This is a genomic window from Streptomyces sp. NPDC003036, assembly GCF_040611175.1.
Classification (GTDB): domain Bacteria; phylum Actinomycetota; class Actinomycetes; order Streptomycetales; family Streptomycetaceae; genus Streptomyces.
This window is the reverse complement of record NZ_JBEXNO010000014.1, coordinates 1-113839: the sequence shown is the minus strand read 5'-3', so window position 1 is coordinate 113839 and position 113839 is coordinate 1. Positions and strand designations below refer to the sequence as shown.

The 113839-nt window shown below is 72.3% G+C and carries 100 protein-coding genes, 1 tRNA gene and 2 pseudogenes (1 of these 103 cut by a window edge); 65 read left to right on the top strand and 38 right to left on the bottom strand.

Features of this window, described 5'->3' with window-relative positions:
* The 4 genes from ABZX67_RS13245 to ABZX67_RS13230 form a co-directional block, all read right to left on the bottom strand.
* Window positions 1-496, bottom strand: the 5' end (the start) of a protein-coding gene (locus ABZX67_RS13245; protein WP_355358417.1) for an alkaline phosphatase D family protein. The gene continues 1184 nt to the left of window position 1, outside the view; the window shows 496 of its 1680 coding nt (coding positions 1-496); it begins with the start codon at window positions 494-496; its stop codon lies beyond the left edge, outside the window.
* A gap of 100 nt (window positions 497-596) precedes the next feature.
* Window positions 597-1412, bottom strand: coding sequence for a DsbA family protein (locus ABZX67_RS13240; protein WP_355358414.1), 816 nt, complete (start codon window positions 1410-1412; stop codon window positions 597-599).
* 64 nt (window positions 1413-1476) lie between these two features.
* Window positions 1477-2169: a hypothetical protein gene (locus tag ABZX67_RS13235; RefSeq protein ID WP_355358411.1), complete on the bottom strand. Its 693-nt coding sequence runs from the start codon at window positions 2167-2169 to the stop codon at window positions 1477-1479.
* Window positions 2170-2225: 56 nt separating this feature from the next.
* Window positions 2226-3551, bottom strand: coding sequence for a DUF2252 domain-containing protein (locus ABZX67_RS13230; RefSeq protein WP_355358517.1), 1326 nt, complete (start codon window positions 3549-3551; stop codon window positions 2226-2228).
* Between the two features lie 193 nt (window positions 3552-3744).
* Between ABZX67_RS13230 and dnaE the strand changes: the two genes are divergently transcribed.
* Window positions 3745-7284 carry a DNA polymerase III subunit alpha gene (gene dnaE / locus ABZX67_RS13225; protein WP_355358408.1) on the top strand — a complete coding sequence of 1180 codons (3540 nt, stop codon included), beginning with the start codon at window positions 3745-3747 and terminating at the stop codon, window positions 7282-7284.
* Between the two features lie 74 nt (window positions 7285-7358).
* Here dnaE and ABZX67_RS13220 read toward each other — a convergent pair whose 3' ends face one another.
* Window positions 7359-7529: a hypothetical protein gene (locus ABZX67_RS13220; protein WP_355358405.1), complete on the bottom strand. Its 171-nt coding sequence runs from the start codon at window positions 7527-7529 to the stop codon at window positions 7359-7361.
* A gap of 335 nt (window positions 7530-7864) precedes the next feature.
* Here ABZX67_RS13220 and ABZX67_RS13215 point away from each other — a divergent pair, with 335 nt between their 5' ends.
* From ABZX67_RS13215 to ABZX67_RS13200, 4 genes are read left to right on the top strand one after another with little or no spacing between them, the layout of a single operon-like run.
* Window positions 7865-9157, top strand: coding sequence for an NYN domain-containing protein (locus tag ABZX67_RS13215; protein ID WP_355358403.1), 1293 nt, complete (start codon window positions 7865-7867; stop codon window positions 9155-9157).
* Between the two features lie 47 nt (window positions 9158-9204).
* Entirely contained in the window at window positions 9205-10167 is a 963-nt protein-coding gene (locus ABZX67_RS13210; protein ID WP_355358514.1) for an ABC transporter ATP-binding protein, read from the top strand.
* Window positions 10164-11045, top strand: coding sequence for an ABC transporter permease (locus tag ABZX67_RS13205; RefSeq protein WP_355358400.1), 882 nt, complete (start codon window positions 10164-10166; stop codon window positions 11043-11045). The genes ABZX67_RS13210 and ABZX67_RS13205 overlap by 4 nt, the downstream gene beginning before the upstream one ends.
* Window positions 11046-11079: 34 nt before the next feature.
* Entirely contained in the window at window positions 11080-11793 is a 714-nt protein-coding gene (locus ABZX67_RS13200; RefSeq protein WP_355358397.1) for a DUF2567 domain-containing protein, read from the top strand.
* A 24-nt stretch (window positions 11794-11817) separates the two neighbouring features.
* Here the strand turns inward: ABZX67_RS13200 and ybaK are convergent, their stop codons facing one another.
* The 4 genes from ybaK to ABZX67_RS13180 all read right to left on the bottom strand — a co-directional run bounded on the left by ybaK (window position 11818) and on the right by ABZX67_RS13180 (window position 15899).
* Window positions 11818-12315, bottom strand: coding sequence for a Cys-tRNA(Pro) deacylase (gene ybaK / locus ABZX67_RS13195; RefSeq protein WP_355358395.1), 498 nt, complete (start codon window positions 12313-12315; stop codon window positions 11818-11820).
* Window positions 12316-12343: 28 nt separating this feature from the next.
* Entirely contained in the window at window positions 12344-13084 is a 741-nt protein-coding gene (locus ABZX67_RS13190) for an LON peptidase substrate-binding domain-containing protein (RefSeq protein WP_355358392.1), read from the bottom strand.
* 5 nt (window positions 13085-13089) lie between these two features.
* A complete protein-coding gene (locus ABZX67_RS13185) occupies window positions 13090-14130 on the bottom strand; it encodes a hypothetical protein (protein WP_355358389.1) in 1041 nt (346 codons plus the stop codon).
* 161 nt (window positions 14131-14291) lie between these two features.
* A complete protein-coding gene (locus ABZX67_RS13180) occupies window positions 14292-15899 on the bottom strand; it encodes an oxidoreductase (protein ID WP_355358386.1) in 1608 nt (535 codons plus the stop codon).
* 159 nt (window positions 15900-16058) lie between these two features.
* Between ABZX67_RS13180 and hisD the strand changes: the two genes are divergently transcribed.
* The 8 genes from hisD to hisF are packed head-to-tail and all read left to right on the top strand — an operon-like array spanning window position 16059 to window position 21852.
* Window positions 16059-17381, top strand: a complete 1323-nt coding sequence (hisD, locus tag ABZX67_RS13175) for a histidinol dehydrogenase (protein WP_355358383.1) — start codon at window positions 16059-16061, stop codon at window positions 17379-17381.
* Window positions 17378-18505, top strand: coding sequence for a histidinol-phosphate transaminase (locus ABZX67_RS13170; RefSeq protein ID WP_355358381.1), 1128 nt, complete (start codon window positions 17378-17380; stop codon window positions 18503-18505). The genes hisD and ABZX67_RS13170 overlap by 4 nt, the downstream gene beginning before the upstream one ends.
* Window positions 18502-19095 (top strand): imidazoleglycerol-phosphate dehydratase HisB, encoded by a 594-nt coding sequence (gene hisB, locus ABZX67_RS13165; protein WP_030492957.1) that lies wholly within the window; start codon window positions 18502-18504, stop codon window positions 19093-19095. Before ABZX67_RS13170 ends, hisB begins: the two co-directional genes overlap by 4 nt.
* Window positions 19092-19259 (top strand): hypothetical protein, encoded by a 168-nt coding sequence (locus ABZX67_RS13160; protein ID WP_355358377.1) that lies wholly within the window; start codon window positions 19092-19094, stop codon window positions 19257-19259. Before hisB ends, ABZX67_RS13160 begins: the two co-directional genes overlap by 4 nt.
* On the top strand, window positions 19256-19894 hold the full coding sequence (gene hisH, locus ABZX67_RS13155; protein ID WP_355358375.1) for an imidazole glycerol phosphate synthase subunit HisH: 639 nt from the start codon (window positions 19256-19258) through the stop codon (window positions 19892-19894). The genes ABZX67_RS13160 and hisH overlap by 4 nt, the downstream gene beginning before the upstream one ends.
* 46 nt (window positions 19895-19940) lie before the next feature.
* Window positions 19941-20675, top strand: coding sequence for a bifunctional 1-(5-phosphoribosyl)-5-((5-phosphoribosylamino)methylideneamino)imidazole-4-carboxamide isomerase/phosphoribosylanthranilate isomerase PriA (gene priA / locus ABZX67_RS13150; protein WP_355358373.1), 735 nt, complete (start codon window positions 19941-19943; stop codon window positions 20673-20675).
* Window positions 20672-21100 (top strand): RidA family protein, encoded by a 429-nt coding sequence (locus ABZX67_RS13145; protein ID WP_355358371.1) that lies wholly within the window; start codon window positions 20672-20674, stop codon window positions 21098-21100. The genes priA and ABZX67_RS13145 overlap by 4 nt, the downstream gene beginning before the upstream one ends.
* Window positions 21097-21852 carry an imidazole glycerol phosphate synthase subunit HisF gene (gene hisF / locus ABZX67_RS13140; protein WP_355358368.1) on the top strand — a complete coding sequence of 252 codons (756 nt, stop codon included), beginning with the start codon at window positions 21097-21099 and terminating at the stop codon, window positions 21850-21852. Before ABZX67_RS13145 ends, hisF begins: the two co-directional genes overlap by 4 nt.
* Window positions 21853-21885: 33 nt before the next feature.
* Here the strand turns inward: hisF and ABZX67_RS13135 are convergent, their stop codons facing one another.
* Window positions 21886-22272 carry a VOC family protein gene (locus ABZX67_RS13135; protein WP_355358365.1) on the bottom strand — a complete coding sequence of 129 codons (387 nt, stop codon included), beginning with the start codon at window positions 22270-22272 and terminating at the stop codon, window positions 21886-21888.
* A gap of 101 nt (window positions 22273-22373) precedes the next feature.
* On the bottom strand, window positions 22374-23009 hold the full coding sequence (locus ABZX67_RS13130) for a TIGR03085 family metal-binding protein (RefSeq protein ID WP_355358362.1): 636 nt from the start codon (window positions 23007-23009) through the stop codon (window positions 22374-22376).
* 84 nt (window positions 23010-23093) lie between these two features.
* Between ABZX67_RS13130 and hisI the strand changes: the two genes are divergently transcribed.
* The 11 genes from hisI to lgt all read left to right on the top strand — a co-directional run bounded on the left by hisI (window position 23094) and on the right by lgt (window position 32160).
* Window positions 23094-23444: a phosphoribosyl-AMP cyclohydrolase gene (gene hisI, locus ABZX67_RS13125; RefSeq protein ID WP_355358359.1), complete on the top strand. Its 351-nt coding sequence runs from the start codon at window positions 23094-23096 to the stop codon at window positions 23442-23444.
* A gap of 11 nt (window positions 23445-23455) precedes the next feature.
* The gene (locus ABZX67_RS13120; protein WP_355358356.1) at window positions 23456-24943 is read left to right on the top strand and encodes an anthranilate synthase component I; all 1488 of its coding nucleotides are present in this window, start codon (window positions 23456-23458) and stop codon (window positions 24941-24943) included.
* Between the two features lie 14 nt (window positions 24944-24957).
* Complete coding sequence (locus tag ABZX67_RS13115) at window positions 24958-25614, top strand: TIGR02234 family membrane protein (RefSeq protein WP_355358353.1); 657 nt, start codon at window positions 24958-24960, stop codon at window positions 25612-25614.
* Between the two features lie 97 nt (window positions 25615-25711).
* The gene (locus tag ABZX67_RS13110; RefSeq protein WP_355358350.1) at window positions 25712-25984 is read left to right on the top strand and encodes an HGxxPAAW family protein; all 273 of its coding nucleotides are present in this window, start codon (window positions 25712-25714) and stop codon (window positions 25982-25984) included.
* Window positions 25985-26079: 95 nt separating this feature from the next.
* Window positions 26080-26553, top strand: coding sequence for a DUF2752 domain-containing protein (locus ABZX67_RS13105; RefSeq protein ID WP_355358511.1), 474 nt, complete (start codon window positions 26080-26082; stop codon window positions 26551-26553).
* Between the two features lie 114 nt (window positions 26554-26667).
* The gene (trpC, locus tag ABZX67_RS13100; protein ID WP_355358347.1) at window positions 26668-27477 is read left to right on the top strand and encodes an indole-3-glycerol phosphate synthase TrpC; all 810 of its coding nucleotides are present in this window, start codon (window positions 26668-26670) and stop codon (window positions 27475-27477) included.
* Between the two features lie 7 nt (window positions 27478-27484).
* On the top strand, window positions 27485-27895 hold the full coding sequence (locus ABZX67_RS13095; RefSeq protein ID WP_355358526.1) for a hypothetical protein: 411 nt from the start codon (window positions 27485-27487) through the stop codon (window positions 27893-27895).
* 152 nt (window positions 27896-28047) lie between these two features.
* Window positions 28048-29358 carry a tryptophan synthase subunit beta gene (gene trpB, locus ABZX67_RS13090; protein WP_355358344.1) on the top strand — a complete coding sequence of 437 codons (1311 nt, stop codon included), beginning with the start codon at window positions 28048-28050 and terminating at the stop codon, window positions 29356-29358.
* Window positions 29355-30170 carry a tryptophan synthase subunit alpha gene (gene trpA, locus ABZX67_RS13085; protein ID WP_355358341.1) on the top strand — a complete coding sequence of 272 codons (816 nt, stop codon included), beginning with the start codon at window positions 29355-29357 and terminating at the stop codon, window positions 30168-30170. Before trpB ends, trpA begins: the two co-directional genes overlap by 4 nt.
* A 63-nt stretch (window positions 30171-30233) precedes the next feature.
* The gene (locus ABZX67_RS13080) at window positions 30234-31112 is read left to right on the top strand and encodes a thioredoxin domain-containing protein (RefSeq protein ID WP_355358338.1); all 879 of its coding nucleotides are present in this window, start codon (window positions 30234-30236) and stop codon (window positions 31110-31112) included.
* A 76-nt stretch (window positions 31113-31188) separates the two neighbouring features.
* A complete protein-coding gene (gene lgt / locus ABZX67_RS13075) occupies window positions 31189-32160 on the top strand; it encodes a prolipoprotein diacylglyceryl transferase (protein WP_355358335.1) in 972 nt (323 codons plus the stop codon).
* Window positions 32161-32234: 74 nt separating this feature from the next.
* Here the strand turns inward: lgt and ABZX67_RS13070 are convergent, their stop codons facing one another.
* Genes ABZX67_RS13070 through ABZX67_RS13040 form a run of 7 tightly spaced genes read right to left on the bottom strand, consistent with a single transcriptional unit; the run spans window position 32235 to window position 40081 of the window.
* Entirely contained in the window at window positions 32235-33065 is an 831-nt protein-coding gene (locus tag ABZX67_RS13070; protein WP_355358332.1) for a CoA ester lyase, read from the bottom strand.
* Complete coding sequence (locus ABZX67_RS13065) at window positions 33062-34270, bottom strand: CoA transferase (protein WP_355358329.1); 1209 nt, start codon at window positions 34268-34270, stop codon at window positions 33062-33064. Before ABZX67_RS13065 ends, ABZX67_RS13070 begins: the two co-directional genes overlap by 4 nt.
* Window positions 34267-35151 carry a ribokinase gene (gene rbsK, locus ABZX67_RS13060; protein ID WP_355358326.1) on the bottom strand — a complete coding sequence of 295 codons (885 nt, stop codon included), beginning with the start codon at window positions 35149-35151 and terminating at the stop codon, window positions 34267-34269. Before rbsK ends, ABZX67_RS13065 begins: the two co-directional genes overlap by 4 nt.
* Window positions 35148-36533, bottom strand: coding sequence for an ADP-ribosylglycohydrolase family protein (locus tag ABZX67_RS13055; protein WP_355358323.1), 1386 nt, complete (start codon window positions 36531-36533; stop codon window positions 35148-35150). The genes rbsK and ABZX67_RS13055 overlap by 4 nt, the downstream gene beginning before the upstream one ends.
* Window positions 36530-37708 carry an ADP-ribosylglycohydrolase family protein gene (locus ABZX67_RS13050; RefSeq protein WP_355358320.1) on the bottom strand — a complete coding sequence of 393 codons (1179 nt, stop codon included), beginning with the start codon at window positions 37706-37708 and terminating at the stop codon, window positions 36530-36532. The genes ABZX67_RS13055 and ABZX67_RS13050 overlap by 4 nt, the downstream gene beginning before the upstream one ends.
* On the bottom strand, window positions 37632-39074 hold the full coding sequence (locus ABZX67_RS13045; protein WP_355358317.1) for an ADP-ribosylglycohydrolase family protein: 1443 nt from the start codon (window positions 39072-39074) through the stop codon (window positions 37632-37634). The genes ABZX67_RS13050 and ABZX67_RS13045 overlap by 77 nt, the downstream gene beginning before the upstream one ends.
* Window positions 39074-40081 (bottom strand): ADP-ribosylglycohydrolase family protein, encoded by a 1008-nt coding sequence (locus ABZX67_RS13040; RefSeq protein ID WP_355358314.1) that lies wholly within the window; start codon window positions 40079-40081, stop codon window positions 39074-39076. The genes ABZX67_RS13045 and ABZX67_RS13040 overlap by 1 nt, the downstream gene beginning before the upstream one ends.
* A gap of 223 nt (window positions 40082-40304) precedes the next feature.
* Between ABZX67_RS13040 and ABZX67_RS13035 the strand changes: the two genes are divergently transcribed.
* The 3 genes from ABZX67_RS13035 (at window position 40305) to ABZX67_RS13025 (ending at window position 47562) form a co-directional block, all read left to right on the top strand.
* On the top strand, window positions 40305-41033 hold the full coding sequence (locus ABZX67_RS13035) for a VIT1/CCC1 transporter family protein (RefSeq protein WP_355358311.1): 729 nt from the start codon (window positions 40305-40307) through the stop codon (window positions 41031-41033).
* 516 nt (window positions 41034-41549) lie between these two features.
* Window positions 41550-46109 carry a glutamate synthase large subunit gene (gene gltB / locus ABZX67_RS13030; RefSeq protein ID WP_355358308.1) on the top strand — a complete coding sequence of 1520 codons (4560 nt, stop codon included), beginning with the start codon at window positions 41550-41552 and terminating at the stop codon, window positions 46107-46109.
* Complete coding sequence (locus ABZX67_RS13025) at window positions 46102-47562, top strand: glutamate synthase subunit beta (RefSeq protein WP_355358305.1); 1461 nt, start codon at window positions 46102-46104, stop codon at window positions 47560-47562. Before gltB ends, ABZX67_RS13025 begins: the two co-directional genes overlap by 8 nt.
* A gap of 523 nt (window positions 47563-48085) precedes the next feature.
* On the opposite strand, the pseudogene ABZX67_RS13020 reads toward ABZX67_RS13025, so the two are convergent.
* Window positions 48086-48220 (bottom strand): annotated as a pseudogene (locus ABZX67_RS13020) (arsenic transporter); the annotation flags it as partial.
* Window positions 48221-48299: 79 nt separating this feature from the next.
* On the opposite strand from ABZX67_RS13020, the gene ABZX67_RS13015 reads away from it, so the two are divergent.
* Window positions 48300-49019, top strand: a complete 720-nt coding sequence (locus tag ABZX67_RS13015; protein WP_355358302.1) for a VWA domain-containing protein — start codon at window positions 48300-48302, stop codon at window positions 49017-49019.
* A 3-nt stretch (window positions 49020-49022) separates the two neighbouring features.
* Here the strand turns inward: ABZX67_RS13015 and ABZX67_RS13010 are convergent, their stop codons facing one another.
* A complete protein-coding gene (locus tag ABZX67_RS13010) occupies window positions 49023-49892 on the bottom strand; it encodes an aldo/keto reductase (protein ID WP_355358299.1) in 870 nt (289 codons plus the stop codon).
* 60 nt (window positions 49893-49952) lie between these two features.
* Here ABZX67_RS13010 and ABZX67_RS13005 point away from each other — a divergent pair, with 60 nt between their 5' ends.
* The 8 genes and pseudogenes from ABZX67_RS13005 (at window position 49953) to ABZX67_RS12970 (ending at window position 55981) form a co-directional block, all read left to right on the top strand.
* Window positions 49953-50306 (top strand): MerR family transcriptional regulator, encoded by a 354-nt coding sequence (locus ABZX67_RS13005; protein WP_355358296.1) that lies wholly within the window; start codon window positions 49953-49955, stop codon window positions 50304-50306.
* Window positions 50307-50388: 82 nt separating this feature from the next.
* Window positions 50389-50832 carry a hypothetical protein gene (locus ABZX67_RS13000; RefSeq protein ID WP_355358293.1) on the top strand — a complete coding sequence of 148 codons (444 nt, stop codon included), beginning with the start codon at window positions 50389-50391 and terminating at the stop codon, window positions 50830-50832.
* Between the two features lie 135 nt (window positions 50833-50967).
* Window positions 50968-51244 (top strand): annotated as a pseudogene (locus ABZX67_RS12995) (AI-2E family transporter); the annotation flags it as partial.
* Between the two features lie 213 nt (window positions 51245-51457).
* Window positions 51458-51661, top strand: coding sequence for a cold-shock protein (locus tag ABZX67_RS12990; RefSeq protein WP_042152846.1), 204 nt, complete (start codon window positions 51458-51460; stop codon window positions 51659-51661).
* A gap of 118 nt (window positions 51662-51779) precedes the next feature.
* Window positions 51780-53306 carry a DEAD/DEAH box helicase gene (locus tag ABZX67_RS12985; protein ID WP_355358288.1) on the top strand — a complete coding sequence of 509 codons (1527 nt, stop codon included), beginning with the start codon at window positions 51780-51782 and terminating at the stop codon, window positions 53304-53306.
* 112 nt (window positions 53307-53418) lie between these two features.
* Complete coding sequence (locus ABZX67_RS12980) at window positions 53419-54447, top strand: hypothetical protein (protein ID WP_355358285.1); 1029 nt, start codon at window positions 53419-53421, stop codon at window positions 54445-54447.
* Window positions 54444-55484 (top strand): helix-turn-helix domain-containing protein, encoded by a 1041-nt coding sequence (locus ABZX67_RS12975; protein WP_355358282.1) that lies wholly within the window; start codon window positions 54444-54446, stop codon window positions 55482-55484. Before ABZX67_RS12980 ends, ABZX67_RS12975 begins: the two co-directional genes overlap by 4 nt.
* A gap of 80 nt (window positions 55485-55564) precedes the next feature.
* A complete protein-coding gene (locus ABZX67_RS12970) occupies window positions 55565-55981 on the top strand; it encodes a ribonuclease domain-containing protein (RefSeq protein ID WP_355358279.1) in 417 nt (138 codons plus the stop codon).
* A gap of 20 nt (window positions 55982-56001) precedes the next feature.
* On the opposite strand, the gene ABZX67_RS12965 is transcribed toward ABZX67_RS12970, so the two are convergent.
* Window positions 56002-56874, bottom strand: coding sequence for a hypothetical protein (locus ABZX67_RS12965; protein WP_355358508.1), 873 nt, complete (start codon window positions 56872-56874; stop codon window positions 56002-56004).
* 300 nt (window positions 56875-57174) lie between these two features.
* On the opposite strand from ABZX67_RS12965, the gene ABZX67_RS12960 reads away from it, so the two are divergent.
* On the top strand, window positions 57175-57939 hold the full coding sequence (locus ABZX67_RS12960; RefSeq protein ID WP_355358276.1) for a serine protease: 765 nt from the start codon (window positions 57175-57177) through the stop codon (window positions 57937-57939).
* 55 nt (window positions 57940-57994) lie between these two features.
* Here ABZX67_RS12960 and ABZX67_RS12955 read toward each other — a convergent pair whose 3' ends face one another.
* Window positions 57995-59782 carry a beta-galactosidase family protein gene (locus ABZX67_RS12955; protein WP_355358273.1) on the bottom strand — a complete coding sequence of 596 codons (1788 nt, stop codon included), beginning with the start codon at window positions 59780-59782 and terminating at the stop codon, window positions 57995-57997.
* Window positions 59783-59914: 132 nt separating this feature from the next.
* On the opposite strand from ABZX67_RS12955, the gene ABZX67_RS12950 reads away from it, so the two are divergent.
* On the top strand, window positions 59915-60802 hold the full coding sequence (locus ABZX67_RS12950) for an AraC family transcriptional regulator (RefSeq protein ID WP_355358270.1): 888 nt from the start codon (window positions 59915-59917) through the stop codon (window positions 60800-60802).
* An 11-nt stretch (window positions 60803-60813) separates the two neighbouring features.
* A complete protein-coding gene (locus tag ABZX67_RS12945) occupies window positions 60814-61173 on the top strand; it encodes a chorismate mutase (RefSeq protein WP_355358267.1) in 360 nt (119 codons plus the stop codon).
* A gap of 32 nt (window positions 61174-61205) precedes the next feature.
* Here the strand turns inward: ABZX67_RS12945 and ABZX67_RS12940 are convergent, their stop codons facing one another.
* Entirely contained in the window at window positions 61206-61910 is a 705-nt protein-coding gene (locus tag ABZX67_RS12940) for an FCD domain-containing protein (protein ID WP_355358264.1), read from the bottom strand.
* Between the two features lie 423 nt (window positions 61911-62333).
* Between ABZX67_RS12940 and leuA the strand changes: the two genes are divergently transcribed.
* The 5 genes from leuA to ABZX67_RS12915 all read left to right on the top strand — a co-directional run bounded on the left by leuA (window position 62334) and on the right by ABZX67_RS12915 (window position 70081).
* A complete protein-coding gene (gene leuA, locus ABZX67_RS12935) occupies window positions 62334-64139 on the top strand; it encodes a 2-isopropylmalate synthase (protein ID WP_355358261.1) in 1806 nt (601 codons plus the stop codon).
* On the top strand, window positions 64136-64618 hold the full coding sequence (locus ABZX67_RS12930; RefSeq protein WP_355358259.1) for a YbaK/EbsC family protein: 483 nt from the start codon (window positions 64136-64138) through the stop codon (window positions 64616-64618). The genes leuA and ABZX67_RS12930 overlap by 4 nt, the downstream gene beginning before the upstream one ends.
* A gap of 86 nt (window positions 64619-64704) precedes the next feature.
* Window positions 64705-67188, top strand: coding sequence for an aminopeptidase N (gene pepN / locus ABZX67_RS12925; protein ID WP_355358256.1), 2484 nt, complete (start codon window positions 64705-64707; stop codon window positions 67186-67188).
* 107 nt (window positions 67189-67295) lie between these two features.
* Window positions 67296-68723 carry an aminotransferase class V-fold PLP-dependent enzyme gene (locus tag ABZX67_RS12920; protein WP_355358253.1) on the top strand — a complete coding sequence of 476 codons (1428 nt, stop codon included), beginning with the start codon at window positions 67296-67298 and terminating at the stop codon, window positions 68721-68723.
* Window positions 68720-70081 (top strand): SidA/IucD/PvdA family monooxygenase, encoded by a 1362-nt coding sequence (locus tag ABZX67_RS12915; RefSeq protein ID WP_355358250.1) that lies wholly within the window; start codon window positions 68720-68722, stop codon window positions 70079-70081. The genes ABZX67_RS12920 and ABZX67_RS12915 overlap by 4 nt, the downstream gene beginning before the upstream one ends.
* 10 nt (window positions 70082-70091) lie before the next feature.
* Here the strand turns inward: ABZX67_RS12915 and ABZX67_RS12910 are convergent, their stop codons facing one another.
* On the bottom strand, window positions 70092-71891 hold the full coding sequence (locus ABZX67_RS12910; RefSeq protein WP_355358247.1) for a 5'-nucleotidase C-terminal domain-containing protein: 1800 nt from the start codon (window positions 71889-71891) through the stop codon (window positions 70092-70094).
* A 112-nt stretch (window positions 71892-72003) separates the two neighbouring features.
* Between ABZX67_RS12910 and ABZX67_RS12905 the strand changes: the two genes are divergently transcribed.
* The 4 genes from ABZX67_RS12905 (at window position 72004) to pyk (ending at window position 76829) form a co-directional block, all read left to right on the top strand.
* A complete protein-coding gene (locus ABZX67_RS12905; protein ID WP_355358244.1) occupies window positions 72004-72702 on the top strand; it encodes an SIMPL domain-containing protein in 699 nt (232 codons plus the stop codon).
* Between the two features lie 81 nt (window positions 72703-72783).
* Window positions 72784-73893 carry a hypothetical protein gene (locus ABZX67_RS12900; RefSeq protein WP_355358241.1) on the top strand — a complete coding sequence of 370 codons (1110 nt, stop codon included), beginning with the start codon at window positions 72784-72786 and terminating at the stop codon, window positions 73891-73893.
* Entirely contained in the window at window positions 73890-75281 is a 1392-nt protein-coding gene (locus tag ABZX67_RS12895; RefSeq protein WP_355358238.1) for a toll/interleukin-1 receptor domain-containing protein, read from the top strand. Before ABZX67_RS12900 ends, ABZX67_RS12895 begins: the two co-directional genes overlap by 4 nt.
* A gap of 120 nt (window positions 75282-75401) precedes the next feature.
* A complete protein-coding gene (pyk, locus tag ABZX67_RS12890) occupies window positions 75402-76829 on the top strand; it encodes a pyruvate kinase (protein WP_355358235.1) in 1428 nt (475 codons plus the stop codon).
* Window positions 76830-76844: 15 nt separating this feature from the next.
* Here pyk and ABZX67_RS12885 read toward each other — a convergent pair whose 3' ends face one another.
* Together ABZX67_RS12885 and ABZX67_RS12880 are read right to left on the bottom strand one after the other, a co-directional pair.
* A complete protein-coding gene (locus tag ABZX67_RS12885) occupies window positions 76845-77633 on the bottom strand; it encodes a helix-turn-helix domain-containing protein (protein ID WP_355358232.1) in 789 nt (262 codons plus the stop codon).
* Window positions 77634-77715: 82 nt separating this feature from the next.
* Window positions 77716-77799: transfer RNA gene (locus ABZX67_RS12880), tRNA-Leu, on the bottom strand.
* Window positions 77800-77893: 94 nt separating this feature from the next.
* Here ABZX67_RS12880 and ABZX67_RS12875 point away from each other — a divergent pair.
* On the top strand, window positions 77894-78547 hold the full coding sequence (locus ABZX67_RS12875; protein WP_355358229.1) for a response regulator: 654 nt from the start codon (window positions 77894-77896) through the stop codon (window positions 78545-78547).
* 51 nt (window positions 78548-78598) lie between these two features.
* On the opposite strand, the gene ABZX67_RS12870 is transcribed toward ABZX67_RS12875, so the two are convergent.
* The 6 genes from ABZX67_RS12870 to ABZX67_RS12845 all read right to left on the bottom strand — a co-directional run bounded on the left by ABZX67_RS12870 (window position 78599) and on the right by ABZX67_RS12845 (window position 83990).
* On the bottom strand, window positions 78599-79327 hold the full coding sequence (locus tag ABZX67_RS12870) for an alpha/beta fold hydrolase (protein WP_355358226.1): 729 nt from the start codon (window positions 79325-79327) through the stop codon (window positions 78599-78601).
* A complete protein-coding gene (locus tag ABZX67_RS12865) occupies window positions 79324-80310 on the bottom strand; it encodes a DMT family transporter (RefSeq protein ID WP_355358223.1) in 987 nt (328 codons plus the stop codon). Before ABZX67_RS12865 ends, ABZX67_RS12870 begins: the two co-directional genes overlap by 4 nt.
* Window positions 80297-80932 carry an alanyl-tRNA synthetase gene (locus ABZX67_RS12860; protein WP_355358220.1) on the bottom strand — a complete coding sequence of 212 codons (636 nt, stop codon included), beginning with the start codon at window positions 80930-80932 and terminating at the stop codon, window positions 80297-80299. Before ABZX67_RS12860 ends, ABZX67_RS12865 begins: the two co-directional genes overlap by 14 nt.
* A 98-nt stretch (window positions 80933-81030) precedes the next feature.
* Entirely contained in the window at window positions 81031-81987 is a 957-nt protein-coding gene (locus tag ABZX67_RS12855) for a chlorinating enzyme (protein WP_355358217.1), read from the bottom strand.
* 154 nt (window positions 81988-82141) lie between these two features.
* Complete coding sequence (locus ABZX67_RS12850; protein ID WP_355358214.1) at window positions 82142-82396, bottom strand: phosphopantetheine-binding protein; 255 nt, start codon at window positions 82394-82396, stop codon at window positions 82142-82144.
* Window position 82397: 1 nt separating this feature from the next.
* On the bottom strand, window positions 82398-83990 hold the full coding sequence (locus ABZX67_RS12845) for an amino acid adenylation domain-containing protein (RefSeq protein ID WP_355358211.1): 1593 nt from the start codon (window positions 83988-83990) through the stop codon (window positions 82398-82400).
* Between the two features lie 348 nt (window positions 83991-84338).
* On the opposite strand from ABZX67_RS12845, the gene ABZX67_RS12840 reads away from it, so the two are divergent.
* The 6 genes from ABZX67_RS12840 (at window position 84339) to ABZX67_RS12815 (ending at window position 91255) form a co-directional block, all read left to right on the top strand.
* Window positions 84339-85823, top strand: coding sequence for a cation:proton antiporter (locus ABZX67_RS12840; protein WP_355358208.1), 1485 nt, complete (start codon window positions 84339-84341; stop codon window positions 85821-85823).
* A 184-nt stretch (window positions 85824-86007) separates the two neighbouring features.
* On the top strand, window positions 86008-87165 hold the full coding sequence (locus tag ABZX67_RS12835; protein ID WP_355358205.1) for a branched-chain amino acid ABC transporter substrate-binding protein: 1158 nt from the start codon (window positions 86008-86010) through the stop codon (window positions 87163-87165).
* 133 nt (window positions 87166-87298) lie between these two features.
* On the top strand, window positions 87299-88222 hold the full coding sequence (locus ABZX67_RS12830) for a branched-chain amino acid ABC transporter permease (protein ID WP_355358202.1): 924 nt from the start codon (window positions 87299-87301) through the stop codon (window positions 88220-88222).
* Window positions 88219-89586, top strand: a complete 1368-nt coding sequence (locus tag ABZX67_RS12825) for a branched-chain amino acid ABC transporter permease (RefSeq protein ID WP_355358199.1) — start codon at window positions 88219-88221, stop codon at window positions 89584-89586. Before ABZX67_RS12830 ends, ABZX67_RS12825 begins: the two co-directional genes overlap by 4 nt.
* On the top strand, window positions 89586-90491 hold the full coding sequence (locus ABZX67_RS12820) for an ABC transporter ATP-binding protein (protein ID WP_355358196.1): 906 nt from the start codon (window positions 89586-89588) through the stop codon (window positions 90489-90491). Before ABZX67_RS12825 ends, ABZX67_RS12820 begins: the two co-directional genes overlap by 1 nt.
* Before the next feature lie 56 nt (window positions 90492-90547).
* Entirely contained in the window at window positions 90548-91255 is a 708-nt protein-coding gene (locus tag ABZX67_RS12815; RefSeq protein WP_355358505.1) for an ABC transporter ATP-binding protein, read from the top strand.
* 101 nt (window positions 91256-91356) lie between these two features.
* Here the strand turns inward: ABZX67_RS12815 and ABZX67_RS12810 are convergent, their stop codons facing one another.
* Together ABZX67_RS12810 and ABZX67_RS12805 are read right to left on the bottom strand one after the other, a co-directional pair.
* A complete protein-coding gene (locus ABZX67_RS12810) occupies window positions 91357-91833 on the bottom strand; it encodes a hotdog fold thioesterase (RefSeq protein ID WP_355358193.1) in 477 nt (158 codons plus the stop codon).
* 73 nt (window positions 91834-91906) lie between these two features.
* Complete coding sequence (locus tag ABZX67_RS12805; RefSeq protein WP_355358190.1) at window positions 91907-94189, bottom strand: FdhF/YdeP family oxidoreductase; 2283 nt, start codon at window positions 94187-94189, stop codon at window positions 91907-91909.
* Window positions 94190-94370: 181 nt separating this feature from the next.
* Between ABZX67_RS12805 and polA the strand changes: the two genes are divergently transcribed.
* Window positions 94371-97025 (top strand): DNA polymerase I, encoded by a 2655-nt coding sequence (gene polA, locus ABZX67_RS12800; RefSeq protein WP_355358502.1) that lies wholly within the window; start codon window positions 94371-94373, stop codon window positions 97023-97025.
* Between the two features lie 52 nt (window positions 97026-97077).
* On the opposite strand, the gene ABZX67_RS12795 is transcribed toward polA, so the two are convergent.
* A complete protein-coding gene (locus ABZX67_RS12795) occupies window positions 97078-97917 on the bottom strand; it encodes a DUF4184 family protein (protein ID WP_355358187.1) in 840 nt (279 codons plus the stop codon).
* 204 nt (window positions 97918-98121) lie between these two features.
* Here ABZX67_RS12795 and ABZX67_RS12790 point away from each other — a divergent pair, with 204 nt between their 5' ends.
* Window positions 98122-99852 (top strand): lytic transglycosylase domain-containing protein, encoded by a 1731-nt coding sequence (locus ABZX67_RS12790; RefSeq protein WP_355358184.1) that lies wholly within the window; start codon window positions 98122-98124, stop codon window positions 99850-99852.
* 41 nt (window positions 99853-99893) lie between these two features.
* On the opposite strand, the gene hrpB is transcribed toward ABZX67_RS12790, so the two are convergent.
* Both hrpB and ABZX67_RS12780 read right to left on the bottom strand, forming a co-directional pair.
* Complete coding sequence (gene hrpB, locus ABZX67_RS12785; protein ID WP_355358181.1) at window positions 99894-102398, bottom strand: ATP-dependent helicase HrpB; 2505 nt, start codon at window positions 102396-102398, stop codon at window positions 99894-99896.
* Window positions 102398-103192, bottom strand: a complete 795-nt coding sequence (locus ABZX67_RS12780; protein WP_355358178.1) for a methyltransferase domain-containing protein — start codon at window positions 103190-103192, stop codon at window positions 102398-102400. Before ABZX67_RS12780 ends, hrpB begins: the two co-directional genes overlap by 1 nt.
* A 375-nt stretch (window positions 103193-103567) precedes the next feature.
* On the opposite strand from ABZX67_RS12780, the gene rpsA reads away from it, so the two are divergent.
* The 4 genes from rpsA (at window position 103568) to ABZX67_RS12760 (ending at window position 107368) form a co-directional block, all read left to right on the top strand.
* Entirely contained in the window at window positions 103568-105070 is a 1503-nt protein-coding gene (gene rpsA / locus ABZX67_RS12775; RefSeq protein ID WP_345489430.1) for a 30S ribosomal protein S1, read from the top strand.
* A gap of 158 nt (window positions 105071-105228) precedes the next feature.
* Complete coding sequence (locus ABZX67_RS12770; RefSeq protein ID WP_355358174.1) at window positions 105229-106167, top strand: PAC2 family protein; 939 nt, start codon at window positions 105229-105231, stop codon at window positions 106165-106167.
* 113 nt (window positions 106168-106280) lie between these two features.
* A complete protein-coding gene (coaE, locus tag ABZX67_RS12765) occupies window positions 106281-106880 on the top strand; it encodes a dephospho-CoA kinase (RefSeq protein WP_355358171.1) in 600 nt (199 codons plus the stop codon).
* A 119-nt stretch (window positions 106881-106999) separates the two neighbouring features.
* Window positions 107000-107368 carry a tetratricopeptide repeat protein gene (locus ABZX67_RS12760; protein WP_355358168.1) on the top strand — a complete coding sequence of 123 codons (369 nt, stop codon included), beginning with the start codon at window positions 107000-107002 and terminating at the stop codon, window positions 107366-107368.
* A gap of 24 nt (window positions 107369-107392) precedes the next feature.
* Here ABZX67_RS12760 and ABZX67_RS12755 read toward each other — a convergent pair whose 3' ends face one another.
* Window positions 107393-107644, bottom strand: coding sequence for a DUF6343 family protein (locus ABZX67_RS12755; RefSeq protein WP_355358165.1), 252 nt, complete (start codon window positions 107642-107644; stop codon window positions 107393-107395).
* A gap of 158 nt (window positions 107645-107802) precedes the next feature.
* On the opposite strand from ABZX67_RS12755, the gene ABZX67_RS12750 reads away from it, so the two are divergent.
* The 4 genes from ABZX67_RS12750 to ABZX67_RS12735 form a co-directional block, all read left to right on the top strand.
* The gene (locus ABZX67_RS12750; RefSeq protein WP_355358162.1) at window positions 107803-108252 is read left to right on the top strand and encodes a DoxX family protein; all 450 of its coding nucleotides are present in this window, start codon (window positions 107803-107805) and stop codon (window positions 108250-108252) included.
* 71 nt (window positions 108253-108323) lie between these two features.
* Complete coding sequence (locus ABZX67_RS12745; protein WP_355358159.1) at window positions 108324-109829, top strand: carboxylesterase family protein; 1506 nt, start codon at window positions 108324-108326, stop codon at window positions 109827-109829.
* Window positions 109830-109946: 117 nt separating this feature from the next.
* On the top strand, window positions 109947-112796 hold the full coding sequence (locus ABZX67_RS12740) for a DEAD/DEAH box helicase (RefSeq protein ID WP_355358155.1): 2850 nt from the start codon (window positions 109947-109949) through the stop codon (window positions 112794-112796).
* 10 nt (window positions 112797-112806) lie between these two features.
* On the top strand, window positions 112807-113839 hold a 1033-nt coding region (locus tag ABZX67_RS12735; protein WP_355358152.1), incomplete at its 3' end, for an SWIM zinc finger family protein.

Here is a 113839-nt window from a genome sequence, read left to right as displayed (position 1 = left end):
ACCGGATGCCGGGTGCGGCGGCGTCGGCGGCCGGGGCGGTACGGGTGCGGCCGACGGGCGAGACCGCGGCACCGGTGGTGAAGCGGAAGTAATAGGCGGTCGCCTGGCGCAGGCCCCTTACGTCGACCTTCACGGTGTGGTCGGTGGCGGCGGTGGCCGTGACCGTGCCCCGGGCGACGACGCCCGCGAAGGCCCGGTCCTCGGCCACCTCCCATCTCACCTCCGTGTCGGGGCCTTTGCCGGAGCCCGGGAGGGCGTCCGGGGACGGCGTGACGCGCGTCCACAGCAGGACGCCGTCCGGCAGGGGGTCGCCGGAGGCCACACCGTGGTGGAAGACGGGGAACGCGGCGTCCGCGGCGGCGGACGTGGCCGGCGCCAGCACGGGGGCGGCGACGGCGGTGGCGGCGGCGGCCTTGACGACCGTGCGGCGGCTGGGAGCGGGAACGGATGCGGGGGCGAACGCGGGCGCGGACGCGGATGAGTGTCGACTGGTCACGGCCGATCAGATTACTGATCGGTAGAGCCAACGGGCGGGTGAACTCCTCGGAGTTCACCCGCCCGTTGGCCGAAAGACGTGCGGAGAAGGGCCTGGTGGATCAGCCCTTGAGGGCCTTGTCGATGGCGGTGGTGAACTCGGGCGCCGTCATCGGTGCCCCCTCGCCGTCCGCGTCCGTGACGGTGTTGCCGTCCATCTTCAGCGTCGGCGTGCCCCTGACCCCGCTCTTGTCGAAGGCCGCGGACATCTTCATCGCCCACGCGTCGAAGGTGCCGCTCTCCACGTCCTTCTTGAAGGCGGCGTTGTCCTTCAGCGCCGGCACCGTCTCCGCGATCTCCAGGAGGTAGGAGTCCTTGGCGAACTTGTCCTGCGACTCCTCCGGGTGGAACTTCACCGAGTAGAGCGCCGCCTTGTAGTCCAGGAAGGCCTCGGGGCTGACGTTCAGGGCGGCGCCGAGCGCCGACAGGGCGTTCTTGGAGCCCTCGCCCTGGTCGGAGTTGTCGATGAAGGTCGCGCCCACGTACCGGATCTTGTACTTGCCGGCCGCGACGTCCTTGTCGATCGTCTCGCCGACCTGCTGCTCGAAGACGGCACAGACCGGGCAGCGGGAGTCCTCGTACAGCTCCAGCGTCTTCTTGGCGGTGGCCTTGCCGATGACGACGGTGGTGCCGTCGTCGCCCGTGGTGTTCTTCGGCGCCGTGACGCTCTTGGCGTCCTTCACCGCCTCCCAGTGGGAGGGCTTGTTCGCCTGCACGACGGCGTAACCGATGCCGCCGGCCACCGCCAGGACGGCGACGGCCGAGACGGCGACGGTGACCTGCCGGCGGACCTTCTCCTTCTTCGCCTGACGCTCGCGCTCCAGGCGCAGCCGCTCGCGGGCCGCCGCCTTGTTGGCCTGGCTGTTGCGTGCACTCATGGTCGTACTTCTCCGTGTGGTGGGGTGGGTTCTCGGGGTGGACTGTTCCGCTCGGCGGTTCCGCTCAGGCGGCGAGGGCCGAGCGGAGCGGCGGTCCACGCCGTCCCACGCAGTGCACGAGAAGCCGGTGACGGGCCGGGAGCGGCGGGTGAGCCGGCCGCGGACCCCGCCGTACGCCCGGCCCGGGCGTGCCCGCCGCGGCGACCGCGACCAGCAGCGGCCGGAACGCGAACGCGGCCACCGCCCGCACCAGCCCGGCCAGCGCGCTCTCGCCGCGCCGCAGCCAGGCCGCGGCCACCAGGCCGACCGAGACGTGCGCGGCGAGCAGCAGCCACGGCAGCGCCGGGTCGGGGGAGTGCAGCAGGGCGGCCGCGCCGCCGGCCGGGGCGGCCACACCGGGCAGCGGGCTCCCCACGCCGCCGCCCCCGCACAGCACGTCGACGCCCACCGAGCGCAGGGCGCCCGCCACCGGCCCGCCGGACGGCCCGTAACAGGCGTGCTGACCGGAGGTGAAGACGGTGTCGGCGGCGAGCTCCAGCGGGACCAGCAGCCCCGCGATGCGCCAGAAGCCGCGCTCCGCCTCGCCCGCGAGCGCGTACGCGACGGCGAGGACCCCGGCGGCGACGACGGCGACCGTCGTCAAGGGCAGCGGGACCCCGGACAGCAGCACGTGGGAAGCCACGGACAGCGTCACGACCAGTGCCGTGAAGAGCGCCGCCCGCAGCCACCTGAGCCGGGTCCCGGATATGTCTTCCATCGCCGCACGAGTGTGCCACGCCGCCCGGTAAGCGGTCCCTAAAGGACCGGGAATCCCTAAAGCCCCGGGATGCGGCCGTTGCGGAACAGGTCGACGAAGATCTGGTGGTCGGCCCGCGCCCGGGCGCCGTAGTGGTGGGCGAAGTCCACCAGCAGCTCGCCGAAGCCCTCCTCGTCCGCCGCGATCGCCGCGTCGATCGCCCGCTCCGTGGAGAACGGCACCAGGGAGTGCCCGCTCTCGTCGTCCGCCGCCGCGTGCATGGTCGCCGTCGCCCGCCCCAGGTCCGCGACCGTCGCCGCGATCTCCTCCGGGTCGTCGATGTCCGACCAGTCCAGGTCCACGGCGTACGGCGAGACCTCCGCCACCAGCTGTCCGGCCCCGTCCAGCTCGGTCCAGCCCAGCCACGGGTCGGCGTGCGCCTGGAGCGCCCGCTGCGAGATGACCGTGCGGTGCCCCTCGTGGTGGAAGTACGCCCGCACAGCCGGGTCGGTCACATGGCGCGAGACGGCCGGGGTCTGGGCCTGCTTCATGTAGATCACGACATCGTTCTCCAGGGCGTCGCTGTTGCCCTCCAGAAGGATGTTGTACGAGGGGAGCCCGGCCGAACCTATGCCGATGCCGCGCCGCCCCACCACGTCCTTCACGCGGTACGAGTCCGGCCGGGCCAGGCTCGACTCGGGCAGCGTTTCCAGGTACCCGTCGAACGCCGCCAGCACCTTGTACCGGGTCGCCGCGTCCAGCTCGATCGACCCGGCGCCGGAGGAGAAGCGCCGCTCGAAGTCGCGGATCTCGGTCATCGACTCCAGCAGCCCGAACCGGGTCAGCGAGCGCGCGTCGCGCAGGGCGTCCAGCAGTGGGCCCTCGGCCGTGTCCAGCGTGAAGGGCGGCACGTCCTCGTGCCGGGCTCCGGCCGCCAGGGCGTGGATGCGCTCGCGGTAGGCGGCGGCGTAGATCCGCACCAGTTCGGTGATCTGCCGGTCGCTGAGCGCCTTGGTGTAGCCGATCAGCGCCAGGGAGGCGGACAGCCGCTTCAGGTCCCAGGTGAAGGGGCCGACGTACGCCTCGTCGAAGTCGTTGACGTTGAAGATCAGCCGGCCGTTGGCGTCCATGTACGTGCCGAAGTTCTCGGCGTGCAGATCGCCGTGGATCCACACCCGGCCCGTGCGCTCGTCCAGGTACGGGCCGCCCTGCTGCTCCTGCTCCAGGTCGGCGTAGAAGAGGCAGGCCGTGCCCCGGTAGAAGGCGAAGGCCGAGGCGGCCATCTTCCGGAACTTGACCCGGAAGGCCGCCGGGTCGGCGGCCAGGAGCTCGCCGAAGGCGGTGCCGAAGACGGAGAGGATCTGCTCACCGCGCTCCTCGGCGGTGGGCTGGGGGACCGACATCGCGGGGTGCCTCCTGGTGCGGACGTACGGGCGGGGCGCGCGGGCGCGCCCCTTGGCTTCGTACATGACAAAACGGACAGGTGTTCCGTCCGTCTCAACGCGCGACCGCACCCCCGAGTGCCCCTCCACTGTCACTGGGCCCACGTAGACTTCCGAGCTGTCCCCCATCCCCGACGCCCCGGAGGCCGCAGCCGTGTCGAAGCCGCCGTTCACGCACCTTCACGTGCACACCCAGTACTCCCTGCTGGACGGTGCCGCGCGGCTCAAGGACATGTTCAACGCCTGCAACGAGATGGGCATGACGCACATCGCCATGTCCGATCACGGCAACCTCCACGGGGCGTACGACTTCTTCCACTCGGCCCAGAAGGCGGGCGTCACGCCGATCATCGGCATCGAGGCGTACGTCGCCCCCGAGTCGCGGCGCAACAAGCGCAAGGTCCTGTGGGGCCAGCCGCACCAGAAGCGGGACGACGTCTCCGGTTCCGGTGGTTACACCCACAAGACGATCTGGGCGGCGAACAACACCGGCCTGCACAATCTGTTCCGGCTCTCCTCGGACGCGTACAAGGAGGGCTGGCTCCAGAAGTGGCCGCGTATGGACAAGGAGACCATCGCGCAGTGGTCCGAGGGCCTGATCGCCTCCACCGGATGCCCCTCCGGTGAGGTCCAGACCCGGCTGCGCCTCGGCCAGTTCGACGAGGCCCTGAAGGCCGCCTCCGAGTACCAGGACATCTTCGGCAAGGGCCGGTACTTCCTGGAGCTGATGGACCACGGCATCGAGATCGAGCGCCGCGTACGCGACGGCCTGCTGGAGATCGGCAAGAAGCTCGGCATCCCGCCGCTGGTCACCAACGACTCGCACTACACGTACGCCCACGAGGCCGGCGCCCACGACGCGCTGCTGTGCATCCAGACCGGCAAGAACCTCTCCGACCCGGACCGCTTCAAGTTCGACGGCACCGGCTACTACCTGAAGTCCACGGAGGAGATGTACGCCATCGACTCCTCGGACGCCTGGCAGGAGGGGTGCCGCAACACCCTCCTGGTCGCCGAGCAGGTCGACACCACCGGCATGTTCGAGAAGCGCGACCTCATGCCGAAGTTCGACATCCCCGAGGGCCACACCGAGGTGACGTGGTTCAAGGAGGAAGTCAAGCGCGGCATGCACCGCCGCTACCCCGACGGCATCCCCGAGGACCGCCAGCGCCAGGCGGACTACGAGATGGACGTCATCATCCAGATGGGCTTCCCGGGGTACTTCCTCGTCGTCGCCGACTTCATCATGTGGGCCAAGAACCAGGGCATCGCGGTCGGCCCCGGCCGAGGCTCCGCGGCCGGCTCGATCGTGGCGTACGCGCTCGGCATCACCGACCTCGACCCGATCCCGCACGGCCTGATCTTCGAGCGCTTCCTCAACCCCGAGCGCGTCTCCATGCCCGATGTCGACATCGACTTCGACGAGCGCCGGCGCGTCGAGGTGATCAGGTACGTGACCGAGAAGTACGGCGCCGACAAGGTCGCCATGATCGGCACGTACGGCACCATCAAGGCCAAGAACGCCATCAAGGACTCCGCGCGCGTCCTCGGCTACCCGTACGCCATGGGCGACCGCATCACCAAGGCCATGCCCGCCGACGTCCTCGGCAAGGGCATCCCGCTCTCCGGCATCACCGACCCCTCCCACCCCCGCTACTCGGAGGCGGGCGAGGTCCGGGCGATGTACGAGAACGAACCGGACGTGAAGAAGGTCATCGACACCGCGCGCGGCGTCGAGGGCCTGGTGCGGCAGATGGGCGTGCACGCCGCCGGCGTGATCATGTCCAGCGAGACCATCACCGACCACGTCCCCGTCTGGGTGAGGCACACCGACGGCGTCACCATCACGCAGTGGGACTACCCGAGCTGTGAGTCGCTCGGCCTGCTGAAGATGGACTTCCTGGGCCTGCGCAACCTCACGATCATGGACGACGCCGTCAAGATGGTGAAGGCCAACAAGGGGATCGACATCGATCTCCTGAGCCTCCCGCTCGACGACCCCACGACCTTCGAGCTGCTCCAGCGCGGCGACACCCTCGGCGTCTTCCAGTTCGACGGCGGCCCCATGCGGTCGCTGCTGCGGCTGATGAAGCCCGACAACTTCGAGGACATCTCCGCCGTCTCGGCCCTCTACCGGCCGGGCCCGATGGGCATGAACTCGCACACGAACTACGCCCTGCGCAAGAACGGCCAGCAGGAGATCACCCCGATCCACCCCGAGCTGGAGGAGCCGCTCAAGGAGGTCCTCGGCGTCACCTACGGCCTGATCGTCTACCAGGAGCAGGTGCAGAAGGCCGCCCAGATCATCGCCGGGTACTCACTCGGCGAGGCCGACATCCTCCGCCGCGTGATGGGCAAGAAGAAGCCCGAGGAGCTGGCGAAGAACTTCACCATCTTCCAGGCCGGCGCCAAGAAGAACGGCTACAGCGACGAGGCCATCCAGGCCCTGTGGGACGTGCTGGTCCCCTTCGCCGGCTACGCCTTCAACAAGGCGCACTCCGCCGCGTACGGACTCGTCTCGTACTGGACCGCGTACCTCAAGGCCAACCACCCCGCCGAGTACATGGCGGCGCTGCTCACCTCGGTCAAGGACGACAAGGACAAGTCCGCCGTCTATCTGAACGAGTGCCGCCGCATGGGCATCAAGGTGCTCCCGCCGAACGTCAACGAGTCGGAGGCGAACTTCGCCGCCCAGGGTGACGACGTCATCCTCTTCGGACTCTCCGCGGTGCGGAACGTCGGTACGAACGTCGTCGAGTCGATCATCAAGTGCCGCAAGTCGAAGGGGAAGTACAGCTCCTTCCCCGACTTCCTCGACAAGGTCGAGGTGGTCGTCTGCAACAAGCGCACCATCGAGTCGCTCATCAAGGCCGGCGCCTTCGACACCATGGGCCACACCCGCAAGAGCCTGGTGGCCCACCACGAGTCGATGATCGACAACGTGGTGGCGGTCAAGCGCAAGGAGGCCGAGGGGCAGTTCGACCTCTTCGGCGGCATGGGCGAGGAGGACAGCAGCGAGCCCGGCTTCGGCCTCGACGTGGAGTTCTCCGACATCGAGTGGGAGAAGTCCTACCTGCTCGCCCAGGAGCGCGAGATGCTCGGCCTGTACGTCTCCGACCACCCGCTCTTCGGCATCGAGCACGTCCTGTCCGACAAGGCCGACGCCGCGATCGCCCAGCTCACGGGCGGCGAGCACGCCGACGGCGCGGTCGTCACCATCGGCGGCATCATCTCCGGGCTGCAGCGCAAGATGACCAAGCAGGGCAACGCCTGGGCCATCGCCACCGTCGAGGACCTGGCCGGCTCCATCGAGTGCATGTTCTTCCCGGCGACGTACCAGCTGGTGTCCACGCAGCTGGTCGAGGACACCGTCGTCTTCGTCAAGGGCCGCCTGGACAAGCGCGAGGACGTGCCCCGGCTGGTCGCCATGGAGCTGATGGTCCCCGACCTCTCCTCGGCCGGCACCAACGCGCCCGTCGTCGTCACCATCCCCACGGTCAAGGTGACCCCGCCGATGATCAGCCGCCTCGGCGAGATCCTCTCCCACCACAAGGGCAACACCGAGGTGCGGATCAAGCTCCAGGGGCCGCGGAAGACCACCGTGCTCCGGCTCGACCGGCACCGCGTCCAGCCGGATCCGGCGCTCTTCGGTGACCTCAAGGTGCTGCTCGGCCCGTCCTGCCTGGCCGGCTGACCACGCCGTACACAGGCTGAAGGGGCGCGCCCGTCGTCACGGGCGCGCCCCTTCCGGCAGTTCACGCGCCGGCGCTAGTTGTGGCCGAACCGCTTCCGCCGGCCCTTGTGGGCGACGTCGGCCGGGGTGACGGGGGCCATGCGCGGCTCGGCCTCCACCGCCGTCGTACCGGCGCCCTGCGGTGCGCCGCGCTCGGCGGCGGCGGGCTGCTTCTGACTGCGGTCCTGCTTCCGGTTCTTGGCCATGGTGATGCCTCCGTGGGGTGTAGGGGCCAGGGCCGCGTTCAGACTCACACACGCGTAAAAACCGCGCATTTTGGATCATTGCGGACCGTAGTCGGGAGTCGCGCGGGGCGCGTAGGGTGATCCGCCACGCCGGTGATCCAGTTCCGGCCGTTAACCCTCCGGCAGTCGGGCAGACTCGAAGAACTCGAAGAACCCGACGTATCCGAAGACCCGACGTACCCGGAAACCCGCAGCACCCGCACGACCTGCCGCACCCGCACGACCCGAAGCACCCGAAGCACCCGCACACCCGAAGAGACCGAAGCAACTTCCGATCCCGAGGTTCCCGAAAGAGGGTGGAACACGTGGACCGCTGCGTCGTCCTGGTGGACGCCGGCTACCTACTGGGCGCCGCCGCCAGCCTCCTCGCCGGGGAACCGGCCCGCTCCCGGATCACCGTCGACCACGCCGCCCTCATCCAGGGACTGCGCGAACGCGCCGAGAGCGACACGGCCCAGCCCCTGCTGCGGATCTACTGGTTCGACGGCGCCCCCGACCGCGTCCCCCAGCCTGAACACCGCCGGCTGCGCGTCATGCCCCGGGTCACCGTCCGGCTCGGCGCCCTGACCCGCAGCGACGGGCGCTGGGCGCAGAAGGGCGTCGACGCCGCGATGCACGCCGAGCTCACCGAACTCGCCCGCAACCGCGCCTGCTCCGACGTGGTGCTGGTCACCGGCGACGGGGACCTGCTGCCCGGCCTGATGTCGGCGAAGGAGCACGGCGTCGCCGTCCACCTCTGGGCCGTCCAGGCCGCCGACGGCGACTACAACCAGTCCGAGGACCTCGTCGCCGAGGCCGACGAGCGGCGCGTCCTCGACCGCGCGTGGATCACCCGCGCCGTACGGGCCAAGGAGCTGGGCGGCGTGTGCGCCCCGCCGCCCGCACCGCGTCCCGAGATCGCCGCCATCCTCTCCGCGCCCCTGCCCGAGTCGGCCCTCGCCGCCGCCGAGGCCGCGGCCTCCGCGGCCGCCGCCGTGCGCAACGGGAACCCGACCCCGGCGGCGCCCGCCCCGGCCCCCGCGCCGAGCGCCGCCGCCAACGGCAACGGCTCCGCCGCCCCGTCCGGCTCCGGCAACGGCAGGGCGGTGCCGACCCCGAAGGACCTGGCCGGCCTGCGCGGACCGGCCCACCCCCAGACGCCCCCCCCCAGCCCGCAGCCGGCCAACGCCACCCTGCGCTGGTCCTCCGACCGCGGCTGGGTCGACCGCCCCGGCGGCCAGATCGGCGAGCCGCCCGAGACCGCGTCGCTGCCCACGCTCGCCCAGCTGACCAGCGCCGAGCAGCGCTGGGCCGACCGCGAGGAGGACATCACCACCGTCGGCGGCGACCCCTTCGAGGTCGGCCAGGTCTTCGCGCGGCGCTGGATGGAACGCCTCCCCGACCAGAGCCACGTCGAGAAACTGTCCAGCATGTACCCGCGCATCCCGCACCGCATCGACGGAGAACTGCTGCGGTACGCGGCGCGGTTCGGGCTGCTCGCCCACAAGGACGACCAGATCGACGAGCACGACCGGTACGCGATCAGGGCCGGCTTCTGGCGCGAGATCGACGTACGGGCGGCCGCCGAACACGCCCCCGTGGGGGAATAGGGCCGCCCGACCCTTTAGGCTCATCCCTCGTGAGTACGGTGTGCGTGGTGCGGGAGCTGGTCAAGACGTACCCCGCCGCGCGCGCCAGAAGAGGGACCCCCGCGACGCCCGAGGTGCGCGCCACCGACGGAATCACCATGGCGGTCCACAGCGGCGAGATCTTCGGCCTGCTCGGCCCGAACGGCGCCGGCAAGTCCACCCTCGTGCGCCAGCTGACCGGACTGATGCGGCCCGACTCCGGCACCGTCGAGGTGCTCGGCCACGACCTCGTACGCCACCCGGAGCGGGCGGCGCGTCTGATCGGCTACCTGGGGCAGGAGTCCACCGCGCTCGACGAGCTGACCGTCGCGCTCGCCGCCGAGACGACCGGGCGGCTGCGTGGCCTCGCGGCGCGGGACGCGCGCAAGGAGCGGGACGCCGTGCTCGACGAGCTGGGCCTGACGGAGCTTGCCGGGCGGCCCCTCAAGCGGCTCTCCGGCGGCCAGCGGCGGCTCGCCTGCTTCGCCACCGCGCTCGTCGGGCGACGGCCCCTGCTGATCCTCGACGAGCCGACCACCGGCATGGACCCGGTCGCGCGGCGCGCCGTGTGGGCCGCCGTCGACCGGCGCCGCGCCGAGCACGGCACCACCGTCGTCCTCGTCACCCACAACGTCATCGAGGCCGAGACCGTACTGGACCGGGTCGCCGTCCTGGAACGCGGCCGGGTCATCGCCTGCGACACCCCCGCCGGGCTCAAGGAGCGGGTGGCCGGTGACGTACGGGTGGAGCTGGTGTGGCGCGAACGGGCGCCGCTCGACGTGCCCGAGGTCGCCGCGCTGCGGGCGTCCGCGCAGGAGTCGGGGCGCCGGTGGGTGCTGCGGCTGGCGCCGGACGAGGCGCGGGCGGCGGTCGCGGCGGTGACGGGCGGCGCGGCGTTCTCGGCACTCGACGACTTCACACTCGCCACGCCGAGCCTGGAGGACGTGTACCTGGCGCTGGGCGGCGAGGCGAAGGGGCTGGTCAAGGCATGAAGCAGGAGCATCACGTGAGCATCGTGCCCGCACGGGCCGCCCTGTCGCCGGGATCCCCCGGCGCGGTCGGCCCGGCCCCGGTCGCCGACCCCGTACCGGGTGACGCCGTGCCGGCCGCCGCGCCCGCGCCGCTCGCGCCGCGGGCGCGGCTGCTGCCCGCGCTGGGCGCCGTCTACCGCGCGCAGCTGTCGCGGGCCCGGGTGGCCCGCATCCCCCTTCTCTTCGTGGCGACCTTCCAGTCCATCGGGATCATGGTCCTGATGCGCGGTGTCGTCGACGGCGGTGCCGAGGCGCGGGCCGTGGTCGCCGGGTCGTCGGTGCTCGTGGTGGCCTTCGTCGCGCTGAACCTGCTCGCCCAGTACTTCGGGCAGCTGCGGGCGAGCGGCGGGCTCGACCACTACGCCACGCTGCCGGTGCCGCCCGCCGCGGTGGTGCTGGGCGCGGCCGGGGCGTACGCCTCCTTCACCGTGCCCGGGACGGTGGTGACCGCGGTGGTCGGCTCCGTGCTGTTCCAGCTGCCCCTGACCCATCTGTGGATCCTGGCGGCGGTCGTGCCGCTCGCCGGGGCCGCGCTCGCCGGACTCGGCGCGGCGCTCGGGCTGCTCGCGCCGCGGCAGGAACTCGCCACGCTGCTGGGCCAGCTCGGGATGTCGGCGGCCCTGCTGCTGGGCGTGCTGCCGGCCGCCCGGCTGCCGGAGCCGATCGGATGGGCGCGGGACCTGCTGCCGTCCACGTACGGGGTGGAGGCGCTCGCCCGTACGTTCGACGCCCGTCCCGACTGGGCGGCGGTCGCGGTGGACCTGGCGGTCTGCGCGGTGGTCGGCGTGCTGTCGCTGACCGCCGCGACGTGGGCGTACCGGCGGGCGGCGGTCCGATGAGGCGGCCCCGGCGGGCGCCTGGCACGATGGCAGGGTGACCGCACCGTTGACGCCTCCTACGCCTCCTACGCCGCCTCACCAGCCGTCGCCGCAGGACCCCGCCTGGCCGCCGCCGTACCCCTCCGCCGCCACCAAGCGCGCCGAGCGGTCGCAGCGGGCGGACGGCGCGCCGGACATGGCCGCCGAAGTACGGCAGGGCGCCCTGGTGACGGCCTGCGTGATGCTCGCGGGCGTGGCGCTGGGGCTGCTGTGGCTGTGGCTGGCGCCGCGGATCGGGCTGGTCTCGGACGGCAAGGCGGTCTTCGTCAAGGACACGGAGGGCGAGGGCGCGGTCGGCGCCGACGGCACCTTCACGCTGCTCGGGCTGGTTTTCGGGGCCCTGAGCGCAGCGGCGGTGTTCTGGTTCACGCGCCGGCACGGCGGCATCGCGGTCGTCGTCGGTCTCGCCCTGGGGGGCCTGCTGGGCTCCCTGCTCGGCTGGGGCGTCGGTACGCTCCTGGGCCCCACGCACGACGTGGTGGCGCATGCCCGCGCGGTGGGCCCGGGCGTCACGTTCGACGCGCCGCTGGAGCTCAACGCGCACGGGGCGCTGCTGGCGTGGCCGGTCGCCGCCATGCTCGTCCACCTGGCCCTGGCGGCCCTCTTCATGCCCCGGGACCCGGAGCCCTACCCGTACCCGGACCCGTACCCCTCCTCGGGGTGGGACGGCGCCTACGGCCCCACACCCCCCAAGGACGCCGCGTCCTGACGCGGAGGCCCGCGCGGCCTGCCGCTACCCGCGGCCGATGGGTGCGAGGACCGCGTCCGTGAGGGCGGCGAGGTCCGAGGGCGCCAGCTCCACCTCCAGGCCGCGGCGGCCCGCCGATACGCAGATCGTGGCGTGCGCGGAGGCCGAGGCGTCCAGGACCGTACGCAGCCGCTTGCGCTGGCCGAGCGGGGAGATGCCGCCGCGGACGTAGCCCGTGGTGCGTTCGGCCGCCGCGGGGTCGGCCATCGCCGCGCGCTTGCCGCCCACCGCCGCCGCGAGGGCCTTGAGGTCGAGCTGCCCGGCCACGGGCACGACCGCGACCGTCAGCTCCCCGTCCACGTCGGCGACCAGCGTCTTGAAGACGCGCTCCGGCGACACGCCGAGCGCTTCGGCGGCCTCCTCGCCGTACGACGGGGACGCCGGGTCGTGGTCGTACGCGTGCAGCGTGAACGGCGTGCCCGCCGCGGTGAGCGCCACCGTCGCCGGGGTGCCTCCCGCCTGCTTCTTCGACTTCTTCGCCACCTGCGGTGCTCCTCGCGTCAGTCTCGCGTCAGTTGGGGCTCGTGGGAGTGCGGGTCAGGTCGACCGCCGGAAGCGACGGCAGGTGGCGCAGGACCGCCGTCTCCGCGCGCAGCAGGCGCAGCTCCTCCCGCAGCCGGGTCGCCGTGTCGGGCGCCTGGAGCAGCCGCTGCTTGGCGGGGGTGTCCAGCACCGCCGCCGCGGCGACCAGGTACGAGACGACCGACGGCTCGTCGGGCAGCTCCACACCTGTCGCCAGTGACCGCTCGCGCGCCCCGGCGAGCCGCTTCTGGTACGCGCGGAAGGCGCGCAGTACGCCCTCGGCGAGCGCGCCGGCGCCCTCGCCGCGCACCTCCTCCAGTTCCTCCAGCTCGGCCGTGAGGAACGGCCCGCTCGCGTCGACCGACAGCAGCTTCACGCGCTTCGTACCGGTCGCGAGCACTTCGAAGCTGCCGTCCGCCCGCTCCCGGATGGTCGCCGCGTCCGCGATGCAGCCGACCCGGTGGAACGCCTGGATCGGGTCCGCGCCGAAGCCGGCGGCGGGCCCCTTCTCCGGCAGCGCGGTCTGATCGGGCAGGCCGGGCGCGGTCGGCGCGACCTCGCGCCCGTCGCGGATGGCGACGACGGCGAAGCGGCGCGGTTCGTCCTCGTCGGTCTTCAGCAGCTCGCGCATCATGGCGCGATAACGCTCCTCGAAGACGTTGAGCGGCAGCACGAGGCCGGGGAACAGCACCGCGTTCAGCGGAAAGAGAGGCAGGCGAGCGGTGGTCACAGCGGCTAAGCGTAATGGCCGCCCGTACGGCCCCGACCGGCCCGTCCGCGCAGCGGGACCGCCGCGCGTCCCGCGCGCCCCACTTCGCGGCGCACACCGGCGCGCGCGTCGAGGAACCGGCCCAGCGGATCCTCCCCGGCCGAGGACCACGGAAACGACGTCGCGTGCGGCCCGATCAGCCGGAACTGCTCCAGAGCCGCCGCCCACCGGGCCCGCCCGACCAGCACGTACGCGAGGACGTTGCGCACCTCCGCCGGCCAAGGGTCGCCCGCCTCGTACCGCGCGGACAGCTCGATCGCCAGGTCCGCCGCCGCGTCGATCCGGTCCGCCTGTACGGAACCGGCGCCGCCGGCCGTCAGCTGCGTGAACGCCGCCCGCACCGGCAGCGCTCTTATCAGCGAGCCGGGCAGCGCGTCGGCCGCGGCCTGCTCGGCGAAGTGGAAGCACTCGCGGTGCGCGCCGCGCCGCTGGACCGACAGGTACGTGAGCGCGGCGACATGGCAGCCGTAGTGGTGCGCGGAGCGGCGCACGGCCTGCTCCCACAGCGACTCGAACGCCGTGTGCGTGGCGTGGGTGCCGCGCGCGTGGTCCAGCGCCAGTCGCCACGGCACCGGGTCGCGCGGCGCCGCCTCCGCCGCCGCGCCGATCAGCGGCCCGAGCTCCCGCAGCCGCTCGGCGCGCGCCGGGGAGGCCCACGCCCTGCGGATCTCGAGCTCGGCGTGGACCAGGAGCGCGTCCGGATCGTGCGGTGCGCGCGCCAGCCAGCCGGCCAGCCACTCGTCGCGGCTGCGCGCGAACGCGGCCAGCCGCACCACGTACCGGTCGCGGCTCTCCCACTCGGCCGCCTCGCGGGTGGCGGCCAGCAGCGCGGCGGCCGGCGTGTGGTCCCCCAGGGCGGCGGCGACCAGTGCCGGGCCGAGCCGCTCGTCCGGCGCGTCGAGCAGCACCGCGTGGTCCGGCGGCAGCCCGTCGGCGGTCTGCGGGCCGCGCCGTCCCGCGCGGGCGGTGCTGAGCAGGGCACGGAGCAATGACATGGTGCGGACCATTGAAAAACGCAGGTGGAGACCGCGCCAGGGGCCTGCTGTGAAGCTTTGGTAGGGGCGGAATGGTTGCACCGCCGAATGTCAAGAGACCGTAAAGAAAGCGGTGTCCCGGCGGCGAATCGGGACCCGCTGGTCGCACGCCGGTGCGGAGGCCGGAGAGCCGTTCAGCTCCGCCGCAGCAGCCGCGAGGCACCCGCCGCGACCGTCGTCGCGAGCACCCACCCCAGGAGGATCAGCACGGCCGACGCCCACTGCCATATGCCCTGCAGGCGCCAGTACCCATCCTGCCCGAGGTTGATCACCGGAAGCAGCAGGTCCAGCGCGTACAGCGCGGCGTTCCACTCCGGGTGCTCGTCCCTCTTGATGGCGGCGGGGTCGCACTGCGCGAAGGCCAGCGCCCCCGCCGCCCACAGCACCGCCATCCACAGCGCCGCCCGGCCCGGCCGGTACCCGTACGCCACCGTCCAGTCCTGGAGGTACCCCCACAGCTTCGCCGCCAGCGGCAGGGTCTCGCGCCGCCTGCGCTGCTTGGCCAGCAGCACCTCGCGGGCGTCCGCGTCCTCCCCGCTGTTGCGCAGCACCGCCGCGAGCCGTTCGTACGGTTCCGGCGCGTACTCGGGGGTCGCCGCCGCCACCCACTCCAGGCGCCGGGCGAGCGGGAAGTGTCCGTACGGCACGAGGTTCTCGTACACGAAACCGCCCATCGCCAGGCCGCCCGGCCCCGGCCAGCTGGTGGACAGGTCGATCAGCGTGACGACCTTCGCGCCGTTCAGCACGACCCGGCCCTCCTCCGGGCGCTCGGGGTTGAACCGCAGCTCCGGGGTGACGATCCGGCGCAGCGACAGCTCCTCCTTCCGCTCCGACGACAGCAGGAAACGCGCGTGGTGGAAGTCGACCGCGTCACCGAAACGCCCGTCGTCCAGCCGCACCCCGCCCCGGCACTCGAACGGCTGTATACGGGCGCCGCGCATCGGCGTGTTGAAGTTGGCCAGCCCGCCCGGGGGCGTCGTCCCCGCCACGTTCCCCGTGTCGCTCACCCAGGCGTACGTCATGTAGAGCGTGCGCTCCACGCTCAGCTGCGGTGCGTTCAGTGCCCGCCGGCCCTCCGCGCCGCGCAGCCTGCTGCCCCGCAGGTTCAGCGACACGCCGATCTTCGCGCCGCGCAGCGAGAGCTCGCCGTACGTCTCGATCAGCTCCGCCTGGAGGTCCTGGGCGACCGACATGCCGTCCGCGACGATCGCCCGCCCGCTCCGGTCCGGCCCGACATGGATCTGGTTGATCAGCAGGTCCGTGCCGATCTGGGCGTCCGTGAGCCGGATGCCGCGCTCCACCCGGCAGCGCGGCAGGTGCAGATCGCCCTCCGTGTGCAGCCGGGCCGCCTCCAGCCTCGGTATCGCGCACCCGACCATGCGCAGCGTGCCGAACCGGCACTCCGGCAGCACCACCTCGTTCTCGAACCGGCAGCCGTGCAGCTCCACGTACGGGGAGACCGTGCCGCCCGCCAGGTCCAGCGTCCCGGTGATCTGCACCCCGCGCAGCTTCAGCGCCGACACCCGCCCCGCCAGCGCCGGCGGCCCGTCCAGGAGCAGCAGCGCGACCACCCGGGCGCGTACGCTGCGCTCGGGCGGCCAGGCGCGCGGCGAGAACGGATCGTCCAGCACCGCGTTGCCCACGGACAGGTCGTAGGTCGCGCCGATCCGGAACGCCTGCCACATGCCCAGCTCGCTCGGGCTGAGGTCACCCGGTACGTCGTCGTCGTGCGGCTCGGTCACTGCCGCCCCCTCCGCTTCCCCTGTTCGTACGGTTGTTCTTCCCTCTGTGTGACGGACCGAACGCTAACGGTCAGCTGTGACGACAAGACGCCACTGCGGCGTGTATCAGCCAGTGATACGGACGTCCGGCCGTGCGACGCCGTCTGAGAGAATTGACCTGTGATCTCACGAATCGATCTGCGTGGCGACGCCCTCCCGACGGGCGGCGCCCTGCGCGACCTGCTGCCCCGTGCCGAGTTCGACGTGGAAGCCGCCCTGGAGAAGGTGCGGCCGATCTGCGAGGCCGTGCATCATCGCGGGGACGCGGCGCTGATCGACTACGCGGAGAAGTTCGACGGTGTGGTCCTCGACCAGGTCCGCGTCCCGGCCGCCGCGCTCACGCGCGCGCTGGAGGAGCTGGACCCGGCCGTCCGCGCCGGTCTGGAGGAGTCGATCCGCCGCGCCCGGATCGTCCACCGCGAGCAGCGCCGCAGCCCGCACACCACCCAGGTCGTGCCCGGCGGCACCGTGACCGAGAAGTGGGTTCCGGTCGAGCGCGTCGGGCTGTACGCGCCGGGCGGCCGCTCCGTCTATCCCTCGTCCGTGATCATGAACGCCGTACCGGCGCAGGAGGCGGGCGTCGAGTCCATCGCCCTCGCCTCCCCGCCGCAGCGGGAGCACGGCGGTCTGCCGCACCCGACGATCCTCGCCGCCTGCGCCCTCCTCGGCGTCGACGAGGTGTACGCCGTGGGCGGCGCCCAGGCCGTCGCCATGTTCGCCTACGGCACCGAGTCCTGCGCCCCCGCCAACATGGTCACCGGCCCCGGCAACATCTGGGTCGCCGCCGCCAAGCGGTACTTCACCGGCCGGATCGGCATCGACACCGAGGCCGGCCCGACCGAGATCGCCGTCCTCGCCGACGACACCGCCGACCCGGTGCACATCGCCTCCGACCTGATCAGCCAGGCCGAGCACGACCCGCTCGCCGCCGCCGTCCTCGTCACCGACTCCGTCGACCTCGCCGAGGCCGTCGAGAAGGAGCTGGAGCCGCAGGTCGCGGCCACCCGGCACGTCGAGGACCGGATCCTGCCCGCCCTGCGCGGCCGCCAGTCCGCGATCGTGCTGGTCGACGGCCTGGAGGAGGGCCTGCGCGTGGTCGACGCGTACGGCGCCGAGCACCTGGAGATCCAGACCGCCGACGCCGCCGCCGTCGCGGACCGCGTCCGCAACGCGGGTGCGATCTTCGTCGGCCCGTGGGCGCCGGTCTCGCTCGGCGACTACTGCGCGGGCTCCAACCACGTGCTGCCCACCGGCGGCTGCGCCTGCCACTCCTCGGGCCTGTCCGTCCAGTCCTTCCTGCGCGGCATCCACATCGTGGACTACACCCGCGACGCGCTCGCCGAGGTCGCCCACCACGTGGTGACCCTCGCCGAGGCGGAAGACCTGCCCGCGCACGGCGCGGCCATCAAGGCCCGGTTCGGATGGAAGGTGCCGCAGCAGTGACCGGCGAGAACATCGGCATCGACGACCTGCCCATCCGCGACGAGCTGCGCGGCAAGTCCCCGTACGGCGCGCCCCAGCTCGACGTGCCCGTACGCCTCAACACCAACGAGAACCCGTACCCGCTGCCCGAGCCGCTCGTCGAGCGCATCGCCGAGCGCGTCCGGGAGGCGGCCCGTACGCTCAACCGCTACCCCGACCGGGACGCCGTCGAGCTTCGTACGGCCCTCGCCGCCTATCTCACGCGTACCACCGGACACGAGGTCGGCCTCGCCAACGTCTGGGCCGCCAACGGCTCCAACGAGGTCATCCAGCAGCTGCTCCAGACCTTCGCCGGGCCCGGCCGCCTCGCGATCGGCTTCGAGCCCTCGTACTCCATGCACGGCCTGATCTCACGCGGGACCGGGACGGGCTGGATCTCCGGACCGCGCAAGGGCGACTTCACCATCGACGTGGACGCCGCCGAGGCCGCCATCGCCGCGCACCGCCCCGACGTCGTCTTCATCACCACGCCCAACAACCCCACGGGCACCGCCGTCGACGCCGAGACCGTGCTGGCGCTGTACGAGGCCGCGCAGGCCGCCAAGCCGTCGCTGGTGATCGTCGACGAGGCGTACGTGGAGTTCAGCCACCGCCCCTCGCTGCTGCCGCTCATCGAGGGCCGGCCCAACCTGGTGGTCTCCCGGACCATGTCCAAGGCGTTCGGCGCCGCCGGACTGCGCCTGGGCTACCTGGCCGCGCACCCGGCCGTGGTCGACGCCGTCCAGCTCGTACGCCTGCCGTACCACCTGTCGGCCGTCACCCAGGCCACGGCGCTCGCCGCCCTGGAGCACACCGATACGCTGCTGGGGTACGTCGAGCAGCTCAAGGCCGAGCGCGACCGGCTCGTCGCCGAGCTGCGCGCCATCGGGTACGAGGTCACCGAGTCCGACGCCAACTTCGTCCAGTTCGGACGGTTCACCGGCGAGGGCGGCGCCCATGCGGTCTGGCAGCGGATCCTCGACCGGGGCGTCCTGGTCCGTGACAACGGCGTACCGGGGTGGCTGCGGGTCACCGCCGGCACCCCCGAAGAGAACGACGCGTTCCTGGATGCGGTTCGCGCACTGAAGAAGGAGCAGAGTTCATGAGCCGCGTAGGACGGGTCGAGCGCACCACCAAGGAGACGTCCGTCGTCGTCGAGATAGACCTCGACGGGACCGGAAAGGTCGACGTGTCGACCGGCGTCGGCTTCTACGACCACATGCTCGACCAGCTCGGCCGCCACGGTCTGTTCGACCTCACCGTCAAGACCGACGGCGACCTCCACATCGACTCGCACCACACCATCGAGGACACCGCCCTCGCGCTCGGCGCCGCCTTCAAGCAGGCGCTCGGCGACAAGGTGGGCATCTACCGCTTCGGCAACTGCACGGTGCCCCTGGACGAGTCCCTCGCCCAGGTGACGGTCGACCTGTCCGGCCGCCCCTACCTGGTGCACACGGAGCCGGAGAACATGGCGCCGATGATCGGCTCGTACGACACGACCATGACCCGGCACATCCTGGAGTCGTTCGTCGCCCAGGCCCAGATCGCGCTGCACGTCCACGTGCCGTACGGCCGCAACGCCCACCACATCGTGGAGTGCCAGTTCAAGGCGCTCGCCCGCGCTCTGCGCTACGCCTCCGAGCGGGACCCGCGCGCCGCCGGGATCCTGCCCTCCACGAAGGGCGCGCTGTGACGGGTCTTTCGACCATCCTCATCGTCGTCGGCCTCTTCCTGGCCGGCGGCGTGTACTCCTTCGCCAAGCAGAAGATGCCCAAGGGGCTCATCGTCCTGCTGGCCATCGCCTCGGTGATGTGCCTGGTCGCCGGCGTCCTGCGGATTCAGGGGATCTGGGAATGACTGCACGCAACGTCGTGGTCTTCGACTACGGGTTCGGCAACGTCCGCTCCGCCGAGCGGGCCCTCGCCCGCGTCGGCGCCGACGTCGAGATCACCCGCGACTACGACAAGGCCATGAACGCCGACGGGCTGCTCGTCCCCGGCGTGGGCGCCTTCGCCGCCTGCATGGCGGGGCTCAAGGAGGCCCGCGGCGACTGGATCGTGGAGCGCCGGCTCTCCGGCGGCCGCCCCGTGATGGGCATCTGCGTCGGCATGCAGATCCTCTTCGCGCGGGGCATCGAGCACGGCGTGGAGACCGAGGGCCTCGACGAGTGGCCCGGCACGGTCGGCCCGCTCCAGGCCCCGATCGTGCCCCACATGGGCTGGAACACCGTCGACGCGCCCGAGGACAGCGAGCTCTTCGCCGGCCTCGACGCCGACGCCCGGTTCTACTTCGTGCACTCCTACGCCGTGCACGACTGGGACCTGGAGATCACGAACCCCGCGATGCGCGCGCCCCGGGTCACCTGGTCCACGCACGGCGAGCGGTTCGTGGCGGCCGTCGAGAACGGCGCGCTGTGGGCGACGCAGTTCCACCCCGAGAAGTCCGGCGACGCCGGCGCCCAGCTGCTGACCAACTGGCTCAGCACCTTCTGACCCACCCCGCCTTTTGACCCCTCCGAAGGATCTAGGACCCGCTGAGATGAGCAAGCTCGAACTCCTCCCCGCCGTCGACGTCCGGGACGGCCAGGCCGTACGGCTCGTCCATGGCGAGTCCGGCACGGAGACGTCGTACGGCTCTCCCCTGGAGGCGGCCCTGACCTGGCAGCGGGCGGGCGCCGAGTGGCTCCATCTCGTCGACCTCGACGCCGCGTTCGGCACCGGTGACAACCGGCAGCTGATCGCCGAGGTGGCCAAGGCCATGGACATCAAGGTGGAGCTCTCCGGCGGCATCCGCGACGACGCCTCGCTCGCCGCCGCGCTCGCCACCGGCTGCACCCGGGTCAACCTGGGCACCGCCGCCCTGGAGACCCCCGAGTGGGTCGCCAAGGTCATCGCCGAGCACGGCGACAAGATCGCGGTCGGCCTGGACGTCCGCGGCACGACGCTGCGCGGCCGCGGCTGGACCCGCGACGGCGGCGACCTGTACGAGACGCTGGCCCGTCTCGACTCCGAGGGCTGCTCCCGCTACGTGGTCACCGACATCGCCAAGGACGGCACCCTCCAGGGCCCCAACCTGGAGCTGCTGCGCAACGTCTGCGCCGCCACCGACAAGCCGGTCGTCGCCTCCGGCGGCGTCTCCTCGCTGGACGACCTGCGCGCCATCGCCGCGCTCGTCCCCGAGGGCGTCGAGGGCGCGATCGTCGGCAAGGCGCTGTACGCCAAGGCGTTCACCCTGGAGGAGGCCCTGGCGGCCGTCGCGGCGGTGGCCGAATGACCGATTCCGCACGCAGCGGCTCCGTACGCAAGGTCGTCACCGGCGCGCCCTGGGAGGAGCAGTTCGGCTACTCCCGCGCCGTGGAGCTGCCGAACGGCCTGGTCCTGGTCTCCGGCTGCACGTCCATCGTCGACGGCGAGATCGCCGCAGGCGGCCCGTACGAGCAGGCGGTCAACTCCTTCAACGTCGCCCTGAGCGCGCTGAAGCAGCTGGACCTGGGCGTGGCGGACGTCGTCCGGACACGCATGTACATCACCCACGCCCGCGATGTGGAGGAGGTGGGGCGCGCGCACAAGGAGCTGTTCGACGCCGTCCGCCCCGCCGCGTCGATGATCATCGTCCAAGGGTTCGTCGACCCGAGCCTGGTCGTCGAGGTCGAGGTCGAGGCGTACCGAGGAACAGAGCGAGGAGCGCAGCCCTCATGACCCTCGCGGTCCGAGTCATCCCCTGCCTGGACGTCGACAACGGCCGGGTCGTCAAGGGCGTCAACTTCCAGAACCTTCGCGACGCGGGCGACCCCGTCGAGATGGCCAAGCTGTACGACGCCGAGGGCGCCGACGAGCTGACCTTCCTCGACATCACCGCGTCGTCCGGCAACCGGGAGACCACCTACGACGTGGTGCGCCGCACCGCCGAGCAGGTCTTCATCCCGCTGACCGTCGGCGGCGGCGTCCGCAGCGCCGACGACGTCGACAAGCTGCTGCGCGCCGGTGCCGACAAGGTCGGCGTCAACACCGCGGCCATCGCCCGCCCGGAGCTGATCCAGGAGATCGCCGAGCGCTTCGGCCGCCAGGTGCTGGTCCTGTCCGTCGACGCCCGCCGCACCCCCCAGGGCACCTTCGAGGTCACCACGCACGGCGGCCGCCGCGGCACCGGCTTCGACGCCGTCGAGTGGGCCCACCGGGCCGCCGAGCTGGGCGCGGGCGAGATCCTGCTCAACTCGATGGACGCGGACGGCACCAAGGACGGCTACGACACCGAGATGATCGCCGCCGTGCGCAAGCACGTCACGGTCCCGGTGATCGCCTCCGGCGGCGCCGGCAAGCTCGCCGACTTCCCGCCCGCCATCGACGCGGGCGCGGACGCGGTGCTGGCGGCGTCGGTGTTCCACTTCGGCGACCTGCGGATCTCCCAGGTCAAGGACACCCTGCGCGAGGCCGGCCACCCGGTCCGCTGACGCGGCAACGGCGAGCGGCGCCCGGCGGACGGCTCAGGCCGTCCGCTGGGCCAGCTGTATGAGGTTGCCGACGGTGTCGTCCAGCACGGCCGTCACCACCGGGCCCTGCTCCGTGGGCGCCTGCGTGAACCGCACACCCAGGCCGCTCAGCCGCTCGTGCTCCGCCCGCAGGTCATCCACCGAGAGCACCAGACACGGCAGCCCGGCCTCGCGCAGCCCCTTCCGGTACTGCTCCGCGATCGGGCTGTCCCCGGGCTCCAGCAGCAGCTCCACGTCCTGGCCGGGCGCGGCGACCGTGATGAAGCGCGCCCCGCCCAGGTCCAGGTCCGTTCTCGTCTCGAAGCCGAGCACGCCGGTGTAGAAGGCGTGCGCCTTCTCCTCGTCGTCGACGTACACGCTGGTCATCGCGATCCTGATCATCGTCCGCCTCCGGGGTCCGCCGGGATGAGCTGCGTACGTCCGATGATGCCCGCCACCACTGACAATGGCCGGTCGCGCGCCGTCGCCGCAGGTCAGAGCCTTCAGAGGCCCAGCTGCTTGGCCCCGTGCAGCCGCTCCACGGCCTCCTTGTCGCCCTCGACCTCCACGCGCGCCGCGTCCTGCCGGCCGAACGCGAACATCGTCAGCTCGCCCGGCTCCCCGGTCACCGTGACCACCGGGGTGCCTCGGCGCCCCACCGTCGTCTGGCCGTTCGGGCGGCGCAGCACCAGACCCACCGGCACCTTGCGGCACAGCATGCGCGCCCCCTTCTCCAGGCGCGACCACAGCGCGTCCGCGAAGACCGGGTCCAGCTCGCGCGGCGTCCAGTCCGGCTGCGCCCGCCGCACGTCCTCGGCGTGGACGTAGAACTCGACCGTGTTGGCGCCCTCGTCGACCTGCTTGATCGCGTACGGGGACATCCGCGGTGGTCCCGTACGGATCAGCTGGATCAGCTCGTCGTACGGCTTCGAGGCGTACTCCGCCTGCACCTGCTCCAGGCGGGCGCGCAGCGGCCCGATCAGGATCCCCGCCGCGGCGTCGGGGCGGCGCTCGCGCACCACCACGTGGGCCGCCAGATCCCGGGTTTTCCACCCCTCGCACAGGGTCAGGGCATCCGGGCCCGCCGCTTCCAAAAGGTCGGCGAGCAGAAGGCGTTCACGCTTGGCATGGGTCGACATGGGCGCCAGCGTACGGCGGCACGGCCCGGTCCGCCCAGTGGACGTCCCCCCGGGCAGGCCCCGGGACCACGGCACAATGGCGACATGACCAGCAACCTTGACCCGGCCATCGCCGCCCGTCTCAAGCGCAGCCCCGACGGGCTGGTCCCGGCCATCGCCCAGCAGTACGACACCGGCGAGGTGCTCATGCTCGGCTGGATGGACGACGAGGCCCTGCACCGCACCCTCACCACCGGCCGCTGCACCTACTGGTCCCGCAGCCGCCGCGAGTACTGGGTCAAGGGCGACACCTCCGGTCACGTCCAGCACGTCAAGTCCGTCGCCCTGGACTGCGACGCCGACACCGTCCTGGTCAAGGTCGACCAGGTGGGCGCCGCCTGCCACACCGGGGCCCGCACCTGCTTCGACGCCGACGTCCTCCCCCTCGCCGAATAGGGCCTGCCGCCATGGATCTCGAGACCTTCCGCAAGCTGGCGGCCGACCGCCGCGTCATCCCCGTCAGCCGCCGCCTGCTCGTGGACGGCGACACCCCGGTCGGGCTCTACCGCAAGCTCGCCGCCGAGCGCCCCGGGACCTTCCTCCTGGAGTCCGCCGAGAACGGACGCTCCTGGTCGCGGTACTCCTTCATCGGCGTCCGCAGCGCCGCCACACTCACCGCGCGCGACGGACAGGCCCACTGGCTCGGCACCCCGCCCGTCGGCGTCCCCCTCGACGGCGACCCGCTGGAGGCGCTGCGCGCCACCGTCGAGGCGCTGCACACTCCGCGCGACCTCGCCGCCGGGCTCCCGCCCTTCACCGGCGGCATGGTCGGCTACCTCGGCTACGACACCGTGCGCCGCCTGGAGCGCATCGGCGAGCACGGCCGCGACGACCTGCGGCTGCCCGAGCTCACCATGCTGCTCACCTCGGACCTCGCCGTCCTCGACCACTGGGACGGCACCGTCCTGCTGATCGCCAACGCGATCAACCACAACGACCTCGACACCGGCGTCGACGAGGCGTACGCGGACGCCGTCGCCCGCCTCGACGCCATGGCCGCCGACCTCGCCAAGCCGCTGGCGACGGAACCCGCCGCCCTGCCGCCCTCCGAGCTGCCGCCGTACACCGCCCTCTGGGGCGGAAAGGCCTACCAGGACGCCGTCGAGGACATCAAGGAGCGCATCCGCGCGGGCGAGGCCTTCCAGGTGGTGCCCTCGCAGCGGTTCGAGACGCCCTGTACGGCCCGCGCCCTGGACGTCTACCGGGTGCTGCGGGCGACCAACCCGTCCCCGTACATGTACCTCTTCCGCTTCGACGGCTTCGACGTCGTCGGGTCCAGCCCCGAAGCGCTGGTCAAGGTGGAGGACGGCCGCGCGATGGTGCACCCCATCGCCGGTACGCGCCCGCGCGGGGCGACCCCCCAGGAGGACCAGGCGCTCGCCGAGGAGCTCATCGCCGACCCCAAGGAGCGCGCCGAGCACCTCATGCTCGTCGACCTCGGCCGCAACGACCTGGGCCGCGTGTGCGAACCGGGCTCCGTCGAGGTCGTCGACTTCATGTCGATCGAGCGGTACTCGCACGTCATGCACATCGTCTCCACCGTCACCGGCCGCGTCGCCGAGGGCCGCACCGCCTTCGACGTGCTGACCGCCTGCTTCCCCGCCGGGACCCTGTCCGGCGCGCCCAAGCCCCGCGCCATGCAGATCATCGAGGAGCTGGAGCCCTCCCGGCGCGGACTGTACGGCGGCTGCGTCGGCTACCTGGACTTCGCCGGCGACTCCGACACCGCCATCGCCATCCGTACGGCCCTGCTGCGCGACGGCACGGCGTACGTCCAGGCCGGCGCCGGTGTCGTCGCCGACTCCGACCCGGTCGCCGAGGACACCGAGTGCCGCAACAAGGCTGCCGCCGTGCTGCGCGCCGTACACACCGCCAACCGGATGAACCACGCATGACGGCGTAAGGGATAGTGGAGTACGTGAGTGCCGCATCCGTACCCCAGCCCCGTGCCACGCGCGCGGACGAGACGACGGCCGCCACCCGCGGCCGTCGCAGTCTCGCCGCGGCCCTGTTCCTCGGCGCCGTCGGAGCGGCCGTCGTCCTGCTCGCCTCCGGGCAGACCTGGGCGGAGGGCGCTGTCGCGGTCGGCGGCGGCACGGCCCCGCTCGACGCCGCGGGCGGCGACGTCACCGGCGTACCCACCGCGCTCGCCATCGTGGGCCTCGCGGCCCTGGTGGCCGTCTTCGCGGTCCGCAGGGCCGGCCGGCTCCTGGTCTCGCTGCTGCTCACGCTCAGCGGCGCCGGAGCGGCGGCCGCCGCGTACCTGGGCGCCTCCGACAGCGCCGCGCTGGACGAGAAGGCGGCGCGCACCACCGGGGACACCGCGGCCCGCGTGGAGGCCCTCACGCACACCGCCTGGCCGTACGTCGCGGCGGCCGGCGGCCTGCTGATCCTGCTGGCCGGTCTGCTGGCCCTGCGTTACGGCCGGACCTGGCCCGCCATGTCCGGGCGGTACGAACGCGACGGCGCCCCCCGGGCGCGCGCGGCGCGGCGGCCCGCGGACCCGGACCGCCCCGAGGAGCTGTGGAAGGCCCTCGACCGCGGCGAGGACCCCACCCGAGGGTGACCCCGGATCACCCCGCACGCGCGCGTGCGGAACAATGACGGCGAGCGTCCGCACTCGGCGGGGCCGTAACAAGAGCAACATCAACGAGGAGCAACTCATGGCGGGCAGCGACCACGGACACACCCCGGCCGCCTGGACCGGTGTCATCATCTCCTTCGCCGGCTTCTGCGTCGCCGGTGCCTTCATGGTGGCGAACAACCCGGTGGGTTTCTGGGCGGGTATCGGCGTCGTCCTGCTCGGCGGTGTCGTCGGTGCTGCCATGAAGGCCGCTGGCCTCGGCCAGAAGCCGGCTCCGGAGCTGGAGCGCGCCCGCGAGGAGGCCGCCCGCGCCGACCACACGCCCGAGACCGCGCACGCGGGCCGCTCCTGACGCGTTCGGGCGCACCGGCGACACGGGGCGCGGTCCGGCACGGCCGGGCTGCGCCTTTCCGTATGACCGGAGACAATCCCCGGGTGGACGACGCCATGCCGAGCAGCCCCGCCCCGCACGCCCCGGTACCGCCGCACGCCCCGGGCCCGCACGCCCCGACTCCGACCCCGCCCCCGCTCGCCCGGCGCCTCGCGGCGCCCGTCGGCACGCTGGCCGCGGTCGCCGCCGCCTTCGCGTACGTGGGCGCCGTCGACCCCAACGAGCCCGGGCACTACCCGGTCTGCCCCCTGCTGCGGTTCACCGGCCTGTACTGCCCCGGCTGCGGGGGCCTGCGCAGCGCCCACGCCTTCATCCACGGTGACCTGGCCACTGCCCTCGGGGCCAACGCCCTCGCCGTCGCCGGATACGCCGTCTTCGCCGTCCTGATGGCCGTCTGGCTCGTACGGGCCGTGCGCGCGCTGCCCGTACGGATCGACGTCGGGCCGCTGTGGGTCTGGTCCTTCGGCGCCCTCCTGGTTCTCTTCGCCGTCGTCCGAAACCTGCCGTTCGGCTCCGCGCTCGCTCCGTGAAGCCGCAGGCCAGGGCGGTGCGCACCACCGGGTGCGCACACTGTCGCCGTCGGCGGATACCATCGAGGTGACTGATCCGGCTCCAACATCACCCTCCGGAAGGGGGCCTCTCGCGTGAGTGTGCTCGACGAGATCATCGAGGGCGTACGCGCCGACCTCGCGGAGCGGCAGGCGCGGGTCTCCCTCGACGAGCTCAAGGAGCGGGCGGCGAAGGCGCCCCAGGCCAAGGACGGCGCGGCCGCGCTCCGCGGCGACGGCGTTCAGGTCATCTGCGAGGTCAAGCGCTCCAGCCCGTCCAAGGGAGCGCTCGCCGCGATCGCCGACCCGGCCGGACTCGCCGCGGACTACGAAGCGGGCGGCGCCGCCGTCATCTCCGTCCTGACCGAACAGCGCCGCTTCGGCGGCTCCCTCGCCGACCTGGAAGCCGTCCGCGCCCGGGTCGACATCCCCGTCCTGCGCAAGGACTTCATCGTCACCGCCTACCAGCTGTGGGAGGCCCGGGCGTACGGCGCCGACCTCGCCCTGCTGATCGTCGCGGCCCTCGACCAGCCCGCGCTGGAGTCCCTCATCGAGCGGGCCGAGACCATCGGCCTCACCCCGCTCGTCGAGGTCCACGACGAGGAGGAGGTCGACCGGGCCGTCGCAGCGGGCGCCCGCGTCATCGGCGTCAACGCGCGCAACCTGAAGACCCTCGAGGTCGACCGCTTCACCTTCGAGCGGGTCGCCCCCGAGATCCCGGCCGGGATCGTCAAGGTCGCCGAGTCCGGCATCCGCGGCCCGCACGACCTGATCGCGTACGCCAACGCGGGGGCCGACGCCGTCCTCGTCGGCGAGTCGCTCGTCACCGGCCGCGACCCCAAGGCCGCGGTGGCCGACCTGGTCGCCGCCGGCGCCCACCCCGCCCTGCGGCACGGACGGGGCTGACCCTGCCATGACCGCCGCCGCCCGCGCCCTCGCGCCGACCCCGCACCCCGCGCCCTCGCGCCGGGTGCCGTCGGCCGACGAGGCGTGCGCGCGGGCGGCCGGTCGCACGGCTTCTCCCTCGCCTTCTCACACGGCTTCCGCCACCGCCGTCACCCGCGCGTGCGTGGGCACGGGCGTGGGCGTCGCCTCCGCGGCGGCCGACCGGCCCCGCCACCCGTACGCGACGGGCCTCGCGACCGGCCCGTACGCCCTCCCCGACGCGTACGCCCGGCTCGCCCGCGGCTGCCGTCCGCGCGGCTGCCGGGCCCCGGCCCGGCGGGTGCACGGGCGCCGCGTCCGCTACGTCATCGGCGACGAGCCCGGCCAGGTCAACGGCATGCGATGGCGCGCGCGCACCGCGCGCCTCCACCACCGCTAGCCCACTGCTCCCTCGCGCCCCCTCGCGCCCCCCTCACCGGGGTGTCCCAGGGCGTCCGTGCGACGGGCCGGGAGCGGTGGCGTCGGCGCACACCGTGACCACCGTCCCACGAGACATCCGGGGGCGTTCCCGCCCCCGTGAGGAGCAGTCGCATGCCCAGCGAGTTCTTCATTCCCGACCCCCAGGGTCACGTCCCGAGCACCGAGGGCTACTTCGGTGCCTACGGCGGCAAGTTCATCCCCGAGGCGCTCGTCGCCGCGGTCGACGAGGTCGCCGTCGAGTACGAGAAGGCCAAGGCCGACCCCGCCTTCGCGGCCGAGCTCGACGACCTGCTGATGAACTACACCGGCCGCCCCAGCGCCCTCACCGAGGTGCCCCGGTTCGCCCGGCACGCCGGCGGCGCGCGGGTCTTCCTCAAGCGCGAGGACCTCAACCACACCGGCTCGCACAAGATCAACAACGTGCTGGGCCAGGCCCTGCTCACCAAGCGCATGGGCAAGACGCGCGTCATCGCCGAGACCGGCGCCGGCCAGCACGGTGTCGCCACCGCCACCGCCTGCGCCCTCTTCGGCCTCGAGTGCACCATCTACATGGGCGAGATCGACACCCAGCGCCAGGCGCTGAACGTCGCCCGGATGCGCATGCTCGGCGCCGAGGTCATCCCCGTGAAGTCCGGCAGCCGCACCCTGAAGGACGCCATCAACGAGGCGTTCCGCGACTGGGTCGCCAACGTCGACCACACGCACTACCTCTTCGGCACGGTCGCCGGCCCGCACCCCTTCCCGGCCATGGTGCGCGACTTCCACCGCGTCATCGGCGTCGAGGCCCGCCGCCAGATCCTGGAGCGGGCGGGCCGGCTGCCCGACGCGGCGATCGCCTGCGTCGGCGGCGGCTCCAACGCCATCGGCCTGTTCCACGCGTTCATCCCGGACGCGTCCGTCCGGCTGGTGGGCTGCGAGCCCGCCGGACACGGCGTCGAGACCGGCGAGCACGCCGCCACCCTCACCGCGGGCGAGCCCGGCATCCTGCACGGCTCCCGCTCCTACGTCCTCCAGGACGAGGAGGGCCAGATCACCGAGCCGTACTCCATCTCGGCCGGCCTGGACTACCCGGGCATCGGCCCGGAGCACGCGTACCTCAAGGACAGCGGGCGCGGCGAGTACCGCGCGGTGACCGACGACGCGGCGATGCAGGCCCTGCGCCTGCTGTCCCGCACGGAGGGCATCATCCCGGCCATCGAGTCGGCGCACGCGCTGGCCGGCGCCCTGGAGGTCGGGCGCGAGCTCGGTGAGGACGGCCTGATCGTCGTCAACCTCTCCGGCCGCGGCGACAAGGACATGGACACCGCCGCCCGCTATTTCGGACTGTACGACGCCGAGCCGCCCGCCGTGGTCGAGGCCGACGCCTCCGCCGAGAACGGCGCCGCCGAGATCCAGCGCGACACCCAGGGGGAGACCAAGTGAGCGGGAACATCCAGCTGCTTCAGGACACTCTGGAGCAGGCCAAGGCGGAGAAGCGCGCCGCCCTCATCGCCTACCTCCCGGCCGGCTTCCCCACCGTCGACGGCGGCATCGAGGCCGTCAGGGCCGTCCTCGACGGGGGCGCCGACATCGTCGAGGTCGGCCTGCCGCACAGCGACCCGGTCCTGGACGGCCCGGTCATCCAGACCGCCGACGACATCGCGCTGCGCGGCGGCGTGAAGATCGCCGACGTGATGCGCACGGTCCGCGAGGCCCACCAGGCCACCGGCAAGCCGGTCCTCGTGATGACGTACTGGAACCCCATCGACCGGTACGGCGTCGAGCGCTTCACCGCCGAGCTGGCTGAGGCGGGCGGTGCCGGCTGCATCCTGCCCGACCTGCCCGTCCAGGAGTCCGCGCTGTGGCGCGAGCACGCCGAGAAGCACGGCCTCGCCACCGTCTTCGTCGTCGCGCCGAGCAGCAAGGACGAGCGGCTGGCCACCATCACGCGCGCGGGGAGCGGCTTCGTGTACGCCGCCTCCCTGATGGGCGTCACCGGCACCCGCGAGTCGGTCGGCGCCCAGGCCGCCGACCTGGTGCGGCGCACCCGCGCCACCACCGAGCTGCCGGTCTGCGTCGGCCTCGGCGTCTCCAACGCCGAACAGGCCGCCGAGGTCGCCACCTTCGCCGACGGCGTCATCGTCGGCTCCGCCTTCGTCAAGCGGATGCTCGACGCCGAGGACCACGCCGCGGGCATCGCCGCCGTACGGGAACTGGCGGGCGAACTCGCGCGAGGAGTGCGGCAGGTTTCGTAGCTCGTACGGGTGGATCTGGACCGGGGAGGCGCGCCCGCGCCTCCCCGGTTCGTTGCTGTGGGCGTGAGCGAGAAGAACAGTGCAGGCAAGCGGAGCGCGCGCGAACGGCTCCAGAAGGAACGCGAGCAGCAGAAGGCGCGGGACCGGCGCAGGCGCACCCTGCTCGTGTCGGCGGCCGTCGTCGGCGTGCTCGGCCTGGCCGCGGTGGTCGGCGTCATCGCCGCTAACACCGGCGACCAGAGCGACGGCTCCGGCGACGGCCCGGTTGCGGCGCCCTCCGGAGCGGCGGGCAAGGACGGCCTGGCGATCCCCGTCGGCGCCACGGACGCCCCGTCCACGCTCACGATCTGGGAGGACTTCCGCTGCCCGGCCTGCGCCCAGTTCGAGAACGCCGTCCGGGACACCGTCCACGAGCTGACCGAGTCGGGCCAGGTCAAGGTCGAGTACCACCTCGCCACGATCATCGACGGCAACATGGGCGGCACCGGCTCGCTGAACGCCGCGAACGCCGCGGCCTGCGCCCAGGACGCCGGCAAGTTCGTGCCGTACCACGACGTCCTCTACCAGAACCAGCCCCCCGAGCCGGACGACGCCTTCGCCAAGGACGACCGGCTCTTCGCGCTGGCGGCGAAGGTCCCGGGCCTGGACACGCCGGCCTTCCGCAGCTGTGTGACGGAGGGCAAGCACGACGGCTGGGTCAACAAGTCGGCCCAGGCCTTCCGGGAGGGCGACTTCCGGGGGACGCCGACCGTGCTGCTCAACGGAGAATCGATCTTCCCGACCAAGGGCAAGGAGCAGATCTCCGTGGAGAACCTGAAGAAGTGGGTCGCCGAGGCCAACGAGGGCAAGAAGCGGGGCACGGCCTTCCCCACGGCGCCCGCCTCACCCTCGGCCCCTGGCTCCCCGTCCGGCCAGGGTTCCCCGTCGCCCGAGCGGAGCTGACCGCCCGGCTTGTTATGCAGTCTTTGCCGGGCGGGTTCCCGTGTCTCCCGCCCGGCACGGTAGCGTCGGTCCTGCCATGGACCTTGCCTACATTCCGAGCCCGTCGACCGGTGTGATCCACCTCGGACCGCTCCCGCTGCGCGGCTACGCCTTCTGCATCATCATCGGTGTCTTCGTCGCCGTCTGGTACGGCAACAGGCGCTGGCTCGCCCGGGGCGGCCGTGCCGGCACCGTGGCCGACATCGCCGTCTGGGCGGTGCCCTTCGGCCTCGTCGGCGGCCGGCTCTACCACGTCATCACCGACTACCAGCTGTACTTCAGCGAGGGTGAGGACTGGGTCGACGCCTTCAAGATCTGGGAGGGCGGACTCGGCATCTGGGGCGCGATCGCCCTCGGCGCTCTCGGCGCCTGGATCGGCTGCCGCCGCCGCGGCATCCCGCTGCCGGCGTACGCGGACGCGATCGCGCCCGGCATCGCCTTCGCGCAGGCCATCGGGCGCTGGGGCAACTGGTTCAACCAGGAGCTGTACGGCAAGCCGACCGACCTGCCGTGGGCGCTCGAGATCAGCGAGGGCGTGAACCGCGAGGCGGGGCTCTACCACCCGACGTTCCTGTACGAGTCGCTGTGGTGCGTCGGCGTGGCGCTCCTGGTGATCTGGGCGGACCGCCGCTTCACGCTCGGCCACGGGCGCGCCTTCGCGCTCTACGTGGCGGCGTACTGCGCCGGGCGGGGCTGGATCGAGTACATGCGCGTCGACGAGGCGCACCACATCCTGGGCCTCCGGCTCAACGTGTGGACCGCGATCCTGGTCTTCCTGGCGGCGGTCGCGTACATCGTGATCTCGGCGCGAGTACGGCCGGGGCGCGAGGAGGTCGTGGAGCCGGACGCGCCCGCCGAGAAGGCGGGGAACGGCAAGGACGGCGCCGGCACCGAGCCCGCGGACTCCGCCCCTACGGATTCCGCGCCCGCGGGCGCCGCGGAGGCTGAGGGGAGCGCGGAGGCGGACGGCGAGGCGGACGCGCAGGCGAAATCCGCCGGACCGCGCTGACGCGGTAAGCAGCTGCGAGGCGGCCGCCGGGACCGAGGGGTTCCGGCGCCCGCCTCGTGCGTACGGGGGTGACGTCAGGCCCGGCGGCGGGCGAGGGCCAGCGTGCGGCGGGCCTCCGCCACGATCGCCGCGTCGACGAAGCGGCCGTCCGGCAGAGCCAGCGCACCCGCACCGGAGGCGCCGGCCGCGACGATCTCCTCCGCCCCCGCGACCTCCTCGGGGGTGGGCAGGTAGGCCCGTTCGATGACCGGGAGCTGGCGGGGGTGGATCGCGGCGCGGCCCAGGAAGCCCAGGGCGCGGCCGTGGGCGCAGGACGCGGCGAGGCCGTCGAGGTCGCGGATGTCGGGGTGGACCGACTGGGCGGGCGGCGCCAGTCCCGCGGCGCGGGCGGCGACCACGACGCGGCCGCGCGACCAGTCGAGCCCGCGGTCGTCGCGTACCCCCAGGTCGGCGCGGAGGTCCGCCTCGCCGATGGCGAGGGAGCGGACGGCGGGGTGGGCGGTGGCGATGGCGTGCGCCCGCTCGATGGCCAGGGCGGATTCCAGCAGCGGGTGGAGCGGGACGCCCGGGGCGAGGGCCGCGATCCGCTGAATGTCAGTGCCGTGTGTCACCTTGGGAACACGCAGAGCGGCGAGGCCGGGGAGGGAGGCCAGCGATGCGAGGGCGGTGTTGTCGTGCGCGGTGTCGCGGGGACCGGGGAGGCGGACGTGGATCGGTACGGGGTGGGGGGAGGAGAGCAGGTCGACCGTGGCGTCCAGGGCGTACGCCCTGCGGTCGGGCGCCACCGCGTCCTCCAGGTCGACCACCACCACGTCGGCGCCTGAGCGCAGCGCTTTCGCGACCACGTCGGGGCGGTCGCCGGGCGCGTAGAGGAAAGTGAGCGGGATGGGGGTCCCGGGGGTCATACGGCGCCCTCGGCGCGCAGGGCGGTGATCTCGGCGGCGGACAGGCCGAGTTCGCCGAGGACGGCGTCGGTGTCCGCGCCGTGCGGGCGGCCGGACCAGCGGATGGAGCCGGGGGTCTCGGAGAGGCGGAAGAGGATGTTCTGCATACGGATCGGGCCGAGCTCGGGGTCGGGGACTTCGGTGATGGTCTCCAGTGCCCGGTACTGGGGGTCCTCCATGACGTCGCGGATGTCGTAGATCGGGGCGATCGCCGCCTCGGCCTTCTCGAACGCGGCCATGGCCTCCTCGCGGGTGTGCCGGGCGATCCAGCCGCCGACCGCCTCGTCGAGCTCCTCGGCGTGGTCCGCGCGAGTGGTGCCTTCGGCGAACCACGGCTCGTCGATGAGGTCGGGGCGGCCGACCAGGCGCATCACGCGCTCGGCGACGGACTGGGCGGAGGTGGAGACGGCCAGCCAGGAGCCGTCGGCGGTGCGGTAGGTGTTGCGCGGGGCGTTGTTGCGGGAGCGGTTGCCGGTGCGGGGCTGGACGTAGCCGAGCTGGTCGTACCAGAGCGGTTGCGGGCCGAGGACCGTGAGGATCGGTTCGATGATCGCCATGTCGACGACCTGGCCGCGGCCGGTGGCGGTGCGGGCGTGCAGGGCGGTCATCACGGCGTAGGCCGTGGCCAGGGCGGCGATGGAGTCGGCGAGACCGAAGGGAGGGAGCGTGGGCGGGCCGTCGGGCTCGCCGGTGATGGCGGCGAAGCCGCTCATCGCCTCGGCGAGGGTGCCGAAGCCGGGGCGGTGGGCATAGGGGCCGGTCTGGCCGAAGCCGGTGACGCGGGCCAGGACCAGCCGGTCGTTGGCGGCGGAGAGCTCGGGCCAGCCGAGGCCCCAGCGCTCCAGGGTGCCGGGGCGGAAGTTCTCGACGACCACGTCGGCGGTGGCGGCGAGACGGAGCAGGGTGGTGCGGCCGCCGGGCGTGGACAGGTCGAGGGTGAGAGTGCGTTTGTTGCGGCCGAGCAGCTTCCACCAGAGGCCGACGCCGTCCTTCGCGGGCCCGTGGCCACGGGACGGGTCGGGCCTGCGGGGATGTTCGATCTTGATGACGTCGGCGCCGAAGTCGCCGAGCATGGTCGCCGCGAGCGGGCCGGCGAAGAGGGTGGCGAGGTCGAGGACGCGGAGTCCTCGGAGGGGAGGTGCGCTGGGTGAGGCGGTGCTGGTCATAGGGCGTCGATCTCCGAGCGGTACGGCATCGAGGAGGAGGCGCCGGGGCGCTGGACCGACAGCGCGGCGGCGGCCGACGCCCCGGCCAGGGCGTCGGGTGCGGGCCGGCCCTCGCCGAGCGCCACGGCGAGGGCGCCGGTGAAGGTGTCGCCGGCGGCGGTGGTGTCCACGGCCCGGACGCGTGGGGCGGGGACGGTGACGGGGCTCGCGCCGCGCGCCGCGTAGAGGCTGCCGGACGCGCCCAGGGTGATGACCACCTCGGGCACGTACCGCAGCAGTTGCTCGGCGGCGGCGTGCGGGTCGGCGACGCCGGTGAGGGCCGCGGCCTCGTGCTCGTTGGGCACCAGCAGGTCGGTGGCGGCGAGGAGTTCGGGCGGCAGCGGCTGTGCGGGTGCGGGGGTGAGGACGGTGCGGACGCCGTGGCGGCGGGCGGCTTCCGCGCCGGCGATGACGGCGGAGAGGGGGAGTTCGAGCTGGAGCAGCAGGGCGTGGGCGGTGGCGATGAGGGTTTCGTCGCCGGGGGAGAGGGAGGTGACGGTGCCGTTCGCCCCGGGGATGACGATGATCGCGTTGTCGCCGTCGTCGTCGACGACGATGTGGGCGGTTCCCGAGGGGCCTTCGACGGTACGGAGGCGTTCGGTGGCCACACCGGCGCCGTCGAGCTCGGCGCGCAGACGGGCGCCGAAGTCGTCGGAGCCGACGGCGCCGATCATCGACACCCGGGCGCCGGCGCGGGCGGCGGCGACGGCCTGGTTGGCGCCCTTGCCGCCGGGGACCGTACGGAACTCGCGCCCGGTGACGGTCTCGCCGAGCTTGGGCGCCCGGTGCACATAGGCGACCAGGTCCATGTTGGTGCTGCCGAGCACCGCGATGTGGGTCATGGGCGGTGTGCCTCCTGGTGGGCGAGGTCGTGCGTGCGTGCGGCCAGTGTGTCGAAGCCGATGCCGTCGAAGGGGTGGACGGACGTGGCGAGCCGGTTCTTGAGGGGGGAGGTCCAGCGGTCCGGGATCCGGTCGGGGTGCCCGGCGAGGAGGCCGGCGACGGAGCCGGCGGTGGCGCCGTTGGAGTCGGTGTCCCAGCCGCCGGACACGGCGCGGCAGATGGAGAGGGTGAAGTCGCCGTCCGCGTGGGTGAGGGCGGCGGAGAGGAGGGCGGCGTTCGGGACGGCGTGCACCCAGTGGTAGGCGCCGTAGGCGGTGTGGAGGCGGTCGGTGACGGTGTCGAAGTCGGCGTGGGCGCGGGCCGTGGCGATGCCGAAGCGCACCGCCCGGGCGAGGCGGGAGTCCGGCGGGACGACGGTGAGCCCGGCGGCGAGCGACCGGTGGACGTCGGCGGTGCCGGAGGCGGCGGTGGCGATGACGGCGGCGGCGAACATCGCCCCGTACACGCCGTTCGCGGTGTGCGTGAGCACCGCGTCCCGGTGGGCCTGCGCGGCCGCGGCGGCCGGGTCGCCGGGGTGCGTCCAGCCGTGGACGTCGGCGCGGATCAGGGCGCCGATCCACTCGCGGAACGGGTTGCGGTGGGTGGCGGTGAGCGGGGGTTCGAGACCGGAGAGGAGGTTGCGGTAGGCGACGCGCTCGGCCGTGAAGGTGCGGCCGGCGGGGAGCTCGTCGAGCCAGAGGCGGGCGACGTCCGCGGTGGTGAAGCCGTGGCCGTACCGCTTGAGGAGCAGGAGGGTGAGCAGCGGGTGGTTGAGGTCGTCGTCCTCGGGCATGCCGTCGATGTTCTCGGCGAGCGAGGTGGTGGCGGACCGGCGGTTCCAGGGGTGGGCCGCGGCGAGCGCCGGGGGCAGGCCCTTGGAGGTGAACCAGGTCGTGAGCGGCCAGTTCCCGGTGGCGCGGGCGAGGGCGCGGATGGCGGAGAGGGGGAGCTTTTCGACGGGCTTGCCGAGCAGGCACCCGGCGGCGCGGCCGAGCCAGGCGGCGTGCAGCCGCTCGCCGAAGCCGGGCGCCACGGTTGCGGCGGTTGGCCCCGGGGAGGGCCAGTCGGGGCAGGCGCGGATGATACGAGGAAGGGAGGTGGGTTCGGCCGCGGCCAACGGGCTCGGCACGGCGGCCAGTTCGTCCAGGAGGCGTTCCGCCAGGGCGCGCAGGTGCGGGGGCGCGGCGGTGGGGGAGGCGCCGGCCGTCGCGGGGGCGCGGGTGCCGCCGGCGGCGAGCCAGCGGGCCTCGACGGCCGAGGCGTCGCGGCCGTCCTCCGCGGCCTGCCGCAGCTCGTGGCCGATCAGGTCCTCCGGCTGGACCCAGGTGAGGCGCACGCTCACGCGGTCACCCCGGGCTTGGGGGAGAGGGCGATGAACGCCGTCTCGTGGGCGCGGCGGCGGACCGTGTCCCGCATGAAGATCTCGCGGGCCACCTCGGCGAGCACCGCCGCCGGGGCGTGCAGGTCGAGGCGGCTGGCCTCGGCGACCTGCTTCACCCAGAACGCCGGGACCGCCGCCTCGCCGTGCAGCGCGCCCACGATCGCGCCCGCCATGGTGGCGATGGAGTCGCAGTCGCGGCCGTAGTTGACGGCGCCCAGCACCGTACGGCGGTAGTCGCCCTCACCGACCAGCAGCATGCCGAGGGCGATGGGGAGTTCTTCGACGGAGTGCAGCCGTGAGGGCCGGCGGGCGGCCAGGGAGGGGAAGCGGTAGTCGGGGCCTACCGTGTCGAAGGGCGCGACCGCCTCGCGGAGGGGGCGCAGGGCGGACTCGAAGTCGGTGTGGAGCGCGGCCACCTCGCACACGGCCTCGATCGCCGCCCGGGTGCCGTCCTTGGCGAGGGCGAGCGCCGCGTCCACCACGGTCGTCGGTGTCGCCATCGGCCGGCAGGCCTCGGCGACGGCCGCGGCGAAGACGCCCGCCGCCTCGCGGCCGTAGGACGACTGGTGCGCGCCGGCGATGTCGAGGGCCTCGGCGTACGCGGCCTCCGGGTTGGCGGCGTTGACCAGGCCGACGGGCGCCATGTACATCGCGGCGCCGCAGTTGACGATGTTTCCGGTGCCCGCCTCGCGCGGGTCCACATGGCCGTAGTGGATCCGCGCCACCAGCCACTTCTCCGCGAGGAAGAGCCGCTGGAGGGGCAGCGCCTCGGCCTCGAGTTCCGGGATCCAGCGGGGGGTGGAGACGAGGTCGGGGACGAGGTGGTCGGCGATGGCGTACGCGTCGAGGTGGTCGCGGACCGTGTCGTACACGCGGATCAGCGCGTGGGTCATCAGGGTGTCGTCGGTGACGTGCCCGTCGCCCTTGTGGTACGGGGCGAGGGGCCGGGCGGTGCGCCAGGCGTCGCCGTGCCAGGGGCCGACGATGCCGGTGACGCGGCCGAAGTGGCGTTCCGCGATCTGCTCGGGGCTGTACCCCTCGACCGGGCCGCCGAGCGCGTCACCGACGGCGGCTCCGATGAGGCTCCCGGTGATCCGGTCCTCGAGGGTCGAGGGTGTGGGGGTGATGGTCGTCATGTCGGAATTGTCCACCCGGCGCGGTGAGTTCCGTGTGTGCCAGCCGCCCGGCGAGTTCCACGAGGTCCGTGCCCGCGAGGCGGGGCAGCGCACAGCCCGCGAGCGTGCGGCACGCCTCCCGCCAGGTGGCCGGCACGCCGTCGCCGCCGCTGAACGCGCCGGTCAGCGCGCCCGCGAGAGCCGGGGCGGAGTCGGCGACCCGGGACAGGCAGGCCGCCGCCGGCACCGCCTCCGTCACCCGGCCGCGGGCGGCGACGGCGAGTGCCAGGGCGACCGGGACGGTCTCGGCGGCGGCGATGCCGTAGCTGTAGACGTGGTCGACGATCTGGTGCTCCAGCAGCGGGACCAGCTCGAAGGCGGTGTCGGCGGCGCGGGCGAGCCGGGTGGCGTGCTGGGCGTTGCGGCCGATCTCGGTGGCGTACGGCAGCTGGTCGAGCGCGGCGTCGACCGCCTCGTCGACCGGCGCGCCGCCGAGCGCCGCGGCGACCGCGGCGGCCATGGCGCGGGCGCCGTGGACCCCGTCGCCGTCCTGCGTGTAGCGCGCGTCGAACTCCGCGAGCTCGGCCGCGGCGCGCGGGTCGCCCGGGTGCGCCACGGCGAGGACGGCCGCGCGCACGCAGGCGGCGTCGTCGAAGTAGTGCGGATTGTCGTGGCCCGTGGCGGGCGGGCGCAGGCCGGTGGCGAGGTTGCCGAGACCGGCGCGTACGGAGATGCGGGCGCGGAGGGGGAGGACGGCCGACTCCACCTCGGGGGCGCGGTCGGCGGCCGCGGCGATCTCGGCGGCGAGGGCGTTCCAGGCCAGATCGACGGCGGCGCACAGGCGGCGGCCGGCAGGGAGCCCGCGCAGCAGCTCACCGCCGGCGGTGAGGAGCGTCTCGGCGGTGAAGACCGCCCACTCGGCGTCGTCGGAGGGGCCGAGGCGCAGGGGCTCGGGCGGCTGGTTGAGGGCGATGGGGACGGGGAGGGTGGTGGTGGCGTTCTGTTCGGCGAAGGTGTCCAGCTCACGGGTGAGGCGACGGGTCCACTCGGGCATCCGGGCGGCCCGGTGCCGCGCGGCCGGCCACCCGGCGGCATCGCCCGCGGCCAGGCCGAGGAGCAGGCCCTCGATGCGGCTCGCCGAGCGGGGCCGCGGGGGTGCGTGCCGTGCGGTGTGTCGCTCCAAGTCTTCCGCCGGGCCCTGCCCCGGGGCGGGGGTGGCCGCTGCGGGGTCCCAGGGCGCGAGCAGGCCCCCGTCGGCGGAACCGGCGGAACCGGCGGCAACGCCCGGCGCGACTGCCGGTGCCTGCGGCGGCGCGGACAGGGAGGCGTAGCCCGTACGGGCGAGCGGGTCGCCGAGCGGGTCGCCGGAGAAGGGGGTCTGGGGCATCAGCGGGCCTCGCATTCGTCGGGGGTGAGGAGGTCCGCGATGTCCAGGACGTGGTAGCCGCGCATGGACGGCAGGCAGCTGCCGCGGACCGGGCCGATGGAGGCCGACCACTCCGGGGGGATCGCCGACGCCCCCGACAGGGCGCCGGACAGGGCGCCCGCTACCGCCGCCGTCGTGTCGGCGTCGCGGCCCATGTTCACCGCGGTCAGGACCGACGTACGGAAATCGCCGCGCGCCGCCGCGAACGCGCCGAAGGCCAGGCCGACCGCCTCCGGGGCCAGGTCCGTCCACGGGTAGCCGCCGATGACGACGGCGGAGCGGACGGCGCGCTCGCGGACGAGCGGGTCCGGCTGTACGCGCTGGGCCGCGACGACCGCGCGGCGCATCGAGCGCGCGGTCCACGAGTCCATCGGCACGACCGACAGCGCGGCGGCGATGACCGAGGCCGGGTCGGCGCCGGACATGGCCGCCGCGACGCCCGCCGCGACCGCCTGGCCGCCGTAGATGCCCTCGCCCTCGTGGCTGACCGAGCCGTCGATCGCCACCAGCCGCGCCGCCTCCGCCGGCCGCCCCGCCGCGAACACCCCGAACGGCGCCGCCCGTATGGCCAGCCCGTCGCTCCAGGCGTGCCGGTGCTGCGCCGAGATGGGGGCGGCGAGGCCCCGCCGGAGGTTCTCCAGCGTGCCGCGCTCGCTGAAGCCCGCGCCCCGGAACGGGCCCTCGTCCAGGTCCGCGATCCAGTGGTGCCATGCCTTCTCGACGTGCGCGACCGTCAGCGCCGAGCCGTGGCGGGCCAGGAGCAGCCCGGAGAAGATCGCGTACTCCGTGTCGTCCGTACCGGCCGGGTCCTCGGCGACGAAGCCCTCGATACGGCCCCATCGGCGGCGGATCTCGGACGGCCGCATGTTCTCGGCGGGCGCCCCGAGCGCGTCTCCGACGGCCAGTCCGAGCAGCGCTCCCCGGGCGCGGTCGAGGAGGACCGGAGGTGCCGTCGACTTCGACTCCATCGCGTGGGCCTTTCGATGCGCGTCGATCGTCCGCTTCCTGGATGCGTGCCACGCGGGCACGGGTGGTTGTCGCGGAGGGCCCCTCTGTCACCCCGATGACGCCCCGGTGACGGGTGGTTAGTAAAGCCTGCCTTGCTGGCGCGCCCCTTACATCGCGCGTACTTTCGAGGTGTTGAGGGGGTGCGGGACGTACGGACCCGCCGCACGACGCAAGGGGAGAGCTGTGTCCATCATCGAAACCGAGGCGACGCTTCACGAGGCGCACCGCGACAACCACACGCACCGCGATGTGAACGGCGGCTGGCTGCGTCCGGCGGTGTTCGGTGCGATGGACGGGCTCGTGTCGAACCTCGCGCTGATGACCGGTGTCGCGGGCGGTGCGGTCTCCCAGCAGACCATCGTGATCACGGGGCTGGCCGGGCTCGCGGCGGGCGCCTTCTCCATGGCGGCCGGCGAGTACACGTCCGTCGCGTCCCAGCGGGAGCTGGTCGAGGCGGAACTGGACGTCGAACGCCACCAGTTGCGCAAGCACCCGGTCGACGAGATGGAGGAGCTCGCCGCGCTGTACGTGGCCCGGGGCGTGGAGCCTCCGCTCGCCCGCGAGGTCGCCATGCAGCTGTCGAGGGACCCCGAGCAGGCGCTGGAGATCCACGCCCGCGAGGAGCTCGGCATCGACCCGGACGACCTGCCGTCGCCCACGGTCGCCGCGCTGTCGTCCTTCGGGTCCTTCGCGCTCGGCGCGCTCCTGCCCGTCCTGCCGTACCTGCTCGGCGCGACCGCGCTGTGGCCGGCGGTGCTACTGGCGCTGTTCGGGCTGTTCGCCTGCGGCGCGCTGGTGGCGCGCGTGACCGCGCGCAGCTGGTGGTACAGCGGCCTGCGCCAGCTGGCGCTGGGCGGCGCGGCGGCGGCGGTGACGTACGCCCTTGGTGCGGCTTTCGGCGCGGTGCTCTGAGCCGCTGGGGGTCGGCCGGGTGTCTGGGCCGTTCGCCGTGCTCGCGAGCGGGCCGGTGGGCCCCGCCCCGAGGCCGGTGGGTGGCTGCGGCTCTTCCCCCGCTGCCGTGTCGGCGGTTACGGTGGCGATCCCGACAAGGCGGGTGCCATGCCGGGCTCGATCGTTGTGACGAAGCTCCAATGGCGGGATCCGGCCCAGCGGTGAGACACTATGCACCGCGGCGCATACTCAGCCGTAACGCGGCGGTTTCGATTCCTTCATCAGCGGGCATGAGCCGTTAGCGCTGCGGGCAATGAAGCCCGCACCCCTTTCACCAGGACGCGCAGACGGCCGACGACGCCGGATGCCGGTCAGCCGCACCTGGAAAGCACTCCACCGCTGCACGCGGTGTCCGCATGTTGGAATGAACTATCCGCGTTCCGAGAAACGTTCCATCATGTAACTTGCACGAATTTCGCGGAGGGCCAACGTCGTCCCTCTGGCACTGCATATGCCACGACGACGACGGGAGAGCCGATGCGTTCCGACGCCTGGTCGCCCATGGACGGTCGCCCCGCCCCGCAGGGTATGTACGACCCCCGCAACGAGCACGACGCCTGCGGTGTCGGCTTCGTTGCCACCCTCACCGGTGTCGCCAGCCACGCGCTGGTGGAGCAGGCGCTGACCGTTCTGCGCAACCTGGAGCACCGGGGCGCCACCGGCTCCGAGCCCGACTCCGGCGACGGCGCCGGCATCCTGCTCCAGGTTCCGGACGCGTTCCTCCGCGAGGTCACCGACTTCGCACTCCCGGCAGCCGGTGAGTACGCCGTCGGCATCGCCTTCCTCCCCGCCGACGGCTCCGCACAGGCCGTCGAGCGGATCGAGGCGATCGCCGCCGAGGAGGGCCTCACGGTCCTCGGCTGGCGCGAGGTCCCCGTCGCCCCCGAGCTGCTCGGCGCGACCGCCCGCTCCACCATGCCGGAGTTCCGCCAGCTCTTCGTGAGCGACGGCACCAGTGCCGGCATCGAGCTGGACCGCAAGGCGTTCCTGCTGCGCAAGCGCGCCGAGCGTGAGGCCGGGGTCTACTTCCCGTCGCTCTCCGCCCGCACCATCGTCTACAAGGGCATGCTCACCACCGGTCAGCTGGAGCCCTTCTTCCCGGACCTGTCGGACCGCCGCTGCGCCACCGCCGTGGCCCTGGTCCACTCCCGGTTCTCCACCAACACCTTCCCGAGCTGGCCGCTCGCCCACCCGTACCGCTTCATCGCGCACAACGGCGAGATCAACACGGTCAAGGGCAACCGCAACTGGATGCGGGCGCGCGAGTCGCAGCTCGCCTCCGACCTCTTCGGCGCGGAGAAGCTGGAGCGGATCTTCCCCGTCTGCACGCCGGACGCCTCCGACTCCGCCTCCTTCGACGAGGTGCTGGAGCTGCTCCACCTCGGTGGCCGTTCGCTGCCGCACAGCGTCCTGATGATGGTCCCCGAGGCGTGGGAGAACCACGACTCCATGGACCCGGCCCGGCGCGCCTTCTACCAGTACCACTCCACGATGATGGAGCCCTGGGACGGCCCGGCCTGCGTCACCTTCACCGACGGCGTCCAGGTCGGAGCGGTTCTCGACCGCAACGGTCTGCGCCCCGGCCGCTACTGGGTCACCGACGACGGGCTCGTGGTCCTCTCCTCCGAGGTCGGCGTCCTCGACATCGACCCCGCCAAGGTCGTCCGCAAGGGCCGCCTCCAGCCCGGCAAGATGTTCCTCGTCGACACCGCCGAGCACCGCATCATCGAGGACGACGAGATCAAGGCCGCCCTCGCCGCCGAGCACCCGTACCAGGAGTGGCTGGAGACGGGCATCATCGAGCTCGAGGACCTCCCCGAGCGCGAGCACATCGTCCACACCCACGCCTCGGTCACCCGCCGCCAGCAGACCTTCGGCTACACCGAGGAGGAACTGCGCGTCCTCCTCGCGCCGATGGCCCGCACCGGCGCCGAGCCGATCGGCTCCATGGGCACGGACTCGCCGATCGCCGCGCTCTCCGAGCGCCCCCGGCTGCTCTTCGACTACTTCACCCAGCTGTTCGCGCAGGTCACCAACCCGCCGCTGGACGCCATCCGCGAGGAGCTGGTCACCTCGCTGCACTCCTCGCTCGGTCCCCAGGGCAACCTGCTGGAGCCGACCTCCGCGTCCTGCCGCAGCGTCACGCTGCCCTTCCCGGTGATCGACAACGACGAGCTGGCCAAGCTCATCCACATCAACGCCGACGGCGACATGCCCGGCATGAAGGCCGCCACGCTCTCCGGCCTCTACCGCGTCTCCGGCGGCGGCGAGGCCCTCGCGGCCCGTATCGAGGAGATCTGCGCCGAGGCCGACGCCGCCATCGAGGGCGGCGCCCGCCTGATCGTGCTCTCCGACCGGCACTCCGACGCCGAGCACGCGCCGATCCCGTCGCTGCTGCTCACCTCGGCCGTGCACCACCACCTCATCCGCACCAAGCAGCGCACCCAGGTGGGCCTGCTGGTCGAGGCCGGCGACGTCCGCGAGGTCCACCACGTCGCGCTCCTCATCGGGTACGGCGCCGCCGCCGTCAACCCGTACCTCGCCATGGAGTCCGTCGAGGACCTGGTCCGCGCCGGCACCTTCGTCGAGGGCCTGGAGCCCGAGCAGGCCATCCGCAACCTGATCTACGCCCTCGGCAAGGGCGTCCTGAAGGTCATGTCCAAGATGGGCATCTCGACCGTCGCCTCCTACCGCGGCGCGCAGGTCTTCGAGGCCATCGGCCTGGACGAGGACTTCGTCGAGAAGTACTTCAACGGCACCGCCACCAAGATCGGCGGCGCCGGCCTGGACATCGTCGCCAAGGAGGTCGCCGCCCGCCACGCCAAGGCGTACCCCGCCTCCGGCGTCCCCTCCGCGCACCGCGCGCTGGATATCGGCGGCGAGTACCAGTGGCGCCGCGAGGGCGAGCCGCACCTGTTCGACCCGGAGACGGTCTTCCGCCTCCAGCACGCCACGCGCAACAAGCGGTACGACATCTTCAAGAAGTACACGGACCGCGTGAACGAGCAGTCCGAGCGCCTGATGACGCTGCGCGGCCTGTTCGACTTCAAGTCCGACCGCCCCTCGATCCCGATCGAGGAGGTCGAGCCGGTCAGCGAGATCGTCAAGCGCTTCTCCACCGGCGCCATGTCGTACGGCTCCATCTCCAAGGAGGCGCACGAGACCCTCGCCATCGCCATGAACCAGCTGGGCGGCAAGTCCAACACCGGCGAGGGCGGCGAGGACCCGGAGCGCCTGTACGACCCGGCGCGGCGTTCGTCGATCAAGCAGGTCGCCTCCGGCCGCTTCGGCGTCACCTCGGAGTACCTGGTCAACGCCGACGACATCCAGATCAAGATGGCCCAGGGCGCCAAGCCGGGCGAGGGCGGCCAGCTGCCCGGCCACAAGGTCTACCCGTGGGTCGCCAAGACCCGGCACTCCACCCCGGGTGTCGGCCTGATCTCGCCCCCGCCGCACCACGACATCTACTCCATCGAGGACCTGGCTCAGCTGATCCACGACCTCAAGAACGCGAACCCGCAGGCGCGGATCCACGTGAAGCTGGTGTCCGAGGTCGGCGTCGGGACCGTGGCCGCCGGTGTGTCCAAGGCCCACGCCGACGTGGTGCTCATCTCCGGCCACGACGGCGGTACGGGCGCCTCGCCGCTCACGTCGCTGAAGCACGCGGGCGGCCCCTGGGAGCTCGGCCTCGCCGAGACCCAGCAGACCCTGCTGCTCAACGGCCTGCGCGACCGGATCGTCGTCCAGACCGACGGCCAGCTCAAGACCGGCCGCGACGTCGTCATCGCCGCGCTGCTCGGCGCCGAGGAGTTCGGTTTCGCGACCGCGCCGCTCGTCGTCTCCGGCTGCGTCATGATGCGCGTCTGCCACTTGGACACCTGCCCGGTCGGCATCGCCACCCAGAACCCGGTGCTGCGCGAGCGCTTCTCCGGCAAGGCCGAATTCGTCGTCAACTTCTTCGAGTTCATCGCCCAGGAGGTGCGCGAGCTCCTCGCCGAGCTCGGCTTCCGCACCCTGGAGGAGGCCGTCGGCCACGCCGAGCTGCTCGACACGGCCAAGGCCGTCGACCACTGGAAGGCGCAGGGCCTCGACCTGGCCCCGCTCTTCCACGTGCCCGAGCTGCCCGAGGGCGCGGTGCGCCACCAGCTGATCCAGCAGGACCACGGCCTGGAGAAGGCGCTCGACAACGAGCTGATCAGGCTCGCCGCCGACGCCCTCGCCGCCGACACGGCGGAGCAGGCCCAGCCGGTCCGCGCCCAGGTCGCGATCCGCAACATCAACCGCACGGTCGGCACCATGCTCGGCCACGAGGTGACGAAGAAGTTCGGTGGCGCGGGCCTGCCCGACGACACCATCGACATCACCTTCACCGGCTCGGCCGGCCAGTCCTTCGGCGCGTTCCTGCCGCGCGGCGTCACGCTGCGCCTGGAGGGCGACGCCAACGACTACGTCGGCAAGGGCCTGTCCGGCGGCCGCGTGATCGTCCGCCCCGACCGGGGCGCCGACCACCTGGCCGAGTACTCCACCATCGCCGGCAACACCATCGGGTACGGCGCGACCGGCGGCGAGATGTTCCTCCGCGGCCGCACCGGCGAGCGGTTCTGCGTCCGCAACTCCGGCGCGCTGGTCGTCTCCGAAGGCGTGGGCGACCACGGCTGCGAGTACATGACCGGCGGACACGCGGTCGTCCTCGGCGAGACGGGCCGCAACTTCGCGGCCGGCATGTCGGGCGGCGTCGCGTACGTCATCGACCTCGACCGGGACAACGTCAACTCCGGCAACGTGGGCGCGATCGAGGCCCTGGACGAGACCGACCGGGCGTGGCTGCACGACGTCGTGCGCCGCCACCAGGAGGAGACGGGCTCGACCGTAGCCGAGAAGCTCCTTGCCGACTGGGACACCGCGGTGGCCCGATTCAGCAAGATCATCCCGACCACGTACAAGGCAGTGCTCGCCGCCAAGGACGCCGCTGAGCTCGCCGGTCTCTCCGAGCAGGAGACCACCGAGAAGATGATGGAGGCGGCGACCCATGGCTGACCCCAAGGGCTTCCTGACCACCGGGCGCGAGGGCGCCAAGACCCGCCCCGTGGCCGAGCGCGTCAAGGACTGGAACGAGGTCTACGTCCCCGGCTCCCTGCTGCCGATCATCAGCAAGCAGGCCGGCCGGTGCATGGACTGCGGCATCCCGTTCTGCCACAACGGCTGCCCGCTCGGAAACCTCATCCCCGAGTGGAACGACTACGCCTACCGCGAGGACTGGTCCGCCGCGTCCGAGCGGCTGCACGCCACGAACAACTTCCCGGAGTTCACCGGGCGGCTGTGCCCCGCTCCCTGCGAGGCGGCGTGCGTGCTGGGCATCAACCAGCCCGCCGTCACCATCAAGAACGTCGAGGTCTCCATCATCGACAAGGCGTGGGACAGCGGTGACGTCACCCCGCAGCCGCCGGAGCGGCTGTCCGGCAAGACCGTCGCCGTCATCGGCTCCGGCCCGGCGGGCCTCGCCGCCGCGCAGCAGCTGACGCGCGCGGGTCACACGGTCGCCGTGTACGAGCGGGCCGACCGCATCGGCGGTCTGCTGCGGTACGGCATCCCCGAGTTCAAGATGGAGAAGGTGCACATCAACCGGCGCATCGAGCAGATGCGCGCGGAGGGCACCAAGTTCCGCACCGAGATCGAGATCGGCCGCGACATCGACGCCGCGAAGCTGCGCCAGCGGTACGACGCGGTCGTCATCGCCGCCGGCGCCACGGTCTCCCGCGACCTGCCGGTCCCGGGCCGCGAGCTCAACGGCATCCACTTCGCGATGGAGTACCTGCCCCTCGCCAACAAGGTGCAGGAGGGCGACTTCGTCCAGCCGCCCATCACCGCCGAGGGCAAGCACGTCGTCGTCATCGGCGGCGGCGACACCGGCGCGGACTGCGTGGGCACCGCCCACCGCCAGGGCGCGCTGTCCGTCACGCAGCTGGAGATCATGCCGCGTCCGGGCGAGGAGCGGAACGCCAACCAGCCGTGGCCGACCTTTCCGATGCTCTACAAGGTCACCTCGGCCCACGAGGAGGGCGGCGAGCGGATCTACTCCGTCTCCACCACCCACTTCGAGGGCGACGAGGACGGCAACGTCCAGTTCCTCCACCTCGTCGAGGTCGAGTTCAAGGACGGCAAGCTGGAGCAGAAGCCGGGCACCGAGCGCAAGATCCCGGCGCAGCTGGTCACCCTCGCGATGGGCTTCACCGGCACGGACCGCTCCAACGGCCTGGTCGAGCAGTTCGGCCTGGAGCTCGACGAGCGCGGCAACATCGCCCGCGACGAGAACTTCGCGACCAACGTCGACGGCGTCTTCGTCGCCGGCGACGCGGGCCGCGGCCAGTCGCTCATCGTCTGGGCCATCGCCGAGGGCCGCTCGGCCGCCCGCGGCGTGGACCGCTACCTGACGGGCGTGAGCGAGCTCCCGGCCCCGATCCGCCCGACGGACCGCGCGCTGACGGTCTAGCCGCGCCCGAGTCGCCGGCCGGAGGCCGGCGCAGCCCCTCGAAGCCCGGGAGGCCGCTTGCGGCCGAGCGGTGCGAGAGGGGCGTCAGGAATGGGCCCGCGCGCTGACGGTCTGACGCCCGCACGGTCCAGGCCCCGCACGGTCTAGACCACCCCGCGCCGAGCCTTCGGCCGGGCGCCGCGTACGATGGCGTACGCGGCGTCCTCCGACGGCTCGGCGGCGCCCCACCAGCACACACCGGCCCCGGCCGCTTCCCGGCCGAGGCACCCCTCATCGTCCCGTACAACGGCGTGCGGAACACAGCAGCGCCTGCCGCCGTCCCCGACCGGATCGATGGCAGGCGCTGCGCCCTGTCCGGGGCCGTGTGCCCCCGATGCGCCCTGGTGGCAGCGATCAGGCCTGCCTAAGCTCGGGTACCACCCGGAGGGGCCCCGCCCCGGACCCCGCACCGACAGGAACCGCCCCCCCGCGGGCGCCCACAGGCACGGAACCGCCCCCGCGGGCGCCCCCTACCCGTCACCACCAGCGCCCCCACCGTCCCCGTCACCGCCAGCACCAGGCTCGTCCCCATGAAGCGGCCCAGCGCGATGCGCGTGCCGTGCCAGCGGCAGCGTTCGAACCAGAGCAGGGTCGCCAGGGAGGCCCACGGGGTGACCAGGACGAGTACCTGCCGGGCGTCCGGCGGCTGCCTCTGGGGGAGGAGGTCTGACGGTCTCCCGGTCTTCTAGTCTTTCCGTATGCCTCTCAGCCTCCAGAAGGTCGAGGAGACCGCGCCCGCGCTGGTCGGCCTCTACAAGACCGCGGCCGTCTCGCTGCGCAAGCACGGGCTGAGCGGCGAGCGGGCGGCCGTCTACCTGGTCGTCGACTACTCCGGATCGATGAGGCCGTACTACCAGGACGGCAGCGTGCAGGCGCTGGCCGAGCGGGTGCTGGGCCTGTCGGCGAACCTGGACGACGACGGGCGGGTGCCGGTCGTCTTCTTCTCGACGGACGTCGACGCCGAGACCGACATCGCCCTCGGAGAGCACGAGGGCCGCATCGACCGGATCGTGGCCGGGCTCGGCCACATGGGCAAGACCAGCTACCACCTGGCCATGGACGCCGTCATCGACCACTACCTCGACAGCGGCGCCACCGCCCCCGCGCTCGTGGTCTTCCAGACGGACGGCGGCCCCATCAACAAGCTCGCCGCCGAGCGCTACCTCTGCAAGGCGGCGGAGCTGCCGCTCTTCTGGCAGTTCGTCGGCTTCGGCGACCCCGGCAGCCGCCAGTTCGACTTCCTGCGCAAGCTCGACGAGCTCGCCGTCCCCGCGAAGCGCCGCGTCGACAACGCCGGCTTCTTCCACGCGGGCACCGACCCGCGCCGCGTCCCCGACTCCGAGCTGTACGACCGGCTGGTCGGCGAGTTCCCCTCCTGGCTGGCGGCGGCGCGGGCGCGGGGCATCGTACGGAGCTGACGCTCACGGCCGGTCGAGCCGGCGGAACTGCTCCTCGGTGAGGGCGACGTCGAGCGCCGCGAGGTTCTCCCGCAGATGGCCGACGGACGTCGTGCCCGGGATCGGCACGATGTGCGGCGCGCGGTGCAGCAGCCAGGCCAGCGCCGTCTGCGCCGGGGTCGCGCCCAGCTCCGCCGCCACCGCCGCCACCGGGCTGCCCGGCCCGGCGTGGTCGCCCATCGCGATCGGGAAGAACGGTACGAACGCGATCCCGCGCTCGGCGGTGTGGTCCACCACCGCCTCGTGGTCGCGCGCGGCCAGGTTGTACAGGTTCTGCACGGCCGCGACCGGAGCCACCTCCTCCGCCTCCTTCAGCTGCTCCACGCTCACCTCGGAGAGCCCGATGTGCCGCACCTTGCCCTCCTCCTGGAGCCGCTTCAACGCCCCGACCTGGTCGGCCAGCGGCACCTCCGGGTCGATCCGATGCAGGTACAGCAGGTCGATCCGGTCGGTACGCAGGCGGCGCAGGCTCAGCTCCGCCTGCTGGCGCAGGTACGCGGGGTGCCCGAGCGGCACCCACTCGGTGGGCGACGGCCGCACCACACCGACCTTCGTGGCGACGGCCACGCCCTCCCGGTACGGCTGCAGCGCCTCGGCGAGCAGCTCCTCGTTCGCGCCCAGCGCGTACGCGTCCGCCGTGTCGAAGAGCTCCACGCCGGACTCGGCGGCGGTACGCAGCAGCCGGACCGCCGCCGCCCGGTCGGCGGGCGCCTCCCATATGCGGGCCTCGGCTCCGGCCGGCCCGCCGGGGGCGTCCGCGAGGCGCATGGCGCCGTAGCCGAGGCGCCGTACGGGAAGATCTCCGCCGAGCTGGAAAATGCTGTTGTTCGTCATGGCCGGAACGCTAGGAGCTCACACCCATGTGAGCTTCAAGTGCCTGTGAGGGGGATCACGTTGAGGATCGGAGAGCTGTCCCGCCGGACCGGGGTGAGCGTGCGCCTGCTGCGCTACTACGAGGAGCAGGGCCTCCTCGACGCACGGCGCACGGCCGGCGGCCAGCGGGTCTACGGCGGCGACGCCCCGCAGACCGTGCGCCGCATCCGGACCTTCCTGGAGGCGGGCCTGCCCACCAAGGTGATCCGCGAGGTGCTCGACTGCGTCTGCGGCAGCGACGCCGAGGTCGAGCCGTGCCTCAGCCCGCTGCTCGTCGCCCGCCTCGACGAGATCGAGCACCGCATCGCGGACCTCCAGTCCGCCCGTACCTCCCTGGCCGCGCTGGTGGCGGCATCCACTGCGCCCAACGCGTGATTCCCACCCCGGTCGCCGGGACGCCGGGGCGCGACGGGGGTAGTGCTGCTCCTCGGTACCGGCTACCGGATGGGAGACACGTATGCGCCGCGCAGGATTCGTGGTCGCCGCGGCGACCGCACTCACACTGGGAGCGGCCGGCACGGGCCGGGCCGACACGACGGCGACCAGCGAGGTGACGGCGAGCTGGGGGGACCGCGTACGGCTCCAGTACACCTGGACCGACCGCCAGATCCTCACCGGCGGCACGCTCACCGTCACGGACGCCACCTGCGACGACCGCACGGTCTACGCCACCCTCACCGTCACCACGGGCGCCGGCCGCACCGTCCCGCTCGGCGACCGGCACAACACCGGCGGCTGCGGCACGACCGCCGAGTACCGCGACATCACCGCCTCCGACCCGAGCGGCGTCGTGCGCCTGACCCTCCGCCTCTGCCACCCGGCCCCCGGCGGCGCGACCGCCACCTGCGAGACGCGCTACATCGGCGCGAACCCGTACCGGCCGGACCCGCTGCGGTTCTGAAACACCTTAAGTAAGGGGTGTCCACCGACCCGCGGCCCGTCCCCCGCGTCCGGCCTGCCCGCCCATCGCAGCGGGCTGGTGGTGACGGCGATGCTCCGGCCGGCCGTCGACCTGCTGGCGCGGGTGCTGCCGCGGCCGGTGGCGGTGGCCGTCTCGCTGCTGGTGAGCATCGTGCTCCTGCTGGGTGTCCTGGCCCTGGTGGGGGAGGCGGTGGCCGGGGAGCGGGCAGATGGAGGGCCATGTGCTCCACCCGCTCGTGATGAGCTGGGCCGTCCGGCTCCACCCCGTCGTGGTCCCCTTCGCCATCATCGGCGGCGCCATCGCGGCGGGCGTGCTGGGCGCCGTGGTCGCGGTGCCGCTGGTGTCCGTGGTGTGGGCGGTCCACCAGGCCCTGCGCCGCGCTCGCGACTGAAAGCACCGACCCGGCGGTATGATCCCCGCACAGTGGCACAGGTCACGCGACCGGCCCGGCACAGACCGGGGCGGCGTGCTACGGTTGCCGTGTTGCAGTTTTGGTACCCATGAACTTTATGTGCGCCTGAGCGGAAATGATCCTCAGGCGCATTCATCGTTTTTACCGGCGTTTTCTCCGGATGGGGCCCCGACACCATTCAGGAGAAAAATCATGGCTACTGGAACCGTGAAGTGGTTCAACTCGGAAAAGGGCTTCGGCTTCATCGAGCAGGACGGCGGCGGCGCCGACGTCTTCGCCCACTACTCCAACATCGCCACCCAGGGCTTCCGTGAGCTCCAGGAAGGCCAGAAGGTGACCTTCGACGTCACCCAGGGCCAGAAGGGCCCGCAGGCGGAGAACATCCTCCCCGCCTGATCGCCTGACGCGATTTCCCGCAGCCGGGACCCGCACCCTGCCACCGCAGGTGCGGGTCCCGGCTTGCGCCGTCCCAGGCCCCAAGAGCCCTGAGAGCCCCGAGAGCGAAGGCTGCTGCATGACCCGACCCGAACGCCCCGTCCGCAACCGCGCCACGAAGGCCCGCGCCACCGCGGGTGCCGGTCGCGCCACCGCCGGCGCCGCCCGCACCGTGATCGCGCCGCCGCGCGAGTTCGCGCTGCCGGAGACCGCCACCCCCGCCCTGCCGCCGGCCGCGGGCTTCGGTGACCTCGACATGCCGGCCGCGCTCCTGAAGACGCTCACCGCCCAGGGCGTGACCGAGCCGTTCCCGATCCAGGCCGCCACCCTGCCGAACTCCCTCGCGGGCCGCGACATCCTCGGCCGCGGGCGCACCGGCTCCGGCAAGACCCTCGCCTTCGGGCTCGCCCTGCTCGCCCGCACCGCGGGCCGCCGCGCCGAGCCGAAGGCCCCGCTCGGGCTGGTCCTGGTCCCCACGCGCGAGCTCGCGCAGCAGGTGACCGACGCCCTCACGCCGTACGCGACCTCCGTGCAGCTGCGGATCGCCACCGTCGTCGGCGGCATGTCGATCACCAAGCAGGCGGGCGCCCTGCGGCGCGGCGCCGAGATCCTGGTGGCCACGCCCGGCCGCCTCAAGGACCTCATCGAGCGCGGCGACTGCCGCCTCGACCGGGTGGCCGTCACCGTCCTGGACGAGGCCGACCAGATGGCCGACATGGGCTTCCTGCCCCAGGTCACGGCGCTGCTGAAGCAGGTCGAGGCGGACGGGCAGCGGATGCTGTTCTCGGCGACGCTCGACAAGAACATCGACCGGCTGGTGCGGATGTTCCTCACCGACCCCGTCGTGCACTCGGTCGACCCGTCCGCGGGCGCGGTCTCCACCATGGAGCACCACGTCCTGTACGTCGCCGACGAGACCGACAAGAAGGCCGTCACCACCCGCATCGCGGCCCGCGACGGCCGGGTGATCCTCTTCCTGGACACCAAGCGCTCCGTGGACCGCCTGGTCAAGCGCCTGCTCGCGAGCGGTGTGCGGGCCGCCGGTCTGCACGGCGGCCGCTCGCAGCCGCAGCGCAACCGCACGCTGGAGCAGTTCAAGGACGGCCGGGTCACCGCGCTCGTCGCGACGAACGTCGCGGCCCGCGGCATCCACGTCGACGACCTCGACCTCGTCGTGAACGTCGACCCGCCCACGGACCACAAGGACTACCTGCACCGCGGCGGCCGCACCGCCCGCGCGGGCGAGTCCGGCAGCGTCGTCACGCTCGTCCTGCCGGAGCAGAAGCGGGACATGAGCCGCCTCATGTCCCACGCGGGCATCACGCCGCAGGCCGCCCGCGTGAAGTCCTCCGACGAGGAGCTGGCCCGCCTCACCGGCGCCCGGGAGCCGTCCGGCGTACCGGTCACCATCGAGGTGCCGCAGCCCGAGCAGGCCCCGAAGGCGGCCGGCCAGGGCGACAAGTCCGCACGGCGCCGCCGCCCCCGCCGCGGCGGCCAGGGCGCGGGCAGCGGCGCGGCGAGCGCCGCGGCGAGCACCCAGGGCGCGCCCCGCCGCGACCGTGCGGGCGGCAACGGCGGTGGCCGCCGCCGCCGTACGGCCGCCTAGGAGCCGAACGCGCCGAACGCGTCGCCGAACGCGCCGACGCATCCGGCGTATTCACAAAGCGGGGCGCTGCCCCCAGCATGGGGGAGGGGGTTCCCGTGCGAGGGGGGCGGCGATGCGCGAGCGGGTGACGAAGGCGGCGTGGTGGCTCGTCACGGGGGGCGCCACCGCCTGGGGCGCGGCCCAGGCCACGCGTGGGGTGGAGCTGGGCGGCCCGGCCGGGCGGCAGATGGCGGTCGTACTGATCGTTCTGGCGCTGGGGCTCCTGGCCCTCCTGCCGGGCCGGGCCCTGAAGGGCGGACTGCCCCGGCTCGTGCGCACCGACGCCGCACGCCGCCACGAAGGCCCCGTCTCCTGCCTGCTGTTCGTCACCATGGTGGGCGGGGTGCTGGTGCTGGGGCCCTTGCAGTGGTGGCTGGCGGAGGCCGTGTGCGGACTGCTGGGCCTTCCCCTCCGCATCGCCGGTTTCTGGTCGTACGTGGCCGTCGCCGTGGTGGAGCTGTTCCTCGGCATAGCGGTCACCGCACTGCGCGGCTCGCTCACCGCGAAGGGCAGGGCCGAAGGAGCGGTGGGCCGGCTCGGCCGCCTGCTCGTGTGTTTCGGGGTGCTGTGGCTCCTCGTGCCGGCGCTCGACGGAGTCCGGCTGGAGGCGGACGAGGGGTGGCGGTCGCTTCTCGCCATGACCGCGATGGCCGTGCTGTTCTCCGCGCTCGGGACCGGGTACACGCTCTCCCACGACCTGGGGTGGCCGGCCCTGCGCCCGATGGTGCTCGGGTCCCTGCCCTTCCTCGTGGCGGGCTCCGTGGCCGGCGGCGCGCTGGCGCTGTGGCTGGTCTCCTGGTTCAGCACGGCGCTGCGCCCCACGCTCCACGTCTCCGGCCTCGGCACCTTCCTGCTGGGCGGCCTGATCGCGGCAGCGCTGATGTGGACGGCGGGCCTGCCCTTCTTCCTGTACGGCCTGAAGCGCCGGGGCCTGAGCCTGAGCCCGGGCCGGCGTGCCGCGTACCCGCACGACGCCGCCTACCCGCACGACGCCGCGTACCGGCCTCTCACCGTGCGCGGCACCGGCTTCGGCTACGTGTGGCCCGCGCCCCGGAAGCCGGCGGCCCCGGCCGGTGCGTCGGGCGCCGGGGGAGAGCAGTGATCCGGATCCACTTCACCGCCGAGGACTTCGCGCGCGTGCGGTTCACGGCGCGGCCGGCTCCGCTCCAGGAGCTGAACGCGGCCTTCATGACGATGTTCCACCCCGACGGCGGCCCCCTCTTCGGGCGCTGGCGGGGACGGCTGCTCCGCGCCCTGCCGACCGCCGTCGAGCCGCTGGGGGAGTTGGTGCCCGCAGGGCGGGCGCCCCGCTTCCTCGACGTGTTCGGCGACACGCTGGAGGAGGCCCTCGACACCGTTCGCGCCTCGCGCCCCGAGGTGGTCCGCGCCGAGATCGAGCGCGTGTACGCCACCCACCCCGCCCCGGCGCCGCCGTGGGTCCGGGACCTGCACCGCGGCGACGCCGCGGCCTGGCAGGTGCTGCGCCGCGCCCAGCACGCGGCGTTCGAGACCGTGGTGCGGCCGGTGTGGGAGCAGGTGCGGGACCTGCACCAGCGGGAGTTCGCCCGCCACGCCCTGGCGACGGCCGAGCACGGCGTCGGCGCCGCCCTCACCGCGCTCGTCCCGGGCAGCCGGCTGCGCGACGGCGTCTGGGAGTGGCAGGACCCCGGAGGCCCCGGAGGCCCCGGAGGCCCCGGAGACCCCGGAGACCCCGGAGACTCCGGGGCCTCCGACCAGGACCGGGACATCCGGCTGCGCGGCCGGGGCGTGGTCCTCCTGCCGACCTTCCACTGGACCGGACACCCCCTTCTCGCCGACGCCCCCGACGGCCCCCTCCACCTGACCTACGCCGCCGGCCCGGGCCTGCCGCTCACGCAGGCGCAAGCGCCCGGCACGGAGGACGCCCTGGCCGCCGTCCTCGGCCGCACCCGCCTGGACGTCCTGCTCCTGCTCGGGGAAGGGCACACCACCAGCGGGCTCGCCCGCCGCCTGCGCGTCAGCAACGCCACCGCCTCCGCCCCCGCCGCCGCCCTGCGCGGCGCCGGCCTGATCACCACGGTCCGCGCCGGCAAGTCGGTCCTCCACGCACGCACGGCGCTGGGCACCCTGCTGGTGCGGCGGCACGACGGAGCCCGCTGAGTGAAGGTGCGGTCGAGATCGGGAAAAGAGCCGGAGAGTGTAGCTGACGTGGTCATGCCCAGTCGCTCCATGATGGGCCCATGAGAATCCCCCCACGGTTCAGCCTGCTCGGCGGTGCCGCCGCCCTGCTCTCCACCCTCCTCGTCGGCCCGGCCGCCGCCAACGCCCCTGCGGCACCCCCCACTTCGGGCGCCGCCTACGCCGCCACGGCCGTCGGCGACATCTGCTACTCCGCCCTGCCGCCCCAGGCGCACGACACGCTCGGCCTCATCGAGGACGGCGGCCCCTACCCGTACCGCCAGGACGGCTCCGTCTTCCAGAACCGCGAACGGATCCTGCCGAAGCGGGCCTCCGGCTACTACCACGAGTACACCGTCGTCACCCCGGGCTCCCCGGACCGCGGCGCCCGCCGCATCGTCACCGGCGACGCGCCCCGGGAGGACTACTACACCGCCGACCACTACGCGTCCTTCGACCTCGTCGACCACGCCTGCTGAACCCGGTCGCGGAGACACCGTCAGGTGTCGCACTCCAGCACCGTCCGGCACAGCCCGCACCGGGCCCGCACCCGGCCCCGCACCGGGACCCGGATGCGCTGCTGGCACGTCGGGCAGGGGAATGAGACGCGCAACCCCGCGTCCCCGCCGTCGTGTTCGAAGGCGTACGGCAGGCCCGTCGCCGCGCCCGGGTGGTCCTGGGCGTAGCGGCGGTCCTTCGCGTAGCGGTGGCGCCCCGCCCACCCCGCGGCCGTCAGCGGGGGCCGGCGGCCGTCGCCGACGGCCTCCGCGCGGCCGCGGGTGTACGCCGTGTACGCCTGCGGGCTGGTGAACCACGGCGACGGGTCCTCGCCGAAGGCCAGCGCGCGCTTCGCGAGCACGTACCCGAACTCCTCCGGCGTGAGATAGCCGAGCTTCTGGCTGGACACGCCGTCCTCGCGGTACGCGTCCAGCAGCAGCCACCCGGCGCCCAGGTACGTCGTCGCCGTGTCCGTCAGGATCTCGTTGTCGCGCGTGCCCGGGAAGCTCAGCCCCAGCCGGTGCAGCAGCACATGCGTGATCTCGTGGGCCAGCGCCGCCCCGATGTCCCGCCGATGCGTGCGGAACCGGTCGTTCAGTTCGATGAAGTACTCCGGCCCGGAGGCCAGTTCGACGCTCGCCGCGTGCCGCATCCCCCGGAAGCTCACGATCATGCGCGCCTCCGGCAGCCGCAGCTGCCGCACCAGCGCGCCGGCCACCCGCTGCGCCCCGAGATGCAGGTCGTCGGCGTCCGCGAAGGCCACGTCGGCGGGGGCGACGCTGGAGGCGTACGCGTACAGGCCCTCGGGGGTCAGCCGCCGGTACACCGCCGTGATCGCGGCCCGCACGGTGTCGAGGTGCGGGTAGCCGTGCACGACCTCGCCGCCGACTCCGCCACCGGGCCCGCCGCTGCCGCTGTCACCGCTGTCGTTGCCGCTGCCGTTCGCCACGTCCCGTACCCCCAAGCACGACGTCGACCTCCTTCAACTGTACGGCGCCGACCGGGCGGCACAGTGGCCGAAAAGTCGCTCTTGTGGGGCTCATGATCCGCTCCGGACAATCGGACCACGCCTTGACGAGCCCATGTCACCCAACTGCCGGGCGGCGGCGGCGCGTCACGTGCGCGCTAGGCTCAACCCCCCACGAAAGGCAGACAGTTGAACAAGATCCTTGGCATGTTCAAGAGATGCGCGGCCGCCGGTGCCGTCATACTCGCCGCGGTCAGCCTCCAGCCCCTTTCGGCGGGCGCCGCCCAGGCCGCCCCGCAGCCCGTCGTCGGCGGCACCCCCGCCGCGCAGGGCGAGTTCCCGTGGATGGTCCGGCTCTCCATGGGCTGCGGCGGAGCGCTCTACACCCAGCAGATTGTCCTGACCGCCGCCCACTGCGTCAGCGGCTCCGGCAACAACACCAGCATCACCGCCACCGCCGGTGTCGTGGACCTCCAGAGCGCCAGCGCCATCAAGGTGAAGTCGACCAAGGTCCTCCAGGCCCCCGGCTACAACGGCAAGGGCAAGGACTGGGCGCTGATCAAGCTGGCCCAGCCGATCAACCTGCCCACCCTGAAGATCGCCTCCACCACGACGTACAACAGCGGCACCTTCACCGTCGCCGGCTGGGGCGCGGCCCGCGAGGGCGGCAGCCAGCAGCGCTACCTGCTCAAGGCCCAGGTGCCGTTCGTCTCCGACACCAGCTGCAAGCAGTCGTACGGCAACGAGCTCGTGCCGAGCGAGGAGATCTGCGCCGGTTACGCCCAGGGTGGCACCGACACCTGCCAGGGCGACTCCGGCGGCCCGATGTTCCGCAAGGACAACACCGGGGCGTGGATCCAGGTCGGCATCGTGAGCTGGGGCCAGGGCTGCGCCCGGCCGAACTACCCCGGCGTCTACACCGAGGTGTCCACCTTCGCCGCCGCCATCCAGTCCGCGGCCTCGACCCTCTAGCGGATAGCGGGTAGGGGAGTGGCGGGCCGGTCCGGTGAGCGGCCCGCCACTCCCGTCACGACAGGTGTACGGAGGCGGCGCCGGCGCCCTCCAGCTCCAGTACCCACACGTCGTTCGCGCCCTCCCGCAGCACCGGCCCCGGTACGAACAGCGACATCTGCGGCCCCACGCTCCAGTACCGGCCCAGGCAGAAGCCGTTGACCCAGACGAACCCCCGGGTCCAGCCGGGCAGTTCCAGCGCCGCGTCACCGGCGGCCCCGCCGGCCACCTCCACGACCGCCCGGTACAGGCCCGGCTCCCCGGCCCCCGGCCACGCCCCGGAGGGCACCTCCCCGGACGGCACCTCCGCGAACGGCACCTTCCCCACCGCCTCCGCCGTGAAGGCGTCCAGCCGCAGCCCCCGCGCCCGCACCCCGTGGACGTACTGGCGCTCATGGCGCACCCCGCCCGTGATGCCCTTGGACTCCGCGAGCCGCGGCCCGTAATTGACGCGCCCCAGCGACTCCACCCACAGCTCCACCTCCGCGGGCCCGGCCACCGGCTCCGCCAGCGCCGCCTCCTCCGTGTCCAGCACACCCGCCCGGACCCCGTCCACGTACACCACCCCCCGGTCCCGCAACCCGCTCACCGACAGCGGGTACGGCTGCCGGGGCCCCGGCAGCCGCAGCCGGTAGCGCACCAGGCCGCGGTCCACGCCCAGCTCCTCGAAGGTCGGCGGAACCGGACCCGCCCACTCCTCGTCGCCCAGCGCCTCCATGACCTCCGGCAGCGGGGCCCAGCCCGAGACCGGGGCCCGGACCGGCGCGGCCAGCCGCGCGGGCGGCGGCGGCACGTCCGGCAGCGGGCCGCCGCCCTCCGCGTACGCCTCCAGCACCGACCGGAAGGCCCAGAACTTCGCCGTCGGCAGGCCCGCCTCGTCGATCGGCGCGTCGTAGTCGTACGACGTCACCGTCGGCTCCAGCGCACCGTCGTGCAGCGGCCCCGACCGGTTCGCCCCCGCCCAGCCGCCGAAGCTCGTGCCCCCGTGCGCCATGTACACGTTGACCGAGGCCCCGCACTCCAGGATCTCCGCGAGCGCCGCCGCCGCGTCACCGGCGTCCCGCGCGGCGGGCCCGTCGCCCCAGTGGTCGAACCAGCCGCACCAGAACTCCATGCACATCAGCGGCCCGCGCGGCCGGTGCCGCCGCAGCACCCCGAACGCCTCCCGCGCGCCCGACCCGAAGTTCGCCGTGGCCAGCACCCCCGGGATCGAACCGCCGGTGAGCATGTGGTCCTCGGGCCCGTCCGCCGTGAACAGCGGCACCGTCACCCCGCACGCCTCCAGCAGATCCGCGACGTGCCGCAGATAGCCCTGGTCGGAGCCGTAGCTCCCGTACTCGTTCTCCGCCTGCACCAGGACCACCGGGCCGCCCCGGTCGATCTGCCGCTCCACCACCTGCGGCAGCAGCACGCGGAACCAGCGGTCCACGTGAGCCAGGTACGCGGCGTCCCGCGTGCGCACCCGGCGTCCCAGCGGGCCCGTCAGCCAGTGCGGCAGCCCGCCGTTCTCCCACTCCGCGCAGATGTACGGGCCCGGCCGCACGATCGCCCACAGGCCCGCCGCCCGCACCGCGTCCAGGAACCGGCCCAGGGCCTCCAGGTCCCGGTAGCGGCCGGGCTCCGGCTCGTGCAGGTTCCAGGGGACGTACGTCTCCACGCAGTTCAGGCCCATCGCGCGGAACATCGCCAGCCGGTGGCCCCACTGCTCCTCGTGCACCCGGAAGTAGTGCAGGGCGCCCGACAGCAGCCGCACCGGCCTGCCGTCCAGCAGAAAGTCGTCGTCACCCACCGTGAACTCGGCCACCGTTCCATCCCTTTCCTGATCACGTTCCGCGAGCAACTGTCGCCCTCTGGCGGCAGGCCGGTCCATGGACAAAGATCAGCGCTGGTTGGACGCAAAAACGGTTCGCCAACGGTTCGTCGGGAGGAGCGGGGCATGTACCACACCTGGATGCGCTTCTTCACGCCCGGCCCGCTCCACCAGCGCCTCGGCCTGGTCTGCCTCGGTGTCGGCCTCCAGCACGGCACCCTGCCCACGGTCGGCCCCCGCACCCTCGACCACCACGTCGCCGTCGTGATCAACGCGGGCGGCGGCTGGTACCGCTGCCCCGACGGGCGGCGCCTGACCGTCACCGCGCCCGCGCTGCTCTGGCTCACCCCCGGCGTTCCGCACCACTACGCCCCCGACCCGGCCACCGGCTGGGACGAGGGCTTCGTCGACTTCACCGGGCCCGTCACCGCCACGTACACCGAGCTCGGCTACATCGAGCCCGACCGGCCCGTCGTGCCGCTCGCCGACGCGGGCCCCGCCCGCTCCGTCATCGGCCGCATCGCGCGCGCCGCCCGGCGCGGCAACCCGCTCCTGGAGGTGGAGACCGCCGCCGCCGTCCACGAACTCCTCGTCACCCTGCGCCGCGCCCGCGCCGACACCAACGCCGACGGCGACCCCGTCCTGGAGGCCCTCGCCCGTGACGCCTTCCAGCCCCTGTCGGTCGCCGAGCACGCGGCCCGGCACGGCATGACCCCCGCCGAGCTGCGGACGGCCGTACGGCGCGGCGCCGGGTGCAGCCCCAAGGACTACCTCCTCGGCATCCGGCTCGGCCGCGCCAAGGAGCTCCTCGCCGGCACCGAGCTGCCCGTCGCAGCGGTCGCGCGCCGCGTCGGCTACGACGACCCGGCGTACTTCTCGCGGCTGTTCACCCGGCGCGTCGGCACCGCGCCGATCCGCTTCCGCGAGCAGCAGGGGCGTACGGTGCCCGGCGGCTGGAGCACCCGCGTTCCAGATCCCGAACACCCGCCGACGATCGGGTCCGGTCCCGTCTAAGCTCGCTCATCATGAGCACCAGCGACATCGACGGCATCGGCGGCACCGGCGGGACCGGTGGCACCGTTGACGACTCCGTCCGCGAGGAACTGGCCGAGCTGCGGGCCAGCATCGACAACATCGACGCGGCGGTCGTGCACATGCTGGCCGAGCGGTTCAAGTGCACCCAGCGGGTGGGCCACCTCAAGGCCCGGCACCACCTGCCCCCGGCCGACCCGGCCCGCGAGGCCCGCCAGATCGCCCGGCTGCGGCAGCTGGCGGAGAGCGCGAAGCTCGACCCGGCGTTCGCCGAGAAGCTGCTGAACTTCATCATCGCGGAGGTCATCCGCCACCACGAGACCATCGCGACCGCCTCGGCCCCGGACGCGTGACGCACTCGGGCTCCTGAAAGGGCGGACTTTCGTCACCCGCCGTGCAGCAGTGCCAGCGTCGCCTCCATGTCCGCCCGGAGCGCGCCGCTCGCGCCCTCAGCGTCGCCCCGGCGTACCGCCTCCACCAGCTCCGCGTGCAGGTCGGCGCTGTGGCCCGGCTCCCGCTCGCGCAGGTCGAGCAGCTGCACCAGGCCGATCAGGCCCTCCCGCAGCGCGGGCACGAACTCCTTGAACAGGTCCGTCAGCACGGGGTTGTGCGCGGCCGCCACCACCGCCGCGTGCAGCGAGATGTCCGCGTCCACGAACGCCGCGTCGTCGCCGCCCGCCGCCTCGGTCCGCGCCGCCAGCGCCGCGTCCATCGCCGCCAGGTCCGCCTCCGTACGGCGCGCCGCGGCCAGCCGCGCCGCCTGCACCTCCACCATCGCGCGCACCTCGTACACATCGGTGACCGCCGCGCGGCGCAGCCGGGTCGCCCAGTCCTCCACCGGCACCGCCGGCTCGGTCGCGACGACGAACACGCCGGCGCCCTGCCGCGGCCGCAGCAGCCCCGCGCCGGCCAGGAGCCGCACCGCCTCGCGGACCGTGGAGCGGCCGACGCCCAGCTCCTTGGCGAGCGTCGTCTCGCCGGGCAGCTTGGTGCCCACCGGCCAGTGCCCGCCCGTGATCTGTCCGCGCAACCGCTCCGCGGCCTGTTCGACCAGGGGGCTGGGGCGCAGCGCGCCGAGACCCGACGACATCCCTTTCACCTCTCAGCTTGTCTGAGGAGTTGTTCCGTGATTACTGTACCCGGCATGAAGCTGCGTGGTCTCCTTCTCGGCCGCCGCGGCGGGGCCTGACGCGACCGGCACCCCGCCGCGGCGTCAGGCCCTGCGCGGTCGATCTTGCCGGGCACTCGTGCCCTGGCACGCACTCCCCCAGAGCTTCGCCTGGGGGCACCCCCAGCCCGCGTTGTCGTCAGTCGCCCATGGCCCCCGTAGCGCTTCGGGCAACGGGGGAGGATCCTTCCTCCGCCTTGCAGCTGCACGTTCCCCCTCGCTTCGCCTGGGGGGACCCCCAGTCCCCGCTCGCTTATCCGGCCTGACCGACCGTGCAGGACCTGAGCCACGCCGGTCAACTCCGGTCCGACAGCCGGTCAACTCCGGTCCGACAGAAGAGGCTTCATGTCATACGCCACCCATGCCACCGACGCCCCCGGCATCGGCACCGCCCCCGCCTGGAACCCGCAGCGCGACGGCGCCATGCCGAGCCACCGCTACCGCCCCGCCCACGCCCGCGTCCCCCTCCCCGCCCTCACCGACCGCACCTGGCCCACCCGCACCATCGACCGCGCCCCCCTCTGGGTTCCCGTCGACCTGCGCGACGGCAACCAGGCGCTCGCCGAACCGATGGACACGGCGCGCAAGCGCCGCATGTTCGACCTCCAGGTCGCCATGGGGTTCAAGGAGATCGAGGTCGCCTACCCCTCCGCGAGCCGCACCGACTTCGACTTCGTACGCCACCTCGCCCAGAGCGACGCCGTACCGGACGACGTCACCGTCGTCGTCTTCACCCCCGCCCGCCCCGACCTCATCGAGCGCACCTTCGAGGCCATCGACGGCCTGCCCCGCACCGTCGTCCACCTCTACACCGCCACCGCGCCCATCTGGCGCGACATCGTCCTGGGCCGAAGCCGCGACGACATCCACACCCTCGTCCGCGACGCCGCCACGCTCATCGCCAAGCTCGCCGACGCCCGCCCCGCCCAGGACATCCGCTTCCAGTACTCGCCCGAGGTCTTCAACGCCACCGAACCGGACTACATCCTGGAGCTCTGCGACGACCTCACCGGCCCCGCCCTCTGGGACGCCTCACCCGACCGCCCCGTCACCCTCAACCTCCCCGCCACCGTCGAGATCGCCACCCCCAACGTCTACGCCGACCAGATCGAGTACACGCACCGCAACCTGGCGCGGCGCGACGCCGTCGTCCTCTCCGTCCACCCCCACAACGACCGCGGCACCGGCGTCGCCTGCGCCGAACTCGCCCTCCTGGCCGGAGCCCAGCGCGTCGAGGGCTGCCTCTTCGGCAACGGCGAGCGCACCGGCAACGTCGACCTGGTCACCCTCGCCCTCAACCTGCACACCCAGGGCGTCGACCCCATGCTGGACCTCTCCGACATCGACGCCGTCCGCCGCACCGTCGAACACTGCAACCGCCTGCCGGTCCACGAGCGCCACCCGTACGCCGGCGACCTCGTCCACACCGCCTTCTCCGGCACCCACCAGGACGCCATCAAGAAGGGCCTCGCCCACCACGCCGCCCGCGCCGCCGCCCTCGGCGTCCCGCCGGAGCAAGCCCCCTGGGAGGTCCCGTACCTGCCCATCGACCCCGCCGACATCGGCCGCGCCTACGAAGCCGTCATCCGCGTCAACAGCCAGTCCGGCAAGGGCGGCATCGCCTACCTGCTCCACACGGCGTACGGGCTCGACCTGCCCCGCCGCCTCCAGATCGACTTCTCGCGCGTCGTCCAGCACGCCACCGACGCCAGCGGCGAGGAGGTCACCGCCCCGCAGCTGTGGGACCTCTTCCACGCCACCTACCTCGCCCCGTACGAGCAGGGCCCGCTGACCCCCGCCGCCTGGCACACCACCGAAACCGCCCCCGGACACCACACCTTCCACGCCACGCTCCCCGACGGACGCGAGGTGACCGGCACCGGCAACGGCCCGCTCTCCGCGCTCACCGACGCCCTCGCCACCGCCGGAACCCCCGTCGACATCCGCCACTACGCCGAGCACGCCACCGGCACCGGCCCCGACAGCCACGCCGTGGCCTACGCCGAATGCCGCGTCGGGGACACCACCCTGTGGGGCGTGGGCCGGGACACCTCCGTGCTCACCGCCTCCGTACACGCCGTGATCGCGGCGGCCCACCGCGCCCACGCCCACACCGACACCCACACCGACACCGAAGGGACCGCCCGATGAGCGAGCTCCCCGCCCGCAGCCGCCTCGTCGCCGACGCGCTCGCCGCGGCCGGCGCCCCCGGCGCCGTCCGCGAGCTGCCCGGCTCCGCCCGTACCGCCGCCGAAGCCGCCGCCGCCCTCGGCTGCGACATCGGCGCCATCGCCAACAGCCTCGTCTTCCACGCCGACGGCACCCCCGTCCTCGTCATGACCAGCGGCAGCCACCGCGTCGACACAGCCGCCCTCGCCGCCCGCCTCGGCCTGCCCGCGCTCCACCGCGCCACCCCCGAGCAGGTACGCGCCGCCACCGGCCAGGCCATCGGCGGCGTCGCCCCGATCGGCCACCCCACCCCCCTGCGCACCGTCGTCGACACCGCGCTCGCCGACCACCCGCGCGTCTGGGCGGCGGCCGGACACCCGCGCACCGTCTTCCCCACGACGTACGAGGAACTCCTGCGCCTCACGGGCGGCACCGCGCACCCGGTGACCGCGACCGTCTAGGCCGTGTCCGGGCTCGGGTCCGCCGTCCGCTCAGCCGTGAGAAGAACTCGCGTGTCCGGCGTTCAACCATCGGGCAGCATGGGCCCATGCCCGTACTGACGCGCGACGAAGCGCAGACCCGAGCCCGGTTCCTCGACGTCCAGCGGTACACGATCGACCTGGACCTCACCACCGGCGACGACACCTTCGACTCGACCACCGTCATCCGGTTCACCGCCCGCACCCACGGCGACACCTTCGTCGAGCTCAAGCCCGCCACCCTCCGGGCGCTCTCCCTCGACGGGCAGCCCCTCGACCCCGAGGCGCTCGTCGACAACCGCTACCCCCTCACCCTCACCGAGGGCCCGCACGAGCTGCGCGTCGACGCCGCCATGCGCTACTCGCGCACCGGCGAGGGCATGCACCGCTTCACCGACCCCAGCGACGGCGAGACCTACGCCTACACCCAGCTGTTCATGGAGGACGTCCAGCGCGTCTTCGCCGCCTTCGACCAGCCCGACCTCAAGGCCGTCTTCGAGCTGACCGTCACCGCGCCCGACGGCTGGACCGTCCTCGCCAACGGCATCACCACCCCCCAGGGCGACGGCCGCTGGCAGGCCGCCCCCACCCCCCTCATCTCCACCTACCTCGTCGCCGTCGCCGCCGGCCCCTGGCACTCCATCCGCACCGAACACGCCGGACTGCCCTTCGGCATCCACTGCCGCCGCTCCCTCGCCCCCTACCTCGACGCCGACGCCGACGAGATCCTCGACGTCACCCGGCAGTGCTTCGACCGGTACCACGAGAAGTTCGAGGAGCCGTACCCCTTCGACTCCTACGACCAGGCCTTCGTGCCCGAGTTCAACGCCGGCGCCATGGAGAACCCCGGCCTGGTCACCTTCCGCGACGAGTTCGTCTACCGCTCCGCCGTCACCGTCACCGAGCGCCAGACCCGCGCCATGGTCATCGCCCACGAGATGGCCCACATGTGGTTCGGCGACCTCGTCACCCTCAAGTGGTGGGACGACATCTGGCTGAACGAGTCCTTCGCCGAGTACATGGGCTACCAGACCCTCAACGAGGCCACCACCCGCTACCCCGACACCTGGGTCGACTTCGGCGTCGTACGCAAGGCCTGGGGGTACGACGCCGACCAGCGGCCCTCCACCCACCCCGTCGCCCCCGACCCCGACGCCGTCCCCGACACGGCCTCCGCGATGCTCAACTTCGACGGCATCTCCTACGCCAAGGGCGCCTCCGCGCTGCGGCAGCTCGTCGCCTGGATGGGCGAGAAGGACTTCCTCGCCGGCATCAACGTCCACTTCGCCCGCCACAAGTTCGGCAACGCCACCCTCGCCGACTTCATCGACAACCTCGCCTCCGCGACCGACCGCGACATCCACGGCTGGGCCGAGGCATGGCTGCGCACCACCGGCGTCGACACCCTCACACCCGCGTACGACCCGGCCGACGGCACCCTCGCCGTCCAGCGCACCGGCAGCCGCCCGCACCGCGTCACCGTCGGCCTGTACGACCGCGAACTCGCCGACGGGTCCCAGTTGGTGCTGCGCGAGCGCGTCGAGATCGACGTCCCGCAGGAAGCCCCGGCGACCATCCCCGGCCCCCGCCCGGCCCTCATCGTCCTCAACGACGGCGACCACACCTACGCCAAGATCCGCCTCGGCCAACACTCCGAGGAACCCGCCTTCCGCAACCTCTCCGGCATCCCCGACGCCCTCACCCGCGCCGTCGTGTGGAACTGCCTGCGCGACATGGTCCGCGACGGCGAACTCCCGCCCACCGAGTACCTGCAGACCGCCCGCGCCCACCTCCCCGAGGAGAAGGACCTCGCCATCGTCCAGGGCGTCCTCGGCTTCGCCTCCACCCAGATCGCCGACCGCTACCTCACCCCCGAGACCCGGCCCGACGCCCTCGCCCTCCTCACCGACCTCACCCGCGACCTCATCCGCCGCACCGAGGACGGCACCGACCCGGGCCTCCGCCTCACCGCCGTACGCCACCGCATCGACGCCGCCCAGCAGCCCGGCACCCTCCAGGGCTGGCTCGCCGAAGGCGCCGTCCCCGGCGGCCCCGACCTCGACCCCGAACTCCGCTGGCGCATCCTGGCCCGCCTCGCCGCCCTCGGGGCCACGGACGAGGACGCCATCGCCGCCGAACTGGACCGCGACCCCAGCGCCACCGGCCAGGAAGGCGCCGCCCGCTGCCGCGCCGCACTCCCCACCCCCGAAGCCAAAGCGGCCGCCTGGGAGCGGATGTTCGCCTCCGACGCGCTCTCCAACTACCTGTTCACCGCCACCGCACAAGGCTTCTGGCAGCCCGAACAGGCCGAGCTCGTACGGGAGTACGTGCCCCGCTTCTACCCCGACGCCATCGCCCTCGCCGACCGCCGCGGCCCCGCCATCGCCGAGGCCGCCGGCCGCTACGCCTTCCCCGCCCACGCGGTCGACGCCGACAACCTGCGCCTCGGCGAGGAGCACCTGGCGGCCGGCACCATGATCCCGGCGCTGCGCCGCAAGCTCGTCGACCAGCTCGACGACCTGCGCCGCGCCCTGCGCGTCCGGGAGGCATAGCAGCAGCGGGACCCCGGGGCGTACGTCTCGCCGCGGGCGTCCCACTTTCGGGTTGTGATCGCGCCGCACCGGACCCACCCGGTGCGGCGGCGGTCCACGCTGGCCCCATGAGCACCCCGTCCCTCGCCGGAGGTCCCGCAGGCCCCGACGCACTGCGCCCCCACGTCGACACCGTGCTCGACGCCCTCCACACCGGCACCACCGCCCGCGGCGGCCCCCTGCCCCCGGGCGGCCCCGCCGCCGTGACGGCCTACCTCCACCAGACCCTGAGAGGGCATGAGCCGGCGACCTCGGAGGGCCTCGGGGCGCAACCCCTCATCCCCCCCACCGGCACCGGCCCCCACGAAGCCCTCCGCACCCTCACCCACGCCCTCGCCTACGGCGCCGCCGACCCCGCGCACCCCCACTGCGCCGCCCACCTCCACACACCGCCGCTCGCCCTCGCCGTCGCCGCCGACCTCGCGGCCGCCGCGCTCAACCCGTCCCTCGACTCCTGGGACCAGGCCCCCGCGGCCTCCGCCCTCGAAGAGCTCGTCACCCGCGCCCTCGCCACCGAGGTCCACCCCACCGGACCCGACCCCGACGCGCTCGTCACCACCGGCGGCACCGAGGCCAACCAGCTCGCCCTGCTCCTCGCCCGCGAGCGCCACGGCGCGTTCGGCGCCACCGTGCAGACCGTCTGCGCCGCGAACGCTCACCACTCCCTCCACCGCGCCACCTGGCTCCTCGGCCTGCCCGAGCCCGTCACCGTGCCCGCACCCGGCGGCACCCTCGACCTCACCGCCCTCGAAGCCGTCCTCACCGGACTGCGCGGCCCCGTCCTCGTCGCCGCCACCGCCGGCACCACCGACACCGGCCGCATCGACCCGCTCCCCGAGATCGCCGACCTGTGCGACGCCCACGGCGCCGACCTCCACATCGACGCCGCCTACGGCGGCCCGCTGCTCTTCAGCGCAACCCGCCGCCCCCTCCTGAGTGGCCTCGACCGCGCCACCACCGTCACCCTCGACCTGCACAAACTCGGCTGGCAACCACTCGCCGCCGGCCTCCTCGCCGTACCCGATCGCGCCCTCCTGCGGCCCCTCGCCCACACCGCCGAGTACCTCAACGCCGACGACGACACCGAAGCCGGCCTGCCCGACCTCCTCGGCCGCTCCCCGCGCACCAGCCGCCGCCCCGACATCCTCAAGATCGCCGTCACCCTCCGCGCCCTCGGCCGCTCCGGACTCGGCGCCCTCGTCGACCAGGTCTGCACCATCGCCCAGCACCTCGCCGACCTCGTCGAGAAGAGCCCCGCCCTGGAGCTCTACGAACGCCCCACCCTCTCCACCGTCCTCTTCCGCCCCACCGGCGCCCCCGACACCACCGTCGCCGCCATCCGCCGCACCCTCCTCACCGAAGGCCGCGCCGTCCTCGGCCGCGCCCGCACCGCCGACGGACGCCTCTGGCTCAAGGCCACCCTCCTCAACCCCCACACCACCCCCGACGACCTCGCACAACTCCTCGACCTCGTGGAAGGCAGCACCACCCGATGACCGAACACCCCCACACCACCGAACACCCCCACGACCTCGTGGGCGTCGGCATCGGCCCCTTCAACCTCTCCCTCGCCGCCCTCGCCCACGGCGTCCCCGGCGGCCTCGCCACCGCCTTCTACGAACAGCGCCCCGCCTTCCACTGGCACCCCGGCCTCCTCATCGAGGGCGCCACCCTCCAGGTTCCCTTCCTCGCCGACCTCGTCACCCTCGCCGACCCCACCAGCCCCTGGACATTCCTCAACTACCTCCGCGGCCGCGAGCGCCTCTACCCCTTCTACTTCTCCGAGCGGTTCCACATCCACCGCGCCGAATACGACGCCTACTGCCGCTGGGTCAGCGACCACCTGCCCGGACTCCACTTCGGCCACCAGGTCGACGCCGTCCGCTGGAACCCCGAACGCGACGTCTTCGAAGTCGACTACACCCGGCTCGACGCCGACGGCCACGCCGAAGCCCCCGGCCGCACCCACGCCCGCCACCTCGCCCTCGGCATCGGCACCGAGCCCTACATCCCCGAACCGCTCAGGCCCCTCGCCGCCGCACCCGCCGTCCCCGTCCTCCACTCCGCCGACTACCTCCACCACCGCGACCGCCTCATCGCCGCCGACCACGTCACCGTCATCGGCTCCGGCCAGTCCGGCGCCGAGATCTTCCTCGACCTCCTGCGCGCCCGCCCCGCCGGCGCCGAGAAGATCCACTGGCTCGCCCGCACCGAGGCCTTCGCCCCCATGGAGTACTCCAAACTCGGCCTGGAGCACTTCACCCCCGACTACACCCGCTACTTCCACGCCCTGCCCGAGCACGTCCGCAACGACCTCGTCCCCCGCCAGTGGCAGCTCCACAAAGGCATCGACACCGACACCATCGCCGCCATCCACGACGAGCTCTACCGCCGCACCCTCCACGGCGGCTGGCCCGACGCCGTCCTCACCCCCGGCGTCCGCGTCCGCACCGCCGGACGCCTCGCCACCACCAAGGTCGAACTGCACGTCGAACACATCCAGCAAGGCACCCGCGACCGCATCGTCACCGACGCCGTCGTCCTCGCCACCGGCTACCGCCAACGCCCCCTCGAACGCGTCCTCGCCGGCCTCGACCCCTACATGCGCCGCGACTCCACCGAACGCCCCCGCGTCGACGACCAGTACCGCCTCGTCCTCGACCCCTCCGTCACCGGCGCCGTCTACGTACAGAACGCCGAAACCCACACCCACGGCGTCGGCGCGCCCGACCTCGGCCTCGCAGCCTGGCGCGCCGCCACCATCCTCAACTCACTCACCGGCAAGGAGCCCTACCCGCTGCCCGGACGGACCGCGTTCACCACCTTCGGCCTCCCCCACCAGAGGACCCGCTAGAAGCCCCCGGCTAGAAGACGGGGACACCGTCCCGCGTCAGCCTCCACCCCACCGCGGCGAACGCGGCCGGGTCGATCGTCCCCTTCGCCTGCACCCACTGGATGATCGTGTTACGGATCTCCTCCGAGTTCGACCACACCTGCTTCGCCGAAGCGACGTGCGGGAACGCCCCACCGCCACTCGCCCGGTAGTTGTTCACCGCCAGCACGAACCGCGCCTCCGGGTCCAGCGGCTTGCCCTCGAAGGACAGGTTCACGATCCGCGAACCGACCGGCTGCGCGATGTCGATCTCGTACGTCAGCCCGTACACCGCGTCGTAGTTGTAGTCCGGCGTACCGTCCGCGTTCGTCAGCTTCGCCGTCTCCACCGGCGCACCCGCCGCGGTCCGGACGTAGTACTTCGCCGAGTACTCCAGGTACTCCTTCAGCTGCGCACCCGTCAGCAGCCGCGCCTCCAGCGTGTTCTCGAACGGGTACAGACCCGCCGCGTCCCGGATCGTCACCTGGCCCGCCGGAATCCGCGCCGTCCGCGAGAAGCACGACGCCTGCGACAGCACCGGCAGCGCCGCGTACTCGCCGCCCGCCAGCGCCGCCCTCACCGTCTCCGCCTGCACATGGTTGATCAGATCGATGATCGGCTCGTCCTTCCACGGCGCATCGGCCGTGGACATCGCGACCGGCGACGTACCGATCACCTGGTTGACGTACGCCACGACCTTCGCGTGCTCGTCACCGAGCAGCTTCACGATCCCCGGGTCCTCCTCGACCGTGTTCGAGTTCAGCACCGAGGCGCCGACCTTCTCCACGACCCAGCGGCCCCCGCGCCACACCACCTCGAAGTCGAACAGCGTCAGCCGCTGCCCCCACTTCAGCGGCTCGGACAGCACGACGTCCTTGCCCGTCTCCTTGTTCCTCACCCGGTACTCCGGGATCTCGGTGTGCGCGTGCCCGACCAGGATCGCGTCGATGCCCGGCACCTGCTCGGCCACGAGCGCCGCGGCGTTCTCGATGTACGGCAGCTGGTCACCGTACGACGACGTGCCGCTGGACCCCGAGTGCGCGGACACGATCACCACGTCCGCACCCATCGCCCGCAGCTTCGGCACCCACTTCGCGGCCTGCTCCTCCAGCCCCGGGAAGACCATCTTGCCGCCGACGTTCGCCTTGTCCCAGATCGCGATCCCCGGGTTCGTCAACCCCAGCACCGCCACCCGCACATCCCGCCCGCACGGCGTACGCAGCCGGTGCAGGCTGTACGGCGGGAACGCCGGCCGCAGCGTCTTCGCGTCCAGCGCGTTCGCGCCCAGCAGCGGGAAGTCGCACTGGTCCTGGAACTTCCGCAGCACCGGTATGCCGTAGTTGAACTCGTGGTTGCCCAGCGCCGCCGCGTCGTACCCGATGGCGTTCATGGCCTGCGCCATGGGGTGCACCGGGCCGCGCTCGGCCGTGATCGGGTCCACCTTGGCGTAGTAGTACGCCAGCTGCGTGCCCTGGATCGTGTCGCCCGCGTCGATGAGCAGCGTGTTGCGCCGCCCCTTCGCCGCGCGGACCTGCTCGACGAGCGTGGAGATCTTCGCGAGACCGACGTCGTTGCGCGCCTTGTCGTCGAACTCCCTGTCGGTGAAGTAGTCCCAGTTGAAGACGTTCCCGTGCAGGTCGGTGGTGCCCATGACGGTGAAGGAGTACCGCTTGCCCTTCCCGTCCTTCCCCCCACCCTGCGCCACGGCCGGGCCCGCGACGGACCCCGCCAAGGCCACACCGGCACCGGCGGCGGCCGACCGCTCCAGGAAGGTCCTACGGTTCAGCGGCATGTGATCTCCTTCGATTCTCCGTGCACAACGCGCGTAGATTCTGTCGTACGGCGGCCCCCGGAAACAGGCCCCGCAAGGTTTCGATCCGATGACCACGAGGAAGTGACGGGCCATGACCAGCGACCTGCCGTACGGAACCGCCCAAGCCCCCCGCGTCGCCGTGCGCGGCGAAGCCCGCCTGGTAGTCGACCCCGAAATCGCCCGCATCGGCATTTCCGTCGGCGCCCGCGGCACCGACCGGCGCAGCGCCCTCGAAGACCTCACCCGCCGCAACACCACCGTCCTCGAACTCGTCAAGTCGTACGGCGACGCCGTCGAGAAACTGGAGACCGGAGCCTTCTCCATCAGCCCCGAGCTCACCAAACGCGGCAAAGGCGAACGCGTTCGCGCCTACCACGGCCGCGTCCACCTCACCGCCGAACTCTCCGACTTCACCGCCCTCGGCGAACTCACCACCCGCCTCGCCGACCTCGAACTCACCCGCGTCGACGGCCCCTGGTGGGCCCTGCGCCCCGACTCCCCGGCCCACGGCGCCGCCCGCCGCCAAGCCGTCAAGGAAGCCGTCCAGCGCGCCCGCGAATACGCCGACGCCCTCGGCACCCGCCTCGCCGCACTCGTCGAACTCGCCGACCTCGGCGCCGAGAACGCCCCCTCCTACCCCCTGCGGCCCAACGCCCCCGGCGGCGCACCCCGCATGGCCTTCGCGGCCGAAGCCACGGAGATGGCCCCCGCCCTCGACCTCGAACCCCAGCGCCAGACCGTCACCGCCCAGGTGAACGCCCGATTCACCATGCACCCCCCGGAGTTGTAGCCGCGCCCCGTTTGGCCCGCGCACCGGCAAGGAAGGCTCACTCATCCGCTCGGCAGACCACGAGGCGCTTGGGGGAACGCGATGAGACGGCTGATCGCTGTAGTGGGAAGCGCGGACCCCGCCCGCGCCTACGACCCGCCACTGGCCCACGCCGAGACCGCCTCACCGGCGTGCGAGCAGATCGGCAGGGCGCTCGCCGAGGCCGACTGCGACCTCATCGTGTACTCCAGCGAAGCCCAGTTCGTGGAGGACCAGGTCGTCACGGGCTACCTGTCCGTGGCCGACAGCCCGGCCGGAGCCATCCACGTCCGCCCGCCGTACGGGGATGGCGAGAAGGACTTCCCCCTCCTCACCGAACGCCCCGAGATGTTCGACATCCGCTACGAATCCGGCGAGAACTGGGAAACCAGCTTCTACCGCTCCCTGAGAGAAGTGGACGGTGTCATCCTCGTCGGCGGAGGACGATCCACACTCGTCACCGGCATGGTGTGCCTCGCCTTCGACGTCCCCGTAGCGGCGGTGGCCTGCTTCGGCGGAGCCGCCCGCAAGGTCTGGGACACCATGAACCGCGTCGGACACCACGCCACCCCGGAGGAAGTGTCCGCCATGGGCGCCGAATGGAGCGACACCTCGGCGCCCACCCTCATACGGCTGCTCCTCGCCCAACACCAGCGCCGGGACGCCCAGCGCAACCAACAGAACCGCCTACGGCTCGGGGAGGCCTGGCGCAGCGCCCTCGGCATCACCATCGGCCTCCTGCTGCTCTGCCTCGGACTGGCGATGATCCCGCTCACCTACGCCGTCAGCTCGAACGCCTTCGTCAACGTCACGGCGCTCGTGGCCGGAGCCCTGGCCACCGGAACATCCGGAGCCATCACCCGCAACGCCTTCGACCACGGCGTCCACTGGGCCAGGACGGCCGCACTCGGCATGTCCGCCGGCGCCATCTCCTTCCTCCTCTTCGTCTCCGCGCAACTGGCGGCCTCCCCGGAGATACTCACCGGAGACGGCGCACGGCGCCTGCTGTTCTTCGTCCTCACGGTCGGCTTCGTATCCGGCTTCACCTTCGACGCCGTCTACGGCCGCCTCAAGCAGACCGAAGCGCCGGCGACAGGCCAGCCGCAGACGCCGGCCGTACCCGCCGCACCCGCCACACCCACGGCACCCCCCGACACCGGGAGCGGAGGATGACCACCGACGCATCCGACACCGGAGCCGGCCGCCTCGGCGTCTTCCTCAGCCACCGCTACCACTCCCCGGCGGAGAACCAGTACTTCTGGCGCCTGCTGAGCTCCGTCGAGGACGTCTCCTTCCGCGTCGACGAAGGCATCTCCTTCACCAGCACCGTCAGACTCGAACGCATGATCAGGGACGCCGACGGATTCGTCGGCATCTACCCCCTGCCCGGCGGACCGAGGGAGACCTACACCCGGACACTGCTCCGCCACGAGGCCCGCTACTTCCGGCTCGAACTGAGCATGGCCGTCCGCGCGCGCAAGCCCGCGATCGTCTTCCACGACCACCGCCTCGTCCCCGCCCTCAAAGCCCCCTCCGACGTCCGCCTCATCGAGTACGACGCCCAGGAGATCGGCTCCTCCGCCCCCTCGTCCGTCCCCGCCAAGGTCACCACGGCATACCGCGCCTTCATGGCCGACCTCCACGACGCCGCCACCACCACCACGGGAACCGGCCGGGCCTACCAGAAACGCCACGTGGGACTCATCGTGTCACCACCGCACCAACAGACCGTGGTCCCGGCACTGACCGAACTGCTCCACGAGCACGCCTGGGAACCGATGGCCCTGCCCTGGCCTCCCCGGATGAACCTCGACCTCATCACCCGCCTGCGCCAGTGCGACTGGCTCGTCATCGACCTCGACGACCCCGCCTCCCGCATGGCGGCCGCCTACGCCCACGGCCAGTTCATCCCCACCCTGCCGATCACCTCGACCACCGACGTACCCGGCGAAGACACCCTGTACGGCGACGTCGAAACCGGACACAGGCGCGCCATCATCCGATGGTCCGACCCCGCGGACCTGGAACGCGCGTTCGACATTCACCTCAAGGTGACCGACGAGCCCGCACGCTACATCGGCGGAGCCGACCAAGCCGTCGACTACTTCCGCACGGCCGCGAAACGCAGCGAACGCGTCTTCCTCAGCTACGCCGCGGAAGACGGCGAGCGGGCCGCGGAATTCTCCCGCCTCCTCGGCGACAGATTCCAGCACGTATTCGACTACCGCGCGTCCCGCGCCATCCCCGTCGGCGAACCCTGGATGGACACCCTGCTCACCGGCCTCGCCCGCTCCGCGGTCGGAGTGCTGCTCATCTCGGAGGCGTACCTGTCGAGCACCTACTGCCTCCTGGAAGCACGCGAGCTCTACCGCGCCTCCGTGGAAGGCCGCGCCAGCCTCGTACCCGTACGTCTCGACGGGGCGCGCATGCCCGACTTCCTGGAAAGCACGCAGTACCGGGGCATCTACCGGTACTCACCGAAAGAGATCGTCGACGAACTGGTCTCGACGCTCCACGAGCGGGAGAACGCCGCCCGCCGCCCGGACGGCCCACCCTCATAAATGCTCATCAGAGCATCCCCCCGCACAATTCAACACTTGTCAATAGCCCTTCACGCAAAGGTTGTTGAGTCGTCATGCGGGACCAATTCTCTACCCGCCGGTAGGCCCTAGGGTCGGACCATGCGCCGAGCAAAAATCGTCTGTACCCTGGGGCCCGCCACCGACACATACGACCAGATCAAGACACTGGTCGAGGCCGGAATGGACGTCGCCCGCCTCAACCTCAGCCACGGCTCGTACGCCGAACACGAGGAGCGTTACGAGCGCGTACGCAAAGCCTCCGACGAAACCGGCCGCAGCGTCGGCGTCCTGGCCGACCTTCAAGGCCCGAAGATCCGGCTCGGACGCTTCCGCGAAGGCCCCGTACTCCTTGAACGCGGTGACACCTTCACCATCACCGTCGAACCCGTCGAAGGCGACCGCCACCTCTGCGGCACCACCTACGCAGGCCTCGCCGACGACGTCACCCCCGGCGAACGCATCCTCGTCGACGACGGCCGCGTCACCCTCGAAGTCACCTCCGTCGACGGCCCCCGCGTCCACACCACCGTCACCGAAGGCGGCATGGTCTCCGACAACAAGGGCCTCAACCTCCCCGGCGTCGCCGTCTCCGTCCCCGCCCTCTCCACCAAGGACGTCGAAGACCTCCGCTGGGCCCTGCGCACCGGAGCCGACGTCATCGCCCTCTCCTTCGTACGCAGCGGACGCGACATCGAGGACGTCCACCGCGTCATGGACGAGGAAGGCCGCCGCGTCCCCGTCATCGCGAAGATCGAGAAGCCGCAGGCCGTCGAGAACATCGACGACATCGTCGCCGCCTTCGACGGCATCATGGTCGCCCGCGGCGACCTCGGCGTCGAAATGCCGCTGGAGCAGGTGCCCATCGTCCAGAAGCGCGCCATCAAGCTCGCCAAGCGCAACGCCAAGCCGGTCATCGTCGCCACCCAGATGCTCGACTCGATGATCGAGAACTCCCGCCCCACGCGCGCCGAGGCCAGCGACGTCGCCAACGCCGTCATCGACGGCACCGACGCCGTCATGCTCTCCGGCGAGACCAGCGTCGGCCGGTACCCCATCGAGACCGTCCGCACGATGAGCCGCATCGTCGAAGCGGCCGAGGAGGACATCCTCGCCAAGGGCCTGGCCCCCCTCACCGACCGCAACAAGCCCCGCACCCAGGGCGGCGCCGTCGCCCGCGCGGCCGCCGAGATCGGCGACTTCCTCGACGCCAAGTACCTCGTCGCCTTCACCCAGTCCGGCGACACGGTCAAGCGCCTCTCCCGCTACCGCTCCCCGATCCCGCTCCTCGCCTTCACCCCGGAGCCGGCCACCCGCTCCCAGCTGAACCTCACCTGGGGCGTCGAGACCTTCCTCGGCCCGCACGTGGAGTCCACGGACGCGATGGTCGCCCAGGTCGACGAGCAGCTGACCAAGATCGGGCGCTGCCGCAAGGGCGACCTGGTCGTGATCACCGCCGGCTCCCCGCCGGGCGTCCCGGGCTCCACGAACCTGGTCCGCGTCCACCGCATCGGCGACCGGGTGGCGTAGCCCCGGTTGTGAGGCTCAGTACTTCGGCCCGACGTGGGCGTCCATGAGCGCGACGGACGCCCGTCGGGCGACGGAGATGTTGTAGGGGTTGCCACCGCGGGTGCAGTGCGTCCACTCGATACCGAGCGTGTCCAGGGTGTCCGTGAAGAGCCGTCGGATGTCGTCGGAGACGTTGGTGAAGAAGTACCGCGGGTATTCGTAGCGCTTCCGCTCGCCGCCGACGACGCGGGTCGTCCAGTTGGTGATCCGGCATCCGTCGGAATGGATGAGCCCCCGGATGAACTCCCAGGGGTGGGCGTCGACGATGTGCTGTTGCCAGTTCTCGAGGACGATGGGGCGCTCGTGCTTCTTGCCGGGGCCGTGCTGAGGAAAGAGGCACTCCAGATGCTTCGAGTACACCTTTACGTTGCGGCATCCGGTGCGACGCACCCGGCACACTGAGTTGCCGGGGAAGACGGTTCGCATCGCACGCTCGCAGTCGTCCATGAGGCCCGGCCACGTTTCCGTGCAGGTGATCATGAGGTTGGGGACCCGGTGAGTTGAATAGTGGCTGATGTGACCGTCGCCGAGGTACAGCCCCAGGAGGTAGGCGTAGGCGGCACCGTCCAGGTCACGGCCGTCGCACCGCGGACACCCCGGATTGTGCTTGCCCGGGCACTCACCGCGCTTGGCCCGGTCCATGTGGAGCCAGTACGAGACCGTGCCAAGCGGCACATCAAGCTTTCGCGCCACGTCCGCGTTCCGTGCGCCGCCGCGGAGGAGCGTGAGGGCCTTCTGTCGCACTGCTGTGCCGTGGAAATTCATACGGCAACTGTGCGTGAGGTTCCGTGACGCAGAGCAGCAAAAAGCGGATGTTCACGAGAACGTGAGCATCCGCTTCAGGTTGTGCCGGGTATGGGATTCGAACCCACACGTCCTTTCGGACAGAGGTGTTTGAGACCTCCGCGTCAGCCAGTTGCGCCAACCCGGCCACAAGACTGTGGGCAGCATACCGTGTGCGCTTCCGCTCTTCCCAATAGGTAGGCTCATGGGGAGCTGTACCAGCCTTGGAACGAGGAGCCTACGTGACCGCCCCCGAGTCGCCCCAGCCCGTCGCCGACGACGACAAGTCGCACGTCCCGCCGCTGACGACCCGCGTCGTCATCGCCGAGGACGAGGCCCTCATCCGCCTCGACCTGAAAGAGATGCTCGAGGAGGAGGGGTACTCCGTCGTCGGCGAGGCCGGTGACGGTCAGCGCGCCGTCGAGCTGGCGCGGGAGCACCGGCCGGACCTCGTGATCCTGGACGTGAAGATGCCCGTCCTCGACGGGATCTCCGCCGCCGAGAAGATCGCCGAGGAGTCGATCGCCCCGGTGCTGATGCTCACCGCGTTCTCCCAGCGCGACCTGGTCGAGCGGGCCCGGGACGCCGGGGCCATGGCGTACCTGGTGAAGCCGTTCAGCAAGAGCGACGTGGTGCCGGCCATCGAGATGGCGGTGTCGCGGTTCGCGGAGCTGAAGGCGCTGGAGAAGGAGGTCGCCGACCTCTCGCAGCGGCTGGAGACGCGCAAGCTGGTGGACAGGGCGAAGAGCATCCTGCAGACGCAGTACGGGCTGACGGAGCCGGCCGCGTTCCGGTGGATCCAGAAGACGTCGATGGACCGGCGGATGTCGATGCAGCAGGTCGCGGAGGCGGTCATCGAGGACGCCGAGGAGAAGAAGGCCGCGAAGGGGCAGTGACCGCCAGGCCCGGCCGGGGTCTGCCCGGCCGGGGGCTCCCGGCCGGGTGGGTCAGGCGGGTTGGGCGACGGTGGCGGTGAGCCGTCGCGTGATCAGGTCCGCGAGGGCGGGTGCCTGGTCGGTGAGGTAGAAGTGGTCGCCCGGGAAGGGCGCCATGTCCGTCGTGGAGGCGGAACTGCATCGCCACATGGTCAGCTGTCGCTGGCTGAAGGAGTCCTCCGTGCCGTAGCAGACGACGAGGGGGCTCTCGGTGACGTTGTGGCTGAGGTTGCGGACGAACGTGTCGCAGACCCCGAAGTCGGCCCGCAGGATGCGGGCGGTGCGCTGGCGTAGCTGTGCGTGGGCGAGGATCTGGGGGTCCAGGCCGCCGAAGCGGGCACCGGTGCGGAGGATGTCCTCGTCGTCGGCTTGGAGTGGGTCTCCCTCGAAGAGGGGGACGGCGCATTGGGGTCCGGCGTTGGCCGAGGCGAAGAGGATGGTGCACTGGGCGGGGGAGGCGTCCCTCTCCAGTTTCGCGGCGAGGGCGAGCGCGAGGTAGGCGCCCATGCTGTGGCCGAAGAGGGCGAAGTGCCCGGTGACGCCGGCGTCGGGGAGTTGCTCGGCGAGGTCGGTGACGGCTGCTTCGGCGGTGGTGAGGGGGTCTTCGCGCCAGCGGCGGCCGCGGCCGGGGAGCTCCAGGGGGATGGGGGTGATGGTCGGCGGGAGGGCGGCTATGAGGGGGGCGAAGACCTGGGCTGATCCGCCGGAATGGTGCAGCAGGACCAAGGGCGTGGGCTTCATTGGGGTGTCTCCGGTGGCTTCGTCGTGGGGCTGCCGTTTCGGTGGCGTGCGTCGACCCAGCGTCCCGCGATGGCGGACAGCAGGATGAGTCCGCCGCCGAGGATCTGGAGGGGCCCGAGGTGTTCGCCGAGGAGGATGACGGCGAAGACGGCTGCGAAGAAGGGCTCGGTGGAGAGGACCAGTCCTACGCGGGTGGGGCTGGAGGCGCGGGCGGCGTGCAGTTGTACGAGGAAGGCGAACGCTGTTCCGGCGATGCCGAGGTAGGCGATGACGAGCCAGGCGGGTGTGGGGAGTTGGGTGATCTGTGCCCATGACCGGCCGGGCTGGAGGAGGGCCACGAGGAGGCCGCCGGCCGCGACGACCCAGAGTTCGATGGCGGTGACGCGGAGCAGGGAGAGGTCGCGGCCTTGGGTGCGGGCGCTGAAGAGGACGATCTGGCCGGCTCGGATGAGGGCGGCGGCGAGGATGATCAGGTCTCCGCTGCGTATGGACAGGCCCTGGTGGAGGGTGAGGAGGGCGCAGCCGGCGACGGAGAGGAGGGTGAGGGGGTAGATGGTGCGTGCGATGCGGACGCGTAGGAAGAGGCGTTCCGCGAGGGGCACGAGCATCACGGAGAGGGCGATGAGGAAGCCGGCGTTGGAGGCGAGGGTGTAGCGGACGCCGAGGGTTTCCAGGAAGAGGATGGCGAAGAGGAGGAGGCCGAAGAGGCAGCCGAGGAGGAGTTCGTCGCGGGTGACGTGGCGCCAGAGGTGGAGGGAGAGGGCGGTGATGGCGAGGGCGCCGAGGGCGAAGCGGAGGAAGAGGAAGGCCGGTACGGAGATGTACTGGCCGGTCCACTGCATGGCGACGTAGGTGGAGCCCCAGACGATGGCGACGCCGAGGACGCCGAGGTCGGCCATCCAGGCGCGGGTGGGGCGGTCGGCTTTCGGGGGGTGCGGGAGGGGTGCGGTGTCGTGGGGGGCGGCGGCTTTAGAGGTGCTCAACGGCGTATCCCACCTTCAGCACACCGCTCTTGACCTTGATGGAGCGCAGGGAGAAGCCGGTGAGGCGGCCCAGTGAGGTGACGTGGGTGCCTCCGCAGGGGTCTTCTCCGATGCCGTCGATGGTGATGATCCGCTGGTCGCCGCGGTGGTCGGCGTGGACCTTGTGGTCGGCGGCGATGGCTTTGCGGGTCTGTTCCTCGATGGTGGCGGCGAGCTGCTGGAGGTCGGGTTTGCCGTCGCCGGCGTCGAATTCGATGCGGGCCTGGCCGGGGAAGTGGTTGCTGACACGATGGCGGAATCCCGCCTGTCGGATGAAGGAGTCGACGACGTGGCCGCAGGTGTGGAGGGCGGCGTGGCGGAGGCGTAGTTCTTCGTCGATGGTGGCGGTGACTTCGTCTCCGGTGGTGGCGTCGGTCTCGCAGGAGAGGCGGACGGTGTGGCCGGGTGCTTCGGGGTCCTTGAAGGGGCGTGCGGGCGCGGTGCCGACGGTGCCCGTGTCGCTGGGCTGTCCGCCGCCCTGGGGATGGAAGATGTTGTGCTCCAGCGTGATCCAGGGCCCCAGTTCGGTGCGTCCGGTTTCGAGGACGCGGGTGGTGACGCTGAAACGGTAGGTGTCTTCCAAGTACAGGTGATGCTGCCGCAACGGGGGCCTCCGGGCCTGGCTTTGTCATGGTGCCGCTGCCGGCGGGGTCGGGGTGCGGCCCCGCCGGCCTGCGGGGGTCAGAGTGAGCGCGGGACGAACTCGTAGCCGCGCTGACTGCGGGTGGCTATGCGGTTGATGCCGTACTCGTCTTTACCAGAAACGAGTACTGCCCCGTAGTTGTCGAGCGGGATGCCACCGCCGTATTCGGCCACTTCCTCGGTGCCGGGGTAGACCTGCACCTGGGTGGGGACGTAGCGGGCGGCGAAGCCCATGCGGTAGTCCTTCTTGCTGCCGGTGTGGGGGAGGGAGGCGTGCATGAGGGTGGACCAGAAGATGACGCACTCGCCGCGCTTCATGACGAGGGGGAAGGCCTGGGACTCGTCGGGCTTCCAGTTGGGGTCCTTCTGGAGCTGGCGGTAGTCGTAGCCGAAGAAGCCGCGCTTGACGCCGTCCTTTTCGATGCTGTTGACGGCGTTGGGGTTGTAGTCCATGGGCTTGGACTCGTCGTAGTTCATGTGGCGGTGGGTGCCGGGCATGAGCTGGAGGCAGCCGTTCTCCTTGGTGGAGTCGGTGAAGGCGGTCCAGACGGTGATGGTGCCGCCGAAGGCGGGCTGTCCGTCCTGGGAGGGCCAGAGGATCTGGGGCTTCTTGCTGGCGTTGGCGAAGGTGGAGGCCTGGTGCCAGTCGGTGCCTTCGTCGCCGGGGTACTTGGGGAAGAACTCGGTGCGCCAGCACAGGACGTCGGGGCCGAGGATGGAGGCGACGCGGTCGACGATCTCGGCCCTCATGATGTGTTCGGAGAGCAGGTCGACGTCGAGGTGGCGGTCGTAGTTGGAGATGTTGGTGACGCCGCCCAGGGCGTCGTTGGGGTAGATGGCGTGGGAGCGGTCCGGCAGCTGGCGCCGGATGGTGTTCCAGCGCTCTTCCATTTCCTCGGGCTCGTAGATCTTGATGGGGCCGATGTATCCGTCGCGCTCGAACTGCTCGAGCTGCTCGGGGGTGAGGCGGAAGTCGGTCTGTTCCGAGGTGGTCATGCGGGCTCGTCCATTCTCTTGCGACGTCGTGGGACGGTCGTGTGTACGGAGGAGTGGTTCGCTTCTCGGGTTCTGCCGGTCCCGGTGCTGCCGGGGTGTGGGGTTCAGTGGTGTGGGGTTCAGTGATGTGGGCCGGGGTGTGGGCTCGCGGGGCTCAGTTCAGGCGGCCGGCGAGTTCGGTGGCGGCTTCGGCGAGGGTGCCTTCGAAGAGGGTCTGGATGTCGTACTCGGCGCCGAAACGTTCCTTCGCCTGCTGGTTGAGCTGGAGGGCGAGCATGGAGTGACCGCCGAGGTCGAGGAAGTTGTCCTCCGCGCCGACCGCGGGGTCCTCCAGGAGCTCGGAGACCCAGCCGAGGGTCGCCTTCTGGACTTCGGCGGTGCGCGCCGAGGGGCTCAGGGTTTCCGACACTTCATTTCCTTTCTCGGAACGCTCGGAATGCCTGGACCACAGCGGTCCGGTCGACTTTTCCGTTGACGGTTCTGGGCAGTTGGGGGAGAGGGAAGTACCTGCCGGGGTGCATGTACGACGGCAGCCGTTCCTTGACGTGGGCGCGTAGGGCGCGGGCGTCCGGTGTCTCTCCTCCGGGTGGGGTGGCGTAGGCGCACACGAGGCGGCTGTCGCCGGGGGCGAACTCGTGCACGAAGACCACCGCGTCGAGGACGGCGGGATGGTCGCGTACGGCGGTTTCGACGTCGCTCAACTCGACCCGGTGGCCGCGGAGTTTGACCTGGAGGTCGGCGCGGCCGTGGTAGAGGAGGTCGCCGTCGGGGCGGCGCGTGACCAGGTCGCCGGAGCGGTAGTAGCGGCGCGGTGTTCCGTCGGTGGGGTCCGGTGCGGTGGGGAAGCGTTCGGCGTTGAGTTCTTCCCGGTGGAGGTAGCCCTGGGACACCTGGGTTCCCGCCAGCCAGAGTTCTCCCGGCTGGCCGGCGTCCGCTTCGTGGCCGTCGTCGGTGACGATCCGGGCGTGCAGGCCGGGGAGGGGGTGGCCGATGACGGAATCCTCGCCGGCGAGTTCCTGTTCGGTCCAGGTGTGGAAGGTGGCGTGGACGGTGGTCTCGGTGATCCCGTACATGTTGACGAGCCGGGGCCGGGTGGTTCCGTACTGCTTCGCCCAGGGCCGCAGTACCGGCGGGGTGAGTTTCTCTCCGCCGAAGACGATGTAGCGCAGGCTCGTCAGGTCGTGGCCGGAGTGCAGCGCGGCGTCGGCGAAGGCGCCGAAGGCGGTGGGGGTCTGGTTGAGTACGGTGATCCCGTGCTCCTGTACCGCTCTGAGGCATCCGTCGGTCGTGCGGGCGCTCCAGTGCGGGAGGATGACGAGTTCGGCCCCGGTGGAGAGGGGTCCCCAGATTTCCCACACGGAGAAGTCGAATGCCAGGGAGTGGAAGAGCAGCCACTTGTCCTCGGCGGTGAACTCGAAGAGCCGGGAGGTGGATTCGAGGAGTGCGGCGACGCTTTCGTGGCGGACGGGTACGCCTTTGGGGCGGCCGGTGGTCCCGGAGGTGTAGATGACGTACGCGGTGTCGTGCGGCCGGGGGCCGGATTCCGCGGGTAAGGCCCGGGGGGCCGTGCTGTCGCGCAGGGCGGCCACCTCGTCCACCGTGATGACCGGCAGTCCGGGGGCGGAAAGGCCTGCGGTGTCTCCGACGAGGGCGGTGACGGCGCTGTCCTGGAGGATGAAGTCGTTTCGGGTGGGGGGATTGCGGGTGTCCAGCGGTACGTAGGCCGCTCCGCAGTGGAGGATGGCGAGGATGGCGGCGATGGCTTCCATGCTCGGTGGAATCCGAAGGGCCACCCGGTCGCCCCTGCGTATCCCGTGGGTGCGTAATGCGTCGGCGACGGCCAGGGACCAGTTGTTCAGGCGGGCGTAGGAGAGTGTTTCCCCTTCGAGCGTCAGGGCCCGGCGTGTGGGTGCTTTGCCGACGGTCGAGGTGAGGATCGAGGTCAGTGTCCGGTTCTCGTGTGTTTCTCCGAGGCCGGTGGGCGCCATCTCTGTCTTGCGCACAACGCTCCCTGGGGTCGGGGGAGTTGCTCGTGAAGAACGGAGTGCTTGAACGTCGGTCATGCTGCCACAAACAGTCGACGATCAATCAACTAGCGACTCGATGTGGTATTCGTCACAGCGCCGTTCGGGCTGGTCTGTTCATGCTTGACTTTCATTCGGTCATGTGACGCTGGCCTGGTCCCCATTCGGGGGCAGGGACGGTTCCGACGTCTTGTCGGGCCGCGGCCCCCGGTGTTCCCCTCACGAAGATCCGCGCTTCCAGACGGTGTTCCTCGGTTCCATGGTGCGAGCGGCTTGTGCTCTTCCGCCTCCGTAAGCCTCCGTAATCAAGGAGATTCGTTCGTGGTGATGCGTTTTGCTGCCCGGCGCGACCGTCGCGCCCTCTACGTCGCGATAGGTGCCACGATCGTCCTGCCGCTCGCGGTCATCGCCTTAGCCGCCGCCCGGGCCTCCGGTCCGGGTTCAGGAGCGGCGCGGGGCGGGGCCCCGGCCGGCGGGCTGGACGGTGCGGGCCACTTCCTCCTCGCGGCCGCGGTGGTGCTCGTCGCCGCGCACCTCGGTGGCGCCGCCCTCAAGGCCCTGGGGCAACCACGGGTGATCGGCGAGATCTGCGCGGGTCTCCTGATGGGGCCGACCCTGCTGGGCTGGCTCGCCCCCGGGGCCACCGCCTGGCTCTTTCCCGCCCAGGCGCGGGACATGATGAGCGGGCTGGCCCAACTGGGCCTGGTGGTCTTCATGTTCGGGGTGGGCCGGGAGCTCTCCACGATGCGGCTGCGCGGGGCGGCCGCCCGGAGCGTGCTCATCAGTCAGGCGTCACTGTTCGTGCCGTTCGCCGCCGGCGCGGTGATCGCGCTGCCGCTCGTGGACGGCCATCTCGGGCCCGCCGGGCACCCGCTCGCCTTCGTCCTGTTCGTGGGCTGCGCCCTGAGCATCACGGCGTTCCCGGTGCTCGCGCGCATCCTCTCCGACATCGGTGCCACCAAGACGCGGACCGGGCAGCTCGGCCTGTTCTGCGCCGCGGTCGGTGACGCGGGCAGCTGGCTGCTGCTGACCGCGATCCTGGCGCTCTCGCACGGCGCCGGCCTGGGCCCGCTGGCCGTGCAGGCCCTTCTCCTGGCGGTCGTGGTGGCGGTCTGCCTCGGTCCCGTCCGGCTGCTTCTCGCGCGGTGGGCGGAGAAGAGGGACAGGGCGGACGGCGGTGGCGGTGTGGTGGCCATGCTCGTCGCGGGTGTCATGGCGGCGGCGGCGCTGACGGCGGCGCTCGGTGTCCACCAGCTCATCGGGGCCATGCTCGTGGGGTTGATGTGGCCCCGGCACCACCGGGTCGCGGCCGTGGCCGTCGAGGGCATGGCCGGCGTCGCCAAAACGATCCTGCTGCCGTTCTTCTTCTTCGGCTTCGGTCTCACCGTGAACCTGCGGGACCTGAGCTGGGGCGCCGGCACGCTGCTGACGCTCGTCGGCCTGCTGGTGTTCGCCATCGTGTCGAAGGTGGCGGGCGCGGGTGTCTGCGCCCGGTTGACGGGCATGCCGTGGCCCGCCGCCCTGGGGCTGGGTGTTCTGCTCAACGCCCGTGGTCTGACCGAGCTCGTGGTGATCCAGATCGGTCGCGAAGCAGGCCTGATCGATCACCGCATGGCCGGATTGCTCACCCTGGTCGCCCTGGTCACGACCGTGGTCACGAGTCCCGTGCTGCGCTGGATGGGTCCCCGCGCCCTGGGCGAGCAGCCCCAGCCCGACTCCGCGAAGGAAACGGTTCCGGCCGCCGTCGGCGCGGGTGAAGGGCCCGGACGGCTGGATCTTGTGGTTCGCTCTGACTTGTCCGATTCTCGGTAAGGTGCGTACCGCATTCCGCACATGACGCAGGTCACGGGCGGATCACACATCCTCAACCCACCTATACGGGTGGCTCATCACACGATTACATTCCCCGCACACCGCACGGACGTGCGGTGGGGTGTGGAGGGCGCTCCGCCCGCTGCACGCGCTTACAAAAGTCAGGCGCTTCAGGGGGCCTTCTGTGCTGAACAAGAACATCATCAGGTTCGCCATTCCCGTGGCCGTGGGTGCCTTGGCGCTCTCCGGTTGCAGCAGTGATTCCGGAGACGGCGGTGAGGCCCTGAAGATTGCTTTCCAGGGGCCGCTCTCGGGTGACAACACGGCACTCGGCGAGAATGAGGAGAAGGGCATCAAGCTCGCCATCGAGCAGGCGAACGCAAAGGGTGACCTTCCCTTCAAGATCGAGTACATGGCGGTGGATGACCAGGGCCTCCCCGAAAAGGCCACCGCCGCGGCCCAGAAGGCGATCGACGACCCGGACGTCGTCGCGCTGATCGGGCCCGCATTCTCCGGACCGACCAATTCCGCCGCGCCCCTTCTGGGCGATGCCGGACTCGCCTCGCTGTCCGCGTCCGCCACGCGCGGCGACCTGACCGAGCAGGGTTTCAAGACCTTCCTCCAGGGCGTGCCCAACGACAACGCCCAGGGTGCCGGAATGGCCACCTACTACGCGAAGAAGCTGAAGCCGAAGAAGGTCTACCTGATCGACGACAAGTCCGACTACGGAGTCGGGCTCGCGTCGATCGCGGAGAAGGACCTCAAGGCGGCCGGTGTCGAGGTCATCAAGAAGTCCGTCCCCGCCAAGACCCCGGACTACAGCGCCACCGCCAAGGACGTGGTCAACTCCAAGGCAGACGCGCTGATCTACGCGGGCTACTACCAGGACGCCGCGCCGTTCGCCAAGAAGCTCGTCGAGGCCGGCTACAAGGGCGCCGCCATTTCCGGTGACGGCACGAACGACGTGAAGTTCATCGAGCTCGCCGGTGCGGCCGCCAACAACTGGTACCTGACCTGCCCGTGCACCGACGCGAAGGTCGAGGAGAACACCAAGAAGTTCACCGAGGAGTACCGCAAGAAGTTCAACGTCGACCCGGGCACGTACTCGGCCGAGGCCTACGACCTCACCAACATGGTGATCGCGGAGCTGAAGAAGCTGGGCAGCAAGCCGGAGCGGCAGGCGGTGTACGACGCGCTCAAGAAGGCTTCCTACAAGGGCCTCACGAAGGAATTCTCCTTCAATGAGAAGGGTGCGCTGAAGATCCAGGACGTGTTCCTCTACCAGGTGAAGGACGGCAAGATCGCCTACCTGGGCCCGGTCGAGGAGCTGGCCGGAAGCTGATTTCCGGAGGCGGGCCACGACTCCGGCCGGGAGTGTGGCCCGCAGCCGCCCGCAATATTGCGCTGCGCATCGGACCCCTCGTATGCGCACATCGCTTCGCCGGCCGCTCAGCTCCCACAAGGAAGTCAGCAAGATGTCCCTCAGTGAATTCTGGGACTATTTGGTCCTGGGGGCGGTGCTCGGTTCCATTTATGCCGTCATCGCCATCGGTTACACACTGGTCTACGGCGTACTGCAGCTGATCAACTTCGCGCACAGCGAGGTTTTCATGTTCGGTGCGTACGGCGGGCTCATATCCCTCACCCTGGTCGCTCCCGGAGCCAATCCCTCGGGTGTCGCATCGGTCGGATACGTCGCCCTCGGTCTGACCGCGGGCGCCGCTTTCGGAGCCCTTACCGCCTACGGTCTGGAAAAGGTCGCCTATCGGCCACTGCGCCGGCGCGGGGCGCCCCGGCTGATCTTCCTGATCACCGCCATCGGCGCGTCGTTCTTCCTCTACAACCTCGCGGGCAAGCTCTTCGGCCGCGACCCCCTGCCGATGCCGGAGGCGTACAAGAACGAGCAGGTCCTCACGGTCTTCGGCGCCTCCCTGAACGTCACTCAGCTGCTGCTGCTGGGCTCCGCGGTCGTGATGATGATCGCCCTCGACCTGGTGGTGAACCGCACGAAGCTCGGCGCGAGCATCCGGGCCGTCTCCCAGGACGCCGAAGTCGCCGCCCTGATGGGCGTGGACATCGACAAGGTCATCTCCCGCACCTTCGTGATCGGCGGGGTGCTCGGCGGAGCGGCGGGCTACCTCTACGGGACCTTCCTCCAGGTCAAGTTCGACATGGGCTTCATCCCCGGTATCACCGCGTTCGCCGCGGCAGTGGTGGGCGGCATCGGCAACATCCGGGGGGCGATGCTCGGCGGCCTGATGCTCGGCGTCGTCGAGACGCTGACCGTTCCGCTCCTCGGCGGTGAGTGGCGCCATGTCGCCGCGTTCACCGTGCTCATCATCGTGCTGATGTTCCGGCCCACGGGAATTCTCGGCGAGCGTGTGGGGAGGACGGCATGACCACGGACACTTCGGTGAAGAAGCCCATGACGGCCGCGGCGAAGCTGCGCCACGTCGCCTGGTACCAGCAGCCGCGCTGGCAGCGGCTCGGTGCCCTGCTGGCGCTCGGCGTGGTGCTCACCGTGATGGTCGGGGAGCAGGGCAACACCCGGGACATCTTCTACTCCCTCAGGACCAGCTTCACGGGCGTCAACCTCTGGGTGATCCTGGCGCTGGCCGTCGCGATCTGGGGCGTCCGCGAGTTCACCTCCGGCCCGCTGACCAAGCTGACCGAGCGGGCCAGGTCGCTCGCCGCCGGCGGGGCCGGCGGGAAGCTGGAGCAGGCGCGCACGGTGGTGCGCACCCAGCCGAAGGTGCGGTGGGCACTCCTCGCCGCCGTGCTGCTGGTCGTCCTGCTGGTGCCGGGGCAGCTCTCCGGCTACTGGCAGACCGTGCTGGTCGACCAGGTGGCCATCTACGCCCTGCTGGCGATCGGCCTCAACGTGGTGATCGGCTGGGCGGGCCTGCTGGACCTGGGCTTCGTGGCGTTCTTCGCGGTCGGTGCGTACAGCGCCGCCTTCTGGACCGGCGCGCTGCCCGTCGAGCCGCCCGTGGTGCTCAACAACTTCCTGGTCATCCCGGTCGCGGTGGTCACGTGCCTGATCGCGGGCATCCTGCTGGGCGCCCCCACGCTGCGGCTGCGCGGTGACTACCTGGCGATCGTCACCCTGGGCTTCCACGAGATCGTCTACCTGGTGGCCAAGAACGCCGACGGCATCACCAACGGCTCGGCCGGCGCCCGGCAGATCCCGAAGTTCTCCGCGTTCGGCTACGAGTGGTCGCTGGAGCGCATGCCGTACTGGTACCTGCTCGTGACGCTGATCGTGCTCATGGTCGTGATTTTCATCAGGCTGGAGCACTCCCGCGTCGGACGGGCCTGGACCGCCATCCGCGAGGACGAGGTGGCGGCCGCCGCGAACGGCGTGGACACGGTGAAGTTCAAGCTGATGGCGTTCGCCATCGGAGCGTCCACCTCCGGTATCGCCGGCGTGGTCTACGCGAGCAAGGTCGGGTACTTCAACCCCGAGAACTTCGCCATCCTCAACTCCATCCTGGTGCTCGCCTACGTCATCTTCGGCGGCATGGGGTCGCTCCCGGGCGTGCTCATCGGCGCGGCCATCCTGGTGTGGCTGCCCGAGGCGCTGCGCGACTACGTGGAGCCCTCCGACCGGTACATGTACCTCGGCGCGCTGCTCGTGGTGATGATGATCTACCGTCCGCAGGGCGTCTGGCCGTCCCGCCGTCGCCAACGGGAACTGAAAATGGCGGACGAAGGACTCGGAGAGGCCGATGCCATGACCGAGCGGGCGGGAGGCAAGCTGTGATGGCCACCGAAGTGACGAGCGACGAGGCACAGGCCGGGCGGCCGGAGGGCGCGGACGCCGGCACGGTCCTGGAGACCTCCGGTCTGACCCTGCGGTTCGGCGGTCTGACCAGCCTGGACAAGGTGGAGCTGACCATGCGCCGGGGCGAGATCCTGGCGGTGATCGGTCCGAACGGTGCGGGCAAGACCTCGCTGTTCAACTCCCTGACCGGGGCCTACACCCCGCAGGAAGGCAGCATCACCTTCCACGACAAGGACGGCGGGCACCATCAGCTGCTGGGGCGCAAGCCCCATGTGGTCAACCGCCTGGGTCTCGCGCGGACGTTCCAGAACATCCGCCTGTTCTCGGCGCTGACCGCGCTGGAGAACGTGAAGATCGCCGCCGAGACCCGGCTGAAGGCCGGACCGGTCTCGATCATCCTGGGCCTGCCGAACGCACGGCGGGCGGAGCGGCACAGCGACGAGCGGGCCCACCGCCTGCTGAAGTTCGTGGGCCTGGAGGACAAGCTCAACGACATCGCCGGCTCCCTCAGCTACGGCGACCAGCGCAGCCTGGAGATCGCGCGGGCGCTGGCCACGGAACCGCAGGTGCTGCTCCTCGACGAGCCCGCCGCCGGTACCAACCCGACGGAGAAGCTCCAGCTGGAGCAGCTCATCCGGCGGATCAACACGGAACTGGGCGTGAGCGTGCTGCTGATCGAGCACGACATGCGGCTGGTGATGTCGGTGGCGGACCGGGTCATGGTCCTCAACTTCGGCAAGAAGATCGCCGAGGGGACGCCGAGCGAGGTGCAGCGGCACCCCGCCGTCATCGAGGCCTACCTCGGATCGTCGGCCGAGGACGCCGAAACGGTGCAGAACATCATCGCCGAGCGGTCGGCCTCGGACGCGGAGGAGGGGCAGTGAGCGTGACGACGGATCCGGCGAGCCGGGCGGACACCGCGGAGGCGGCCGGCGTGCCGCTGCTCGAGCTGAGCGCCCTGCGCGTCTCCTACGGCGCGATCGAGGCGCTGAAGGGCATCGACCTCACGGTGAACCAGGGCGAGATCGTGGCCCTGCTCGGCGGCAACGGCGCGGGCAAGACCACGACGCTGCGCACGGTGTCCGGCATGCTCCGGCCGAGCGCCGGCGAAGTGCGGCTGCGCGGCGAGCGCATCGACGGCATCAAGTCGCACGAGCTGGTCCACTTCGGGATCGGCCATGTGCCGGAGGGCCGCCGGGTCTTCCCGAGGATGACGGTCCTGGAGAACCTGGAGATAGGCGCCTACCGCTTCTCGTCGGTGGACTCCGCGGACCTGGAACGGATCTTCGGGCTGTTCCCCCGGCTCGCGGAGCGGCGGTCGCAGCTCGCGGGCACCCTCTCGGGCGGCGAGCAGCAGATGCTGGCGATCGGCCGTGCCCTGATGGGCAGGCCGGAGCTGCTGCTGCTCGACGAACCGTCGATGGGTCTCGCCCCGCTGATCGTGCAGCAGATCTTCGAGATCATCCGCGACATCAACGAGCAGGGCACCACGGTGCTGCTCGTCGAGCAGAACGCCACCCAGGCGCTGGGGCTCGCCCATCGCGGATACGTGCTGGAGACCGGGTCGGTGTCGGTGGACGGCGAGGCGCGGGAGCTGCTCGCCGATTCCCGGATCCGGGCCGCCTACCTCGGTGAGGGCGCTGCCTGACCTGATCCGCCGGTACGGGAGCCGGGGGAGCCTTGCGGGGCTCTCCCGGCTCCCGGCCGTTTCGGCGGCCGCGCGATGCCGGGACGGTCGGCCGGTGGGGCTCAGCCGGTGGGGCTCTCGCCCTGCCGGGCGTCCCGCAGCAGGCAGGTCAGGCGGGCCGTGCAGACCCGCTTGTCCTGCTCGTCGGTGATGACGATCTCGTACGTGGCGGTGGAGCGTCCGCGGTGGACGGGGGTGGCCACGCCGGTCACCAGTCCGCTGCGGACGCCCCGGTGGTGCGTGCAGTTGAGGTCCACGCCGACCGCGATCTTGGAGATGCCGCCGTGCAGCATCGAGCCGACCGAGCCGAGGGTCTCGGCGAGCACGGCGGAGGCGCCGCCGTGCAGCAGCCCGTACGGCTGGGTGTTGCCCTCGACCGGCATGGTGCCGACGACCCGCTCCGCCGAGGCCTCCAGTATCCGCACGCCCATGCGGGTGCCCAGGTGCCCGGCGGAGAAGAGGGCGGGCAGGTCGACACCGAGCGAGGCGTACTCGTCGATGACTTCCTGCGGGAACTTCACGCTGGTCTGCTCGCCCATGGGGCCCGGCTCCGTTCGTCGTCGTACGGCCTTGTGCTGGCCGGCTTGGCTGACTGGCTGGCTAAGCGAACGCTCAGACGGTCGGTGATTGTTCCAGACGCACGACCACGGACTTGCTGGCGGGGGTGTTGCTGACGTCGGCGGTGGACTCCAGCGGCACCAGGACGTTCGTCTCCGGGTAGTACGCGGCGGCGCAGCCCCGCGCGGTCGGGTAGTGCACCACCCGGAAGCCGGGCGCGCGCCGCTCGGAGCCGTCGCGCCACTCGCTGACGAGGTCGGCGTACGACCCGTCGGCGAAGCCGAGCGCGCGGGCGTCCTCGGGGTGGACCAGGACCACGCGGCGGCCGCCCTTGATGCCGCGGTAGCGGTCGTCGAGGCCGTAGATGGTGGTGTTGTACTGGTCGTGCGAGCGCAGGGTCTGGAGCAGCACCCGGCCCTCGGGGACCCGCGGGTACTCGACGGGCGCGGCGGTGAAGTTCGCCTTGCCGGTCTTCGTGGGGAAGCGCCGCTCGTCGCGCGGGGCGTGCGGCAGGGCGAAGCCGCCGGGGTCCGCCGCGAGCCGGGCGTTGAAGCCCTCGAAGCCGGGCACCACGCGCGCGATGCGGTCACGGATGGTGGCGTAGTCCTTCTCGAACTCCTCCCACGGTGTGGCCGACGCCTCGCCCAGCACGGCCCGCGCCATGCGCGCCACGATGGCCGGCTCGGACAGCAGGTGCGGGCTCGCCGGCGGCAGGTTCCCGCGCGAGGCGTGGACCAGGCCCATCGAGTCCTCGACCGTGACGAACTGCCGGCCGCCGGCCTGGACGTCCTTGTCGGTGCGGCCGAGGGTGGGCAGGATCAGCGCGCGCGTGCCGGTGACCGCGTGGGAGCGGTTCAGCTTGGTCGACACGTGGACGGTGAGCCGGGCGCGGCGCACGGCCGCCTCGGTGACCTCCGTGTCGGGCGTCGCGCCCACGAAGTTGCCGCCCATCGCGAAGAACACCTTCGCCTCGCCGTCGCGCAGCGCTTGGATGGAGCGCACCACGTCGAAGCCGTGGTGGCGGGGGGAGGCGATGCCGAACTCCTTGTCCAGAGCGTCCAGGAACGCCGCGGACGGGCGCTCGAAGATGCCCATCGTGCGGTCGCCCTGCACGTTGGAGTGCCCGCGCACCGGGCAGACCCCGGCGCCCGGGCGGCCGATGTTGCCGCGCAGCAGCAGGAAGTTGACCACCTCGCGGATGGTCGGCACGGAGTGCTTGTGCTGGGTGAGGCCCATGGCCCAGCAGACGATGGTGCGCTCCGAGGCGAGCACCATGCGCAGGGCGCGCTCGATCTCGCCGCGCTCCAGGCCGGTGGCGGCGAGCGTCTCGTCCCAGTCGGCGGCCCTGGCGGCGGCCGCGAACTCCTCGTACCCGTGCGTGTGCTCGCGTACGAACTCCTCGTCGACGGCGCCGGCCGTCTCCAGGACCAGCTTGTTGAGGAGCCGGAAGAGGGCCTGGTCGCCGCCGATGCGGATCTGGAGGAACAGGTCGGTGAGGGCCGCGCCCTTGAGCATGCCCTGCGGGGTCTGCGGGTTCTTGAACCGCTCCAGGCCCGCCTCGGGCAGCGGGTTCACCGAGATGATCCGCGCGCCCGCCGCCTTGGCCTTCTCCAGGGCGGAGAGCATGCGCGGGTGGTTGGTGCCGGGGTTCTGCCCGGCCACGATGATCAGGTCCGCCCGGTGCAGGTCCTCCAGCGAGACGCTGCCCTTGCCGATGCCGATCGTCTCGGTGAGCGCGGAGCCGGACGACTCGTGGCACATGTTGGAGCAGTCCGGCAGGTTGTTCGTGCCGAACTCGCGGGCGAAGAGCTGGAGCAGGAACGCGGCTTCGTTGCTGGTGCGGCCGGAGGTGTAGAAGACCGCCTCGTCGGGGGAGTCGAGCGCGGTCAGCTCCTCGGCGATGATCGCGAAGGCGCGCTCCCACGTCACCGGTTCGTACCGGTCGGCGCCCTCCGGCAGGTACATGGGGTGGGTGATCCTGCCCTGCTGCCCGAGCCAGTACCCGCTGCGGGTCGCGAGGTCCGCCACCGGGTGCGCGGCGAAGAAGGCGGGCGTCACGCGGCGCAGCGTGGCTTCCTCGGCGACGGCCTTCGCGCCGTTCTCGCAGAACTCCGCGAGGTGCCGCTTGTCGCCCTCGGGCCAGGCGCAGCCCGGGCAGTCGAAGCCGTCCTTCTGGTTGACCTTGAGCAGGGTCTGCGCGGTGCGGCGCACGCCCATCTGCTGCCGGGCGACCTTGAGCGTGTGCCCGATGGCGGGGAGGCCGGCCGCGGCGTGCTGGGGCGCCTGGACCTGCGGCGCGTCCTGGACCGGGTCACCTGCGGGCGGCTTGCTGACCATCGCGCTCCCCCTTGAGCGGTTGTGTCCGATGTACGTATGTCGATCCTGTCACGCCCCACCGACAGCGGGCACCGCCCCTCGGCCGGGACCGGCATTGTCAGTGGTCCGTGGCAGGATCGTGTCCGTGGCTGAGACAGCATCGAAGAAGACCCCAGACGACAACCGTCCGCGCCTGCTCCTCATGGACGGGCACTCCCTGGCGTACCGGGCGTTCTTCGCGCTGCCCGCGGAGAACTTCACCACCGCGAGCGGCCAGACGACCAACGCCATCTACGGCTTCGCGTCGATGCTGGCGAACACGCTGCGTGACGAGTCGCCGACGCATTTCGCCGTCGCGTTCGACGTGTCGCGCAAGACCTGGCGCTCGGCGGACTTCCCTGAGTACAAGGCGAACCGCTCCGCGACCCCCGACGAGTTCAAGGGGCAGGTCGAGCTGATCGGCGAGCTGCTCGACACCATGAACGCCGAGCGGTTCGCGGTGGAGGGCTTCGAGGCGGACGACGTGATCGCCACGCTCGCCACGCAGGCCGAGGCCGAGGGCTTCGACGTGCTGATCGTCACCGGCGACCGGGACTCGTTCCAGCTGGTCTCCGACCACGTCACCGTGCTCTACCCCACGAAGGGCGTCTCCGAGCTGACCCGGTTCACCCCGGAGAAGGTCCAGGAGAAGTACGGGCTGACCCCGTCGCAGTACCCCGACTTCGCCGCCCTGCGCGGCGACCCGTCCGACAACCTGCCGGGCATCCCGGGCGTGGGGGAGAAGACGGCCACGAAGTGGATCAACCAGTTCGGTTCGTTCGCCGAGCTGGTCGAGCGGGCCGACGAGGTCAAGGGCAAGGTCGGCCAGGCCCTGCGCGACCACCTGGAGTCCGTCAAGCTCAACCGCCACCTGACCGAGCTCGTCCGGGACGTGGAGCTGCCGAAGACGGTGGCGGACCTGGAGCGCCGGCCGTACGACCGGACCGCGCTCAAGGGCTTCCTGGAGGTCCTGGAGATCCGCAACCCGAGCCTGCGCGACCGGCTCCTCGCCGTCGACCCGGGCGCGCAGGAGGAAGAGGCCCCCGCCCCGGCCGCCGGTGTCGAACTGGACGGCACCGTGCTCGGCGCCGGAGAGCTCGCCTTCTGGCTGGAGCAGCACGGCGGCCGGCCGCTCGGCATGGCCACCGTCGCCACCTGGGCCCTGGGCGTCGGCAACGTCAGCGAGGTCGCGCTGGCCGGTGCCGACGGCAAGGCGGCCTGGTTCGACACCACCCAGCTCGACGAGGCCGACGAGAAGGCCTTCGCCGCCTGGCTCGCCGACCCCGCCCGCCCCAAGGTGCTGCACAGCGCCAAGGAGGCCCTGCGGGTCTTCCCCGAGCACGGCTGGCACATCGAGGGCATCACGATGGACACCGCCCTCGCCGCCTACCTGGTCAAGCCGGGCCGCCGCTCCTTCGCGCTGGACGCCCTCTCCGTCGAGTACCTCCACCGCGAGCTGGCCCCCGCCGCGGCCGACGGGCAGCTCGCCTTCGGCACCGACGAGCAGGCCGAGGCCGACGCGCTGATGGCCCAGGCCCGCGCGGTCCTCGACCTGGGGGACGCCTTCGGCGAGAAGCTCGAGGAGGTCGGCGCCACCAAGCTCCTGCACGACGTGGAGCTGCCCACCTCCGTGGTGCTGGCCCGGATGGAGCGGTACGGCATCTTCGCCGACCGCGCCCATCTGGAGGCGATGGAGCAGCAGTTCGCCGGCGCGGTGCAGCAGGCGGTGAAGGAGGCGCACGCCTCCGTCGGGCACGAGTTCAACCTGGGCTCCCCGAAGCAGCTCCAGGAGGTCCTCTTCGGCGAGCTGAACCTCCCCAAGACGAAGAAGACCAAGACCGGCTACACCACGGACGCGGACGCGCTGGCCTGGCTGGCCGGCCAGACCGAGCACGAGCTGCCGGTCATCATGCTGCGCCACCGCGAGCAGGCCCGGCTGCGCTCCACCGTCGAGGGCCTGATCAAGACGATCGCCGCCGACGGACGCATCCACACCACCTTCAGCCAGACGGTCGCGGCGACCGGCCGCCTCTCCTCCACGGACCCCAACCTGCAGAACGTGCCGGTCCGCACCGACGAGGGCCGCGCCATCCGGCACGGCTTCGTCGTCGGAGAGGGCTTCGAGTCGCTGATGACGGCCGACTACAGCCAGATCGAACTGCGCGTCATGGCCCACCTGTCGGAGGACGAGGGCCTCATCGAGGCGTTCACCTCAGGTGAGGACCTGCACACCACCGTCGCCTCCCAGGTGTTCGGCGTCGAGCGGACCGCGGTCGACGCGGAGATGCGCCGCAAGATCAAGGCCATGTCGTACGGCCTGGCGTACGGCCTGTCCGCCTTCGGCCTCTCCCAGCAGCTGGGCATCGAGGCCGGCGAGGCGCGTGCCCTGATGGACACGTACTTCGAGCGGTTCGGCGGGGTACGCGACTACCTGCGCCGCGTCGTCGACGAGGCCCGCGCCACCGGGTACACGGAGACCATGCTCGGGCGCCGCCGTTACCTCCCGGACCTCAACAGCGACAACCGCCAGCGCCGCGAGTCCGCGGAGCGGATGGCGCTGAACGCGCCGATCCAGGGCACGGCCGCCGACATCGTGAAGGTCGCGATGCTGCGCGTCGACCGCGCACTGCGCGAGGCGGACCTGAAGACCCGCCTGCTGCTCCAGGTCCACGACGAAATCGTCCTGGAGGTCGCCCCGGGCGAGCGCGACCAGGTCGAGGCGCTGGTCCGCCACGAGATGTCCACCGCGGTCGACCTCCGCGCCCCCCTGGACGTCTCGGTGGGCGTGGGCCCGGACTGGGACTCCGCGGCGCACTGACACCCAGGGGCCTCCCCTTCCCGGTCCCGGGAAGGGGAGGCAGGGGGAAGCCCTAGCCGCCGCTCACCACGCGCAGCCGCATCAGCAGGCCGTACAACAGCACCCCGCCGACCAGCCCCGCCCCCGCGCCGAAGCACGCGGTCGGGATGATGTCCAGCGGCGTCTCGGGCGCGTGCCCCCAGTACGCGTACCACCGCGCGCACCGGTGCACCACGCCCACCACCACGCACCCTCCGAGCAGCCCCGCCGCCAGCCACCGCTCCCGCCGCCCGAGGGCCGGCAACGGCGCGGCCCCCGAAGGCACCGAAGCCCCTGAAAACACCGCAGGCCCGGACGGCATCCGCCGCGCCCCGCTCCCCACGAACCACGCCAGCACCACCAGTGCCACCGCCGAGCCGCCGTACTGCGCGTACAGGTACATCGGGAAGCCGGCCACCACCTCCCCCAGCACCGGCAGCACCTTCATGCCCCACCGGTCCAGGTGCGTGAAGGCGTCCCACACCACGTGCGTCGTCGCGCCGACGACCGCCGAGACGTAGAACCACACCGCCAGCTCGCCCCGCCGCCGCCCGCGCCACGCCCGCCCCCGCAGCAGCGCGTGCACCGGCCCCTGCCACCGCCCGGGCACCAGCGCCACCAGCGGCTCACGCACCATCAGCCACACCGCCACCAGCGCCGCCGCGATCGCGACATCGACCGTCAGGACGCCCGCCACCCCGTGCGTGACGTCCCCGAAGCGCATCGCCCCGGGCAGCACCGTGTCCGCGAAGTACGTCATGTCCGGCGCGAACGATCCGGCGACGAGCGCCGACGCGACGAAGGGCCCGCGCGCGGCGCCGGACCTCCGTATCGCGGGCAGTACGGCCACCGCGTGGCTGAGGGTGAACGGCATGCTGGAGGGCCCCCCTTGAACTGGTCGGTCAATGGCCGCCAGTATGCGTGACGTTCGCACTCCGGATTCCGGTGAACCAAGCGGTGACGAAAGCGTGAAAAGCGGTCAGCGGGCGGTGTGCCGGACCCGCCGTTTGACGTAGGGTCGCTTGAGTCCTCGCGCGGGGAGCGCGGACGGCAGCATCAAAGGGGAGGGACCATACGTATGGCAGCGCACATGGGTCGCCGGCTGCGCAAGGGAGCCACCAGCACCGCCGTGGCCGCCGCCGCGGTCGCCGCACTCTCCGCCTCGCAGGCCCCGGGCGTGACACCCGCCGCCGGCGGCGGCAGCGGTGACCCCCAGGCCGCCGACGCCACCCCCCAGCCCCACGAGAACTCGGCCACCGGCAACTCGCCGTACTACACCGACCTGCCCCCGCTCAACACGCCGAACAAGCCCGGCGCCTCCGTCGAACCGCCCGTCATCACGGGCCCCGCGGAAGCGGGCATACCGGCCACCGTCCTCGCCGCCTACAAGCAGGCCGAGCAGCACCTCCGGGCCGCCGACCCCGGCTGCAACCTCCCCTGGCAACTCCTCGCGGGCATCGGCAAGGTGGAGTCCGGTCAGGCCCGCGGCGGCCGCGTCAGCGCCGACGGCACCACCCTCTCGCCGATCCTCGGCCCCGTCCTCAACGGCGTCGGCTTCGCCAACATCTCCGACACCGACGACGGCGCTTACGATGGCGACACGACGCACGACCGCGCGGTCGGCCCCATGCAGTTCATCCCCTCCACGTGGGCGAGCTGGGGCCAGGACGCCAACGGCGACGGCCGCAAGGACCCCAACAACATCTACGACGCCGCGCAGGCCGCCGGCATGTACCTCTGCGCGAACAACCGCAACCTCGCCCTCAAGGCCGACCTCGACAAGGCGATCCTGAGCTACAACCGTTCGACCGAGTACCTGCGGACGGTTCTGTCCTGGTTCGAGTACTACAAGCGCGGTACGCACCGGATCCCGGACGGTACGGGCGTCCTGCCGGTCGACCGCAGCGACAACAAGCCGGCCGGGCGCCCGACGCCGACGCCGATGCCGACCCTGCCCGTCACGCCGTCCCCCAAGCCGACGCCGCCGTCCACCAAGCCGTCCCCGACGACTCCGTCGACCCCCACGACCCCGCCCGTCACCCCGAAGCCGCCCACGCCGGTTCCCCCGTCCACGCCGGACCCGACCAAGCCGCCCGTCACCCCGGCCCCCGCGCCGCACGAGAAGGTGGCGCGCCTCACGGACGCCGGTACGGGCCCGCTCACCGCGGCGGCGGGCAGCCGCTTCGCCGAGCGCCCCGAGGTCAAGGCGCTCGACCGGGCGGGCAAACCCGTCGCCGGCCTGGCGGTCGAGTTCGAGATCACCGGAGCCACGGAGGCCCGCTTCGCGGCCGGGACCGGCGCGGTCGGCAGCGTCGTCGTCACCACGGCCGCGGACGGAACGGCCACCGCGCCGCCCATCCTGGCGGGCGAGCGGGCGGGCGAGTTCACCGTACGGGCCACCGTCGTGCGCCGTGCGACCCTGCCCGCCGTCGACTTCACCGCGACCGTCACGGAGCGCGCGGCCGACGCGCTGGCCCGGACGGACGAGAAGGCCCTGACGGCCGCCCCGGACGCGGAGTTCGCCGACCAGGTCGAGGTGAAGGCCACGTACAAGGGCGCCGTCGCGTCCGGCGTCGCGCTGACCGCCACCATGATCACGGCCGCGGACGACACCACCGCCGCCGACAAGGGCCCGTTCTTCAAGGACGAGCAGGGCAACCCCGTCCGGACCCTCGAAGGCCTGAAGACGGACGCGAACGGTGTCCTCAAGCTTCCGAAGATGTACGCGGACGGCCAGACCGGCACCTTCCTGCTCCGCCTGACGACCACCGGCGGCGCCACCCTGACGATCGAGCTCAAGGTCGCCTGACGGCAGGGCCGGGGAAAGGCCGGGGAAAGGCCGGGTGCCGCTCAGCGGCGCCCGGTGTTCGTCCGACGGGTCGGCTCCGCCCCCGCCGGGTCCTCCGGCCACGGATGCTTCGGGTACCGGCCGCGCAGCTCCGCCCGCACCGAGCGGTACCCGTCGCGCCAGAAGGACGCCAGGTCCGCCGTGACGGCGGCGGGCCGGCCGGCCGGCGACAGCAGGTGCACCAGCACCGGAACGCCCGCTATCCGCGGGGTCTCGCCGAGCCCGAACATCTCCTGCAGCTTCACCGCCAGCACCGGCTGCTCGCCGGCGCCGTACTCCACCCGGATCCGTGAGCCGCTGGGCACCTCGATCCGCTCCGGGGCCAGCTCGTCCAGGCGGGCCGCCTCCCCGGTGGCCCAGGGCAGCAGCCGCAGCAGCGCCTGACCGGCGTCGATACGGGCCAGATCGGCCCGCCGCCGCGCCCGGGACAGCTCCGGTTCCAGCCATGCGCCGGCGCGCTCCAGCAGCGCGGCGTCCGACACGTCCGGCCACGGCTCGCCGAGCACCCGGCGCAGGAACGCCAGCCGCTGCCGCAGCCCCTCCGCCTCCCGCGACCAGCGCAGCAGCCCGGGCCCCTCGCGCCGCAGGCCCTCCAGCAGCGCCTCCCGCACGCGTACGGGATCCGGGTCGGTCAGCGGCCGTACGGTCAGCTCGACGGCGCCCAGCCGCTCCACGGACCGGGCGACCACGTCACCGTCCTCCCAGCGGACCTCGTCGCCCGCCACAAGCAGTCCCGGGGCGGCGGCCCGCGCGGTCTCCTCGTCGATCACGGCGGCCAGCCGCACCCGCGCCGACGCCGCATGGGCCGGCCGGTCTGCGACGGCGACGGCCAGCCACGCGGAACCGCGCAGCCGGGACCCCTCGCCGAGCTCGGCCCGCGTCCCCGACGCCATCAGGAACGCCCCCTCGGCCTTCGCGCCCCGCGCACGCGCCACCCGCTCCGGATACGCCAGGGAGGTCACCGTTCCGACGGCGGCGTCGTCCGGCACCCCGCGGTCCGCGCCGCCGGCACCGTCCAGCTGCCCCGCCAGGCGCCGGGCCTCCTGCCGCCAGCGGGCGCCGTACGCGTCGCCCGGGGCGCGGCGGGCCGTACGCCAGGCGGCCGCCAGGTCGTCGCCGTACTCGCGCGGCGGCTCCTCGCTCAGCAGGGCCACCACCTCCGCGGCGCGCCGCGCGCCCACCAGCGGCGCCCCGTCCAGCAGGGCGCGGGCCAGCCGGGGGTGCACGCCGAGCCGGGACATGCGCACGCCCCGGTCCGTCACCCGCCCGGCCGCGTCTACCGCGCCGATCGCGGACAGCACCTCCCGCGCGGCGCCCATCGCGCCCGCCGGCGGCGGATCGAGCAGGGCCAGGCCCGAAGCGTCGGGATCGCCCCAGGCGGCGGCCTGCAGCGCGAACGCGGTCAGATCGGCCACCTGGATCTCCGGCGCCGGGAACGGCTGCCGCCGGGTGTCCTCCGCCTCCGCCCAGCACCGGTAGACCGCGCCCGGCGCCTCGCGTCCCGCGCGGCCCGCGCGCTGCCGGGCGGCCGCCCGCGACGCCCACACCGTGGTCAGCGACCCGAGACCCCGCGCGTGGTCCACGCGCGGCTCGCGCGCGAGGCCCGAGTCGACCACGATCCGCACCCCTGGCACGGTCAGCGACGACTCGGCGACCGACGTCGCCAGCACCACCCGGCGGCGGTCCCCGCCGGGGGAGAGGACCGCGTCCTGCACGGCCGCCGGGGCCCGCCCGTGCACCTGGAGCAGCTCCACGCCGGACAGACCGGACAGCAGGCCCGCCACCCGCGCGATCTCGCCGACACCGGGCAGGAAGCACAGCACGTCCCCCGAGCGCTCGGCCAGCGCCCGCCGCACCACCGACGCGACGTGCGCCGGCAGGGCCGGGTCCACGCGCATCCCGTGCGGCGGACGCACCGGCGCCGCCGGAGGAGCCCACACCACCTCCACGGGGTGCGCCACACCCGCCGCCTCGACCACGGGCGCGCCGCCCAGCAGCCGCGCCCACCCCTCGGCGTCGGTCGTAGCCGACGCGGCCAGCAGGCGCAGCTCGGGCCGCAGGGTCTCCCGTACGTCCAGCAGGAAGGCGGCCGCCGTGTCCGCGTCCAGGTGCCGCTCGTGGCACTCGTCGAGCATCACCACGTCGGTGCCGCCGAGCTCCTGGTCGCGCTGGAGGCGCTGCAGCAGGACACCCGTGGTCACCACCTCGACGACCGTCTCGCGCGACACCACGCGCTCGCCGCGCACGGTGAAGCCGACCCGGCCGCCCACCTTCTCGCCCAGCAGCCACGCCATGCGCCGGGCCGCCGCCCGTGCGGCGATCCGCCGCGGTTCCGCGACCAGGACGCGGGCGCCCCGCTCGGCCAGCACCAGTGGCACCAGGGTGGTCTTGCCGGTGCCGGGCGGCGCGCACAGCACCGCCGCCCCGTGCCCGTCCAGCGCCCGCTCCAGGGCGGGCAGGGCGGAACGTACGGGCAGGTCCGCGGTCTCCGCGGTCTCCGCGCGCATCACGCGCGCTCGCACACGAAGATCGCCGTCCCCGGGATCAGGTTTCCGCGCAGCGGGGACCAGCCGCCCCACTCCTGGGTGTTCCAGGAGGGCCACTCCGGCTCGACCAGGTCCACCAGGTGGAACCCGCCCGCCACCACGTCCCGCACCCGGTCCCCGAGGGTCCGGTGGTGCTCCACGTACACCGCCCGGCCCTCCTCGTCCTGCTCGACGTAAGGGGTCCGGTCGAAGTACGACGCGGAGACGGACAGCCCCTCCGGGCCGGGCTCGTCGGGGAACGCCCAGCGGATCGGGTGCGTCACCGAGAACACCCACCGTCCGCCCGGCCGCAGCACCCTGCGTACCTCACGGAACACCCGCACCGGATCGGCGACGAAGGGAACCGCCCCGTACGCGGAGCAGGCCAGGTCGAAGGAGCCGTCCCGGAAGGGGAGGGCGCCCGCGTCGGCCTCCACCAGGGGGACGTCCGCGCCGATCCGGAGGGCGTGCTGGAGCTGGCGGTGGGAGAGGTCCAGGGCGACCGGGCGGGCACCGCGCGCGGCGAGCCAGCGCGAGCACTGCGCGGCGCCGGCGCCGATCTCCAGGACGTCCCGTCCGGAGACGTCCCCCAGGAGCCGGGCCTCCGCCTCGTCCAGTCCCTCGGGCCCCCAGACGAAGCGGTCGTCCCCAAGGAACGCTCCGTGCTCGGTCTGGTACTCGTCGGCGTTCCGGTCCCACCAGCCCCGGTTCGCCCGGCTGCTCTCGGCGTCACCGGCGTGGCGCCTGGTGGCCTCGGGCTCGTACTCTTGGATCATCCCCACCGCCGTTGTAGGTTGCGCACGGCCGCCTGCGGGAGCTGCTGAGCGAGCGCCTGCGGGAGCCGTAGCCGCGGCCACGATGGCCTTGGGAAACATTAAATGTGCCGGGTATGTGACGTTCTGCCCCGGGTGTGCGCCTTCGCGCATTGACCGTGTCCGGCCGTCCCCGTATGCTAAAGGTTGCGCTGCGGGCCTGCGCGCCTCAGACGGAGCAGGCCGCGCTCGCATCTGTTGTATGTCCCCTCGGTTCTCGAGGCGTCGCCCTTCACGGGGCGGGTGCTTCCTTGGCTGTCCGGCTTCTGCAGAGGCGATACGGGCTCTCGGCGTAGCAGTACCTACGACTTCAATGTCCGTACCGGAGCCCTTTCCCACATGACGAGCAGCACCGAGACCACCGCCACCACCCCGCAGGTTGCGGTCAACGACATCGGTAACGAGGAAGCCTTCCTCGCCGCGATCGACGAGACGATCAAGTACTTCAACGACGGCGACATCGTCGACGGCGTCATCGTGAAGGTCGACCGGGACGAGGTCCTGCTCGACATCGGTTACAAGACCGAAGGTGTCATCCCGAGCCGCGAGCTCTCGATCAAGCACGACGTCGACCCGAACGAGGTCGTCAAGGTCGGCGACGAGATCGAGGCCCTTGTTCTCCAGAAGGAGGACAAGGAAGGCCGCCTGATCCTCTCGAAGAAGCGCGCCCAGTACGAGCGTGCCTGGGGCACCATCGAGAAGATCAAGGAAGAGGACGGCATCGTCACCGGTACCGTCATCGAGGTCGTCAAGGGTGGTCTCATCCTCGACATCGGCCTCCGTGGCTTCCTGCCGGCCTCCCTCGTCGAGATGCGTCGTGTCCGCGACCTCCAGCCCTACGTGGGCAAGGAGCTCGAGGCGAAGATCATCGAGCTGGACAAGAACCGCAACAACGTGGTCCTGTCCCGCCGCGCCTGGCTCGAGCAGACCCAGTCCGAGGTCCGCCAGACGTTCCTCACGACCCTGCAGAAGGGTCAGGTCCGTTCCGGCGTCGTCTCCTCGATCGTCAACTTCGGTGCCTTCGTGGACCTGGGTGGCGTCGACGGTCTGGTCCACGTCTCCGAGCTGTCCTGGAAGCACATCGACCACCCGTCCGAGGTTGTCGAGGTCGGCCAGGAAGTCACCGTCGAGGTCCTCGACGTCGACATGGACCGCGAGCGTGTCTCCCTGTCGCTGAAGGCGACCCAGGAGGACCCGTGGCAGCAGTTCGCCCGTACGCACCAGATCGGCCAGGTCGTCCCGGGTAAGGTCACCAAGCTGGTTCCGTTCGGCGCGTTCGTCCGCGTGGACGAGGGCATCGAGGGCTTGGTCCACATCTCCGAGCTGGCCGAGCGCCACGTGGAGATCCCGGAGCAGGTCGTCCAGGTCAACGACGAGATCTTCGTCAAGGTCATCGACATCGACCTCGAGCGCCGCCGCATCAGCCTCTCGCTGAAGCAGGCCAACGAGTCCTTCGGTGCCGACCCGGCGTCGGTCGAGTTCGACCCGACCCTGTACGGCATGGCCGCGTCGTACGACGACCAGGGCAACTACATCTACCCCGAGGGCTTCGACCCGGAGACCAACGACTGGCTGCCGGGCTACGAGGCCCAGCGCGAGGCGTGGGAGACCCAGTACGCCGAGGCGCAGCAGCGCTTCGAGCAGCACCAGGCCCAGGTCATCAAGTCCCGCGAGGCCGACGAGGCCGCCGCTGCCGAGGGTGGCGCCGCCGCTCCGGCCGGTGCCCCGGCGGGCGTCTCCGGTGGCTCGTACTCCTCGGAGTCGGACGACAACTCCGGCGCCCTGGCGTCGGACGAGGCGCTGGCCGCCCTGCGCGAGAAGCTGGCCGGCGGCCAGAGCTGAACGATCGACTCGATCGGCTCGCCGCTGAGCGGTAAGTAGTACGAAGGCCCGTCCCCGGAAGGGGGCGGGCCTTCGTCGTTTGCGCAGTCGTCCGGGGAGTGGGAATGCCTGTGCGGTGAGTGACGTTCTTCCTAGGGATATGAGGAGGAGCGGTAATCGTGCTTGATCCCCGGGATTTGTACGCATGGGAGCCGAAGGGCCTGGCCGTCGTCGACATGGCGTTGGCGCAGGAGTCGGCCGGCCTCGTCATGCTCTACCACTTCGACGGATACATCGACGCGGGCGAGACCGGCGAGCAGATCGTCGACAGCCTGCTCGGATCGCTGCCCCACCAGGTGGTGGCCCGCTTCGACCACGACAGGCTCGTGGACTACCGGGCCCGCCGCCCGCTGCTGACGTTCCGGCGCGACCGCTGGACCGGGTACGAGACGCCCGCCATCGAGGTCCGCCTCGTCCAGGACGCCACGGGGGCGCCCTTCCTGCTGCTGTCGGGTCCGGAGCCGGACGTCGAGTGGGAGCGGTTCGCCGCCGCCGTACGGCAGATCGTCGAGCGGCTCGGCGTGCGCCTCTCGGTCAACTTCCACGGCATCCCCATGGGCGTCCCGCACACCCGCCCGGTCGGCCTGACCCCGCACGGCAACCGCACCGATCTGATGCCCGGCCACCGCAACACCTTCGACGAGGCGCAGGTGCCGGGCAGCGCCGAGTCGCTGCTGGAGTACCGCCTGATGGAGGCCGGCCACGACGTGCTGGGCGTCGCCGCGCACGTCCCGCACTACGTGGCGCGGTCCCCGTACCCCGACGCGGCCCTCACCGCGCTGGAGGCCATCACCGCCGCGACGGGGCTGGTCCTGCCGGGCGTCGCGCACGCGCTGCGCACCGAGGCCCAGCGCACCCAGACCGAGATCGAGCGCCAGATCGGCGAAGGCGACGAGGAGCTGGTCGCGCTCGTGCAGGGCCTCGAGCACCAGTACGACGCGATGGCCGGTGCCGAAACGCGCGGCAGTCTGGTCGCCGAACCGGTGGAGCTGCCGTCCGCCGACGAGCTCGGCCGCCAGTTCGAGCGGTTCCTCGCGGAGCGGGAGGGTGATCTCTAGCGGTGCCCTGGAAGGCGTGGCGCCCTGGAACGCCTGACGCCGTGGACGCCGCTGTGGAAGGCCTGTAGTGGGCGCCTGACGCGGTGGGGGAGCCAGGGCCTAAGCTTCGGCACATGCTGAGAGTGGGGCTGACCGGCGGCATCGGAGCCGGCAAGAGCGAGGTGTCCCGGCTGCTCGTCTCGTACGGGGCGGTCCTGATCGACTCCGACAAGATCGCCCGCGAGGTCGTCGAGCCCGGCACGGCCGGGCTCGCGGCCGTCGTGGAGGCGTTCGGGCCCGAGATCCTCACCCCCGAGGGCACCCTCGACCGGCCGCGGCTCGGCTCCATCGTCTTCGCCGACCCCGACCGCCTCGCTACCCTCAACGCCATCGTCCACCCCCTCGTCCGCGCCCGCTCCGCCGAGCTCGAGGCGGCCGCCGCCTCGGGCGCGGTGGTGATCCACGACGTACCGCTGCTCACCGAGAACGGGCTGGCGCCGCTCTACGACCTGGTCGTCGTCGTCGACGCCTCGCCCGCGACCCAACTGGACCGGCTCGTACGGCTGCGGGGGATGACCGACGCCGAAGCCCGCGCCCGGATGGCGGCCCAGGCCACGCGCGAGCAGCGCCTCGCCATCGCCGACCTGGTCATCGACAACGACGGGCCGCTGGAGGCGCTGGAGCCGCGGGTGCGCGAGGTGTGGGCGGAGCTGACCGCCCGGGCGGCCCGCTAGCGGCGGGAGGCGTCGCCGGGCACGGAAAGGCCCGCCGACCACGGGACGGCCCGCCGGCCGCTGGAATACGGGCCGCTCCGCCGATGTTGAAGGGCTGGAGCAAGGGGAAGGATGTGACCGTGCCCGACAGCAGTCCCGAGACCCACGTCATCGACTTCCGCGCCGCCGAGCAGCTCCTCGCCGCCCGCGACCCGCGCGGAGCCGTCAAGCTGCTCGACTCGGTGATCGCCGCCCACCCCGAGAACACCGCCGCCCGGCTACTGCGCGCCCGTGCCTTCTTCGCGGCGGCGCAGCTGCGCCCCGCCCAGCTGGAGTTCGAGCTGGTCCTGGAGCGCGAGCCGGACAACGCCTTCGCCCACTTCGCGCTCGCCCGCACCTTCCAGCGCTCCGGCCGGCCGGACCAGGCCAAGCGCCACTTCCGCCTGGCCGCCGCGCTCGACCCGAAGCCCGAGTACCTGGAGGCGGCCCGCTTCGAGGCGGACTCGTAGCGAGGTCGGGCCCTGGTGGCGGGGTCAGGGTTCGTACGGAGGGACGTCGCGCCCCGGCTGGTAGTGCGGGCCCTGGCGGATGTGCCGCACGATGAACAGCAGGTCCGCCGTGACCACCAGGAACAGCACACCGCAGGCCACCGCCCACCCCGTGCGCCCGGCCAGTGCGAAGCCCGCCGTACCGGCGGCCGCCCAGATGAGACCCCACAGCGCCAGCCAGAACCGGGTCCGCAGCGGACTGCGTGCGGTCCTGGGTTCACTGCCGGTGCGTCGCATGGTGCTCGCTCGCTCTCCCGCGCCTTCCTCCGGCCCCGGGTAACCGGGTACCCCGGCGGGAGAAACGTCACCACTCCGATGAGTTCTCGCCACGCGCCCGGTCTACCTCTTCGAAACCGCCACGAAACCGCCGGGCGGCGATACGAGGAGACCCCGACATGAGCGTGACGACGAACGCGACCACGACCACGACCACCGTCAGTCCCTCCCGCCCCGCCGGTCTCAGCCGCCGCTCCGATATCGCTGTGCGCGTGCTGCAGATCCTGCTCGCCCTGTTCTTCGCGATCCCCAGCGCGGGACCCAAGCTGGTCGGGCACTCGTCGGCGGCGGAGTCCTTCGACGCGATCGGCGCCGGCGACTGGCTCATGTACACGGTGGGGGCCCTGGAGCTGGCCGGTGCCATAGCCCTCGTGGTCCCGATCCTCTCCGGCGTCTCCGCGCTGGCCCTGATCGCCCTCATGGCCGGGGCCTTCGTCACCCAACTCGCGGTGCTCGACGGGAAGTACGCCCTCACGCCCGTCATCTTCGCCGCGCTGCTCGCGGTGGTCGCCCGTACCCGCCGCCACCACAACGCGGAGCTGCTCGCGCTCGTCCGTCGGCGGAAGTGACCCCCGCGCCGGGGACGTACGAGAGACACTGAGGTGCCCCCGACGTCGACCGAAGGGATCCGGTGAACCGAATGGAAGCAGCGGTGTGCAGGACACGGCAGGGCGCGGTGCGCGGCACCCTCTCGGCGGACGGAGGCATCGCAGCCTTCCTCGGAATCCCGTACGCCGCCCCGCCCTTCGGCCCGTTGCGCTTCCGGCCACCGGCCGCCCCGCGCGCGTGGAGCGGCACGCGCGATGCCACCGCCCATGGGCCGACGCCCCCGAAGGCCCCGTACACCCCGCCCTTCGACACCCTCATACCGGAGGCCAGTGTCCCGGGTGAGGACTGCCTCAACCTGAACGTGTGGACGCCCTCGCCCGGCCCCGGAGCCCGTCTGCCGGTCATGGTCTGGCTGCACGGCGGCGCCTTCACCAACGGGTCGGCGGCGTCGTCCGCGTACGACGGCAGCGCGTTCGCCCGGGACGGTGTGGTGTTCGTGTCGCTCAACTACCGGCTCGGCGCGGACGGGTTCCTGCATCTGGACGGGGTGCCCGACAACCGGGGGTTGCTCGACCAGCTGGCCGCGCTGGAGTGGGTACGGGACAACATCGCGGAGTTCGGCGGTGACCCGGACCAGGTCACCGTCTTCGGCGAGTCGGCCGGCGCGCTGGCCATCGGTTTCCTGCTGGCCGACGAACAGGTGCGCCGGCGCGGCCTCTTCAGGCGGGCGATCCTGCAGAGCGGTGCCGCCCACCACTTCCTCCGGCCCCGGTCGGCCCGCCGCATCACCGAGCGCCTGGCCGAGAAGCTCGCCATCGAACCGACCGCCGACGCCTTCGCCGCCGTGCCGATGGACCGGCTCCTCGCCGCCCAGGCCGAGCTGCGCCGGGAGATCGGCGCCCGGCCCGACCCCGCCGTGTGGGGCGAGGCGGCGCTCAACGCCATGCCCTTCGAGCCGGTGACCGCCGGACCGGCCGAGGACGGGCTGGAGCTCCCGGGACCCGATTGCGGCGTCGAGCTGCTCATCGGCAGCAACCTCGAGGAGTACCGGCTCTTCCTCGTCCCCACCGGACGGCTGGAGCTGCTGCCGGACGCCAAGCTGCGTGCCACGGCCGAGGCGTACGGGCTCGACCCCGACAAGGCCCTGCCCGTCTACCGGGACGCGCGGCCGGGCGCGGTGCCGGGTGAGATCTTCGACGCGATGACGACGGACTGGTTCTACCGGATCCCGGCGATCCGGCTGGCCGAGTCGGTGCCCGGTTCGTACATGTACGAGTTCGCCCGGCGCTCCTCCGCCTTCGACGGGCGCCTCGGCGCCTGCCACGGCAGCGAGCTGGCGTACGTCTTCGACCGCCTCGACGACCCGACGTACGCCCCGCTGATCGGGGAGGGCGCGCCGCAGGCGGTGGCGGACGCGATGCACGGGGCGTGGGTCGCCTTCGCGAAGACCGGCGACCCGGGGTGGGCGCCGTACGACACCGGTGCGGCGGCCGCCGGTGCCGGGACGCGGGCGACGATGATCTTCGACGATGTCGCGCCGGGCGTGGTCGAGGACCCGCGGGCGGAGGAGCGGGCGCTGTGGGAAGGGGTGCGCTGAGGGTGCGCTGAGCGCTCCCGGGGCCGATTGTCAGACCCCACCCGTAAGGTCGTAGATCCAGGCGGTCCCGCAACGCGGACCGCGTGACACGACCAGCGTGAGGGGAGGTGACCGGCCATGCGCCAGGCACCGCCGCACCACCGGCTGCCGGCCGGCTGCGCGGCCACGTTCCTCCCCGCCGACCTGCCCCGCGACGGCCGCGTCGCCTTCTGGTCCGTGACGGACGGCCCGCTGCCGGACCCGACGACGGACGAGACCAGGACGGGGCGCGGCGATACGGTCACCGTCGTACGGCCCCACGGCAGCGGGGTGCGCAGCCGGGCGGTGCCCGCCGTCGTGCTGCCCGTCGCGGACGCCCTGCCCCTGCTCGTCGCCGCACGGCACGACGGCGGCGCGCACCCCGCGGCGGCATGCTGGGGCGCGGCCGCGCTGCACGCCCTGCACCTGGTCGCCCGCGGACGGCTGCTGCCCGGTCTGACCACCGCCGACCTCGACGCCTGGCGGGCCGGGCCGCTCGACCCCGACGACATCGCCCACCTGCGCGCGATCGCCGCCGCCATGCCGTACGAGGCCCACGCCGCGCCCGTCCCGGGCCTGCGCCCGCTCCGCCTGCCGGAGCCGGAGGCGCTGGTGCGGGCGTTCCTGGACGCGGTCGCCGACACCCTGCCGCGTACGCCCGCCGCCGCGTACGCCGCGGGCGAGCCGTTCGCCGCCCGTGCGCCGCAGCACCTGCCCCGCGCGCGTGCCTGGGCCGCCGAGGCGGCGGCGGGCATGGACGCCGGGGTCCGGGTCTCGCTGCGCCTCGACCTGTCCGGGTACGAGCTGTTCGACACGGACCGGGAGGGCGGCGAGGAGCGGCAGGCCGCCGCCGCGCTCCTCCAGGTGCACAGCCTCGCCGACCCGTCGCTCGTCGTGGACGCGGCCGAGCTGTGGACGGGCGCGGGCGACGAGCACTTCGGACCGCGCGCCCGGATCGACACCGTCCTGGCGCTGCGCCGCGCCGCGCGCGTATGGCAGCCGCTCGCCCGGCTGCTGGAGCGGGAGGTGCCCGATGTGCTGTCCCTCACCGAGGACGAGCTGTACGAGCTGCTGGGCCCCGCCGCCGCCCGGCTCGGCGCGGCGGGCGTCACCGTCCACTGGCCCAGGGAGCTGGCCCGGTCGCTGACCGCCGCCGCGGTCGTCCGGCCCGCGCCGGGCTCGGCCACCGACGGCACGGCGTTCTTCGACAGCGAGCAGCTGCTGAGGTTCAACTGGCAGCTGGCGCTGGACGGCGACCCCCTCACCGAGCGCGAGATGGACGCCCTCGCCGAGGCGCACCGCCCCATCGTGCGGTTGCGCGACCAGTGGGTGGTGGTCGACCCCGCGCTCGTACGCAAGGCGCGCAAGCGCGAGCTGGGGCTGCTGGAGCCGGCCGACGCCCTCGCCGTCGCGCTCACCGGTACCGCCGAGGTGGACGGCGAGACGGTCGAGGCCGTCCCCGCCGGTGCGCTCGCCGCGCTGCGCGACCGGCTCGTGGCCAGCCCGGCCGACGTGACCCAGCCCCCGGGGCTGGACGCCACCCTGCGCGACTACCAGCTCCGCGGCCTCGCCTGGCTGGACCTGATGACCTCCCTCGGCCTCGGCGGCTGCCTCGCCGACGACATGGGCCTCGGCAAGACCGTCACGCTGATCGCCCTCCACCTGCGCCGCGCCCACCGCGCCCCCACCCTCGTCGTCTGCCCGGCCTCCCTCCTCGGCAACTGGCAGCGGGAGATCACCCGCTTCGCACCCGGTGTGCCCGTGCGCCGCTTCCACGGCACCGACCGCACCCTGGAGGGACTGGACGGCCCGGACGGCGGCGGCTTCGTCCTCACCACGTACGGCACCATGCGCACCAGCGCCGAGAAGCTGGCCGCCCAGCGGTGGGGGATGGTCGTCGCCGACGAGGCCCAGCACGTGAAGAACCCGTTCTCGGCCACGGCCAAGGCCCTGCGCACCATCCCCGCGCCCGCGCGCGTCGCGCTCACCGGCACCCCCGTCGAGAACAACCTCTCCGAGCTGTGGGCGCTGCTCGACTGGACGACACCGGGGCTCCTCGGGCCGCTGAAGGCGTTCCGCTCCCGCCACGCCCGCGCCGTCGAGAACGCCGAGCAGATCGAGAACGACGAGGCCGTCGAGCGCCTCGCCCGGCTGGTGCGCCCCTTCCTCCTGCGCCGCAAGAAGTCCGACCCGGGCATCGTGCCGGAGCTGCCGCCCAAGACGGAGTCCGACCACCCCGTCGCCCTCACCCGCGAACAGGCCTCCCTCTACGAGGCGGTCGTACGGGAGACGATGGCGCAGATCGAGGGGGCGGAGGGCATGGCCCGCCGTGGCCTGATCATGAAGCTGCTCACCTCCCTCAAGCAGATCTGCAACCACCCCGCGCAGTACCTGAAGGAGGAGCCGGCGCGGCTCGCCGGCCGCTCCGGAAAGCTGGCCCTCCTCGACGAGCTGCTCGACACGATCCTGTCCGAGGACGGCTCGGTGCTGGTCTTCACCCAGTACGTGTCCATGGCGCGGCTGCTCACCGCCCATCTGGCCGCCCGCGCGGTGCCGGCCCAACTGCTGCACGGCGGGACGCCGGTGCCCGAGCGGGAGCGGATGGTGGACCGCTTCCAGTCCGGCGAGGTCCCGGTGTTCGTGCTGTCCCTCAAGGCGGCGGGCACCGGCCTGAACCTGACCCGCGCGGGCCATGTCGTGCACTACGACCGCTGGTGGAACCCGGCCGTCGAGGAGCAGGCCACCGACCGGGCCTACCGCATCGGCCAGACCCAGCCGGTCCAGGTTCACCGGCTCATCGCCGAAGGGACGGTGGAGGACAGCATCGCCGAGATGCTCCGGAGCAAGCGCGCCCTGGCCGACGCGGTGCTCGGCTCCGGGGAGGCGGCCCTGACGGAGCTCACCGACCGGGAGCTCGCCGACCTCGTATCGCTGAGGAGGCCGTCATGAGGAGGCTGTCATGAGCCCGCACCGTACGCGCCCGGGCGGCTCGCGCCGCGTACCGCTCCACGACGACCACCGCCGTACGTTCCCGCAGCTCGCTCCGGCGCAGGACGCCGAGGGGCGGTTCGCCGCCACCTGGTGGGGCAACGCCTGGGTGCGGGCCCTGGAGGACACCGCCCTGGACCCGGCACGCCTCGCCCGCGGGCGGGCCTACGCGGCCGGGGGCCATGTGGACGCCATCACCGTGACGCCGGGCCGGGTCGTCGCGTACGTCCACGGCAGCAGGCCGCGCCCGTACCGCGCGGAGATCCGGCTGCGGGTGCTCCGCGACGACGACTGGGAACGCTTCCTGGACGTGGCCGCGGCCCGCCCGGACCACATCGCGGCCCTGCTCGACAAGGACGTGCCGCAGGCCCTGGCCGCCGTCGCGGACCTGCTGCCCGGCCGCGGCGACCTGATCCCCGACTGCTCCTGCCCCGACCACGGATACCCCTGCAAACACGCGGCGGCCCTGTGCTACCAAGCGGCGCGGCTCCTGGACGAGGACCCGTTCGTGCTGTTTTTGATGCGGGGCCGGGGCGAACAGGAGATCCTCGCGGCACTCAGCCACCGCAACGCCACCCGCGCCGCCGCCGAGACCAGCGCGGAGCCCCCGCGGATGCCGACGGTCCCGGCGCGGGAGGCGCTGGCCGCCGCGTCCGGCGCCGTCGCGGCGTCCGGCGCCGGTCCCGGGGGTCCCGCACTCGCCCTGCCGCCGCCGCTGCCCGTCCCGGAGCACCCCGGGCGCCCGCCCGCCTACCCGGAGGATCCGGAAGGCCCCGACCCGCTGGCCCTGGAGCTGCTCGCCACCGAGGCGGCGGCCCGCGCGCACGCCTTCCTGACCACGGGCCGGGACCCCGTGGCCGCGCTCACGCCCTGGCAGGACGCGGTGCGCCTCGCGGCCGCCCACCCCGGCTCGGGCCTGACGGCCGCGACCCGCGCCCTGTACCGCGACCTCGCCGCCGCGCTGGACCGCACCCCCGCCGACCTGGCCCGCGCGGTCGCCGCCT

What these genes read in the sequence shown, in the direction of transcription:
- ABZX67_RS13240 (WP_355358414.1), bottom strand. Translation starts at nt 1,412, where the DNA reads ATGAGTGCACGCAACAGCCAGGCCAACAAGGCGGCGGCCCGCGAGCGG.
- ABZX67_RS13235 (WP_355358411.1), bottom strand. Translation starts at nt 2,169, where the DNA reads ATGGAAGACATATCCGGGACCCGGCTCAGGTGGCTGCGGGCGGCGCTC.
- ABZX67_RS13230 (WP_355358517.1), bottom strand. Translation starts at nt 3,551, where the DNA reads ATGTCGGTCCCCCAGCCCACCGCCGAGGAGCGCGGTGAGCAGATCCTC.
- ABZX67_RS13220 (WP_355358405.1), bottom strand. Translation starts at nt 7,529, where the DNA reads ATGGCCAAGAACCGGAAGCAGGACCGCAGTCAGAAGCAGCCCGCCGCC.
- ABZX67_RS13205 (WP_355358400.1), top strand. Translation starts at nt 10,164, where the DNA reads ATGAAGCAGGAGCATCACGTGAGCATCGTGCCCGCACGGGCCGCCCTG.
- ABZX67_RS13185 (WP_355358389.1), bottom strand. Translation starts at nt 14,130, where the DNA reads ATGGTCCGCACCATGTCATTGCTCCGTGCCCTGCTCAGCACCGCCCGC.
- hisB (WP_030492957.1), top strand. Translation starts at nt 18,502, where the DNA reads ATGAGCCGCGTAGGACGGGTCGAGCGCACCACCAAGGAGACGTCCGTC.
- hisH (WP_355358375.1), top strand. Translation starts at nt 19,256, where the DNA reads ATGACTGCACGCAACGTCGTGGTCTTCGACTACGGGTTCGGCAACGTC.
- priA (WP_355358373.1), top strand. Translation starts at nt 19,941, where the DNA reads ATGAGCAAGCTCGAACTCCTCCCCGCCGTCGACGTCCGGGACGGCCAG.
- ABZX67_RS13145 (WP_355358371.1), top strand. Translation starts at nt 20,672, where the DNA reads ATGACCGATTCCGCACGCAGCGGCTCCGTACGCAAGGTCGTCACCGGC.
- hisF (WP_355358368.1), top strand. Translation starts at nt 21,097, where the DNA reads ATGACCCTCGCGGTCCGAGTCATCCCCTGCCTGGACGTCGACAACGGC.
- ABZX67_RS13135 (WP_355358365.1), bottom strand. Translation starts at nt 22,272, where the DNA reads ATGATCAGGATCGCGATGACCAGCGTGTACGTCGACGACGAGGAGAAG.
- ABZX67_RS13130 (WP_355358362.1), bottom strand. Translation starts at nt 23,009, where the DNA reads ATGTCGACCCATGCCAAGCGTGAACGCCTTCTGCTCGCCGACCTTTTG.
- hisI (WP_355358359.1), top strand. Translation starts at nt 23,094, where the DNA reads ATGACCAGCAACCTTGACCCGGCCATCGCCGCCCGTCTCAAGCGCAGC.
- ABZX67_RS13120 (WP_355358356.1), top strand. Translation starts at nt 23,456, where the DNA reads ATGGATCTCGAGACCTTCCGCAAGCTGGCGGCCGACCGCCGCGTCATC.
- ABZX67_RS13110 (WP_355358350.1), top strand. Translation starts at nt 25,712, where the DNA reads ATGGCGGGCAGCGACCACGGACACACCCCGGCCGCCTGGACCGGTGTC.
- ABZX67_RS13105 (WP_355358511.1), top strand. Translation starts at nt 26,080, where the DNA reads ATGCCGAGCAGCCCCGCCCCGCACGCCCCGGTACCGCCGCACGCCCCG.
- ABZX67_RS13095 (WP_355358526.1), top strand. Translation starts at nt 27,485, where the DNA reads ATGACCGCCGCCGCCCGCGCCCTCGCGCCGACCCCGCACCCCGCGCCC.
- trpB (WP_355358344.1), top strand. Translation starts at nt 28,048, where the DNA reads ATGCCCAGCGAGTTCTTCATTCCCGACCCCCAGGGTCACGTCCCGAGC.
- lgt (WP_355358335.1), top strand. Translation starts at nt 31,189, where the DNA reads ATGGACCTTGCCTACATTCCGAGCCCGTCGACCGGTGTGATCCACCTC.
- ABZX67_RS13070 (WP_355358332.1), bottom strand. Translation starts at nt 33,065, where the DNA reads ATGACCCCCGGGACCCCCATCCCGCTCACTTTCCTCTACGCGCCCGGC.
- ABZX67_RS13065 (WP_355358329.1), bottom strand. Translation starts at nt 34,270, where the DNA reads ATGACCAGCACCGCCTCACCCAGCGCACCTCCCCTCCGAGGACTCCGC.
- rbsK (WP_355358326.1), bottom strand. Translation starts at nt 35,151, where the DNA reads ATGACCCACATCGCGGTGCTCGGCAGCACCAACATGGACCTGGTCGCC.
- ABZX67_RS13050 (WP_355358320.1), bottom strand. Translation starts at nt 37,708, where the DNA reads ATGACGACCATCACCCCCACACCCTCGACCCTCGAGGACCGGATCACC.
- ABZX67_RS13045 (WP_355358317.1), bottom strand. Translation starts at nt 39,074, where the DNA reads ATGCCCCAGACCCCCTTCTCCGGCGACCCGCTCGGCGACCCGCTCGCC.
- ABZX67_RS13040 (WP_355358314.1), bottom strand. Translation starts at nt 40,081, where the DNA reads ATGGAGTCGAAGTCGACGGCACCTCCGGTCCTCCTCGACCGCGCCCGG.
- gltB (WP_355358308.1), top strand. Translation starts at nt 41,550, where the DNA reads ATGCGTTCCGACGCCTGGTCGCCCATGGACGGTCGCCCCGCCCCGCAG.
- ABZX67_RS13025 (WP_355358305.1), top strand. Translation starts at nt 46,102, where the DNA reads ATGGCTGACCCCAAGGGCTTCCTGACCACCGGGCGCGAGGGCGCCAAG.
- ABZX67_RS13015 (WP_355358302.1), top strand. Translation starts at nt 48,300, where the DNA reads ATGCCTCTCAGCCTCCAGAAGGTCGAGGAGACCGCGCCCGCGCTGGTC.
- ABZX67_RS13010 (WP_355358299.1), bottom strand. Translation starts at nt 49,892, where the DNA reads ATGACGAACAACAGCATTTTCCAGCTCGGCGGAGATCTTCCCGTACGG.
- ABZX67_RS13000 (WP_355358293.1), top strand. Translation starts at nt 50,389, where the DNA reads ATGCGCCGCGCAGGATTCGTGGTCGCCGCGGCGACCGCACTCACACTG.
- ABZX67_RS12990 (WP_042152846.1), top strand. Translation starts at nt 51,458, where the DNA reads ATGGCTACTGGAACCGTGAAGTGGTTCAACTCGGAAAAGGGCTTCGGC.
- ABZX67_RS12985 (WP_355358288.1), top strand. Translation starts at nt 51,780, where the DNA reads ATGACCCGACCCGAACGCCCCGTCCGCAACCGCGCCACGAAGGCCCGC.
- ABZX67_RS12980 (WP_355358285.1), top strand. Translation starts at nt 53,419, where the DNA reads ATGCGCGAGCGGGTGACGAAGGCGGCGTGGTGGCTCGTCACGGGGGGC.
- ABZX67_RS12970 (WP_355358279.1), top strand. Translation starts at nt 55,565, where the DNA reads ATGAGAATCCCCCCACGGTTCAGCCTGCTCGGCGGTGCCGCCGCCCTG.
- ABZX67_RS12960 (WP_355358276.1), top strand. Translation starts at nt 57,175, where the DNA reads ATGTTCAAGAGATGCGCGGCCGCCGGTGCCGTCATACTCGCCGCGGTC.
- ABZX67_RS12950 (WP_355358270.1), top strand. Translation starts at nt 59,915, where the DNA reads ATGTACCACACCTGGATGCGCTTCTTCACGCCCGGCCCGCTCCACCAG.
- ABZX67_RS12945 (WP_355358267.1), top strand. Translation starts at nt 60,814, where the DNA reads ATGAGCACCAGCGACATCGACGGCATCGGCGGCACCGGCGGGACCGGT.
- ABZX67_RS12940 (WP_355358264.1), bottom strand. Translation starts at nt 61,910, where the DNA reads ATGTCGTCGGGTCTCGGCGCGCTGCGCCCCAGCCCCCTGGTCGAACAG.
- leuA (WP_355358261.1), top strand. Translation starts at nt 62,334, where the DNA reads ATGTCATACGCCACCCATGCCACCGACGCCCCCGGCATCGGCACCGCC.
- ABZX67_RS12930 (WP_355358259.1), top strand. Translation starts at nt 64,136, where the DNA reads ATGAGCGAGCTCCCCGCCCGCAGCCGCCTCGTCGCCGACGCGCTCGCC.
- pepN (WP_355358256.1), top strand. Translation starts at nt 64,705, where the DNA reads ATGCCCGTACTGACGCGCGACGAAGCGCAGACCCGAGCCCGGTTCCTC.
- ABZX67_RS12920 (WP_355358253.1), top strand. Translation starts at nt 67,296, where the DNA reads ATGAGCACCCCGTCCCTCGCCGGAGGTCCCGCAGGCCCCGACGCACTG.
- ABZX67_RS12915 (WP_355358250.1), top strand. Translation starts at nt 68,720, where the DNA reads ATGACCGAACACCCCCACACCACCGAACACCCCCACGACCTCGTGGGC.
- ABZX67_RS12910 (WP_355358247.1), bottom strand. Translation starts at nt 71,891, where the DNA reads ATGCCGCTGAACCGTAGGACCTTCCTGGAGCGGTCGGCCGCCGCCGGT.
- ABZX67_RS12905 (WP_355358244.1), top strand. Translation starts at nt 72,004, where the DNA reads ATGACCAGCGACCTGCCGTACGGAACCGCCCAAGCCCCCCGCGTCGCC.
- ABZX67_RS12900 (WP_355358241.1), top strand. Translation starts at nt 72,784, where the DNA reads ATGAGACGGCTGATCGCTGTAGTGGGAAGCGCGGACCCCGCCCGCGCC.
- ABZX67_RS12895 (WP_355358238.1), top strand. Translation starts at nt 73,890, where the DNA reads ATGACCACCGACGCATCCGACACCGGAGCCGGCCGCCTCGGCGTCTTC.
- pyk (WP_355358235.1), top strand. Translation starts at nt 75,402, where the DNA reads ATGCGCCGAGCAAAAATCGTCTGTACCCTGGGGCCCGCCACCGACACA.
- ABZX67_RS12885 (WP_355358232.1), bottom strand. Translation starts at nt 77,633, where the DNA reads ATGAATTTCCACGGCACAGCAGTGCGACAGAAGGCCCTCACGCTCCTC.
- ABZX67_RS12870 (WP_355358226.1), bottom strand. Translation starts at nt 79,327, where the DNA reads ATGAAGCCCACGCCCTTGGTCCTGCTGCACCATTCCGGCGGATCAGCC.
- ABZX67_RS12855 (WP_355358217.1), bottom strand. Translation starts at nt 81,987, where the DNA reads ATGACCACCTCGGAACAGACCGACTTCCGCCTCACCCCCGAGCAGCTC.
- ABZX67_RS12840 (WP_355358208.1), top strand. Translation starts at nt 84,339, where the DNA reads ATGCGTTTTGCTGCCCGGCGCGACCGTCGCGCCCTCTACGTCGCGATA.
- ABZX67_RS12830 (WP_355358202.1), top strand. Translation starts at nt 87,299, where the DNA reads ATGTCCCTCAGTGAATTCTGGGACTATTTGGTCCTGGGGGCGGTGCTC.
- ABZX67_RS12825 (WP_355358199.1), top strand. Translation starts at nt 88,219, where the DNA reads ATGACCACGGACACTTCGGTGAAGAAGCCCATGACGGCCGCGGCGAAG.
- ABZX67_RS12820 (WP_355358196.1), top strand. Translation starts at nt 89,586, where the DNA reads ATGGCCACCGAAGTGACGAGCGACGAGGCACAGGCCGGGCGGCCGGAG.
- ABZX67_RS12810 (WP_355358193.1), bottom strand. Translation starts at nt 91,833, where the DNA reads ATGGGCGAGCAGACCAGCGTGAAGTTCCCGCAGGAAGTCATCGACGAG.
- ABZX67_RS12805 (WP_355358190.1), bottom strand. Translation starts at nt 94,189, where the DNA reads ATGGTCAGCAAGCCGCCCGCAGGTGACCCGGTCCAGGACGCGCCGCAG.
- polA (WP_355358502.1), top strand. Translation starts at nt 94,371, where the DNA reads ATGGACGGGCACTCCCTGGCGTACCGGGCGTTCTTCGCGCTGCCCGCG.
- ABZX67_RS12795 (WP_355358187.1), bottom strand. Translation starts at nt 97,917, where the DNA reads ATGCCGTTCACCCTCAGCCACGCGGTGGCCGTACTGCCCGCGATACGG.
- ABZX67_RS12790 (WP_355358184.1), top strand. Translation starts at nt 98,122, where the DNA reads ATGGCAGCGCACATGGGTCGCCGGCTGCGCAAGGGAGCCACCAGCACC.
- hrpB (WP_355358181.1), bottom strand. Translation starts at nt 102,398, where the DNA reads ATGCGCGCGGAGACCGCGGAGACCGCGGACCTGCCCGTACGTTCCGCC.
- ABZX67_RS12780 (WP_355358178.1), bottom strand. Translation starts at nt 103,192, where the DNA reads ATGATCCAAGAGTACGAGCCCGAGGCCACCAGGCGCCACGCCGGTGAC.
- rpsA (WP_345489430.1), top strand. Translation starts at nt 103,568, where the DNA reads ATGACGAGCAGCACCGAGACCACCGCCACCACCCCGCAGGTTGCGGTC.
- coaE (WP_355358171.1), top strand. Translation starts at nt 106,281, where the DNA reads ATGCTGAGAGTGGGGCTGACCGGCGGCATCGGAGCCGGCAAGAGCGAG.
- ABZX67_RS12755 (WP_355358165.1), bottom strand. Translation starts at nt 107,644, where the DNA reads ATGCGACGCACCGGCAGTGAACCCAGGACCGCACGCAGTCCGCTGCGG.
- ABZX67_RS12750 (WP_355358162.1), top strand. Translation starts at nt 107,803, where the DNA reads ATGAGCGTGACGACGAACGCGACCACGACCACGACCACCGTCAGTCCC.
- ABZX67_RS12745 (WP_355358159.1), top strand. Translation starts at nt 108,324, where the DNA reads ATGGAAGCAGCGGTGTGCAGGACACGGCAGGGCGCGGTGCGCGGCACC.
- ABZX67_RS12740 (WP_355358155.1), top strand. Translation starts at nt 109,947, where the DNA reads ATGCGCCAGGCACCGCCGCACCACCGGCTGCCGGCCGGCTGCGCGGCC.